Here is a 110,558-nt window from a genome sequence, read left to right as displayed (position 1 = left end):
GGATGCTGTTTGTGTACTTCACCGGTGACTTCATGCTGAAACGGATAAGACGGGCGATCCGGATTGTAATCTTTCTGAATATGCACATCACTGCACAGCTGTTCGGCGTAGCGCCAGGAGAACGCCGTGCTGTCACGGATATCGGTATCGGCCTGCGGGTTATAGATCAGGTTGATACCGGCAGTCATACCGAGGTGGTTGTCGCTGTAAAACAGTTTCGGGCCTTCTTCGAACCAGAAATTAATGCCCTCCTCGAAGGCCAGACGGCACCAGAATTCATACGCGGACTCCCGCTTCTGAGTAATGTATTCCCGCTGCTGATGCAGCTCATCCTGATAAAATTTCAGGTCATTTTTGACATGCGCTTCTTTAAGCAGCGTCGCCAGCACTTCCGGCACCGATTGTTCCCGGAAGATACGGCTGTCCTGATTGAGCGTCATGATCCACATTTCCGGGCGGATAATGAAGTGATACCAGGTTTTGTTGCCGTCAGTATTACCCTGTTCCGCAGAGGCCAGCAGCCCCTGTACGGTACGGACTTTAACACCGTCACGGGTGACCGTCAGTGAGGCCGCCATACCGAGATATTCTTTAAAACGGACTGACGGCAGCAGGCTGACGACGGAAACCGATAAAGTAAATAACGAGGATATTTCCTCATTAAGTGTAAATTCAGTGACCTGAAAGGTGTTTTCCGGCAATCGCCCGATTTTGCAGGTAAAGACCAGTCCGGAACGCCCCGGCAGCAGATCAGAAATGGAAGGTATCACAACGCCTCCGTACAGTAACTGTCACGGACAGCGATGGCTTTTGTGTCCGCAGAGAAAATAAAAGCAGCCCGGTCGATCTGATACCGGCCGGGCTGCATTCATTACGCTTCGATTGGTGCACGCCAGTCGTCAGCACCGGAGGTGCCTGCGACGGTGTGTTCCCAGTCGATTTTGCGGTAAGAGAGTGACACTTCGATCAGTTGGGTGTAATCCGTTTTTTCCGGGTCCTGGCAGTGCGGCATTTTGCAGTCGATGTTAACGATGGTCGCGTCTTCCAGCGAGGTAGTGAAGAAATGCTCCTGCTTGCCTTCAACCGAGGTGCGGTACCATTTCAGCTGCACTTTCGGCAGCATTTCACCCGCGGCCAGGGCGTTATACAGCAGCGGAACCGCTTTGTTCAGTGCGACGGTGAATTTAAACGGACGGTGCGCACGCTGGCCGGATGGCTGGCCGGACTGCGGGTCGGTCGGCACGGTAACGATATGGTCAAACTGCTGTACCAGCATCTCATCTTCATGACCCTGCACGTAGATATTGCCGACAGATTCAGCGGTAAACGCACCGGCAGTGATATTGCCCTGGGTTTTGCCTTCGATAGAGATATAGCATGGGGTTGGCATGATAAAATTCCTTATTTATTAAAAGGTAACAAGTCGTTACCGGACGAGTGACTTCGTCATCAGCCAGTGCGCATGGTGATAATGCTTAAATCATAAGTTTCACTTACTGGTCTGTAAAGGCCGCAGGAGGGGCTGTATCTCACAGGATCAGTCACTTAAGTTAAAATCGTTGCAAAAACAGGATATTTGACCCACAGGGATACAAATGACCGGTTGATGCAGTGAAATATGTCAGATCATAAAAAACACAAATACTCATATTTTTTAACATGGAAGTTCAACCAACTGAAAATAAAAAAGAAAATTGGAATTTACCTTGTGATCACAAAAATAAATATGTAACCAAATACAAATTAACGGTAACTCATTGAACAGAAATAATAAAAATCACAGTACTGACAAAAAAGAAAAGTCCGTTGTATTTTTGTTCTGAAAAATAAAGCATAAAGGCGTGAAAATGAAATATTATGCTAATTTATTTGCAGTTTTTATAAATATAAAGATAACTATTTTATTTTAATATATTAAAACGTCAGCAATATCTGTCCCGGAAACATTCTTAATCAGCTCATTTACGCTTCAGCCGGAAATATCGTTCAATCCGGAGCCGCTGCGGTTAGCTGTAAAGCAAAATGAAAGTAAACTGATATCAGGAGGAATTAAGAAATATTATTCAGTGTATGGTGAGTATGATAACCTTATATCACCGGGAGAGATAACCTGCCTGGTTTTCACAAAATCAGGCGTCTGACAGCCGGGCTGTATACTGACGATATGGATAAAAAAGGTAACAACAAATGCATTGGTTAGCAGACTACTGGTGGGTCATCCTGGTGTTGTTCGTCGGCGTGATCCTGAACGCGATTAAAGATCTCAAACGCGTGGATCATACAAAATATCTGCAGAACCGCAGGGAACTGCCGCCTCACCGCGACAATAATGCGCAGTGGGATGATGAGGATGACTGGCCGGATAATAAACCTAAAAAGCCCTGATTTCCGCCGCTGTCTGCTGCGTCCATTGCGGGCGCAGTTTCTGTAATACTGTCGCTGTTTCCTGCCGCAACACATCAAGTAACGCCTTTTTCCCGCTGATGTTCCGCGCTTTCAGTACTTCCGGTTTACCGGATAATAACTGTGATAATTCTGTTGTCTGCGCAGGGTATTCCTTTTGCAGCAGCGTCAGCGCCGGTTCCGCCACAGCCAGTGGTTTGGCGGCATACGCAAACCCGGCCAGCATCCGCCATTCCTGTTCATTGAGTGATTCTGCCTGTACCGGCGGCACCGGCGAAAATCCCCATATCTGAGAATAAACGGCGCAGTCACGGGCAAACTGATGTTCTGCGGCATCTGCCAGTGCCTGTCCGGCCGGAGTCAGCGGCAGTAACAGCATGGCAGTGTAACATCCGCTGACCGCTTCCGGGTGTGTGCCGGTGCGGGCAAAACGAAAGCCGCAGGATGTCCAGAATGCAGCCAGTTCCGGGGTATAGCCGAAGCTGACTGACAGATAGTCCATACCACTGTTTTTTGCCGCCTCAGCCGCCCGCTGTAATAACTGACGTCCCAGCGCATTGCGCCGGTAGCCTGCATGTACCGCAATCCGGCTGATACGCCGCGAACGCAGTTGTGCCGCCTGCGGGAAGTAACTGTGTGCGGCGAGTGATTGTGCCAGCAGGTTTCCGCGCGGTCGCCGGGTACCTGCCCAGACGGATTGTGTCAGTTCCGCAGATAACCCCCCCTCGTCTGTCAGCCAGAGCGCTGCCGTCACCTGTTGCCGGTTGCGGAATAACGCGAAATGCTGTCCGGGGGCATCCGCCAGCCGCCGCAGATCCAGCGGCGACGTCCGGTAATGAGCTGCCGTCAGCAGGCCGTAAAACCCGGAGAGTAAATCCGGGTCATCACATAACGCCTGCTGTGTTACGGACTGATATTCACACTCACCCGCCGGTGTGATTTTTTCCGCCGGTTCCGTCAGCAACAGCGCCTCATCCAGCCAGGCTTCCGCCGGATCATGCTCCGCCCAGCGTACCGGCTGTGTCAGCGTCAGTGCAGTAAACTGCGGCAGTGAGTGACAAAATTTCAGCAGAAATCCGCGCCCGGTGCCTTCATAGCCCTGAACGGTGGTCAGCAGCAGTATGCGGGGAAATACAGCGGCAAACCGGGTGAGCAGCGGCAGCGGGATCATCGCGGCCTCGTCGATCACCAGCCAGCCGTAAGCGCTGGTATCTGCTGTTTCCGTCAGTATCAGTAAATTATCGGGGGAGATAAATTCCGTTTGCTGTGAATGATCGAGATAACGTTGTATGACAGTGACCGAGACTTTTGCCGGGGCACACAACAGATGACGGCCCGGCGTGTCTGCCAGAAACAATCCGGCCACAGCGGATTTTCCCCGCCCTCTTGCCGCCGTCAGGCAGAAAATACCACTTTCCGCTCTGCGGAGTTGATCCAGTATCTGCTGCTGTGCCGGTGTCGGGGTACTGTCCGGCGGCAGCCACGCTGGTTGCAGCGGTAACAGCGGCATGTCAAACGGCCGGTTTTCATACCGGCAGAGATGAGCAGGATGGATGAGTGTACGGGCGAAGTGGCGCATAAAGTGTGGTGCGGGGATCATCTGTCCGCCGTCATTCCAGCGCAGACTGTCGTCATCCGGCCGGGTCTGCCACTGCGATTCCGGCGGCAGCAGCAGGATCAGCCAGCTGCCGGCCTGTAGTGTGCCTGTCAGCATGGCCAGTGCTTCACTGTGAAGTCCGCGCCGGGCATCGAACACACCGTGGCGGAATTCCTGTCCCTGCAGCAGACGGGCTTTTCCCGCCGGAATGCTGTCCGGCAATTCAGCGGAAATCACCGGCCAGTCACCGGGAGCCGCTTCTCTGATCTCCCGCAGGCAGGATTCACACCAGTGGTCACTGCCGCTCAATACCCACAGACGGCGGATACCCTGTATGCGGAGCTGTTCTGTACAGGCATGAAACTGTGCGGGCAGCATGAAAGCGCTACATCTTACCGACAAGCAGTGACAGTATCCCCGCCGCAATCAGCGGCCCGACCGGCACCCCCCTGAACAGCGCAACACCGATAATCGTCCCCACCAGTAACCCGGCGACCGTAGACGGCTGATTACTCATCAGGGTTACCCCGCGGCTGCCGAGCCAGGACACCAGAATACCTATCACTATCGCCAGGATAGATTTCCAGTTCAGAAAAGAGCTTAAGACATCATTCGCGCTGATCTTACCGCTGGCAATCGGTGCCATCACACCCACTGTCAGAATGAGTATCCCCAGCTTGAGGCCGTATTTTTCCACAAACGGAAAATACCCGTTAAGCGGCGTGATACGTACCGCGAGCAGAAAGAGGAGAGCCAGGGTTACCGTCATGTTGTTACTGATAAGCCCGAGCCCGGCTAAGACCAGGAGGATAATCAGGGTCGGGTCAATATTACTCATATCAGATCCTGCGTGTCGGGGAGAATGAAAGGCGCCAATAGTATGCCGTTACACTATGATAATCAAACTCTGCCGGTTTTGCAGGAAAAACCGGCAGAACTATTTATTTCAGTGCGGAAAAGGTATCACATTGCGCGATATTGCCGCTGTCAAAACCACGTTTAAACCACTCATAACGCTGCGCGGATGTCCCGTGCGTGAAGCTGTCCGGAATAACCCGTCCCTGACTCTGTTTCTGCAGACGGTCATCACCGATAGCCTGTGCCGCATTCAGGGCATTTTCCAGATCGCCGTTTTCAAGTATCCCGGCTTTTTCCATCTCATGGCCCCAGATCCCGGCAAAACAGTCAGCCTGTAATTCCATTTTCACTGACAGGCGGTTTGATTCTTTCTGACTGCTGCGCTGCTGACGTTCACGCACCTGGCGGTCAATTCCCAGCAGATGCTGCACATGGTGCCCCACCTCATGCGCCACCACATAGCCCTGCGCGAAATCTCCGCCCGCGCCTAATTTGGTGCGCATATCATCATAGAAAGAGAGGTCGATATAGACTTTCTGATCAGCCGGACAATAAAACGGCCCCATTACCGCCTGCCCCGCACCACAACCGGTCGGTGTGGCACCGCGGTACAGCACCAGTTTCGGCTCGCGGTACTGCCGGTTCATTTGTGAAAATTTTTGTCCCCAGACCGCTTCGGTTTCCGCCAGCATCACGCCGGTAAATTCCGCCTGTTTCTGCTCCTGAGCACTGTTCTGTGCCGGACGCTGCTGTGAGGTGGTCTGCCCGGAACTGACCGGATCGCCGGTCACCAGGCCGGTCAGGTCAATGCCGTAAAAACCGGCCACCACCACGATGACGACCACAACCAGTCCTGCCTTGCCGCGCGGCAACGGAATTCGCGGCCCGCCGGCGGACCCGCCCGGAATTCTGCCACCGGCACTGCGGCGGTCTTCAATATTGTCGCTCTGGCGACGCCCTTGCCAACGCATGATGATTCTCAGCTTATATCGGATAATAGTCGGATAACTACATAGTACAGAGAAAATGAAGTGAGGAAAAATGCTTCTTTCTTTCAGGGGAGTAATAAAGAGGCTTAAAGCCGGTGATACGCGGGTCTGGTTATCACCGGCAATGCATTCATTGAGTCAATGATTAATCCAGTTTCACACCCAGACGGCGTGCCACTTCCTCATAGGCTTCAATCAGGCCGCCCAGGCTCTGACGGAAACGGTCTTTATCCATTTTATCCAGGGTTTCTTTGTCCCACAGACGGCTGCCATCCGGTGAAAACTCATCCCCGAGCACAACCTGACCTTTATACAGACCGAATTCCAGTTTGAAATCCACCAGGATAAGCCCTGCTTCATCAAACAGGCGGGATAAAACATCATTGGCAATGTAGCTCAGGCGCTTCATTTCAGCGAGGTTTTCCTGACTGACCCAGCCGAAGGTTTCACAGTAGGATTCATTGATCATCGGGTCATGTTTGGCGTCGTTTTTCAGGAATAAATCGAAGATTGGCGGATTCAGCACGATCCCCTCTTCCACCCCGAGGCGTTTTACCAGCGAACCGGCAGCACGGTTGCGGATCACACACTCCACCGGCACCATATCCAGCTTTTTCACCAGCACTTCGGTATCCGATAACAGACGTTCCATCTGCGTCGGGATACCCGCCGCTTCCAGTTTGCTCATGATAAAGTGGTTGAACTTATTATTAACCATGCCCTTGCGATCAAACTGCTCGATGCGCTCACCATCCAGTGCCGATGTATCATTACGAAATTCCAGAATCAGCAGATCGGGATTATCCGTGGTGTAGACCGTTTTGGCTTTCCCACGATACAGTTCAGCATGTTTTTGCATCTTGCACTCTCCAGACAGGATTAATAATAGGCGTATCGCCTGACGCAGATTATTCTCCCTCAGAATGACACAATAAGCAATCGTTTGCGTAAGAAAAGATACAGACCCGGAAAGCGACCGGTGTGCGGCTCATACCCGCACACCTTATCAACACTCAGGTGCAGTCCCAGTTATAGACCACACGTGAGAAATCCGCTTTTTTCAGATCCTCCGGACGGATAAAGAAGTTACCGATACCGCAGTCACCCCACAGAATATCCACTTCACCACTGCCGGAATCGAGCTGCAGTAACAGGACATACGGCTTCAGTTCGTCGCGGTATTCACGCGGATCGGTCTGGGTAAATGCCGGATAACCGCCGATATGGTGCCCTTCTCCCGGGAAATGCTCATCATACGGCTCCACCCATTCCTCATAGAAATCTTCACCTTCGAACTCATCCTCAAAATCATATAGTTCATTACGGTTGAAAATGGTGCGGCCGAATGCGGTGTCTCCGGTGCTGATATACTGTACCGACGGCGTAAAACGGATGCGGTACTGTCCGGTAACCGGCGAGAAATAGTTTTCATCTTCGCGGGCCGCCTTCACAGCACTGAAATCATGATGCAATTGCGCCGGGTCTTCCGTGATCTCAGGGAAATAAAGGACCCGGAAATCATTCTGTTCCTGCGGATTGTCGAAATCAGCACCATACAAATCATCACCAGCGTGATAAATCTGCAGAATACCGTTACGCGGATAATCCGGCAGCGGCGGCATCTGTGCAAAGTTAATCTGGATAAGCAGACTGAGCGGAACACCTTCACTGTCCAGCGGATAGCTTTCGGTCAGCGGCAGATAGGGATTTCCGCCGACATGGCTTTCCCACAGCGACAAATCATCAGCCGGTGTCAGCGTCATCTCTGCCACCGGTTTTTCCGTGGCACGGATAGCATCGGCATAAGGTGCCAGAGCCGGAGGTAAACGGTTAAAATCAGCCATAGGGATACTTCACTCCGTTATTATTAAGCGCGTTTACACCATAATGAGGGATAAACCCCGTGCTGTCAGCAGGTCACGGGCAGATTGCGGAACCTTCTGAGAGAGCACCACGTGATCCAGTTCCTCACACGCCGCCACGCGGTAAGGTGCAATACGACCGAGTTTATCACCGGTCAGACCGGCCACGACCCGGCTGCTCTGCTTTATCAGTGCCCGTTTAAAGGCCGCCTCTTCAAACCCGGTAACCGTCAGGCCACTGTCTGCATCCAGTGCGCATCCGCCCGGAAAGCAGAGATCGATATTCAGATAAGACAACTGCTCCAGTGCCTGTGCCCCGATGCAGGTTCCGGATGCACTGTGCAGTTTTCCGCCCAGCACAATCAGCTCAAAATCCGGGTAGTCACTCAGCACGGCAGCAATGGCCGGACTGTGCGTTATTACCGTCAGGGATAAATTCGCCGGCATATGCTGTGCCAGCAGCAGGTTCTGACTGCCGCCATCCAGAAAAACGGTCGTGTGATTACGGATCAATCCCGCACAACCGAGCGAAATCTTTTCTTTCTCTGCGTTGTTCTGCCCGATCCTCTGCTGAAAATCCGGCACATCACCAAGTACGCTGACCGCACCGCCGTAAACCCGTTTGCACAGCCCTTCATCCGCCAGAACCTGCAAATCACGGCGGATAGTGTGCTCTGATACGCCAAGCTGTTCCACCAGCGTACTGCACTGTACCCGGCCTTCACTCTGTAATAACGTCCGGATCAGGGCTTGCCGTTGCTCCGGAAAAGCTGCATAATCGAGCATTATTTTCTCCTTTAAATTGCATAAAGCATCATAAACGGGCAATCATTACGGGTCAATCAAAACCCTGTCACTGCTGAGGTCATTCTGTGAACACACATCATCCTGATATCGCATTTTTTCATCAGTTAGCCAACCGCGCGGCACAAGAAACGTTACCGCGATTTTTACCCGGGCATACACTGTCCGTCGATACCAAAGTTAAAGAAGGTGTCAGTTTTGATCCGGTAACAGATGCGGACAGACAAGCCGAAATCGCACTGCGGGAAATGATCACCGCTGTTTATCCGCAGCACAGTATTCTGGGGGAGGAGTTCGGCCTGAGCGGCGAAGGCGATTATCAGTGGATTCTCGACCCGGTGGACGGCACCCGCCCGTTTATGCTCGGTTTACCGGTCTGGGGAACCCTGATCGGATTAACCTGTTGCGGCAAGCCTGTGATGGGAATGATGAGCCAGCCCTATACCGGCGAGCGTTTCTGGGCGGATGGCGAACGCAGCTGGCACAGCAGTCCGCACGGAACATTTGTGATGAATACCCGCAAAAATATCACTCTGGCCAATGCCATTCTGCATACCAATTCACCGGAGCCGATGCCCCGCTTCCCGGAAATCCGGCTGGCAGACCTGATGAACAACGTCTTAATGACCCGTTTCGGCGGTGAATGTTATGCGATGGCGATGGTGGCGGCCGGTAAAATTGATCTCTGTTTTGATTATGCCCTGCAGCCGTATGATATTGCAGCGTTTATTCCGATCATTGAGCAGGCCGGCGGCTGTGTGACAACCCTTGACGGCGGACCCGCCATACAGGGTGGTGCCGTTCTTGCCAGTGGTTGTCCGCGTCTTCATCAGCAGGTTTTGACTATTCTGAACAAAAATGATTAATCATCATATAATGATTCGGATTATAAATGCGTATTACAAAGGTTGTTAGTAATGAGTGAAGTAACTGCTGTATCTGCTGCTGCCGTACCGGCCGGACGGGAACAGATGGCCACCCGTGCTCTCTTTTTTGTCGCCGGCTTTGCTTCGGCAGCCTGGGCGGCACTGGTGCCGTTTGCCAAACTGAACACCGGGGTAAATGACGGGGTTCTCGGATTATTACTGCTCTGTCTCGGCGGCGGCGCACTGGTGGCCATGCCGCTGACCGGCGTGCTGACCACCCGTTTCGGTTGCCGTAAAGTGATGACAGTTTCCGTTGTGTTGCTCAGTGTTACCCTGCCGCTGCTGGCGGAAATTAACCATACCGGGTTACTGGCTCTGACACTGATCGTTTTCGGTATGGGGATCGGGATCACCGATTGCGCCATGAATATTCAGGCCATTATTGTTGAAAAAGCGGCACCAAGGCCGATGATGTCGGGCTTTCACGGATTTTACAGTATCGGCGGTATTGCCGGTGCGGGAGCGATGAGTGGTTTTATGCTGGCCGGGATGGGCGCATTGCAGGCAGCCGCTGCCGTGATGGTGATTTGCCTTTTGCTTTTGGCTTTCAGCTATAAAGGTATGCTGGATTACGCCTGGCCGTCGGAAGGCCCGGCATTTGCTGTGCCGCGTGGCGCAGTATTACTGATAGGTATTATCTGCTTCGCCACCTTTCTGGCCGAAGGCAGCGTGCTGGACTGGAGTGCGGTTTTCCTGACCGAGTACCGTAATGTGCCGGAAAGCATGGGCGGGCTGGGCTTTGCCTGCTTTGCCGTACTGATGTCTCTCGGGCGGCTGACCGGCGATAAAATTGTGGCGGTACTCGGACGACCGCAGGTGGTACTGTGGGGCGCACTGCTGGCCGCCGGTGGTCTGCTGCTGAGCGTGCTGAGTGATAACTGGCTGATGGCACTCACCGGTTACGGGCTGATCGGGCTGGGGTGTGCCAACGTGGTACCGGTGATGTTTTCCGCTATCGGCCGCCAGACCAGTATGCCTCAGGCTGTTGCGGTTCCGGCGGTGACCACTCTGGGTTATCTCGGTATTCTGGCGGGACCGGCATCTGTCGGACTGATCGCTTACCGCTTCACCCTGCCCGCTGCGCTGCTGGCTGTGGTTGCGCTGTTATTACTTGTCGCATTACTGTCCCGGAAAGTCCGGATGTAGCGGATGTAGCAGATGTAAAAACACCGGTCATCAGACCGGTGTTGCTTCATTTTCTTCTTTCAGAATTGCTTTCAGGCGCGGATAACGGCGTGCCAGCCGCCAGCGCAGGCGCAAATCTTTGGCGTTATCCCAAATCAGTGACCAGATCCCGCGATCAAACAGTTCACGTACAACGCTCTGTTTCACATCCGGCGATTCTATCTCACTGATGGTATGCAAAATTCCCAGACCTTCTTTGGAAATCTGCCAGTGACAGGCAGGGATCTGTTTTGCCACATCCGCATGACGCTGATTGATATCATTCAGCATTTCCAGAATTTTCATGTAATTATGGATTGTCCGCACACGTATTCTGTCATCCGGCGGTGTATGCGACACCGAGGCGGAATGGATCAGATAATCGTAGTAACGCTCATCAATATATTCCACCCGCTCTGCCGTCATCAGCAGTTCGGTTGTCCAGGGAATGTCCTGATGATGCAGGCCAGGCTCAAAGTAGTAGCCCTGTTCACGCAGAAAATCAGTGCGATACAGATTCAGCCAGGTCACATGCAGAAATTTGCGGGAGTTAAGTGCCCGTTTCAGCCAGTCCGGCCCGGAAATAACCCCGGTGGAACGCAAACGATCAGGCGGGAAAATCGGCCGCGGTTCGCGCCCGTCTTCATACACATAGGTGCCGTTACAGGTTGCCACATCCAGCTGACCGGCAAGGGCAATCTCCAGCAAACGACCATACATCTGAGGATGAATCACATCGTCAATATCCGGAAACGTGATGTACTTTCCTTTTGCCGCAGCAAAACCGGTATTTCGTGCCACAGAAACACCCTGATTTTGCTGTTCCAGAATGATGACTGACGGGAATTTATCCTGCCATTCACGCAGCACCGCATCCGTATTATCTTTTGAGCCGTCATTGACGAGAATCAGCTCCCAGCCGGGAAGTGTTTGTTTCAGCAGGCAGTCAAAAAACTGAGGAAGAAATTTTTCCCCGTTATAAACCGCAACAACAATGCTCAGTAAAGGTTGTGAAGAGTCCGAAGGTAAATCCATGTCAGCCCTGTCAATTCCGGATAGCCAGGTATTCTGCGGACAATGCGGCAGAATACCCGGATAAAATACATATAATTTTTAAATATAACCGGTGAGTCAGGTATAAACGTGGCTAATAATGCGATATGTCAGTCAGATAAATAAGAAATTATCTTAAAAATTATCAGGTTGTGTATCAATTTATTACAAGGTAATAACGACATAAAAAAATACCGGCCATTTATAATGACCGGTATCAATAATTATTGTTACGCGTTTACAGCCTGCGTAAATATATTATTTTACAGATGATTTGCTGAATGCCGCTTCCAGTGCTTTCACCATTTCATCATTTTCTTTCTGTGTCAGTGGTTTCCCTTTGGAGCTGATAAACTGCAGGCTGCTGCGGTTATCCAGGTCACCAACCTGTAAGGTATAATCACCTTCAGCTACTGACGGATCGTCGATACCCAGGCTGCTCCATTCTGCTGAGCTCAGGCCTTTGTATGTCACTTCAATATTACCGGTGGAACGGGTGCGATCACCCACTTTCATGCCGACGCTTTCCAGCACAACCGGCAGACGGGACCAGACCACATCAAACGGTGCGCGGACAATAATCTGCGGCAGACCGGTTTTATCGCTGCCGCTCTGAACGTCCGGAGCAGCATACTGTGACGCGTTGGTGTCCTGACGTGCGGCATTGCGCATACGGTCAAGGCCGTCAACCAGCTCATTGAGTGTCAGGTTGTTATAACGGGTAATTTCCGTTTTATCTGTTACCGGGTTTTCGCCCTGTTTCAGACCTTCACTGGTCACAACAACCGCCACCTGTGAACCGGCCGGTTCAATTTTGATACGCTGACGGGACTGTAACGGCAGATCTTCATCCGCACGCTGCCAGACAATCCAGTCGGTGACAATCACACCACCGGCTTCATCACGCTGGCTGACAGGCACTGAGCGGTCAGCCAGAACGCGGTTGATCTGTGCCCACAGTGTTCTGTTTTCCGCTGAATTCTCCAGCAGAAGACGGCTTGCGTCCCCTGCTGTTTCCGTACGGGAACCTGCTAACAGGCTGACAGTCTGTACCGGCGGACGGATGTCCAGCGCCAGACCGGTCGCACCATCCTGCTTAACCTGAGGAAGATCATACTGACCGCTCTGCAGCGGCAGGATCATCCCCTGAGGAACATTCAGCGCCTGTAACTGCGGCGCATCCAGGTACGAAGTATCGCCGCTGACCTGGCGCTTGTAGTGCTGATCGCCGGAGCAGGCTGCCAGTAATAAGACCACGGAAAGACCAGCGAGCTTCGTAACCTTTGATTTTTGCAGTAATGTTGCCATTCAGATTCCCTAAAATATTATCGTATGCCCGCCGTCTTCATGGCGCGGCCGACCGTATTCTGCCCCGCTTCCGTGAGCGGTAACAGCGGCAGACGCAGTGTCTGCTCCGCGATCAGACCCAGCTGATGACAGGCCCATTTTACCGGTGACGGGCTTGGCTCACAGAATAATGTGTGATGCAGGTCCATCAGTTGATTGTTAATCACACGTGCACGATCAAAATCCCCGCGCAGGGCAAGATCAAACATCTGTGCCATTTCTGCCGCAGCCACGTTGGCTGTCACAGAAATCACACCTTTGCCGCCCAGGAGGGTGAAATCCAGTGCTGACGCGTCATCACCGCTGAGCAGAATGAAGTTTTCATCATTCACCAGGGTTTTGATTTCATTCACACGACTTAAGTTCCCGGTCGCTTCTTTAATTGCCGCAATATTGTCCAGTTTTGCCAGACGGGCAACTGTGGCAGGTAACATATCACAGCCGGTGCGCGTTGGCACATTATACAGAATTTGCGGTAATGCGGTATTCTCTGAAATCACTTTAAAGTGCTGATACAGACCTTCCTGTGACGGACGGTTGTAATACGGAGTAACCGTCAGGCATGCTGCCACACCACTGTTCTCAAATTGTTCAGTAAACCAGACTGCTTCATTGGTTGCGTTCGCACCGGTACCGGCAATAACCGGGATACGGCCTTCCGCGAACTCCAGCGTCGCCAGCACCACATCCACATGCTCCTGATGTGACAGTGTGGCGGATTCCCCGGTGGTTCCGACAGCCACAATGGCGGACGTGCCTGCCGCGACATGGTAATCCACTAATTTCCGGAGCCCCGCTTTGTCAACACGACCCTGTGTATCCAGTGGTGTAACCATCGCAACAATACTGCCTTTTAAAACGTCATTTATGTGTGACATGTACGAAACCCTCATAATCGGATAAATATAGGACAACATTTTAATGGTACTTGTTCAGGGCGCAGAAAAAAACACCCTAACTGTACGTTTTTAATGAATTTTGTTAATACCCGGCGGCACACCTTAAAAAGAAGTAATAATGTCCGCTTTTTTCGCCGGTTAAACGGCGGAACACATGATAGCGTGTCTGTATCCGGCAGGTTTGATATGCCGCAATCATTTTATTATTACCGCAGAGTACACAACAGGTTATTGCTATCAGTCTTATCTTTCTTTATGTTTAACACATTCACGGTGTCATGAAGAGGAATGAGGGTTTGCCGCAACGCGATCAGCAATATCTGGTTATCACTGCACTGGGACGGGATCGCGCAGGGATTGTCAATGCGATTACCCGTCACGCCGGAGAGTGTGACTGTAATATCGAAGACAGCCGTCTGGCGATTTTCGGTGAGGAGTTCACGTTTATTATGATGCTGTCCGGGAGCTGGAATGCCATCGCCATGCTGGAGGCCACCCTGCCGGTACTGGCGGCAGAGCTTGACCTGCTGACCGTCATGAAACGGACACAGCGCGGGCATCAGCCTGCGGCCACCACCGGCGTCAGCGCACAGGTCACCGTGCCCGATGCCGCAGGATTGGTGGAACGCTTTACCAATTTGTTTATGAGACTGGATTACACCCTGGCCGAGCTGGTGTCCAAAACCCGGCCGGAGGAGGAGACAGACGCAGTACTGCTGGAAATTCAGATTACCGCGCATCACCCGACAGGGGAAAACAACGCGGTACTGCAACAGCAGTTTTCACGTCTTTGTGCTGAACTACAGGCCGAAGGCACTATTACCCTGATGAATCATTAATTTTGTGTTGATTATTACGTTTACGGAGAGTGTGTAATGAGCCCATTGAACGCCGGAGATAAGGCGCCCCTGTTCAGCCTTCCCGACCAGGATGGTGAATCAATCAGCCTGGCCGATTATGCCGGTCAGCGTGTGCTGGTGTATTTTTATCCCAAGGCCATGACGCCGGGCTGTACGGTCCAGGCATGCGGTCTGCGCGACAATATGGATGAGCTGAAACAGTTCAATGTTGAAGTATTGGGGATCAGTACAGACAAACCCGAAAAATTGTCCCGTTTCGCGGAAAAAGAGTTACTCAATTTTACTCTGCTGTCAGATGAAGACCATGCCGTTGCTGAAGCATTCGGAGTCTGGGGTGAAAAACAGTTTATGGGGAAAACCTATGACGGTATTCACCGCATCAGCTTCTTAATCGGCACTGACGGTAAAGTCGAGCATGTTTTTGATAAATTCAAAACCAGTGACCACGACCAGGTCGTGCTTGAGTATCTGAAAGCACACAGCTAATCCCCCGTCGGTTTACTGTTTTTTCTGAGAAACACCATTTTACCGTGGTGTTTTTTTATTTTTCAACCATACAGGATGATATGTACGGATAGCATCGATTTCTGATATTTCCCGCCCGTCACACTGTGCTAGTTTCTTTCCGGACGACATGATGTCACTACTCTGCAAAGGATTCTGAATGAAAATAACACGACTCACCGCTGCCATACTGACACTCACCCCTGTGGTTGCTTTTTCCGCCCCCGTGACGGAATTTGAATACAAAAAGAAAGGCTTTAAGATTACCGTAGATGAACGCTCAGAAGGCGTAAACATCCGTATTCCGAAAGATACAAAAAAACCGACACTCTCCATTACCGCACCGGATGCCAATGGTATTTCCCATAACTATTTTACGGAATTCAATGTAGGCCGGCGTGGTCTGAATATTGATAATAAGAATGCAGCACAGACAATTATTAATGAAGTAACAGGTCAAAATATTACCCGGCTGCGCGGCAATATTAACGTACTGGCTAATAAAGCCACGTTGATCATTGCCAACCCAAACGGCATTAACTGCAATCAGTGCGATGTCACGAACGCTGATCATTTTGTTAAGGCTGCCGGTAAGATTATCTATGAAAATGATAAAATGGCGGGATACAGCAATATAACGGGCGATATTGCGTATTTTAATACTACGGTAAAAAACCGATCGCTTGTTATGAATGATTTGGCCAAAAATATAAAAATAATGAACTCTGAACTGGCACCTGAGGCATTAGTACTCATGAATGGTTTCAGTGAGTACAGGTATGCTTATAAGCCGGCAGACCGTATCCGTGATAACAACTACAAACCGGAAGTTAAAAATACCAGTCTGATAACAGCATTTCAGAACCGGTATGTGAAAGAAAAAAAGTGGCAGCCGGCCGGGGAAATAACCATTGACCACGACTCTGTTCTGTCACCTGCAAAATTATATATATCGGCCGAAGACAGTTTTATTAATAAAGAGGGCGAAATTAACGCAGGATCTGCACATATTAACCTCCTGCACAGTCAGTTTAATATGCGGTACTACACGCCACTCCGTGCCAAATATCTGACTATTAACATGAGAAACAGTATATTCGAGAATACTAAAGTAGTCGCAGCCGGGCATGTTAATATTAATTTATACAGTTCAAACCAGTTTACTAACTCCGGTTCCCTTTCTGCAAAGGGTCTGAATATAACATCACATAACCCAAAGGTATTTAAATACTTCAATAATGAAAAAAGTGTTTTTGCCACGATGAAAGGGCTTAATAAAAATCACTTTAAAAATACAGGGAAAATTACTGCCGATAACATTGTCATACACACACCGGGCGATGAGTTTCACTTTATCAGCACAGGAAAATCTTCGTCATTAATCACAAAAACCTTCGATTATGATGCGATGCATGCCAATTTCAGTAATTCCGGTTCAATGGCGATCCGTCAACATTTCAAAATGACCGGTGAGGTGGGCTTACTGGCAAGTTCCCCTGAAAATGATTTGACTGGTGATCCAAGATACCAGTTTCGTGTCAATCATGACGAAGCAGCAGGCAACGTCAATGGCCATGAGTTAAATCGGCTGTAACACCAAAAACCCCGGTAACCGGTTGTCCGGTTATCGGGGTCACTTCACTTCAGATGTCTTTCTCAATTGACGGTTTTATTCTGACAACATTACTTCTGTTCCGGAGGTGTGCTATCCAAAATGGGTTCCTGCACTACTTTTTCCTCCGGCCAGACATTGATCACCGCTTTAATCAGCGTCGCCAGCGGAATTGCAAAAAATACGCCCCAGAATCCCCACAATCCGCCGAAAATGATAATGGAAAGAATAATCACCAGCGGATGAAGATTCACAGCCTCGGAAAACAGAACCGGCACCAGAATATTACTGTCCAGCCCCTGTACCACCAGATAAGCGATAAACATCGTCCAGAAATCAGAATCCAGTCCCCACTGGAACAACCCGACCAGAATCACCGGCACTGTCACAATCACTGCACCCACATACGGGATAAGGACTGACAATCCCACCAGCACACCCAGCAGCAGCGCATAGTTCAGGCCGACCACTGCGAAGACAAGATAAGTACAAACACCAACAATAATCATCTCCGTCACTTTGCCGCGGATATAGTTGGAAATCTGCTGATTCATTTCCACCCATACTTTTCCGGCCAGTGAACGGTTACGCGGCAGAATGCGCTGAAAACCACGCAGCAGCTGTTCTTTATCTTTCAGTAAAAAGAACACCATCAGCGGAACCAGAATCAGATAAATCGTCAGTGTCAGTAATCCCACCAGCGATGCCAGTGACATTTTCACCACCGAATCACCGACAGAGAGCAGCTTACTGCGGGCATTATCGAGGATCATATCCATCAGCCCGACATCCATCAGCGCCGGGAAACGGTTCGGCAGTTCACGGGCAAACTCATTGAAACGGCTGAACATTGTCGGCATATCCAGCAGCAGATTACGCCCCTGCCCCCAGACCGTCGGCGCAAGAATAAAGATCACCAGCACACTGATGCCGATAAACAGGGTCAGAATCAGCATAATCGCCGGTTTGCGCGAGCAGCCGCGCTTTTCCATCTGATGGATAGGCCACTCCAGCAGGTATGCCAGCACAATCGCCACCAGCAGCGGCGCTAAGATACCGCTGAAAAAATAAATAATTCCGAAACCCGCCAGTAAAATCACGGTCAAAGCAACTGCCTGCGGATCGGCAAAACGCCGTCGGTACCACTGAATGATTAAATCTAACATGACTCTGCTCCCGGGGTTAGCGGCAAAAATATGACAAATCCTGCCCACCGGGCAGACTGTGTGAGGATTTTACTTGAGTGTTTGCTATGATACACGAATTATTACCAGTGATAATCAACGGGGAAAGCGTCATCCTATGAATACGTTTCTGAAAAAACCGTTAGCCGTCTTACTGAGTCTTGCTCTGACCTTCCCGGTTTTGCCTGCCGCACAGGCGGCCGTTGAAGATGCGTTACCGGAAATCGGCACCACTGCCGGCGGTACGCTCAGTATCGGACAGGAAAATCTGATGGGGGATTTTTATCTGCGGATGATCCGCAGCAGTTCCCCGATGGTCTATGATCCTGTTTTACTGCAATATATCAATAAACTCGGCCAGCGTTTAGTCTCAAACGCAGATTCGGTCAAAACCCCGTTTAACTTTTTCCTGATTGCCAACCCGAATATTAACGCCTTTGCGTTTTTCGGCGGTAATGTGGTGCTGCATACGTCACTGTTCCGCTACAGCCTGACAGAGAGTGAACTGGCCTCCGTGATGGCGCACGAAATCGCTCACGTCACGCAGCGCCATCTGGCAAGGATGATGGAAGATCAGCAGAACAAAGCGCCGCTCGCCTGGGCGGCCACACTGGGCTCTATCCTGCTGCTGATGACCGGCACCCCGGTCGGTGCCGCTGCCATGACTTCCACCATGGCCGGGATCCAGCAGAATATGATCAGCTTTACACAATCCAACGAACAGGAAGCGGACCGCATCGGCATGGGCACACTGAGCCGTGCCGGGTTTGACCCGCAGGGGATGCCGGACTTTATGACCATCATGGTGGATATGTCGCGCTACAGCTCCAAGCCGCCGGAAATGCTGCTGACTCACCCCCTGCCGGACAGCCGTCTGGCCGATGCACGCAGCCGCGCCGGACAGATGCCGCGTAAAAACCCGCCGCAATCCTTTGACTTCCTGCTGGCACGCGCCCGGGCGATGGCGATGTACGGCGGACAACCGCTGCGCAATGCCACTGATCAGATGATCGAAAACTACAGCAAAGGTAACAGTAAGGAACAAATGGCAGCTGACTATGCCCGCGCCATTCTGCTTTACCGTGACAACAAGTATGAACCTGCCTCACAAATTCTGACGAAATTACTGGCGGCAGACCCGGAGAATGTCTGGTTTATTGATGTGATGACGGACGTCGATATCGGTCTGAACAGAACATCGCAGGCGGTAACCCGGCTGGAAAATGCCCTGAAGCGTGAACCGGGTAATTCGGTGTATCAGATAAACCTCGGTAACGCCTATATTCAGAATAAACAATATGATAAAGCGACCCGGATTCTGCGTAATTACACCTTTGACTATCCGTCAGATCCGAGCGGCTGGGATCTGCTGGCCGAAGCAGGCGGGAAAGCCGGGCGCCGGGCGGATGAACTGGCAGCCCGTGCGGAATATCAGAACTTAATGGGGAATTTTGACGGCGCTATCCGCAGTCTGACCGAAGCCGCCCGGCAGGCCAAACCCGGCAGTTATGATCAGGCCCGTTATGATGCGCGGATTGACCAGATCCGCCAGTTACAGCTGCAATTCAAACAATTTAAATAATGAGGAAAACCATGACTGATACTGTCACTATCTGGCACAACCCGCGCTGCTCGAAAAGCCGTGAAACCCTGGCGCTGCTGGAAGAAAACGGGGTATCACCGGCGGTGATGCTCTATCTGGACACACCGCCGTCAGTGGCAGAAATCAAAACTGTGCTCCGCGAACTGAAATTTGACGATGCCCGCAAACTGATGCGCACCAAAGAAGCACTTTACAGTGAGCTGGGGCTGGCCGCCGTCACCGATCAGGAAGTACTGATTCAGGCCATGCATGATAACCCGAAACTGATTGAACGCCCTGTAGTGATTAAAGGCAAACAGGCCCGCCTTGGCCGTCCGCCGGAGCAGGTGCTGGAGATTATCTGAACCTGACTTTCCGTCCCCGGTGCCCGCCGGGGATACTCGCCCGTATATAAATCTGCCATGTTCTTTTTATGAAATCGTCATTTATTACGACTGTTACAATCCCGCTTGTTATCAACACGTAATATAATGATTAAAGGAATAAATCATGAAAAAGACATTGACTGCGTTATCATTAATTTCTGCTGCATTATTTTCCGCACAGTCCGTTGCCGGGCCGGGGAGTACAGAATACACCTACCGCAATGGTGAAAAAATCAGTGTGGCCCCGGTTAACCCGGAAATTGAGACATCTCTGTTTGAGGACGAACGTAATAAACCGGTTCTGGTCATTAATTCTCCGAATCGCCGCGGAATTTCTCACAATATTTTCACCGATTATAATGTCGGCAAAAAAGGCCTGACTATCGATAATAAGGACAACGCCAAAACTATTATTAATGAGGTGATCGGGGGAAATAAAAGCCGTCTGCGCGGTAATACCTTTATTGCCGGCGGCAAGGCCAGCCTGCTGATCGTCAACCCGAATGGTGTGGTGTGCCTGGCATGCAGTTCAACCAATACCTCACTCTATTCTCACCGCAAAACACTGCCGGTCGTTATCAATACCGCTCAAAATAACGATGTCATTTTCAATGCCCGTAAACCACTGACTGACTCAGACCGCCTGACGGATATCCGTCAGAATATCACCCTGGTCACCTCACGCTGATCCCTGTCATACCGCCGTATTAACGGCGGTAATTCTTTTATCCGAAACTTTCCCCGTCCCTGACTGTCCTACTCTGTAACAACACAGTTCCGTCATCATGCCACATTAACTTAAGAAAACTCTTATTGCAGCGATCACAGAATAACGTATTGATAATATGGATAACTGACTGTGTATTATCAGGGAAAAATATGACCATTTATGATTTAAAACCAAAATTTCAGAACTTACTGCGTCCCGTTGTCGCCGGCCTGTTTAATGCTGGGATCACCGCCAACCAGGTCACGCTGGCGGCAACGTTTCTTTCCCTGCTCACCGGTTTCATACTGATTCTGTTTCCCGATCCGCGCCTGTTTCTTATTCTGCCACCGGTTCTGTTTATCCGGATGGCGCTGAATGCCATTGACGGTATGCTGGCACGTGAATATCACCAGAAAAGCCGCTTCGGCGCGATCCTCAATGAACTGGGCGATGTGATATCCGATACGATACTTTACTTCCCGTTTGTACTTCTGTTCCCGGGATCAGCCATCTGGATACTGCTGATCCTGTTTCTCTCTGTACTGACTGAATTTATTGGTGTACTGGCACAAACTATCGGGGCATCACGCCGCTATGACGGCCCTGCCGGAAAAAGTGACCGCGCCTTTTTGTTCGGTGCGCTGGGGTTATGGGCAGCACTCTTCCCCGCATCCCTTGATTCTGTGATCTTTCCGGTACTGTTTGCGGTCTTTACCGCCCTGCTGTTTCTTACCTGCTATCACCGTATCCGGCGTGCGTTGCAGGAATCTGCGCAACAAAGCGCATCTCAAAAGGACTGATTATGAGTGTATCTTCTGATTATCCGACTCAGCGTGAATCTGTTGAATCTCATTTCACCACCAGTGATCAGCAGCGGTTATTTTTCCGTTACTGGCCTTCCGCGACAGCAGAAAAGAAAGCCATTGTGCTGTTCCACCGGGGGCATGAGCATTCAGGCCGCGTCGCACATCTGGCGGATGAACTGTCATTACCTGATTTCGCCGTATTTGCCTGGGATGCCCGTGGTCATGGCCGTAATGACGGCCCGAGAGGCTACAGTCCGTCGATGGGCACATCTATCAGTGATATCAATGAATTCATTAATTTCATCTCATCCGAATATGAAATTCCGGTCGAAAACATGGTTGTGCTCGGACAAAGTGTCGGCGCAGTCACACTAAGCGGCTGGGTGCATGATTTTGCACCGAAAATCCGCGGGCTGGTTCTGGCCTCACCGGCCTTTAAAGTAAAACTCTATGTGCCGTTTGCCCGCAGCGGACTGGCGCTGATGCAGAAAATACGCGGGCTGTTTTACGTTAACTCCTATGTCAAAGCCAAATTCCTGACCCACGACCCGGTGCGTATCGCCTCCTTTGAGCGCGATCCTTTGATCACCAGGCCGATTGCCGTCAATATCCTGCTGGAACTCTACAAGACGGCTGACAGACTGGTGGCGGATGCCGCTGCAATCACCGTACCAACACAGCTGTTTATCTCCGGCAGTGACCATGTGGTACACAGAAAACCGCAGGATCAGTTCTATGCGCGGCTTAATACCCCTTATAAAGAAAAACATATTCTGCCGGGGTTCTATCACGATACCCTGGGCGAAAAAGATCGCCATATTCCGCTGGCAGAAATCCGCCGCTTTATCACTACGCTGTTTGAGCAGCCGCGCTATCAGCACGACTACCGGTTTGAAGATGTATGCAGCGCCGGAGCTGATGCTTATCGTGAATTACAGGCACCGCTGCCGGAGCACTGCCCGAAAAATATCGGCTATAAACTGCTCAGCAAAACGATGTCCACCCTCGGAAAAGCCTCGGAAGGGGTCAGTATCGGTTATGACAAAGGGTTCGATTCCGGCTCCACACTGGATTATGTCTACCGTAACCAGGCTCAGGGTAAAGGAATTTTCGGCAGGATAGTTGATCGTCAGTATCTTAACAGCATCGGCTGGCAGGGAATTCGCCAGCGCAAAGTGAATATTGAGAAAATCCTGCGCCGCACCATCCGGGCACTACAGGACGCCGGGCAGCCGGTACGGATTATGGATATCGCAGCCGGACAGGGTCGTTATCTCTTTGATGCCATTAATGATTACAGCCGGATAGAATCCGTTCTGATGCGCGATTACAGCACGATCAACGTGGAACAGGGGCGTTTGCAAATCAAAGAACGTTTCCTGGAAAACAAAATCCGTTTTGAAGAGGGCAATGCCTTTGATACTGCGGATTTAGCGGCGGTCATACCGAAACCGACTCTCGGTGTGGTAAGCGGATTATATGAACTGTTCCCGGAAAACCACCTGCTGCGCGATTCCCTCGCCGGGCTGGCGCAGGCCATTGAAAGCGGTGGTTATCTTGTTTACACCTGCCAGCCGTGGCACCCGCAGGTTGAGATGATAGCCCGCGTTCTGCCGAGCCATCAGGGCGGCAAAGCCTGGGTGATGCGCTGCCGCAGTCAGGGGGAAATGGATGCGCTGGTTGATGAAGCAGGGTTTGAAAAGCTGGATCAGCTGATTGATAACTGGGGTATTTTCAGTGTCTCAGTCGCCAGACGCCGCTGATTTTTGTCATACTACAGATAAAGATGCGCCCTGCCGCGCATCTTCTGTTTTACAGGGAATGAAAAACTATGGCTGATGCCGCACTGCCGCTGCCTGCCTCCCGCCGCAGGCGGTGGGGATTTGCCCTGCTCTGGCTGCTGTTTCTGGCACCTTTCTTTTTTCTGACCTACGGGCAGGTCAATACTTATACGGCTTCGCTGCCGTCAGTTCCCTCTTTTGCTTTCAGCTGGGAAACACACATCCCGTTTCTGCCGTGGACGATTATTCCGTACTGGAGCATCGATCTCTTCTACGGATTATCCCTGTTTATCTGCACTTCTCTGCGCGAGCAGTGTATTCACGGGCTGCGGCTGGTGGCCGCGTCACTGGTGGCCTGTGCCGGATTTCTGCTGTTCCCGCTGAAATTCAGTTTTCCCCGCCCGCAGACGGACGGAACTGCCGGATGGATGTTTGATCAGCTTGAGATGTTTGATCTGCCGTTTAACCAGGCTCCCTCGCTGCATATTATTCTGTTGTGGCTGCTGTGGCTGCGTTTCCGCGCTCACACACCGCAGAAGTGGCGCTGGTTTCTGCATCTGTGGTCAATTCTGATTTTAATATCTGTGCTGACTACCTGGCAGCACCATTTTATTGACGTGATCACCGGTGCCGCCGCCGGTGTGGTGATAAGCTACCTTCTGCCGATCCGCACCCGCTGGCAGTGGTCACCGCACCGTATCCGCCGGGGTTATCAGCTTGCCGGGCGGTACGCCATTATTTCGCTGGTATTAGTCATCGCAGCGGTTGTTATCGGTGGTCCGGGCTGGTGGCTGTTGTGGCCTGCGCTGACATTTTTATGTATCGCGACAGGTTATCTCGGTGCCGGCGCTTCTGTATTTCAGAAAGACAGTACCGGGCAGATTTCACCGTCTGCGGCACTCCTGCTGCTCCCTTACCGGATTGCGGCGCAGATCAGCTATTACTGGTATGCAAAACAGTGCCGTCACACCAGTATAGTGAATGAGCATATCGCGCTGGGGGGTTACCCGGCGGCACCGCTGGCCGCAGCCGCCGTACTGGATATGACCGGGGAATTTCCCCGCAGCCGCTATACTGCAGGGCTGGTTTATTACTGTCAGCCGCAGCCGGATCTGTTTCCGCTGACAGAGGAACAGATCGAATCCGCAGTGAATAATCTCAGCCGCCTGGCACGCTCCGGGCAGGTTTATGTACACTGTAAACTGGGTTACACCCGCAGTACCACGGTCGTGGTCGCGTGGCTGATACGCGCCGGACTGGCAGATAATGTGGAGCAGGCACTGGCCGCGGTCAGACAGGCCCGGCCGCAGATTGTTCTGCGGGAACAGACAATTGCCGCCCTGACCCGCTGGGCAGCCCGTTACGGAAAAAACAATGAATAACAGATCTCATGATGAACAGATTATTATCATTTTTACCGCAGGCTGGCGTTTCCTGGCCGCATTGTCGTTACTGGCCTTTCTGACACAGTTTTTATTTTATATTTCGGGGTTTTCCGGTGAGTATCCGATGGCGGCGGGAATTTTATTTTTGCTGTGCAGCGCGTATTTTATCTTCCGTCTGTGGCTGGATCACCATCTGTTCCGCCGCCTCGCCCAATCTGACGACACCGGCGTTTTTGATGAATCGCTGACCACGCTGTTTCCGGGCAGAGCGCATCATACTGACTATTCGCAACGCTGGCGCGGCACAAAACGGCTGTTCCAGCAGGGCGCACTTTGCATGGTACTTCAGTGGGGAGTCACCATCATCGCGTTACTTAACTGACAATCATAACCGCAGGATATCTTTGACAAACGGGATCGTCAGCTTGCGCTGCGCGACAATTGACGCGTGATCCAGCCGGTCCAGCATATCGAACAGTGTACGCATCTGGCGGTCGAGGCGTTTTAAGATAAAGCGCCCGACATCTTCCGGCAGTTCAAATCCGCGCAATTTCGCCCGCAGTTGCAGCGCCTGAATTTTTTCGTCATCACTGAGCGGATGCAGTTTGTAAATCTGTCCCCAGTCCAGCCGGGAAGCCAGATCAGGTAATTGCAGCGGGATCTGCCGCGGTGGCCGGTCACCGGTGATCAGCAGACAGGTTCTGCCGGTTTCAAGAATCCGGTTATAGAGATTAAACAGCGCCATTTCCCACTCTTCATCCCCGGCAATGCACTGCACATTGTCAATGCAGACCAGCGACAAATGCTCCATTCCCTCCAGTACATCCGGCACAAACCAGGCGCGTTTATCCAGCGGGACATACCCTACCGCCCTGTCTTTTGAGGAGACTTCCGCACAGGCGGCATGTAACAGGTGGCTTTTGCCGCCCCCGTCGCGGGACCAGAAATAGAGATAGCTGCCGTGCGGCTGATTGATCGCCGTCTGAATGGCGGATAACAGGGATGCGTTTTCCCCCGCGTAGAAACTGTTGAAAGTCTCATCATCAGGGAGAGAGAGCGGTAGTGACAGTTGTGATGGCGTGTTCAGAGTTACCTCGGCCAACGGGTGAACAAACACGGCTAGTTTAACATAAATTCACCGGCTAAATGAACCTGTTCCCGGCAAAACCTCACCGGATGCAGAAAATTGCAACAGCCTTGTGAAACAGCCGCCAATTCCGGGCCGTTGATGAGGATAGTATTTTCGATACAGGATTTAAAACAGTCACTATTGAATAACACAATAACACCGGAGAAGTACTCAGTACTTCTCCGGTAAAGTATTAATTGTCTTTCTTCACTTCATCCAGATTGACATCCACCACCCGCTCTTCCGGACGGATAATATTCACCAGACGGAACACCAGCGCCAGGCCAATCCCGACAACCGTTGCCAGTGCCATACCTTTCAGTTCAGCCGCGCCAATATGAATAGTCGCCCCGCTGACACCAATAATCAGGATAACCGCTGTCAGGATCAGGTTCTGCGGCTTGTTATAATCCACTTTGGAATCAATCAGCACACGAATACCGGATGCACCGATAACCCCGTACAACAGCAGAGAAACCCCGCCCATCACCGGAACCGGCACAGCGGCAATCGCAGCGGCCAGTTTACCGACGCAGGAGAGCAGAATCGCCAGTATCGCCGCCCCGCCGATAACCCAGGAGCTGTAGACTTTGGTGATCGCCATTACGCCGATATTTTCGCCGTACGTGGTGTTTGGTGTGGAGCCGAAGAAACCGGATAATACTGTTGAGAAGCCGTTGGCAAACATAGAGCGGTGCAGACCGGGATCTTTCATCAGGTCACGTTTGACAATATTCGCCGTCACGACCAGATGACCGACGTGCTCAGCAATAACCACCAGCGCAGCCGGTAAGATGGTCAGAATGGCGAACCACTCAAAACGTGGTGTGTAGAATGTCGGCAGCGCAAACCACGGCGCTTCACTCACCGGGGTTAAATCCACCGCACCCATAAAGAAGGCCAGCGCATACCCGGTCAGTACTCCGATAAGGATCGGGATAATCGCCAGGAAGCCGCGGAACACCACAGAACCCAGAATGGTTACCCCGAGAGTGGTCAGAGAGATAATTAATGTGGTGCTGTCCGGCGTTGCGCCGTTCTCAAATTTCAGCCCCGCCATTCCGGCTGCCGTTCCGGCCAGTTCAAGACCGATAACGGCCACAATTGCGCCCATCGCCGCAGGCGGAAACAATACATTGATCCAGCCGCGTCCGGCGATTTTGACAATCCCCGCCACCAGCATAAATAACAGTCCGCAGATAATGAACCCGCCAAGTGCCAGTTCATAACCCAGCGGCAGCAAAATCAGTACCGGTGAAATAAAGGCAAAGCTGGAGCCCAGATACGCCGGGATTTTTCCTTTACAGATAAACAGGTACAGCAGCGTCCCGATACCGTTAAATAACAGGATCGTGGCCGGGTTTACCTGAAACAGGATCGGCACCAGAACCGTTGCACCAAACATCGCAAACAGGTGCTGTAAACTTAACGGAATGGTGACCAGCAGTGGTGGGCGTTCATCGACTTCAATAACGCGGCGCGTCATCTTAAACCTCTTAATGATTACTCAGGGATATGCCAAAAAAAAGCCGACTATCAAGTCGGCTCATTAACTTATTTCGTACCAAATATCTTATCGCCCGCATCACCCAGGCCCGGCACAATGTAACCGTGCTCGTTGAGGTGATCGTCGACGGATGCCGTGTACAGCTCAACATCCGGATGCGCTTTTTCCAGTGCTTTCAGACCTTCCGGTGCAGCAACCAGTACGAGGATTTTAATCGCGGTGCAGCCTGCTTTTTTCAGCAGATCAATCGTAGCGATCATCGAACCGCCGGTTGCCAGCATCGGGTCAACCACCAGCGCCATGCGTTCTTCAATATTAGAGGCTAATTTCTGGAAGTACGGTACCGGCTCCAGTGTCTCTTCATCACGGTAAACACCGACAACACTGATACGGGCACTCGGGATACTTTCCAGCACACCGTTCATCATACCGATACCCGCACGCAGGATAGGTACGACGGTAATCTTTTTACCCTTGATTTGTTCAATTTCGACCGGACCACACCAGCCGTCAATTGTCACTTTCTCAGTTTCTAAGTCTGAAGTTGCTTCATAGGTCAGCAGGCTACCGACTTCTGAGGCCAGTTCACGAAAGCGTTTTGTGCTTATATCATGATCTCGCATCAGGCCAAGTTTGTGTTTAACGAGCGGGTGTTTTACCTCGGTGACTTTCATGGGTTCTCCTACTGTGTAAGCCCTGGCGGACAAAAAAATCGCGAGATTATACCGCTTTTCTGCTGCTGCGCCACCCTTGATTTGTTGATTATAGTCAATTATCACGCGTTTCATGTTCGTTACATGAATAAGTGTGAACTGACGCATTTTGACAAAATCCGGCGTAAATCCTCTCGCAAACGTTTGCGTGGCCTGTTAGAATAGCCGCGTTTTCGATTCACCCACTTACTTGCAATCGCCGTTGGGGGCCGCAGTGACTGACAAAACTTCCCTGAGTTACAAAGATGCCGGTGTTGATATTGATGCCGGTAATGCCTTAGTTTCCCGTATTAAGCATGTTGTCAAAGAGACACGCCGTCCTGAAGTGATGGGCGGGCTGGGTGGTTTCGGTGCGCTGTGCGCGGTACCGCAGAAATATAAAGAGCCGGTACTGGTTTCCGGCACTGACGGCGTCGGCACCAAGCTGCGCCTGGCGATGGATCTGGCGCGTCATGACACTATCGGTATCGACCTCGTCGCCATGTGTGTGAACGATCTGGTGGTCGCCGGTGCTGAGCCCCTCTTCTTCCTCGACTATTACGCGACCGGTAAACTGGATGTTGATACTGCTGCCCGCGTGGTTACCGGTATTGCCGAAGGCTGTAAGCAGGCAGGCTGTGCACTGGTCGGCGGTGAAACCGCTGAAATGCCCGGCATGTATCACGGTGATGATTATGATGTTGCCGGGTTCTGTGTAGGCGTAGCGGAAAAATCAGAAATCATCGACGGCAGCAAAGTCCGTGCCGGTGATGTGCTGATCGCGCTGGCATCCAGCGGCCCGCACTCCAACGGCTATTCCCTGATCCGCAAAATCCTGGAAGTCAGCAATACAGACCCTGCGACAACAGAGCTTGACGGCAAATCCCTGGCGGATCATCTGCTGGCACCGACCAAAATCTATGTCAAATCTGTACTGAAGCTGATTGAAAATACCGATGTCCACGCGATTGCGCACCTGACCGGCGGCGGTTTCTGGGAAAATATCCCGCGTGTGTTACCGGCCTGTACTCAGGCGCGGATTGACGCCGCATCCTGGCAGTGGCCATCCGTCTTTAACTGGCTGCAACAGGCCGGCAATGTGGATGATTATGAAATGTACCGCACCTTTAACTGTGGTGTCGGTATGGTGATCGCCCTGCCTGCCGCCGCCGTACCGGCCGCACTCGCCCTGCTGACTGAAGCCGGTGAGAACGCATGGCTGATTGGTGATATCGCGGTATGCCGTGAAGATGAGCCGCAGGTTATCATCCGCTGATGAAGAAACGCCTTGTTGTGCTGATTTCCGGCAGCGGCAGTAATTTGCAGGCGTTAATTGACGCCTGCAATTCACAAAGTCTCAATGCGGAAATTGTCGCGGTATTCAGTAATAAAGCGGATACTTACGGGTTAATCCGGGCTCAGAACGCCGGAATTCCCGCTCAGTCACTCCGCCAGGCGGATTTCCCTTCACGGGATGATTTTGACGCCGCACTACAGGATCAGATTGATGAATACCGCCCTGATGTCATTATCCTCGCCGGATATATGCGGATTCTGACACCAGCATTTGTCCGTCACTATCACGGCAGAATGCTGAATATCCACCCGTCCCTGCTGCCGAAATATCCGGGTCTGCACACGCACCGTAAAGTCCTGGAAAACGGGGACGCTGAACACGGTACTTCTGTCCATTTCGTGACGGAAGAGCTGGACGGCGGGCCGGTCATTTTGCAGGCACGCATTGCGGTTCAGCCCGGCGACACAGAAGAAACCCTCACCGCACGGATACAGCAGGAAGAACACCGCATTTATCCGCAGGTCGTTAACTGGTATGTGCAGGGGCGTTTACTGTTGCAGGAAGATGGTGTGTATCTGGATGAGCAGCTGCTGTCGCCGGACGGTTTCCATTCATAAAATAAATGCCCCGCTGACATGCGGGCCATTTATCTATACTTATTCTCTTTTATTCCCGTAATTTCTTTTTTTGTTGGAATAATGCTCACAACTTTATCTTCCATCCCCGATAATCCGGCGGCATAGTGCTATGTTGTTGCTACCAACAGGTAACAATACTCTTGTTTGACAAAATTTAATTCAGACTGCAATAATTGCTGTTATCTGAATGACATAACCCTGAAGGTATGACCATGAAAATTACCCGAGTCCGTCTGAAAAACTGGAAAAATTTCCGGAATATCGATATCAATATGAATGATCGGGTATATATCATCGGCCCTAATGCCGTGGGTAAATCTAACTTTCTGGATGTTTTTCGTTTTATGAGTGACCTTTGCAAGGATGGCGGCGGCTTACAGAAAGCGGTTAACGACCGGGGCGGTATCACCAAATTACGTTGCCTTCAGGCACGTAATGATACTGAAGTAGCTATTATTCTGAATTTATCAGACGATAATAATGAATGGGTGTATGAATTAAAATTCAAAGCATCCGGTAAAGGAAAACAATTGATTCATATTACCAGTGAAAATGTCACTCTTAATAATGAGCCTATATTGTCCCGGCCGAACTCCAATGATCAATCTGATGAGATACAGCTGACACAAACGCATCTGGAACAAATTTTAGCTAACCAGCCATTCCGGCCTGTTGCCCAGTTTTTCGCATCTGTCACATATCTGCATATTGTTCCTCAGTTACTTAAGTTTGCCAAAGAAATCGGTATCACCAAAATTGAAGATGATCCTTTTGGTCAGGGATTTCTGGACCGTCTGGCTAATACGAATGCAAAAACCCGGGATTCGTGGCTGAAAAAAATTCAGACCGGTTTATCTATTGCTGTGCCGCAATTTAAAGAACTCCGCTTTGAGCGTGACAGTTCCGGACAACCACATCTCGAAGCCCGTTACGATCACTGGCGTCCTAATGCCGGCTGGCAGAAAGAAGATCAGTTTTCTGACGGTACCCTGAGACTGATTGGCCTGATGTGGTCACTTCTTGAAAAAAGACAGTTACTCCTGCTGGAAGAACCGGAACTTTCGCTCAATAATGAGATTGTACGCTATATCCCCGAAGTAATTGAAAATACGCTGAAAGGAGCCAGGAATCAAAAACAGATTCTTATCAGCACGCACAGTGTTTCGCTGTTAAGCAACAATATAGACGGCAATGATATTATCCTGCTCCTGCCCTCTGAGAACGGTACGACTGCACGCTCTCCGGATGATGACGAACTCGCCGCAATGCGCGCAGGATTAACTGCCGCAGAAATTATGTTACCGCTGACAGTACCTGCCAATATCAGAAAAATGTCAGAGATATAATGAATGAAAATTTCGATCGCGACAGAAGATATTTTAACAGAAGAAGTTATGGTCAAAATACTCTCTTCTGTCAGCGGCATCGATATCCCATTTAAATTAGGGAAGCAAGGCTGTGGTTATCTGAAAAAGAACATTCATAAATTCAATGAATTATCTTACCTTCATAATGTACTGGTTGTTTTTGATTCAGATTCACAAACCGATATTAACAAATTCCGATCCTCAATAGAAAAAGAGATAAAAAATAAAAGCAAAAGCCTGGACATTATTATTCCTGTCCGGGAAATCGAAAGCTGGATTCTGGCTGATCGTGAAGGATTGAGTACATTTCTGAATATTTCAGGCGATAAACTTTGCCGGTCACCGGATGATTTACTCGATCCGAAAGAGAAAATAATCAACCTGGCGAAGCTGTCCAAAAATGCGGATATACGCAAAGGTATTCCGCCCAAAAAAGGGGCAGCCTCAAAAGTCGGGCTGTCTTACAATACGCTTCTGACCCGTTTTGTTCAGGAAAGCTGGGATATTGACAGAGCGAAAGCGCATTCGCCCAGCCTGTGTACTGCGCTTATGACGATTAACTGTATTATCAGCCAGGTTAATTCATAACTACCGCAGTTTCGCCATATCATTAAGATACGCTTTGCGCTGTCCGGTATAATTCCACCACGGCTGTGCCGGTTGTCCGGCCAGAAAATCAGTGACTGACCAGAATACATCAATGACACAGGGGTCCTGACGGACACCGGTTACCGCGCAGAGCATTTCATACATAATGACCGGGTCTGAACCGGTAATATCCTGCGGTGTTTCATATCCCAGCAGACGCAGATCTTCCGCCATCGCCTCACCGATATTCGGCAGGTCGGTAAGCGCATTAAGACGGGTGCGGCACACTTTTGTCGGGTTCATGGGAATATCCGGTATTTATTAGTCATCTGCGTATTGTCACATACTTTATCATCAGTCAGCAGTGGCCGGTACTCAAATAACAGGTAATTGTCATAATTTTACACGCCCGCCCCAGTAATGACGCGGAAAAGCCGATCCCCGGATAATTCCGTTTCTGTTATGTGTTACACTGAACAAGAAAATACAATCAATACTGAGGTGATTTATGTCCGGTGGCACTGCTGTTCCGCCTGTAAAACTGCGCCCGCTTGAGCGTGAAGATTTAGCGTTTGTTCATCAGATGGATAATAACGCCAGCATTATGCGTTATTGGTTTGAGGAGCCGTATGAAGCTTTCATTGAATTAAGTGATTTATACGACAAACATATTCATGATCAATCAGAACGCCGTTTTATTGTCGAAAGCGACGGCACCAAAGTCGGGCTGGTGGAACTGGTGGAAATCAATCATGTGCACCGCCGCGCTGAATTTCAGATCATTATCGCCCCTGCACATCAGGGACACGGATTTGCCTCGCGCGCTGCCCGTCTTGCCATGGATTATGCGTTTTCTGTTCTCAACTTATATAAACTGTATCTGATTGTGGATGTGGAGAATGAAAAAGCGATCCATATTTATAAAAAGCTCGGCTTCCATACCGAAGGTCAGTTAATTGATGAGTTTTTTGTCAACGGAGAATACCGCACCGCGATCCGTATGTGTATTTTTCAGCCGGAATATCTGGTGATGAAAAATAAATCAGCGGATGCGGAAAGCTACGTTGAAAAAAATGCCCGCGTAAAGCAAAACCTGTAATGTTTTTTTAGTAAACTGTACACTGTGTTCAACCCAGATTCAGCGTAACCCGTTCCGGAGTAACAATGTCCCAAGATAGGCTCTATATGGAAAAAGAACTCAGTTGGCTGTCGTTCAACGAACGGGTTCTTCAGGAGGCCGCCGACAAACGCAACCCGCTGATCGAGCGTATGCGTTTTCTGGGCATTTACTCAAATAACCTGGATGAGTTTTACAAAGTCCGCTATGCGGATGTGAAACGCCGCATCCTGATTAATGAGGAACAACGCGGTTCCGGAGCCAGCGGTCGTCATCTGCTGCGTAAAATTGAAAACAAAGTGGCAAAACAGGATCAGGCATTTGATACCCTGTATAACGACCTGCTGCTGGAAATGGCCCGTAATCAGATTTTCCTGATCAACGAACGTCAGATTTCGCCGAAGCAGCAAATCTGGCTGCGTCAGTATTTCCGCCAGCATCTGCGCCAGCACATCACGCCGATTATGATCCAGACCAGCACCGATCTGGTCGAGTTCCTCAAAGATGATTACACCTATCTGGTGGTTGAGATTGTCAAATCCGGTCGTGAGACCCGCTATGCGCTGCTGGAAATTCCGTCCGATAAAGTGCCGCGGTTTGTCAATCTGCCGACAGAAAACGGCCGCCGCCGCCAGTCGATGATCCTTATCGACAATATCCTGCGCTACTGTCTGGATGAAATCTTCAAGGGCTTTTTTGATTTCGATGCCCTCAATGCCTATTCCATGAAAATGACGCGTGATGCGGAGTATGACCTCGCCACCGAAATGGAATCCGGGATGCTCGAGATGATGTCTTCCACGCTGAAACAGCGTCTGACCGCCGAGCCGGTGCGCTTTGTTTATCAGCGCGATATGCCGGATGAAATGGTGACATTGCTGCGCGAAAAACTCGGCCTGACCAATGATGACTCCGTGATTGCAGGCGGGCGCTATCATAACTTTAAAGACTTCATCCGCTTCCCGAATGAAGGTAATAAGAATTTATTAAACAAGCCGCTGCCGCGTCTGCGTCATGTCTGGTTTGATCATCACCGTAACGGGTTTGATGCTATCCGTGAGCGGGATGTGCTGCTCTATTATCCGTATCACACATTTGAACATGTGCTGGAACTGCTGCGTCAGGCCTCTTTTGACCCGAGCGTGATTTCCATCAAGATGAATATCTACCGTGTCGCCAAGGATTCCCGCATTATCGATTCCATGATCCACGCGGCGCACAACGGCAAAAAAGTGACCGTGGTGGTGGAATTACAGGCGCGTTTTGATGAAGAAGCGAATATTCACTGGGCGCGGCACCTGACGGCAGCCGGCGTACATGTTATTTTCTCCGCACCGGGGCTGAAAATCCACGCCAAGCTGTTTATTATCTCGCGGCTGGAAGACGGGGATGTGATCCGCCGTTACGCCCATATCGGCACCGGTAACTTCAACGAAAAAACCGCGCGTATCTACACGGACTATTCACTGCTGACCGCCAATGAAGAGATCACCAATGAAGTCCGGCGTGTGTTCAACTTTATTGAAAACCCGTACCGGCCGGTCACGTTTGATAACCTGATGGTGTCCCCGCAGAATTCACGGGCGATGCTGAATCAGCTGATTGATGATGAAATTGCCAATGCACTGGCCGGTTATGATGCCGGAATCACGCTGAAAATCAACAACCTGGTAGATAAGCAACTGAGTGAGCGTCTGTATGATGCCTCCGAAGCCGGGGTGAAAATCCGTCTGCTGGTGCGCGGAATGTGCGCACTGGTACCGGGACAGGTGCCGTACAGTGAGAATATCCAGGTGACCAGTATCGTTGACCGTTTCCTGGAGCATGACAGGGTGTATGTGTTCACCAACAAAGGGGATGAAAAAGTCTATCTCTCCTCTGCTGACTGGATGACCCGCAATATCGATTACCGGATTGAAGTGGCTGTGCGCCTGCTCGACCCGGTACTGCGCCGCCGGGTGCTCGATATTCTGGATATTCAGTTCAGTGATAATGAGAAGGCACGTTATCTCGATAAAGAGATGTCCAACCATTATGTGCCGCGCGGCAACAAGCGGAAAGTCCGCTCGCAGATGGCGGTTTATGACTACATTCGTTCCCTGGAACAACCGGATAACTAAAAGGCCCGTGCATGCCATTATCACTGATCACTGAAAAAGATCGTCCGCTGGAAATTGCAGCCATCGACCTCGGGTCAAACAGCTTTCATATGGTAATTGCCCGTATTGTCAACGGTGCACTCCAGGTTCTCAGCCGCCTGAAGCAGCGGGTGTATCTGGCTGAAGGTTTAAATGATCAGAATGAACTGAGTGAAGACGCCATGGCGCGCGGGCTGGCCTGTCTGGCGCTGTTTGCCGAACGTCTTCAGGGCTTTCCCGCTGCGCAGGTTACGATTGTCGGGACGCACAGTCTGCGTGAGGCAGTCAACGCGCATGAGTTTGTCGAACGTGCTGCGGCAGTGATCCCCTACCCGATTGAAATTATTTCCGGTCACGAGGAAGCGCGCCTGATTTTTATGGGCGTTGAACACACACAGCCGGAAAAAGGCCGCAAACTGGTAATAGATATCGGCGGCGGCTCGACGGAGCTGGTGATCGGCGAACGTTTTGAGCCGATTTTGATTGAAAGCCGCCGTATGGGCTGTGTCAGTTTCAGCCGCCAGTTTTTTCCGGACGGCAAAATCACCGAAGCCAGTTTCAACCGCGCCCGCCTGATGGCTGTTTCCAAACTGGAAAACCTGGCCATTGCTTTCCGTGTGCAGGGCTGGGATGTATGTCTCGGCGCCTCCGGTACGATTAAGGCGGCTTGTGAGATCCTGCGTGAGCTGGGGGAACGGGACGGTATTATCACCCCTGTCCGTCTGGAAATGCTGGTCAAACAGGTACTGCGTTATAAGCGGTTTGATGCCCTGAATTTACCGGGGCTGTCTGACGATCGCAAAAAAGTGTTTGTGCCGGGTCTGGCGATTTTATGCGGTCTGTTTGACGCACTGGAAATCACGGAACTGCGTCTGTCTGCCGGTGCCCTGCGCGAAGGGGTACTGTATGAGATGGAAGGCCGTTTCCGTCATCAGGATATCCGCCAGCGCACCGCACAAAGTCTGGTGGAACATTACAATGTGGACAACGCCCAGGTACTGCGTGTCCTGACCACCATGAAAAACCTGTACCGGCAATGGGCGGAGCAGAATCCGTCCCTGGTTGATCCGCAGCAGGAAGCGATTCTTGTCTGGGCGGTCTGGCTCCACGAAGTCGGGCTGAGTATCAACCTGTCAGGCCTGCACCGCCATTCGGCCTATATTCTGCAGAATACCAATTTACCGGGATTCACTCAGGAGCAGCAGCTTCTGCTTGCCACGCTGGTGCGTTATCACCGCAAAGCAGTAAAGAGTGACGATATCCCGAAGTTCACACTGTTTAAACGTAAACAGGTCATCCCCCTGATACAGATCCTGCGCCTTGCGGTATTACTGAATAATCAGCGCCAGTCCACCACCAAGCGTGCAACATTGCGCCTGGAAACCAACGAAGGACACTGGACACTGTTTTTTCCGCGCCATTATCTGACTATCAATACATTAATGCAGCTTGATCTGGAAAAAGAGCAGGCTTACTGGGATGATGTGCCCGGCTGGCACCTCGGTATAAAAGAAGAAGACGTCTAACAGGGAGAATCCCCGGCCAGTCTTATTTGTTTAAAGTTTTATGTGTAAAGGAAAATCATGTCTGAACACAGTTTCTCCATTGATAACTCATCACCGGTCAATCCGCATTCCCAGCGGCTGGCACACATTCGTCAGCAGGTTTTGCCTCTGTTCCTCAACGACTCGCAGTTTGTGGAAACCATTCTGGGCACCGCCGATGAACATGCCAGGCTCAGTGATGATGAGCTGCATTCAAAATCAAAATTAGTCAAAAATCTGCTGACAGATCTCCACGCCGCTGACCTTGCGGATATGCTGGAAGCCCTGCCCTATGATGAGCGTCTTGCGCTCTGGCACCTGATTGATAACCATCAGCGCGGGGAAGTGCTGGTGGAAGCCTCTGTTTCCGTGTGGGACAGTCTGATTAAAGATATGTCAGACAAAGAACTGCTGCGTGCCGTCGCCACCCTGCATGTGGATGAGCAGGCCTACATCGCCGAGCACCTGCCGCGCGATACCATGCGCCGCCTGCTGACCTATCTGGAACCGAGTCTGCGCAACCGCATCCGTACGGTTCTTCAGTATCCGGCGGACAGTATCGGGCAGATGATGGACTTTGAGTTTGTCACCGTGCGCGGCAATGTCCCGCTGAAAACGGTTCAGCGTTTTCTGCGCTACCGCAGTAATATTCCGGAAGCCACGGATAAAATCTTTGTTATCGACAGCAATAATATTTTGCAGGGCGAGCTGCCGCTGACCACTATTCTGACCCAGTCACCGGATAAACTGGTTTCTGATGTGATGAAAACCAGCCCGGTCACCTTCCTGCCGGATGAAAAAGGCGAAGATGCCTCCGGCGCGTTCGAACGTTATGACTTAATCTCCGCCGCCGTCGTCGATAATAACGGGCGGCTGCTCGGACGTCTGACCGTTGAGGATATCGTTGATAACCTCAACGAAGAAAGCGAGGAAAACATCCGTCGTATGGGGGGGTTAAGCCCTGAAGAGGATGTGTTTGCGCCTGTCGGCCAGGCTGTAAAAAACCGCTGGGCGTGGCTGGCAATTAACCTCTGTACGGCCTTTGTGGCCTCCCGTGTGATTGGTGTGTTTGAAGACACTATCTCGCAGCTGGTCGCACTTGCCACCCTGATGCCGATTGTCGCCGGTATCGGCGGTAATACCGGTAACCAGACCATCACGATGATTGTCCGTGCACTGGCACTGCACCAGATCCAGCACGGCAGTTTCTCTTTCCTGATGCTGCGTGAACTGGGCGTCGCCCTTATCAACGGCGTCGTCTGGGGCGGGATTATGGGGGTGGTCACGTATCTGCTCTACGGTGATATTGCCATGGGTGCTGTGATGACACTGGCCATGGTGCTTAACCTGCTGATGGCCGCCATGATGGGTGTGCTGATCCCGCTGACGATGATGAAGCTCGGCCGCGACCCGGCACTCGGTGCCAGCGTGATGATCACCGCGATCACCGATACCGGCGGATTTTTCATCTTTTTAGGTCTTGCCACCCTGTTCCTGGTCTGATTTTTGCTCAGATAACCGGCTGCGGCCACGGAAAGAGAAGTGTTACTTCTGCTCTCCGTGGCCGTTTTTATCTCTTTCCGCTGTATTCCCGTATCTTCGCCGTCACCACAACACAGTGGATTATGATGCCGGACTGACAATATCCGGTGAATATGATCAATTCCGGGCTGTTACTTTGAAATAATCATCATGCCGCTCACACTTATTTATATTTATTTACTGCTATTCACTCATGAGTATATTGATAAGCCTTATTCATATAAGATCATTAATCCTGTTTTATAAACCAGTATTTCGGGTAAATAATAATAAGGGCTGAAACTTCAATTATTCCGCTGATTATCTCTCCCGGTTTTCATAATATGCTGTCATTCCTGATTCCTTAACGTTATCATCCGTGACACAAATCATATTTAGTTCAATACTTCAACTTAAGGCACACAACAAGAATATACATCTTGTTTTTGCCGGTGCTGTTTACAATATACGGAACTTCTTGCTATAACAAAGCATACCCTCCGGTAACAGACAATTCCTGTTTTTTATTTCCGGCTATCGTTGAGATAACCGGGATAGTGTTGCCGCTACCTCTCTTTTGGGAAATACAAATGAGAAAAAAAATGACACGACCCCCGTCATTGAATAAATGAGTAAATAAAAGGACATAATTATGACAACCGACACATCGCCATTAAGTCAGCCTCAGGCAAGGCCATTAAATAAAAACGATTATAAAACACTGGGATTATCTTCCCTCGGCGGCACGCTTGAATTCTATGATTTTGTCATATTTGTGTTTTTTACCGGTACACTAACCCACCTGTTTTTCCCGGGTGATAATGAGTTTATCGCCCAGATGAAAACGCTGGGAATTTTTGCCGCCGGTTACCTGGCGCGCCCGCTCGGCGGGATTATTATGGCGCACTTCGGCGATATTATCGGCCGCAAGCGCATGTTCACCCTGAGTATCTTCCTGATGGCCGTTCCGACGCTGGTCATCGGTATGCTGCCGACCTATGAAAGCATCGGTGTGGCAGCACCTGTCCTGTTACTGCTGATGCGGATTTTACAGGGTGCGGCTATCGGCGGTGAGATGCCGGGTGCATGGGTATTTATCGCGGAGCACACCCCGGAACAGCGCTACGGGTTGGGTGTCGGTACACTGACCTCCGGGATCACCGGCGGTATCCTGCTCGGCTCGCTGGTCGCTATCGCGGTTCAGGCTTCTTATACTGCGGCGGAAGTGACTGCATGGGCATGGCGTATTCCGTTTATCCTCGGTGGTGTGTTCGGCCTGATTTCTGTTTATCTGCGCCGCTTTTTGCAGGAAACGCCGATTTTTAAAGAAATGGCCGCAAAACGGACATTGTCCGAAGAAATGCCGGTGAAAACCGTCCTGAAAAACCACAAAATGGCCTGTTTTGTTACCGCAGGGCTGACCTGGTCATTATCTACCGCTATCGTGGTAATTATCCTGATGACCCCGTCTGTTGTGGTGGAAAAGATGTACGGTATTGATCGCACACTGTCGTTGCAGGCAAACTGTGTCGCCACACTGACACTGACCCTCGGCTGTATTTTCTGGGGCTGGCTGGAAGACAAGATCGGCAGCCGTGTGACGCTGGCATTGTCCTGGGGCGGATTAGCGATCACCGCATTCCACTTCTACAGTGCACTGTCACCGGATATCGCAGCGGCATCACTGGTGATTAACTATGCGGTGATGGGCTTCTTTGTCGGTGCGATTGCCACCACGCCAATTATCAGTACCCGGGCATTTCCGCCGGCAATCCGTTTCTCCGGCTTGTCCTTTGCCTACAACATGGCTTACGCGGTATTCGGCGGCTTAACCCCGATGCTGACCGGCGCCTGGTTACAGAAAAGTGCAATGGCACCTGCGTATTATGTGGCGGGCGTGTCAGTCCTGGCGATTCTTATCGGCTTCTTACCGCTGGCTCACAAAGGCTGGACAGCGCGTAAAACGCAGAATATGAAAACTGTCGCGGCACAGCAGTCATAACGAAACCGGTAAAACGATAAGGGCGGATAACTATCCGCCCTTTTTCTTTCTGTCTCCGGTGTCTTCTGAATCAGCGCCAGGCCGGATTCTTCATCACCGAATATTTCCCCGGACCGATAAAGGCCAGTGCAATACCACTGATAAAGAAGTACATCAGGCTTTCAATCGCCCATGCCCCTGTCGGGTCGAGCGTAAAGGTTTTGCTCACGCCGATCATCAGCCAGGCAACTACCATGGTGAAAGAAACCAGCAGCGCGGACGGCCGCGTCAGAATACCGAGAATAATAAAGACCGGTGCGACGATTTCCCCTAAATAAGTCCCGTAAGCGATAAATTCCGGTAACCCGAACGAGGCCAGTAACCCTTTTATCCCCGCTGCACCGGTGAGTAATTTACCGATACCGTGAAACAACATTAATCCGCCGACTGCCAGCCGCAGTAATAATTTCCCGGCATCGTCGTGTGATAACAGCCTGTTGATTACCCCTGTCATAATATACCCCCGTTGAATGAGAATCTTACTCATTGTGAGTATACGCAGTGATACGCAAAGCGGTAGCAGCAACATTCATTGATGGTGAAAACCGGAAAATTTCATTCACTTTAATTGTTAATAATATGATGACAGAAACAAACTCTGACCCTTTATATTCTCTTATAATATCTGTGTGTTATCTTTTTCAATGATATCAATCCGGTCTTATTTATCAGTTCGTTAACAAAAATCGTTCTATTTTCATCAAATTATCTGAAAATCATCATCAAAAATACTTACCTGTCTTCCGTCTGTTTCGTCACACTTTTTTGAAAGAGTTAACATCAATTTGCATTTCTCCGCCCTACACTGGCAAACAGGTTTCTGAGTAATACTGTTGTATCTGATAAGGAGATGTCATGAAGAAGAATATTATCGCCGGTTGTCTGTTCTCACTGTTTTCCCTTTCCGCACTGGCTGCGATCCCGGCGGGCAACGATGCCACCACCAAGCCGGATTTATATTATCTGAAAAATGAACAGGCTATCGACAGCCTGAAGCTGCTGCCGCCGCCGCCGGAAGTCGGCAGTATTCTGTTCTTAAATGACCAGGCGATGTATGAAAAAGGCCGTATGCTGCGCAATACCGAACGCGGAAAACAGGCACAGGCAGATGCTGATCTGGCAGCCGGCGGGGTAGCAACTGCATTTTCAGGGGCATTCGGTTACCCGATAACGGAAAAAGATTCTCCGGAGCTGTATAAACTGCTGACTAATATGATTGAGGATGCCGGTGATCTTGCCACCCGCTCCGCCAAAGAGCATTACATGCGTATCCGGCCGTTTGCGTTTTACGGCACAGAAACCTGTAATACCAAAGATCAGAAAAAACTCTCCGCTAACGGATCTTACCCGTCCGGTCATACCTCTATCGGCTGGGCAACGGCATTAGTGCTGGCAGAAGTGAACCCGGCAAATCAGGATGCGATTCTGGAACGGGGTTATCAGCTCGGACAGAGCCGTGTCATTTGCGGCTATCACTGGCAGAGTGACGTGGATGCCGCGCGGATTGTCGGATCAGCTGCTGTCGCGACATTGCATTCCGACCCGGCATTTCAGGCGCAGTTAGCGAAAGCCAAACAGGAATTTGCGCAAAAATCACAGAAATAAACGGTGATATTTGGTCAGGGCAGTGCAATATCTGCCCTGAAATCTCTGTTATTCCCACATCCAGCGGTCTTCCCGATCCCAGCCTTTTGTTTTCATACAGTTGTAGAAATAACGGTTCCGGCTGTCTTCATTCACATCCATCACATAACTTTCCGTTACCGGTGTCTGCTCTTTATAGGTTTTGCTGTTACCGCAGTCATCATCCTTTTTGCAGCGTTTCTCCACATCCCGCATGACACTGCGCTGGGCTACTTCATTTTTGACCGGGTAGAGCTTATGTGATTCCGGTTCACAAAATGCATTTGCTTCTGCCCGTGTGTATTCTGAGCCGCCCGGGACTTCCACCCAGACGGAAGAACAACCGGACAGCAGCAGTGCAGAGACAAGAATAAGTCTGTTTTTCATCATTATAGTGCGTATTATCAGCTTGTTAAGAATGCGTAATGTTACTGTACATCATAAACTGAGTAAACCGTGGCGGTAATATTTCCTTAAGGGATGATAAAGTGACTGACATAAACAGCGACCACTGCTGAAACCGCGTATATTTACCTGTATCAACGTTATTTTCACAATTCTTCCATTTTTACGATCAGATTTACCGGTACACTATCACCATCATAATTCAGGCTGTTTTGTGCCCTTACGCGTACCCCGGCCAGCGCCGGGTAAAAAGGAATGATGAGTAATCCGATAATGAATAATGTACAAAAGAGAAAGAAACGCACAGGCATTACGATTGCCGTTCTCCTTCTGGGCGCAGCCGGTTACGGCACCTATCATTACTTTAACTCTGCAGCACCGGCCACTCCGCCGGCTGCCGGTAAACCGGGCGCATCCGCAGGTAAAAACAGTAACCGCCCTGGCCGCCCGCCGCTGGCACCGGTTCAGGTGGCGAAAGCTGTTTCTGAGACTATTCCGCGGACATTATCTGCACTCGGTACCGTTCAGGCCGCCAACTCCGTCACCGTAACCAGCCGTGTGGAAGGCCAGCTGATGCAGATTCATTTTGAGGAAGGGCAAAAAGTGAATGCCGGTGATCTGCTGTTCACTATTGACCCGCGTCCGTTTGAGATCCAGCTGGCACAGGCGCAGGGACAATTAGCCAAAGATCAGGCCACGCTCGCCAATGCCCGCCGTGACCTGAGCCGCTATCAGAAACTCGCCGCCACCCATGTGATTTCACAGCAGGAACTCGATACCCAGCAGGCGCTGGTTAAATCGGCAGAAGCCGGTATTAAGGTGGATCAGGCCGCTATCGACAGCGCGAAACTGCAACTGACCTATAGCCGTATCACCGCGCCTATCAGCGGAAAAATGGGGCTGCGTCAGGTGGATACCGGCAACTTTATTACTGCCGGAACCGCTATGCCGCTGGTGGTGATCAACCAGACAGCACCTGCCGATGTGCTGTTTACCGTCCCGGAAAATGATATCCCGCTGATCCGTATGGCGCAGCGCACCCTGCCGGATCTTGCGGTCACCGCACTGAGCAAAGATAACAGCATCCGGCTGGCACAAGGCAAACTGCTGACACTGGATAACCAGATCGATGCCGCCACCGGTACGGTAAAAGCCAAAGCGCGGTTTACCAATGATGACGACCTGCTGTTCCCGAATCAGTTTGTCAATGTGCTGTTGCAGGTCGGGCAGCTGGAAAATGCTGTGGTGATCCCGAATGCCGCATTGCAGATGGGAACAGAAGGCAATTATGTCTGGCTTCTGGAGGCAGACAATAAAGTCCGCAAACAGATTGTGGATGTGGAATTACAGACGCCGGAACGCGTGGTGATCAAAAGCGGCGTCAGTACCGGTGATACCCTGGTAACCGACGGGATTGACCGTCTGACCGACGGCGCACAGGTGGAAGTGGTGTCCGGTCAGAAAAAAGCCGCAGCCGGAGATAAGGCCTGATGTCCGGAAACAACCCTGAAACCCGTGCCGGCGGCCCGTCCCGCCTGTTTATCCTGCGTCCGGTTGCCACCAGCCTGTTTATGCTGGCGATTCTGCTGGCAGGGATTGTCGGCTACCGCATGCTGCCGGTCTCTTCGCTGCCGGAAGTGGATTACCCGACTATCCGCGTAGTGACACTCTATCCCGGCGCCAGTCCGGATGTGATGACCTCCGCCGTGACCGCACCGCTGGAACGCCAGTTCGGGCAGATGTCCGGCCTGAAACAGATGTCATCGCAAAGCTCGGGCGGCGCTTCGGTGATCACCCTGATGTTCCAGCTTTCTCTGCCGCTGGATGTGGCGGTGCAGGAAGTGCAGGCGTCCATCAATGCGGCCACCAATCTGCTGCCGAATGATCTGCCTTATCCGCCGATTTACAGCAAAGTGAACCCGGCCGATCCGCCGGTGCTGACCCTTGCTGTCACCTCCGATGCGATGCCGATGACACGGTTACAGGATATGGTGGAAAACCGCATCGCCCAGAAGATCTCACAGGTTGAGGGGGTCGGACTGGTGACACTGGCGGGCGGTCAGCGCCCTGCCGTGCGGGTTCAGCTGAATGCCAATGCGGTTGCCGCTTACGGGCTGGACAGCGAAACTATCCGCACCGCGATTAATAACGCCAACGTCAACTCCGCCAAAGGGAGCCTCGACGGCCCGGCACGCTCTGTGACACTGTCCGCCAACGACCAGATGAAATCGGCGGAAGATTATCAGAACCTGATTGTCAGCTACAAAAATAACGCTCCGATTCGTCTGCGCGATGTGGCAACTGTACAGGAGGGGCCGGAAAATACGCAGTTGGGTGCCTGGGTTAATGATAAACAGGCCATCGTGATTAATGTGCAGCGCCAGCCCGGCGCGAACGTGATTGCCACCACCGATACCATCCGCGCCCTGATCCCGGAACTGGTGGAGACCCTGCCGGAATCCGTGACGGTGACGGTTCTGACTGACCGGACAGATGCTATCCGCGCCTCGGTCAAAGATGTGCAGTTTGAATTGTTCTTAGCAATCGCGCTGGTGATCATGGTGATGTACCTGTTCCTGCGCAATATGGCCGCGACGCTGATCCCGGGGGTGGCCGTGCCGCTCTCGCTGGTCGGTACGTTTGCGGTGATGTATTTCTGCGGCTTTTCCGTCAATAACCTGACGCTGATGGCGCTGACCATCGCCACCGGCTTTGTGGTGGATGATGCGATTGTGGTGGTGGAAAATATCGCCCGCTATCTGGAAAAAGGTGACAAACCGCTGACCGCTGCCCTGAAAGGTGCCGGTGAGATTGGTTTTACCATTATCTCGCTGACCTTCTCGCTGATCGCCGTGTTAATTCCCCTGTTATTTATGGGGGATATTGTCGGCCGCCTGTTCCGCGAATTTGCCATCACCCTCGCCGTGGCAATCCTGATTTCCGGCGTGGTATCCCTGACGCTGACACCGATGATGTGCGCCCGGTTCCTGAAACCGGAATCCGCACAGCGCCATAACCGCTTCAACCTCGCCACCGAACGCTTTTTTGAGCGGGTAATTGCCGGTTACGGCCGCTGGCTGACATGGGTATTGCGCCATCAGTGGCTGACGCTCGGCGTTGCGTTCAGCACTATGGCGATCACCGTTATTCTTTATCTGTTTATTCCGAAAGGCTTTTTCCCGGTTCAGGATAACGGTCTTATCCAGGGTACGCTGGAAGCGCCGCAATCTGTGTCGTTTCAGGCGATGAGTGAGAAACAGCAGGCGGTCAGCCGTCTGCTGGCGGATGACCCGGCGGTGGCGAATATCGCGGCATTTGCCGGTATCGACGGCAGCAACGCCACACTGAACACCGGACGTCTGCAAATCACGCTGAAACCGCTGTCTGAGCGGGCTGACCGCGCGGAAGCTATCATCACGCGGTTACAGGAAAAAGCAGATACTCTGCCCGGCGTGAAGCTGTATCTCCAGCCATCCCAGGATCTGACGATCGATACCCAGACTTCCCGCACCCAATATCAGTTCACCTTACAGGCAAACTCCCTTGAGGAGCTGGATCTGTGGGTGCCGCGTCTGATGACAGAATTAGAGAGCAGCGATGCCCTGACCGATACCGGTAATGACTGGCAGAACAAAGGGCTGGTGGCCTATATTGATATCGATCGCGACACAGCCTCACGACTGGGGCTGACCATGACCAATATTGATAACGCACTGTACAATGCGTTTGGTCAGCGCCTGATCTCCACGATTTATACCCAGGCCAGCCAGTACCGGGTGGTGCTGGAGAATAATACCGCGCTGACACCGGGTGCGGATGCCCTCAGCAGTATCCGTCTGACCAACAAAGACGACAATTCCGTGCCGTTGTCAGCGTTTGCCACTGTTTCGCAGCGCTTCGGGCCGCTGGCCATTAACCATCTGGCTCAGTTCCCGTCCGCCACCTTCTCCTTTAATATCCCGGCGGGTGGTTCGCTGGAAGCAGCGGTGAACGCAGTGAAATCAGCAGAGCAGCGTATCGGTCTGCCGAAAGATATCACCACCCAGTTCCAGGGCGCGACCCTCGCCTTTGAAAATGCCCTGTCCGGCACATTGTGGCTGATCCTCGCCGCCGTGGTGGCAATGTACATTGTGCTCGGTATTCTGTATGAAAGTTTTATTCACCCGATTACCATCCTCTCCACCCTGCCCACTGCCGGGGTCGGTGCGCTGCTGGCGCTGATCATGGCGGGCAATGAACTGGATGTCATCGCGATTATCGGTATTATTCTGCTGATCGGGATTGTGAAGAAAAACGCCATTATGATGATTGACTTCGCCCTCGCCGCAGAACGCGAACAGGGACTGTCACCGTATGATGCTATCTATCAGGCCTGTCTCCTGCGTTTCCGTCCGATCCTGATGACCACCATGGCCGCCCTGTTCGGCGCGGTGCCGCTGATGCTCAGTACCGGGGTCGGTGCCGAACTGCGCCAGCCGCTGGGGGTTTGTATGGTCGGCGGGCTGATTATGAGCCAGATCCTGACCCTCTTTACCACTCCGGTGATTTACCTGCTGTTTGACCGCCTGTCACACTGGCGCGACCACGCCCGGTTTACCCCGGAAAGCGACAATACAGGAGCCTCATCATGAGGCTGTTCGCCCTGTTTATCGCCCGTCCGGTGGCCACGACGCTGATAAGCCTCGCCATCACGCTGTGCGGGGCCATCAGCTTCCTGTTTCTGCCGGTGGCACCGCTGCCGCAGGTGGATTATCCGGTGATCAATATCTCGGCGTCACTGCCGGGCGCATCACCGGAAACCATGGCATCGTCTGTCGCCACGCCGCTGGAACGCTCGCTCGGGCAGATAGCCGGGGTGTCAGAAATGACATCATCCAGTTCACTCGGCAGCACCAGTATCACCCTGGAATTTGAACTTAACCGTGATATCAACGGCGCCGCCCGCGATGTGCAGGCGGCACTGAATGCGGCACAAAACCTGCTGCCGTCCGGGATGCCGTCGCGGCCGCGTTACTATAAATCCAACCCGTCCGATGCGCCGATTATGATCCTGACGCTGACATCAGACACGCTCGATACCGGTAAACTCTATGATATCGCCTCCACCCGGCTGGCACAGCGCCTGTCGCAGATTGAAGGCGTGAGCGAGGTTTCTGTCGGCGGCGGTTCACTGCCTGCCGTGCGGGTGGAACTCAATCCGTCACAGCTGTTTAACCAGGGTGTTTCCCTCGACAGCGTACGCAAGGCGATTGCTGATGCCAACGTGCTGCGCCCGCAGGGTTCCGTATCTGACAATGAGCGCCGCTGGCAAATTGGCAGTAACAGCGAACTGAAAACCGCGGATGATTATCGTCCGCTGATTGTGCATTACAATGACGGCGCGGCAGTACGCCTGGCCGATGTCGCCACCGTGAAAGACTCGGTACAGAACGTCCGCGCGGCCGGGATGAGCAACGGCAAACCTGCTATTCTGCTGGTGATCCGCCGTGAAGCCGGTGCCAATATTATCGCCACCGTAGCCCGTATCCGTGAACAGTTGCCGGTATTACAGGATGCCATTCCCGCCAGCGTGGATATGCAGGTCGCACAGGATCGCACACCGACCATCCGTGCCTCACTGACAGAAGTGGAGCGCGCCCTGACCATTGCGGTAGGCCTGGTGATCCTGGTGGTCTTCCTGTTTCTGCGCTCCGGCCGCGCCACCATTATCCCGGCGCTGGCCGTGCCAGTCTCCCTTATCGGTACTTTCAGCGCCATGTACCTGTGCGGGTTCAGTCTCAATAACCTGTCACTGATGGCACTGACTGTCGCTACGGGTTTTGTGGTGGATGATGCCATTGTGGTGCTGGAGAATATCGCCCGTCATATTGAAAACGGACTGAAACCCAAAGAAGCAGCGCTAAAAGGGGTCAGCGAAGTCGGTTTCACCGTGCTTTCAATGAGTATTTCCCTGGTGGCGGTGTTTATCCCGCTGCTGCTGATGGATGGCCTTGTCGGGCGGTTATTCCGCGAGTTCGCCATCACGCTGACCACCGCGATTGCTATCTCGCTGGTGATCTCTCTGACACTCACCCCGATGCTATGCGCCTATCTGCTGAAAAACCGTGCGGCTCCGGCACGTGAGCGCAAACGCGGCGCGGGCAGGATACTGTTCCGTATTCAGCAATGGTACGGACGCAGCCTGACCGTGGTGCTGGCACACAGCCGCTGGGTGCTGCTGATTTTCACCGGCACCATTGCCCTGGCGGTCTGGCTCTATATCTCCGTACCAAAAACCTTTTTCCCGGATCAGGATACCGGGCGCCTGCTGGGCTTTGTCCGCGCTGACCAGAGCATTTCGTTCCAGTCGATGGAGCAGAAAATGCGCACCTTTATGCAGCGTATTCACAGTGATAAAGATGTCGCCAGCGTCACCGGTTTTACCGGCGGCGGCCGGGTGAACAGCGGGTTTATGTTTATCTCCCTCAATCCGCTGGATGAGCGGACAGACAGTGCCCAGGATGTGATAAACCGGCTGCGTGTGACCCTCGCGGATGAACCGGGTGCCAACCTGTTTCTGATCCCGGTGCAGGATGTGCGGGCGGGCGGCCGTCAGTCCAACTCCAGTTATCAGTACTCTCTGCTGGCGGATGATTTATCCCTGCTGCGCGAATGGGAGCCTAAAATCCGCAAGGCGCTCGGTGAACTGCCGCAGCTGGCCGATGTCAACTCGGATAAAGAAGACAAAGGCGCGGAGATGGCACTGACTTATGACCGCGATGTGATGGCGCAGCTCGGGATCAGCGTGAATGATGCCAATAACCTGCTCAATAACGCCTTCGGTCAGCGGCAGATCTCCACGATTTATGAGCCGCTGAATCAGTACAAAGTGGTGATGGAAGTTGCGCCGCAATATACGCAGGATGTCAGCGCGCTGGATAAGATGTTTGTTATCAATAAAGAGGGACAACCGGTTCCGCTGGCATATTTTGCACAATGGCGCCCGGCGAATGCGCCGCTGAGTGTAAACCATCAGGGGCTGTCAGCGGCGTCAACAATCGGCTTTGACGTGGCGCAGGGGTATTCTCTGTCGGATGCGGTAACTGCGGTCGAACGTACCATGGTGGAGCTGGGTGTGCCGTCCGGGGTGCGCGGTTCGTTTGCCGGAACCGCGCAGTTATTTCAGGAGACATTACAGTCCCAGGTGCTGCTGATTATCGCCGCTGTTATTACCGTGTATCTGGTGCTCGGTATGCTGTATGAAAGCTTTATTCATCCGCTGACCATCTTATCCACCCTGCCCTCCGCGGGCGTCGGCGCACTGCTTGCGCTGAAGTTTTTTGATACACCGTTCAGCCTGATTGCCCTGATAGGTATCATGCTGCTGATCGGGATTGTGAAGAAAAACGCCATTATCATGGTGGACTTCGCCATTGCAGCCCAGCGCGGCGGGCAAAATGCGCGGGATGCGATTTTTCAGGCCTGTCTTCTGCGTTTCCGCCCGATCCTGATGACCACACTGGCTGCCCTGTTCGGTGCACTGCCGCTGGCATTCGGCAGCGGTGACGGAGCGGAACTGCGTCAGCCGCTCGGCATCACGGTGGTCGGCGGGTTGCTGGTCAGCCAGATCCTGACATTGTATACCACCCCTGTGATTTACCTGTTTTTTGACCGGCTGCGCCGCAAAAAAACCGGAGAATCAACCGGGCAGCCTGTTCTGAACACGGAGGGAAATACATGAAAACCGGTATTGGTCACAAACTGTTTCTCGCCATTTTTGCCACCTGTATGCTGGTGGTACTGACCATGCATCTGGCTATCCGCTTCAGTTTTGAGCAGGGCTTTCTCGGCTATCTCCAGCGCTCTGCTGAAGACCGGACAGAACTGATCGCCGATGTTGTCGCTGAACAATATGCCGATTACGGCAGCTGGTATTTTCTGCGTAATAATCAGCGCGGATTTATGCAGGCACTGCGGGCGCTGGATACCGACCGTCATATGCAGCATATGGAGCGCGGCTGGAAAATGCGTTTCTGGCTGCTGGGTGAAGATGATCAGCGTCTGTTCGGACACGGTCCGGTACCGCAGGGTGAACTCTACCGCAAACCGGTCAGATATAACGGCGATATTGTCGGCTGGGTGGTGATGCCGGCAGATGATAATATCAACCGTGCTGCCGATCAGAGTTTTTCACATCAGCAGGCGCGTACCAGCTGGATAGTGTCGGCGCTGGTGCTGCTGGTCACCCTGGTGGTGACCTGGCTGCTGACACGCGGTTTCCTTCGGCCCGTCAAACGGCTGGCAGAAGGCACACATCAGCTGGCAGCGGGCAATTTCAGCAGCCGTGTGCCGGTTCACGGTAAGGATGAAATTGCACAACTGGCGAATGATTTTAATCAGCTCGCCTCCGCGCTGGAGAAAAATGAACTGATGCGCCGCGACTATATGGCGGATGTGTCACACGAACTGCGTACTCCGCTGGCAGTATTGCAGGGCGAACTGGAAGCCCTTCAGGACGGGATACGTCAGCCGACACCGGAAACCCTCGCATCTCTGCTGGCGGAAGTTCAGACACTGACAAAACTGGTCAGTGACCTGCATCAGCTCTCATTATCCGACAGCGGGTCACTCTCTTACCGTAAAGAGTTATGTAACCTGAGCGATGTGATCAGCCGTTCCATCGGCGTATTCCGTCACCGGTTGCAGGAAAAAAATCTCACCGTGACCACTGAACTGCCGGACACACTGATGATTTTCGGCGATGACGCGCGGCTCGGCCAGTTGTTCCATAATCTGCTGGAAAACAGCCTGCGTTATACCGACAGTGGCGGGCAGATTATGGTACGCGGACAGCAGGATGAAACACAGATCCGGATCGACTGGTCAGACAGTGCACCGGGGCTGACTGAAGAACAGTTCACACAGATTTTTGAACGCTTCTACCGCAGTGAATCCTCCCGCAACCGTGCCAGCGGCGGCTCCGGGCTCGGCCTTGCGATCTGTGATAAAATAGCGGAAGCGCATCACGGGCAGATCAGTGCATCCGCATCCCCGCTCGGCGGCGTGACGATTACGCTGACTCTGCCCCGCCCTGACTGACAGGAGTTTACCGCATGGAACAACATGCCGAACTGATTCTTATTGTGGAAGATGAGCCGAAACTGGCTCAGTTACTGACGGATTATCTGCACGCCGCGCATTACCGTACTCACTGGCTGGCACGCGGCGGTGAAGTGACAGACTGGGTTAAGGCACATCATCCGGATCTGATTTTGCTGGATCTGATGCTGCCGGAGAAAGACGGCCTGACACTCTGCCGTGAGATCCGTCAGTTCAGCGATGTGCCCGTCATGATGGTGACGGCGAAAACGGAAGAGATTGACCGCCTGCTGGGACTGGAAATCGGTGCGGATGATTATGTCTGCAAGCCTTACAGCCCGCGTGAAGTTGTGGCAAGGATCAAAACCATTCTGCGCCGCTGTCAGCGCAGTAACGAAACGTCAGAGGATAAATCTGACACCCTGGTTATTGATGAAGTGAATTATCAGGTGCGTTTCGGGACCCAGAGTCTGGATCTCACCCAGGTCGAATTCCGTCTGCTGCGCACGATGGTGTCACACCCCGGCACTGTGCTGTCCCGTAACCAGTTGCTGGATAATCTGTACGATGATTACCGCGTGGTGACCGACCGCACCATCGACAGCCACATCAAAAACCTGCGCCGCAAGCTCGGACAGCTGGAAAGTGACCGCGATTTTATTCATTCGGTGTACGGGTTAGGCTACCGCTGGGAAGGCGGCCCCGCTGAGATTATTGCCGCCACCATTATCTGACGGCTGTTATCTGACAGGGATAAAAAACGGCGGAATATCCGCCGTTTATTGTTTTTCTGGTTACTGAATAACGGACGGACGCTTCAGCCGCGCCAGGATTTTATCGAGCGTATTTTGCTCATCCTGTAATAAATCCGCTTTTGCAATACGGAATGTCCGATCCAGTTCAGCGGTTCTGATATGCAGTTTCAGTGCAGAACGGTTGTCTGTTATCACGGTGAATGCACTCAGCGGTGCTTCATAACAGACCGCATACTGCCCCGGGGTAAACAGAAGATTATCACCGACAATCGCCAGCATCGGATAATACTGGATACGCCGTGCGTTAATCATCAGCACAATCCCCACCGCAACCATGATACCGCCGAAATCCATCCCGATAACCAGCAGCACCACACCGAGCACCGCATACATCGCAGCCATGCTGACCTGACGCTGTTTATTGAATTTCAGCAGAACCTCAAACGGTAACTGCGCCAGTTTCGGGACACTTTTCAGTGAACTGTAAACCACGCGGTTATAGTCGTAGAGATAACCGACGATAAAGATAAAGCCCAGCGGAACAAAAATAATGCCGCCGATCATAGCGAAAATCAGACCCAATTTCGGCTGGTTACGCAGAGATGCCAGACTGATAAGCTGTGCCGCGATCCCGCCGGTCATCAGAATTTTCACGTACGGTAAGACTTCGATCAGTTGTTGTGTCTGATAATCCAGCTGATCCCGGTACGGCTCAAGTGCCGACGGAATATAAGCAATAATTCCCAGGAAAATCAGGTTAAGAACCAGACCAATCCAGACTGCAATATGACGTTTTTCCATGTATCCACGCTGTAACAGACTATAGTAAATGATAACGCAGCGGAGATTTTCCGCCGCGTCACTGAATTTAACGAAACTATATCAAATCGTTATCCGATATTCATGCCATTTTCAGTAATTCATTTGATACCGGGCGGATGACGCGCTAGAATCCATCGCCTTGATTACGCCTCCCCCGCAGGGGAAGGTTCTGACTTGAACTCAGATCGGAATACATTATGTTTACACCCGAATTACTCTCTCCGGCAGGCTCGCTGAAGAATATGCGCTATGCGTTCGCCTACGGTGCGGATGCAGTTTATGCCGGACAGCCGCGTTACAGTCTGCGTGTCCGTAACAACGAATTTAACCACGAAAACCTCGCCAAAGGCATTCAGGAAGCCCATGAACTGGGTAAAAGATTCTATGTCGTGGTGAATATTGCCCCGCATAACGCCAAACTGAAAACTTTTATCCGTGATCTGGAGCCGGTGATTGCCATGGGTCCGGACGCCCTGATTATGTCCGATCCCGGTCTGATCATGATGGTGCGCGAACATTTTCCGCAGATGGATATTCATTTATCCGTTCAGGCCAACGCCGTGAACTGGGCAACCGTAAAATTCTGGCGTCAGATGGGTCTGACCCGGGTTATCCTGTCCCGTGAACTGTCCCTCGATGAAATCGCTGATATCCGCAAAAATGTGCCTGATATGGAGCTGGAAGTCTTTGTCCACGGCGCACTGTGCATGGCCTACTCCGGCCGCTGCCTGCTTTCCGGTTACATTAACAAACGCGACCCTAACCAGGGTACCTGCACCAATGCCTGCCGCTGGGAATATAAAGTGGAAGAAGGCAAAGAAGATGTGATCGGCAATATTGTTCACAAGCAGGAACCTATCCCGGTGAAAAATATTGAGCCGACTCTCGGCGTTGGCGCACCGACGGATAAAGTATTCCTGATTGAGGAAGCACAGCGTCCCGGTGAATATATGACCGCGTTCGAAGATGAGCACGGCACGTATATTATGAACTCCAAAGATCTGCGGGCTATCGAACATGTCGAAAACCTGACTCAGATGGGTGTTCACTCCCTGAAAATCGAAGGCCGTACCAAATCCTTCTATTACTGCGCCCGCACCGCACAGGTTTACCGTCGTGCTATTGATGATGCCGTTGCCGGAAAACCGTTTGATCCGTCACTGCTGACCACGCTGGAAGGCCTGGCACACCGCGGTTATACCGAAGGGTTCCTGCGCCGCCATACCCATGATTCTTATCAGACTTATGAGTACGGCTATTCTGTTTCTGATTCCCAGCAGTTTGTCGGCGAATTTACCGGTAACCGCGTGAACGGCCTGGCCGAAGTGGATGCCAAAAACAAATTCTCTGTCGGTGACAGCCTGGAACTGATGACGCCAAACGGTAATATCAGCTTTACCCTCGATGCCATGAATAACCGCAAAGGGGAAGCCACAGATGTCGCACCGGGTAACGGTCATATTGTTTATCTGCCGGTACCGGATGATGTAAACCTGGAATTTGCATTGCTGATCCGTAACTTACAGGGTACCAGCACCCGTAATCCGCATATGCCGGAATTTACCGACGCTGCGGCCCTGTAACGGGAAAGTTCTGAATTTTCGAATCCGATCACAACAATCATTTCCGTTGTTTCGTAATATCGGACAGGAAAATAAAGAACTAAAACGCAACATGTAATACCAGGAACCACCTCCTTGGTTGGCTCAATCTCCCTTGAGCCAACCTTTTCTTTTTGTGCCCTTCTCTTTTTCTCCGCCCTTTTTTTCCCGGCAGAATCCCTCTGTGTTTGTTATCTTTAAAAGACGAAATCTGAACACGGAGAGTAATATGGCGGAAACGCATATAGTGATTCTTAACGGAAAACGTGCCGGTGATGATGGTATTCGTCAGGCTGTCAGCTACCTGCGGGACAGCGGTGAAGATATTCAGGTGCGGGTGACATGGGAAGCGGAGGATATTCCGCGCTTTGTCCGCGAAGCGCACCACCTGAACGCAGCAACCGTGATTGCCGCAGGAGGCGACGGTACAATTAATGCCGTATGCAGCGCACTGATGTCATATCCGGCTGAGGAGCGTCCTGTTCTCGGCATTCTGCCGCTCGGCACCGCTAATGATTTTGCCTCTGCGGCAGGTATTCCGGCAGATAAAACCAAAGCCCTGCTTCTGGCCGCCAAAGGCAGTCCTATCACTGTTGATATCGGCTGCATCAATGAATCCCACTATTTCATCAATATGGCCACCGGCGGGTTCGGCCCGAAAATCACCACCGATACTCCGGAAGCGCTGAAAAGCACCTTCGGCGGCGCCGCATATTTTCTCCACGGACTGACCCGCAGCGATTTACTGAAAGCCGATCACTGCACCATCAGCTGTGATGATTTCCACTGGCAGGATGACGCACTGGTGATTGGTGTCGGCAACGGCTGCCAGGCGGGCGGCGGACACAAGCTGTGCCCGGATGCGCGGATCAACGACGGGCTGCTGAACCTGAGTATCCTGCCGGAACGTAACTGGCCGCGTTCACTCTGGAACAGCCTGTTTAATGACGGTGAAGCGGAAGGCGTTATTATGAAAAGCAGCAGGCGGATCACCATCAGCGCGGCACATGAGATGGTGTTTAATCTCGACGGCGAACCGCTGACTGGTCAGCAATTCACCTTTTCCGTGCTGCCTGAAGCGATCCAGTGCCGGTTACCGCCACACTGCGGGTTGTTATCTTAAACACAATCCACGACAATCCGTGACAATTTTATAACACGCTACAGGAATCGGAGTTTACATACCATGACTGATATCGTTAAGTTGTTAGGCAATGATGCATCATCTCTTCTTGAACACACCTGCACCACTATTCCCAAAGACAATCTCTATCTGCCGGGCGATGACTTCGTCACCCGCGTGATGATTGACAATAACCGGCCGAATACCGTGCTGCGCTCTATGCAGTCGCTGTTTAATCACGGTCGTCTGGCGGGAACCGGTTATCTTTCCATCCTGCCGGTGGATCAGGGTGTTGAACACTCTGCCGCAGCCTCTTTTGCGGCCAATCCGCTCTATTTTGATCCGAAAAATATTGTTGAGCTGGCTATCGAAGCGGGCTGTAACTGTGTGGCATCCACTTACGGCGTACTGGCTTCTGTTGCCCGCCGTTATGCACACCGCATCCCGTTCCTCGTCAAAATCAACCACAATGAAACCCTCAGCCTGCCTGCGCAGTATGATCAGACACTGTACGCCAGTGTTGAGCAGGCGTTTGAAATGGGTGCGGTGGCAGTCGGGGCGACAATTTATTTCGGTTCACCTGAATCCCGCCGTCAGATTGAGGAAATCTCAGCAGCCTTTGAACGCGCACATGAACTGGGAATGGTCACGGTATTGTGGGCTTACCTGCGTAACCCGGCATTCAAAAAAGATGGCGTGGATTATCATGCCAGCGCGGATTTAACCGGCCAGGCAAACCACCTTGCGGCGACAATCGGCGCGGATATCGTCAAACAGAAGATGGCGGAGAACAATGGCGGCTTTAAAGCTATCGGTTTCAGCCATACTGATGAACGCGTTTACAGCACACTGACCACCGATAACCCGATTGATCTGGTCCGTTATCAGCTGGCGAACTGCTATATGGGCCGTGCGGGGCTGATTAACTCCGGCGGTGCATCCGGTAATAATGACCTCGCGGATGCCGTCCGTACAGCGGTGATCAACAAACGTGCCGGCGGTATGGGGTTGATCCTCGGCCGTAAAGCCTTTAAGAAATCAATGAAAGACGGGGTGGCACTGATTAATGCAGTGCAGGATGTGTATCTCGATAAGAAAGTGACGATTGCTTAAATGCAGAACAGGCCGGATAACCGGCCTGATTTTTTTGTGCGCCCTGTTTGTTCCGGGGAGCTGCTGATAACGGGCAAAACAAAAAGCCGCTGTAAATACATCCCTGTAAGCTCATGCGCGTCATCCATGACGCGCATGCTTTTCGTCCGCCTGCCCGTTATCCGCATTATTACCTGTACTGCGGATCACTTTTCAGCAGACAGATAATTATCTTTTCTTCTTCTTCCGCCCTGCCTGCGCAAAGCGCTGGCGGTTATTATCGCTGCTGCTCTCTTTCTTCTTCTGCTGTTTGTCTGACCCCGGATAAACCGGCGGAGCAACCTTGATTTTGTTATCGCGCTTCTGCGGTTTAGCGGCCGGTTTTTTGACTTTTTTATCTTCGGATGAGGATTTTTCAATCGCATCAAAGAGCTCAACCAGCTCGTCATCCGTTAAATCACGCCATTCGCCCACCGGGATCCCGGTCAGACTGATATTCATGATGCGAACACGTTCAAGCTTCGTCACTTCATAGCCGAAATGTTCACACATCCGGCGGATCTGACGATTCAGCCCCTGAACCAGTGTGATGCGGAAAACAAACGGTGCTTCCTGCTTCACTTTGCATTTTTTGGTTACCGTACCGAGGATCGGCACACCTGCCGCCATACCACGGATAAAATCATCCGTGACCGGTTTATTGACCGTTACCACATACTCTTTCTGGTGGTCATTTCCGGCACGCAGAATTTTATTCACCAGGTCGCCGTGGTTGGTCAGGAAAATCAATCCCTGTGAGTCTTTATCCAGGCGACCGATAGGGAAGATACGGGTGCTGTGATTGACGAAATCAACAATATTGTCTTTCTCACCCTCATCAGTGGTACTGACAATACCCACCGGTTTATTGAGGGCAATCAGAACCAGATCATCCTGCTCCCGCGCCTCAATCAGCTGACCGTTGACTTTAACCACATCCCCCGGCACCACTTGTGAGCCGATAGCCGCACGTTTGCCGTTGATCAGGACTAATCCCTGCTCAATATAGCGGTCTGCATCCCGGCGGGAGCAGATGCCGCTTTCGCTGATGTATTTATTAAGACGCACAGATGAACCCGTTTCCATATCTTCCCCCCTGAAAAGCGCGCAATATACACGAATTACCGTGCGATATCACCACCACTGATAAAAATGGTGAACCGGACCATGTCCGTGTCCTACTTCAAGACTATCTGCCGCAGCCAGCGCTCCGTGCAGATACTGTTTTGCGGCCTCTGTGGTTTCCGCCCAGTCCGCACACTGCGGCCGCAGCGCTGCCATTGCCGCCGATAATGTGCAGCCGGTGCCGTGACTGTTTTTGGTCGGGATACGGACAGAGGTAAAGCGGTGACGGCCTTCCGACAGAAACAGCCAGTCAGGGCTTTCGGCGTTATCCAGATGACCGCCTTTCAGCAGTACCGCGTTTGCCCCGGCAGCCATCAGCGCCTCGCCCTGCTGCTGCATCATCTTTTCATCTGTGGCAACCGTTGTTTTCAGCAACGCGGCCGCTTCGGGAAGATTGGGGGTGATAATCGAAACATGAGGTAATAACTCAGAGATCAGTAAATCAACCGCATCAGCTTTCAGCAACGGATCACCGCTTTTCGCCAGCATCACCGTATCCAGTACCACATACGGCACCGGGTACTGACGCAGTTTCTCAGCCACAATGCGGATCACGCCGCCGTCAGACAACATGCCAATCTTGGCACTGTCAATTCTGACATCCGTCAGTACCGCATCCAGTTGTGCCCCGATAAACTCAGGCGGAACGGAATGGACTGAGTTCACGCCGCAGGTATTTTGTGCCACCAGCGCTGTCATCACCGTGGTGCCGTAAACGCCCAGTGCGGAAAAGGTTTTTAAATCCGCCTGAATACCCGCACCGCCGCTCGGATCGGTTCCTGCAATGGTTAATGCGTTGATTCTCACCCTGATATCTCCTGTTTTGCTGTGGCGCTCTGTATAGTGAATTATACGCATCCGGTGACAGGAAACCACCGCAGAACAGGCAATAAAAAACCCCATGCCCGCAAGGGCACAGGGTCTGAATTTGCGTCAGTGATATACACTCGTTGTTGAACGGCTATCAGGCTGTCGCGTTAACCACGCTGGTAAAACCAACTATCAGAGGCAGTGCTGCCGGAGATAATTATGCTTTAGTGACGTTGGCAGCAGCTGGGCCTTTAGGACCATCCTGCACTTCAAATTCAACTTGTTGGCCTTCAGCAAGTGTTTTGAAACCATCGGTCATGATTGCAGAGAAGTGAACGAACACGTCTTTGCTGCCATCAGCTGGAGTGATGAAACCAAAACCTTTTGATTCGTTAAACCACTTAACGGTGCCTTTAAGTTTAGCCATTGATAAAATTCCTATCCTACAAATTTGCCGATAACCGGCGATATACAAACTAGTCGTTACTGCTTAAAAAACAGAAGCGTACCTCGTTTACCCATTTGAGTTATCACATAGGACAGGTCGGAAATCAAGCGATTTTTTCAGCGGGAAGATCTGGTGCACATATTTAGAAATATTAATAACATGTTCCGATAAATTTATACGCAAAATTGATAACCGCTTGTGTTTAAACATATAAAAAAATTACAACTTTGTTCCTTTCCTGCAAGAACGATAAGCTGCCTTGCTTCATTATTTCCATACTAAGAATCTGCTTATTACCGGTCTTCATTGATATTTTGTTTAGATTTAAGCCGTATCAGCAGTATAAAAACAATATGAAATCTATGTTATTATAATTGTTATCTATTAATTCGAATTCTTTGTTATGAGCAGAATAATCGTTTTAGGATAAATGATTATCGTCACACCAGGAGTTATTCATGAAGCTTTCTTTAAGCACGGCCGGCGCCCTGACGCTTACCTCCCTGCTGATGGTTTCACAGCCCGCAGCAGCGCAGGAACAGGACACACATAAAAATGACAGCGTCACCAATGATGCGGCAACTTCAGAAGGACTCTGGGGCACATTTAAACGCAATGTCACCAATGTCTGGCAATCGGACCAGTACGATCTCTATGTTCCGTTCTGGACCTGGCATAACCGCCTGACCTACGACAAAGAAAAAACCGATACCTACAATGAAAAGCCGTGGGGAGCCGGATTCGGCAAATCCTACTATGATGAGGATAACGACTGGCACAGTCTGTACGCCATGGCATTTAAGGATTCACACAACAAATGGGAGCCTATCGTCGGTTACGGATTCCAGAAGATGTGGATGCCGCAGGGGCAGGATGGCTTCAAAGCCGGTGTCGGCTTTACGATTGGTGTGACCGCGCGGGATGATTATCACTATATTCCGATCCCGGTGCCGCTGCCGCTGGCTTCCGTGGAATATAACCGTCTGGCGATTCAGGCGACCTACATTCCGGGTACTTACAATAACGGTAACGTCCTGTTTATGTGGGCCCGCTGGCAATTTTAAGTCTTACTGAACACAAAAAACCGGGGATTTTCCCCGGTTTTTTATTGCCTGAAAGAATGATTATGCTTTCGCTGCACGGCGGCGTTCATAATAACGGTATGTCAGCCACAGGAAAGCAATCCAGAACGGCAGCAGAATAACGGAAATCCGCAGCGGCTCCATCAGGGCAATCAGTACCAGGATAAAGGCCAGGAATGCGAGACAGATATAGTTACCCCACGGATACCACAGCGCCTTAAAGAACGGCTCCACGCCCTCTTTCATCTTCGCCTGACGGAATTTCAGGTTAGAGATACAAATCATAATCCAGTTAATCACCAGTGTGGTGACCACCAGCGACATCAGCAGGGAAAATGCCTCTTTCGGCAGGAGGTAGTTGATCAGTATCCCCGCAGAGGTGACCAGGCCGGACAGAATAATCGAGTTAACCGGTACACCACGCGGGCTGATACGCTGCAGGAATGACGGCGCATTTCCCTGACGTGCCAGGCTGTAGAGCATCCGGCTGTTACTGTAAACACCGCTGTTGTATACAGAGAGTGCGGCGGTCAGTACCACCACGTTCAGCACATGGGCAATCCACAGGTTGATATTTCCCTGTAACGAATCCGCCGCACCAAAGGTATGGCCGATTTCACGGAAGATCAGCACAAACGGGCTGACGTTCTCGACAATTTTTGTCCACGGATAGAGTGAGAGGATAACGGTAATAGAACCGATATAGAAAATCAGGATACGATAAACCACCTGATTAATGGCTTTCGGAATACTGTAGCGCGGGTTTTCCGCTTCAGCCGCAGCCAGACCGACCAGTTCAAGGCCGCCGAAGGAGAACATGATGATTGCCATCGCGAAGATCAGACCACCCCAGCCGTGCGGCATAAATCCGCCGAACTCCCAGAGGTTACTGACTGACGCCTGCGGGCCGCCGCTACCGCTGATCAGCAGATAGGCACCAAAGGCAATCATACCGAGAATGGCCACCACTTTGATCATGGCAAACCAGAATTCAGTTTCCCCGTAAACCTTAACATTCACCAGGTTTATCAGGTTGATCAGCACAAAGAAAACAGCGGCAGAAATCCAGGTCGGGACGTCCCACCAGAATTTAATATACTCACCGACCGCGGTTAGTTCGGCCATACCGACCAGAACAAACATCGCCCAGTAGTTCCAGCCGGATAAGAAACCGGCAAAACCACACCAGTATTTATGCGCAAAGTGACTGAATGACCCGGTAACCGGCTCTTCCGCCACCATTTCGCCAAGCTGGCGCATGATCAGAAATGCAATAAACCCGGCAACTGCGTAGCCGAGCAGGACAGAAGGCCCCGCCATCTGAATCGTTGTTGCTGTTCCCAGAAACAGCCCCGTCCCCACAGCACCACCCAATGCGATAAGCTGTATGTGTCTGTTTTTTAAACCGCGCTTGAGCGTCTGCTCCTGCTGTACTTCTGACATTATATCCTCTGTAACGGCTATATTATTATTCTGCGTTGTGCATCGCTGCATCCTGAAAAGTTTAAGGCCGTTATTAAAACATCATTTTGCTGCCTTGAATACCGTTAGCAACAAGATAATCAGAGGGAAAAGGCAAAACTCAGCCCTTGTCTGACGGAATAAATTTCGTAATCTCACAGATTCCCAGCATAAAATCCTCGCGCTGATCACAATACTTATCAAGGGCCGCGATATAAAAAAACACACCGGCGACAATCAGCAGCAGGATAATTATGATTTTTTTCATGTTTTGCCTATTTTCATCTGATTTATACCTGTTTAAAAGAGTTCGTTACATTCCGGTATCGCCACATACTTTAGCGGATAGAGGGTGCTGTTTCACAAAAAAATTCATTTCATCAGCAGGAAGCGCATAAACAGATAACACCCTGTTTTGTCATAATGAAATAAACTTGTATACTTGGAAAACCCTGAAACTGAGTCGAAATCGTCATGCCGCAAGATAATCACGTCGCACTTGTATGCGCTCTTAGTAAATGGATAGAAAACCACACGGGTCGTGTTATCCACCTCGAAGAACTGGCTGCCTATTCCGGGTACTCGCTCTGGCATATGCAGAAGATCTTCAAAGAAGTTGCCGGCATCTCTCTCGGCAAGTACATTCGTCAGCGCCGTCTGGCCGGTGCTGTTAACGCCCTGCGCCAGAGTGAACAGACTATCTTTGATATTGCCCTTGATTTCGGTTTCGGGTCGCAATCTCATTTTACCTATATGTTTCGCAAAGAATATAACATCACCCCCTACGACTACCGCCAGAATCCTGATATCACCCTGGATATCAAAGAGCCGTGGCATTTCAGTCATGACTGTAACTAAGGCAACTTAAACAATTAATAACAGAACTATATTTAGCCATATGATTTCAACTATCATATTCAGCATTCAGATCGGCAGGACAAATCCCTGCCGCAGTACAATCAGTGGTGCATTCCGCTGTTTCAGGAGCCAGCATGTCCGTAAAACTTATCGCCATTGACCTCGATGGCACCCTGCTTAATGCTCACCATCAGATTACCCCCGCAGTCAGTGCTGCTGTTACCCGCGCAAAAGAAAAAGGTCTGCATGTCATCCTGACATCCGGCCGCCCGTTTAACGGTATTCTGCCCTATCTGAGGGAACTCGGGCTGGATAAGGCAGATCATTACTGCATCAGCAATAACGGCGCGGTTATTCACGATGCTGAAACCGGCGAACCGGTGATTGAAACGCTGATGGATTTTGAGGATTACCGCTATTTTGAGGCGCTGGCCCGCGACATAAACGTCCATTTCCATGTACTGAGTAATGGTGAGATGTTTACCACCAACCGCGATATCAGCCACTACACCCTGATGGATGCTTACCTGACTCAGACACCACTGCACTACTGTCCGCTGGCGGAAATGGACAGCGAAATGCAGTTCAGCAAATTTATGATGGTTGATAACCCGGTACGTCTGAATGAAGCAGCCGGTTATATCCCGCAGGTTTCATTTGACAGCTACAATATTCTGCGGACAGCACCGCATTTTGTGGAGATTTCTGCAAAAAATGCCACCAAAGGCCGGGCTGTGGCACTAATCACCGAAAAACTGGGGCTGACACCGGACAAAGTCATGTGCATCGGCGATCAGAACAACGATATTTCTATGCTGGAGTACGCCGGTGTGGGTGTTGCCATGGGCAATGCGGCTGACCACATTAAGCAAAAAGCCGGATTTGTGACGACCTCTAATGATGAGGATGGTGTGGCTGCTGCCATAGAAAAGTTTGTGTGACCGGGATTATATTTTTTCAAATTCCCCTAATTAATGGATTTGTCCCGTTTACTCTTTTGAGTCTTTCAATCAACCTGCATTTTGTTACTATTTTAACTGTTTCATTTAAAAAATAACTAAATCACAGTATTTAATTTTAACATGTACAGGTTGTTTTATGTTTTCAACAAAAGACATGCTCGTTCTCGGGATGATGGTTTTTGCACTTTTCCTGGGTGCGGGCAACATAATTTTTCCGCCGATGGCGGGTTATCACTCAGGGACTGACTGGTTCAGTGCCTCCCTCGGATTTATCGTCACCGGCGTGGTTCTGCCGTTTATCACCCTGATTACCGTTGCGGCCAAAGGCCGTGGTGAGCGGTTGTCAGTTGATCTGCCGCGCTGGGTTTCAGTGACATTCTGGGTGGCACTCTATCTGATCCTCGGCTCGACTTTCGCCATGCCGCGTGTGACCAATACCGCGTATGAGCTGGGTTTTCTGCCGCTTGGTCTGGTTGAGAAAAGCACGGCCAGCCATCTGATTTTTGCCTTTGTCTTTAACTTCGTTTCCATGTTCTTTATGCTTAAACAGGGAACGATGATCAGTGCTATCGGTAAATTCATGACCCCGGCACTGCTGTTTCTCCTGGTTGCCGTGGGTATCGCTGTGGTGCGCACGCCGCTTTCGCCGATCAATGAACCGATCAATCAGTATGTGGATTTTGCCTTCTTCTCCGGCATTGTTGATGGTTATCAGACCATGGATGTGCTGTCCGCAATGGCGTTCGGCGGTATTGTTGCCCGTGCTCTCGCATCACGCGGGATCACCTCGCCGCAGGAAGTGGTGGTTATTACCATCAAAGCCGGGCTGATTGCTGTCGGCCTGCTGGCTGCACTCTACATCTGCCTGTTCTATCTGGGCGCAACCAGTGACATGGTGTCACAAACCGCCACCAACGGCGGACAGATTTTCTCCCGCTATGTCGATGTCCTTTACGGCGCGCTCGGTACCTGGCTGATGTGCGGCATTGTGCTGCTCGCCAGTATGACCACCTTTGTCGGTGTAACCAGTGCCTGTGCGGATTTCTTCGCGACATTCAACCGCCGTCTGGATTACCGCTTCTGGGTGGTGGTATCCACATTGCTGACCACCATTGTGTCCACCTTCGGCCTCGATACTCTGCTGCGCGTCACCATCCCGGTACTGCTGCTGATCTACCCGACCACCGTTGCACTGGTCTTCCTGCAGTTTGCCCGCCGTAAAATGCGTAATCCGCGCTTTACCTACGGTTTTACTGTCGCGGTGCTGGTTGTGATGAGTGCTTTCGACACGCTGAACAATATCGGCCTGCTCAGTGAAAACGTCCTGGATGTGCTACACCGGATGCCGCTGTTTAAGGAAGGGATCGGCTGGTTACTGCCGGGCGTGATTGCCTTTATCATCTCTTTCGTTGCCGGCAATATGAAACCGGCAAAAATGCAGCCGGATACGGCCGCATGATGTAAAAAGCCCGGTTCTCTGACCGGGCTTTTTTTCGTTATTTATTATGTCGTTATTTATTATGCCGTTATTTATTATGATACTGTTTAGTGTGCCGCCGCCCGTTCCAGAATAGCAGCCAGATTACGGTAGCCATGACGCTTTGCCAGAGTCAGTGGTGAATCTCCGGCGGCATCCGGCAGATTAACATCTGCACCACCCTCTATCAGCAAAGTGACAATATCCGCATATTTCTGACTGCCGTCACCGAGAATGATCGCTTCAATCAGCGCTGTCCAGCCAAGATTATTAACATGATTAACATTCACTCCTGCATCAATCAGTGTCTTCACGGTTTTGATATGACCGCGCTCTGATGCGGGGATCAGCGCAGTACCGCCATAACGGTTCGTGCTTTTCAGATCGGCCCCGTGACTGAGTGTCATTTCCAGAATATCCTGTAATCCTCGCGCACCGGCATATAAATACGGCGTGTCCATAATAGCATCTGCGGCATTCACATCAGCACCCTGTTCTATCAGATAGCGGGCCACCTCTGTGCGGTTACCGTGTACTGCTGCCATCAGCGGTGTGCGCAGGCGGTTGTCACGCTGCTCAATATCGCCGCCCTGTCCGATTAACTGCTGAACCGTATTAAGATCACCCTTTTCCGCTGCGCTAACCAGGTCAGGCCTGTCTGTTTTTGTCATACCTGTTGCCATTGTTATCAGTGAGAAAAAAATAATACCGGATAGCCCAATCAGCCTGCCGGCACTCAGAATGTGTTTTTTCATTCTGCCACTCCTGTTGTGCTGATCCTGTGAATGCTCATACCATAACAAAACAGCATGATTTTTCACCTGACAGATAACAGGGTTATTGTGCGCCGTATTTTTTCAGAAGGGCTTTCACCAGAGCCAGTGTTTCCGCATCCGCCTCACCGTTTACTTTATGAGAGCGAAAATGCATCTGGAATGCTTTGATAACGTTGCGGGTTTTACCATCAACTTTACCGGTTACGGTGATTTCATAGCCATATTTTTTCAGTGCCTGCTGTAACTCTCCGGCATTGATTTTATCCGACGGGTGCCGGTTTCCGAGAAAATGTTTTACATCAGATGCATCCGGCCAGGCACCGATCCCGCGTTTCGCCAGATATTCCCACGGGAACATCGGCCCCGGGTCCAGTTTACGCTGCGGTGCAATATCGCTGTGTCCCACCACATTTTGCGGTGCAATGTTATGCCGCGCGATCACATCCTGTGCCAGCTTCACAATCAGGTCTATCTGGGCAGTCTGATACGGCACCCAGCGCTGCCCGACAGACATTTTCACTGTGCCGGGATTGACGATCTCCACGCCGACTGAGCTTTTATTCAGGCTGCTTTCGCCGCGCCAGTAACTCTTTCCGGCATGCCACGCTTCACTGCCTTCCGGCACCAGCTGCAATACCACCGGCTTACCGTCACGCACTGCAGGGATTGTCGGCACCAGATACTGAACACTCACCCCGCCGGCGGTCAGCACCCGCAGCGATGCCTCATCATTCAGCGCGGTATAATGAAAAACCAGATAATTATTCGGTTTGGATAACCACGGCTCTTTGATATTCCGCTGATCGACAATAAATTCACCATGATCAATATACCGGCTCTGATTACTGCATCCTGTCAGTATCAGTGCACACACCAGACACACGCTACGCCACATCTTTCTTTATCCTGTACAATTTTATCCGGCACTGTGCCGGTACAGCCCCTTTCCGGGAATATCACGACCGTATTATTCATAACGAACATTATGTCACAGCAGTATATTATGACGACTTCATTGCGGTAGTGCTATGCTCTGAAAACGAATCATCATGAGGTTTTTGGATTTTTATTCACGCGGATAATGAAATGGATATTTACACTTACCCGAAGTCGCGCTCCATCCGCGCCACCTGGATGGCGGAAGAGCTGGGTCTTGATTATCAGTGTCACTTTGCCGATGTAATGTCTGCCGGAAAACAGATTCCGGGTAAAAATCAGAAAGTCCCTGCACTGTCTGATAACGGGCTGGTCATTTTTGAATCCTCCGCCATCTGCATTTACCTCGCGCAAACTTACGGTAACGGGCGTTTTTACCCGCAGGATATAAAAAAACAGGCCATAGTAAACCAATGGCTCGCCTATATTATTTCGGAACTGGAAAGCCCCCTCTGGATCATACTGAGACATGCCGTGGTCTTACCGGAAGCTATGCGGCAACCGGCTGCTATCGAACCGGCAAAAGCGGATTTTTTGCGGGCAATTAAAGTCATTGAACAAGAGATCTGCGGAAAAACATGGCTGTGTAACGATGATTTTTCTGTGGCGGATATTTTCTTATTTCATATCTCACGCTGGGCCATGATGCTGGGTTTTGTATTGTCAGAGGATCTTGTGCACTACACTGAGGCACTGGAAAAGCGTCCGGCACTGCAACGCGCCCGTCAGCGGGAGCAACAGGCAGCTGAAAACGCACGGTAAAAAATACCCGCCGCGGCGGGTATTCAATCATCTATTTACGGTTGAGTGCTGTTTTGCGCCTTGTCATACTGTTCTGATGCCGCTTTCAGCCCGGCCAGATCAGCGGAGCAAATCAGCGGTCTCAGCGCATCAAACTTCGCCTGCGGCCAGTCATAGAGGGACAGCGACAGTAATTCCGTGACAGTATTTTCATCAAACCGGCTGCGGATAACGGCAGCCGGATTACCGCCGGCGATCGCATATGGCGGCACATCGCGGACAACCACACTGTTTGCCGCAATCACCGCGCCCTCACCGATAGTCACACCAGGCATAATCATCGCCCGCATGCCTATCCAGGCACCGTCACCGATACGGGTATCCCCTTTGCCGATATAAGCCTCATCAATGATATCCGGAAACGGATACAGGCTGAACCAGTCATGGCGGTGTGTATGATTACCGCCCATCAGGATCACAGCTTCTGCACCGATGCAGACATAATCCCCGATATACAGCTCATCGACTTTCCAGCTGAGCTGCCAGTCACGGCTTATTTCATCGCCCTGCAAATAACGGACAACAGAGGCTTCAAAGCCTTTATCCCAGCAGTCGCTGTAATAGCTGTGTGTGCCTTTGATATGAATATTCGGATTTGTGACCGTTTCATGCAACCGTTCACAAACGGACCAATGTTTTTGTTTCATGGTAAATCTCATTATTGATGAATAGTTACCACAGAACGCTGCTCTGTGGTGATGTACCCGCGTTCAAAGCACATCACACCGGGTTATCCTCGCCCGTTTCAGCCGGGGATTATCCATTATTCTCTCCCATACAGAAAAACACCCGCAAAAGCGGGTGTCAGGCCGTTGACAATCCCGCGGGGGTTGGCGACGACCGACAGAGGTTGTAAAAATAAACCAGGAAAATCAATTTATTGATTTTCGGCTGATAACACAAAGCAGGAAAAACCACGTTTTATCCTGCTTTGTCTGCAATCTCACACCCGCAAAAGCGGGTGTTATCGTCAGTTAACCTTTTGTTCAACCAGCGGTTCCGGTGTTTCTTCCCAGATGCCGTCTTCAACCTGTTTACGAATTTCAGGATAAAGGTTGATATCAAACTGCGGTAATTTCCCCGTTTTGCGCTGTTGGTTATAATCTTTCGCCAGCTTAAATGCAACGCCGGACAACAACAGGATAGCAATCAGGTTTGTTACCGCCATCAGCCCCATCGAGAAATCTGCCATTTTCCAGACCAGCGGCATTTCTGATAATGCCCCGAACATCACCATACCCAGCGAAGCCAGACGCAGGACAAACAGCCCTTTGGTGTGTTTGTGCTCGAGGAACACCATATTGCTTTCCGCATAAGCGTAATTGGCAATAATGGAGGTAAACGCAAAGAAAAAGATAGCCACGGCCACAAAGACAGAACCCCAGCTGCCGACAACCGAACTCAGCGCCAGTTGCGTAATCTCAATACCGTTGATATCGCCCTGCGGATTGTCCAACACACCGGAGGAGAGAATAATCATCGCGGTGGCGCTGCAGATAACCAGTGTGTCCATAAAGACCCCCAGCATCTGCACATACCCCTGAGAAACCGGATGCGGCGGAAATGGTGCCGCAGATGCTGCAGCATTCGGGGCGGAGCCCATGCCTGCCTCATTCGAGAACAAACCACGCTGTACGCCGTTAATCATGGCCTGTGCCACACCATAACCGACAGCACCGGAAACCGCTTCCTGTAATCCGAAAGCACTTTTGATGATCAGCATAAAAATTTCCGGCAGGCGTTCCGCATAATGTCCCATCACCCAGAAGGCGAGAATGAGATACGCAACCGCCATCACCGGTACCACCAGCTCCGCCACACGGGCAATGGAGCGCAGGCCGCCGAAAATGATCACACCACAGATAACCACCAGACCGGCACCGACATAACCGGCATCCGCGCCAAAGGCCATTTTGGACGCCTGAGCAATCGAGTTTGCCTGAACGGCATTAAAGACCAGCCCGAATGCGATAATCAGGAAGATTGAGAACAGAACGCCCATCCAGCGGGCTTTCAGTCCGCGTTCCATATAATACGCCGGACCACCGCGATAATTCCCCTGGTCGTCCCGGGTTTTATAAAGCTGGGCAAGTGTACTTTCAATAAAGGATGTCGCCATACCGATCAGCGCGACAACCCACATCCAGAAGATAGCGCCCGGCCCCCCCGCGGTCAGCGCGATCGCCACCCCGGTCAGGTTCCCGGTACCCACCCGGGCGGCCAGGCTTGTACACAGTGCCTGAAACGGGGAAATGCCGGATTTATCCGATTTCTTACTGTGCTTTAGCACGCTGAACATGTGTCCGAAGTGACGGAATTGGATAAATCCGGTACGAAATGTGAAGTACAGTCCGATACCCAGTAATAAATAGATGAGCAGGTGGTTCCAGAGTAGTCCGTTTAATGTATTAATTATATCGGTCAAAGTTATACCTCTTATATTGCTGTGCTGATTTGCGGCGAACAAGCCCCTTAACGAATGACAGGTAATATCCGTATTGTCATATCTGACGGTAATTGTTTAAAAAAAAGACACCTCTTATTAAGAATCAGCCCGACTTTACCATAAGAAATATTTCCCTGTATATTTTTTTATTCCTTTTTTTTCACTCTATTAATTAACGTTAATTTTTCGCATTAATACAACGATTAATCCGAACGATTACCTCAATAATCAACTATCAAAAATAAACAAAAATCACTTTAACTACAATTACTTATGATTTCCGTTACTTTATCTTCTATTAGTTTATTTATACTTTCAATTTACCACCACATTTTATTATCCCGCCATAAATTAAAACATATGATTGAATATAAAATAAGATTCACTCATTAATTACAGATTAACTTAATTAAACAGAATAACGATCATCATCCGGGAAATAAAAATAAATAATAAAACCGGTTAAATGAGATATAAACATTCCGGTTACCCGTAATAAAATAACGAATTTAATAACCGGGTACGACCTTCAGCTGCAGGCTTCCGTAAGACGGTCACTGCTGCCCATCGCAGGCAGGGCCTGATTCCGCGCCAAACTTTGCTCTGTGACACACTCCGGTGAAAAAAAGCTTTCGCCGCTGACCGGTTTCCGCTAACATAGCGTTATATAATCTGTTATATACCGGATTGTATACATTGCTCTTAATATTTTTTTGCCGGTCAGCTGACCGGCAATTTTTTTGTCTGCCCTGTCTGATTGCAATCTGTAAAAATGTGATCCCGCCTGATATTTAGCATAAAGGCAGGAATAACCGTGTGGTAATTTTGTTATTAATCATTATTATCAGAACAGATAATCGTGCATTTCTTCGTTATTTTTTCTTTCTTTTTGCTCCCTTCCGGGAGCATTTTCTTATCCGCCGGGTAAAAAAACACAGCTGCCGGCACGGAAAATCGCAGAAATTCCGGTGCCGGCAGCAGATCCGTCATGATTTATCGCCGCGGGTAAGGTACACTAACCGCATCAGTTTAACTAATGTAACCGTTATGTCCTCTGCACAAATTTTACTGACTATCTACGCGACAGGTGGTCTTTTTTCCTTCATTCTGACTTTTTTTCTGACAAAAGATCCGAATCCGTTTTTCCGCCTGCTCAGTTGCCTGCTGATAGCGCTCACCTGGCCGATGTCACTGCCGGTGGTGATTTTATTCTCGCTGTTCTGACTGCGTTCAGAGCCATACTATTCCCGCAGTCACCACAAGACACAAAAATATCAGCCGCCCCCATGTCAGAGAACTGCCGTGCTGCTGCCACAGTACATTTATTTCAGGCACCAGTGCATAACCGCGCTGACAAATACGACGGCGGATATGGCGGGTAAGGAAAACGCGGAACGAACCGGATTGTGGTGATTTCATACATACCTCTGCTGAGAAAGAGAACGTATGTGAAACCTGATACTCCCGGAAGATAATTATTATGCGGACATTATAAAAGAGAACCGCAACCACAAAAAGGGAGAGATTATGCGGCTTAGTTCTCCTTTATTCAGAATCAGGGCTGGTAACCATCAATCCAGTGCATTGATAGCTTTTTCATAGATGACATTCATAAAATCATCGTTCTGCTGTTCCCAATATATTTCCAGCATCACCTGAATGGCTTCTTTGGTGACAGGCTCACCGCTTTTGCATAAAAGGACAGCGGCTCTGCCGATTGCCTGGCAAATTTCGCCATAAACATATGCGTCGCTAACTCGTTCTGAAATCATATTTATGCCTATTTATTTTTAATATAACTACTGCCGTTCTGTCTTTGCGTATGGCATCCCGGCATTGCTGTTGACTGCACCCCGGTAAGAATTGTCTAAAATTCCCTGTGATTTATTATCGTCACATTGCGTTTAATGTTCAAAGAAAAACATATTATTCCGGAGAATATTTTCAGGAAAAAACAAAAATGTTTAGTATCAGTAAGTTATGATAAATCCACATTATTACTCTTGCGAATTGTTAACTTTTTGTTTCTTATGGGTTAATACTATATCATGCGACTTGTGCTTTTTCGCTATTAAAATACATAAATTTATAAATTTTTACCTGCATAAATAACACCCTTTTTTACCAGGTAATAAAATATATTAAATCACTTCACCATACTCATTTATGGATTATTATAATCATATAAAATATCAATACCGATTAAACAGGTAGTGATTCACATTATTCCTTTACTCTTTATGTGGGAATAAGGGTATTTACACAATATAAAGATATAAGTATTAACCGATATGCTATACTCTTTTAATAAGTAATTGCTTCATTATGGTTAACTATATTTTTATTAATATCAGCAACAGACAAATAACGCCATAAAATTATTCGTCACTCCTCTATTCCATTTATATAAGATTATAAAACATATCATCGTAATTTTGCCTAATCATAATAAGAATACGCATATTACCGGTAAAAAGATTCTTTATCCTGACCGCAGATCTGCCCTCAACTGCCATAATTTTAAACAAATCTGTCGTAAACAAGACATCTTGTTTTACAATATATTAATATTTAACATTTACCCTGCAAAAGTCAGTTTTTTATAGTTGTATTTCTGTACATTTCCCCTTATCATCCGCGCCTTTGAATAGTGTGTCTCTCTTTTATTTATCTGATTGAGGTTCTATGAGCTCTGACCGTATTGCGAATCCAGGCCCGCTGGGCTTACTGGGATTTGGTATGACGACTATCCTGCTGAATGTCCACAACGCCGGATTCTTCCCGATGGCTTCTGTTATTCTGAGCATGGGGATTTTCTACGGTGGTATTGCGCAGGTCATCGCCGGTATTTTCGAATATAAGAAAGGAAATACGTTTGGTGCGACAGCCTTTACTTCGTACGGCTTTTTCTGGATAAGTCTGGTCGGCATACTGTTAATGCCGTCAATGGGATTCGGCGAGGCAACCAGCCATGAGTTCCTGGCTGTTTATCTGGCACTGTGGGGTATTTTCTCATTCTTTATGTTTCTTGCCACTCTGAAAGCAAACCTCGCACTGCGTGCGGTTTTCTTCCTGCTGGTGATTTTATTTGCCCTGCTCGTTATCGGTAATGCTACCGGTAATGCCGCATTACTGAAAATTGCCGGTTATGAAGGTATTTTATGTGGTGCAACCGCATTTTATCTGGCAATGGCTGAAGTACTGAATGAGCAGTACGGCCGGACGATTTTACCTGTCGGCGGGCGTCACGCCTGATAACAGTTTTTTATATAAAAAAACCCGTTCAGTGAACGGGTTTTTTGTTGTCTGCAAAACGGGGATCAGAAACTCAGACCCGCGCCCAGATAAGCGCCGTCTGCAATGCGGTTTTCATGGCCGCTGTTAGATTCAACTTCAATCTTACGATAACCCGCTTTAACATTCAGTGGTGCAAATACTGTCCAGTTTGCGCCCACATCCGCTTCTTTATAAGAATCATTACCGGATGTCAGACCTGACGGTGCGCCGTAAAATTCACCGTAAACACGGACTGACGGCAGAATGCTCCATGCCACACCAACACCCGGTGCAACAGCCATTCCTTTTTTACCCACTTCCGGGTCAAGATAAATTGCTTTACCGCCGACACTGGCGGAAACCGGCCCCAGCGGGAATGCAAATTTAGCACGTGCGCCGCCTAACTGCCCCTGGTGATCACTGCGTGCCCAGTTACCGTCAAATGACAGTCCGGAGTACGGGTCGCCGACACCGATATTAATATCAGTATATTTTTTACCGGCCTGAACATCCATTGAGATTGCATTTGCCGCGCCCGCCGCGAGCATCAGTGTTGCAGCCACAGCTGCTTTATATTTTTTCATTTTTTGCCACCACTTAAAATAAGACAGGGTTTTCGGCATTTTCCCCGAAACTGTCACCATTTGAAAGTTAATATTCTGATTTTTATGTAAAGTTATCTATATATACAATCAATAGGTCACGCCAATTCATCAAATCGACGCATTCTTTTTATGACAGTGCTATATTCTATACCAAGTCATACATTCAGATAAAAACAACAATGCACAATACAGCTTATGACTTAACATGCTGATTTTGCACATCGCGCCAAATTCTGCATATCAGCGCTTTTTTCCTTTACCGACTGGAGATATGTGATGAAGAAGAAAGGATTAACAACGGCCGCGGGCGCACCCGTCGTTGATAACAATAATGTCATGACTGCCGGAAAACGCGGTCCGATGCTGTTACAGGATGTCTGGTTCCTGGAAAAACTGGCACATTTTGACCGGGAAGTGATCCCTGAGCGCCGTATGCACGCCAAAGGCTCCGGTGCATTCGGTACATTTACGGTTACCCATGATATTACCCGTTATACCCGTGCAAAAATTTTCTCTCAGGTCGGCAAAAAAACCGACATGTTTGCCCGTTTCTCCACCGTTGCCGGTGAGCGCGGTGCGGCAGATGCGGAGCGGGATATCCGCGGTTTTGCCCTGAAGTTTTATACCGAGGAAGGTAACTGGGATATGGTCGGTAACAACACCCCGGTGTTCTACCTGCGTGACCCGCTGAAATTCCCGGATCTGAACCACGTTGTAAAACGTGACCCGCGCACTAACCTGCGCAATATGGCATATAAGTGGGATTTCTTTTCTCATCTACCTGAATCCCTCCACCAGCTGACGATTGATGTCAGTGACCGTGGTCTGCCGCAGAGCTACCGCAATATGCACGGCTTCGGCAGCCATACTTACAGCTTTATCAGCGGCAACAATGAGCGTTTCTGGGTAAAATTCCACTTCCGCTGCCAGCAGGGTATTGCCAACCTGATGGATGATGAGGCAGAACAGTTAATCGGGAAAGATCGTGAAAGTTCACAGCGTGACCTGTTCAATGCGATTGAAAAAGGGGATTATCCGCGCTGGAACCTGCAAATTCAGGTGATGCCGGAAGCTGAAGCGGCAAAAGTTCCGTACAACCCGTTTGATCTGACCAAAGTGTGGCCGCATGCGGATTATCCGCTGATGGATGTCGGTTATTTTGAGCTGAACCGTAACCCGGAAAACTATTTCTCCGATGTGGAACAGGCGGCATTCAGCCCGGCCAACGTCGTTCCCGGCATTGGATTCTCTCCGGACAAAATGTTGCAGGGGCGTCTGTTCTCCTACGGCGATGCTCACCGCTACCGCTTAGGTGTTAACCACCATCAGATCCCGGTGAATAAACCCCGCTGTCCGTTCCACAATTATCACCGTGACGGTGCAATGCGTATCGACGGTAACAGCGGTAATACTGAAACTTACGAGCCGAACAGTGCCGGTCTTTTTCAGGAACAGCCTGATTTCAGCGAGCCGCCGCTGTCTGTCGACGGTGCCGCCGACCACTGGAACCACCGCGAAGATACCGATTACTTCAGCCAGCCGCGCGCACTGTATGAACTGCTCAGTGATGCCGAGCATCAGCGCATGTTTACCCGTATCGCCGGTGAACTGGTACAGGCCGCAGAAGCAACTCAGGCACGCCAGATAGCCCTGTTTAAACAGGTGCATCCGGAGTACGGTGCCGGTGTGGAAGCTGCCATCGCGAAACTGAAAAAATAATCGTGTGATAACATGACAAAACCGCTGCCGTCAGTGACCGCAGCGGTTTTTTTATATGAACTCAGCGCGTATGAAAACGATCCTGCGCCATCCGGATCAGCGGTGCACGGGTGCGTTTTATGCCATTGCCCGCATCCGTTTCCGGTAATGCATAACAGGCCGCCGGACGCATAAACGCAGGCAGTTCCGCCTGACACCACTCACTGAAATGCTGACGCTGTTCCTCTGTCCAGTCATCATAATCACGGATGAGATACACCGGGACAGCACCGAACTCGTCACTGCTGACGGGCACCACCAGACATTCCGTGATCAGCGGATAATGCATCAGCTGTTTTTCTGTCACTTCCGGCTGTACGTTCTCACCGCCGCAGCAGAAAAGATTATCCAGCCGTCCGTCGATCACCAGTTCCCCCTCCTCCATATGACCTTTGTCGCCGGTCGGATACCAGCCGTCATAAGAAAGCAGTGTATGCAGTGCACCGTTCAGCCAGACACCGGCGGCAAAACTATCACCTTTGATCAGGATCTGCTGCTGTTCATCTGTGCGGATGTCTTTACCGGACAGCGGATTTCCGACCCCCGGCTTGCCGTCCGCCCGTTTGGCACAGACCGTCGAGGCAAATTCTGTCATGCCGTAACCGCACCAGCAGCGGATACCCCTGGCTTCCGCAGCTTCCGTCAGTGCAACGGGGATAGCCGCTCCGCCGAGCAGAACATCACGCAGCGGCGGCAGGGTTTCCGGTGATTGCAGCAGACGCCAGAGTTGTGTCGGTACCAGGGACGCATGAGTACATCCGCTCAGTGATTCTTCCAGTGTTTCACCGTCTGCCCGTACCACCATTTCCCCGCCCTGTAACAGCCAGCGCCAGAGAATCCCCTGTCCGGAGACATGATACAGCGGCAGCGATAACAGCCAGCTGTCACCCGCCTGATAATTCAGCAGTGATACCACGCCCTGCGCCGCCGCAAAATGCGCCACCGGACGATGGGCAATCGCTTTCGGCAGTCCGGTGGAGCCGGATGTCAGTATCAGTGTTGCCAGCCGTTTCGGATGCGGGATCACTTCCGGTGTCTGCGCACCGTTTACGGACGGATCAAGGGTTTTCAGCGGCAGTACCACGGTGCCGTCACTCAGGTCGCACAAAAAATCCGCATCCAGTGACGTGACCAATTCTGCCTGCAGCTCACGCGGCAGCGCAGGATTGAGTGTCAGCGTCACCGCCCCGCAGCGCAGCAAGGCCAGAAAGTCGATAACCAGTTCTGTGCTGTTTTTGCCGCGCAGCACCACGCAGTTACTTTCCCGCAATCCCTGCTGATAAAAACCGGCGGCGCGGGCATCGATCCGGTTCGTCAGTTCTGTCCATGTCAGCGATGAGTCCGCACAGCGCAGCGCCGTTTTATCCGGCGTCTGCTGCGCATGTGCAACCCACGGCCATTGTGCAGCCGTCATTACCATTGTCCTGTCTGAGTGAGTTGATCTGCGGTTATCAGTGTCAGCGTGCTGCCCGGCCACGGCCGGACCAGTTGTGATTGCATCAGGGAGAGCGTGTCCAGTCCCGGCAGAGTATCCGGGGTCAGGTGCCCCGCAAGACGGGCCAGTTGCGTCAGGCCAAAACTGCTTTCCAGCGAAGAGCTGATCACTGCCTGCAATCCTTCCCGGTGTGCCGCCGTAATCAGTTCACGACAGCGGGCGATACTGCCTGTCAGTGTGGGTTTGATAACAATCGCTGCCACGCCGGGCTCTGCTTTTACCGTAAACCCCGGCTCACGGACAGACTCATCCCAGGCGATCGCAATCCCGGTATCCTGTGCATAACGCAGTGATTCTTCCGGTGTTTTGCACGGCTCTTCCAGGAAATCGATCCGGACACGGTGTTCCGGTGCCACATATTTTGCAAAACCGTCCGCTTTGGCGCGGGTCCAGCTGCGGTTGGCATCCAGACGCAGACGCAGATCCGGCACCGCCTCCAGCAGCAGGTTTACCACCATCCCGTCCCGGACCGCCTCATACAACCCGACTTTCACTTTAGCGATTTTCTCACCATCCATGGCATCGAGTGCAAGGATCAAATCATCCGGGTCACCGGTACAGAGTGGTGCTTTACGGGTGTTGAGCATCTGCGGCAGTGTGCCGTCCAGCTCGGCGAGCGCACAACTCAGGCCGAACGCCGCTGACGGCAGCGGGCTTTCCGCCGGTATGCCGCCCTGACACCAGGCAGCAATCCACTGCTCTGCCGCCTGCTGTGCTTCCGCAAGCGTTTCATGGCTGAATTCCGGCAGCGGGGAGATTTCCCCCCATCCTTCACGGCCATCCTCCCGCAGACAGACCAGCAGTCCGTCGCGGGTTTTCAGGCGCTGATTACGCAGAATAACGCCTGCCTCCATCGGCAGGCTGAAACTGTACAGTGTGGCGTGGCGCATTACGGGTTACGTTTGAATTTAGAGAAATCCGGTGAGCGTTTTTCGTTGAATGCGTTACGCCCTTCCTGACCTTCTTCGGTCATGTAGAACAGCATGGTGGCATTACCCGCCAGCTCCTGTAAACCGGACTGACCGTCACAATCCGCATTGAGTGCTGCTTTCAGACAGCGCAGTGCCATCGGGCTGTTTTCCAGCATCTCACGACACCAGCGTACGGTTTCTTTTTCCAGATCCGCGTAAGGCACGACGGTATTGACCAGTCCCATATCCAGCGCTTCCTGTGCATTGTACTGACGGCACAGGAACCAGATTTCACGGGCTTTTTTCTGGCCGACAATCCGCGCCATATAAGAAGCACCCCAGCCGCCGTCAAACGAACCGACTTTCGGCCCGGTCTGACCGAATACTGCATTATCCGCCGCAATGGTCAGGTCACAGATCATGTGCAGCACATGACCGCCGCCGATAGCGTAACCGGCAACCATGGCCACAACCGGCTTCGGACAGGTGCGGATATCGCGCTGTAAATCGAGGACATTCAGATGATGAGTGCCGCTGTCATCACGGTAGCCGCCGTAATCACCGCGGATCTTCTGGTCACCGCCCGCACAGAACGCTTTTTCGCCCTGTCCGGTAAAAATAATGGTGCCGATGCCGTCATCATAACGGGCATTCGCCAGTGCGCTGATCATCTCTTTCACCGTTAACGGACGGAACGCGTTGCGCACCTGCGGACGGTTAATGGTGATTTTGGCGATACCGTCTTTTGATTTATGAAACAGAATATCCTGATAATCGCCGGTGCAGTCGACCCATTCAACCGGGGCAGAGAGCTTTTCTTCGCTCGGATACATCATAGCGGTGAGTTCCTTAAACAGAATGTAATGATAAAAATGTCCGGACTGCCTCCGCAAACGCGGCGGGATTAGCCTGATGGGCGTTATGCCCGGCATATCGGATAGTCCGTAACGGAAAATGGTGTGCCTCTGCAATGGCGCGGAATTTGCTGTCCCGTTCACCGCAGAGATAGAGCAGCGGCAGATTCAGGGCGTGCAGTTTTTCCGCCAGTTGCGGCTGGTGCCCGAGGGAAGTGTCCGAGAGCATGTCCGCAACCGCAAAGGCGTTATGATGCAGATGCTGTTCCACCCGCTGCTGCCGCTGAACCTCATTGAGATCAGCAAAAACGCCCTGACGATACCAGTCATACAGGAACGACGCCAGCGGGCGTTCACGTAACTGTTGTGCCTGCCGGTTATCGTGCAGCAACCGTGCATTTCGCTCTTCAAGCGTGTTAAGGCCGGGATTCCCGGCTTCAATAATCAGCCCGCGCAATCCGTCCGGGTTGCCGTATGCGGCGTGATACATCGCCAGACGCCCGCCGAGCGAGTAGCCAATCAGCCAGTAGTCCTGAATCTGATGTTCAGCAAGGGTAGCGGTGATCAGCTGAGTGACATGCGGAAAGGTTTTTGCGCGGATGGATTGCGAGCCGCCGTGGCCCGGTAAATCAATCAGTAATGAGGGATAATGTCCGGCCGCCTCTGCCGCCGGAAGCCACTCTTCTTTATTGCCCCACAGACCGTGCAGCCAGACCAGCCACTGGCCGGGCCGGTCAGCGTTACAGCGCTGTGCCGCCAGAACCGTCATTGTGCGGCCTCACGTACCAGTTGCTGAAGGTATTTTGCCCCCTCATCGCCGTTTGTCACCACTTCAATAACCGTGGCAGAGTGCTGTGACCAGGCTTTGCTGACCGCCGCTTTCAGTGACGGCCAGTCCTGCGGGGCACTGTAGCTGAGGCCGAACATCTGTGCGGCACCGGCAAAACTGACCGACTGCGGCATACAGTAGAAGCGCTGACGCTCCTGTTCGGGTGTCGGCAGCATGGAGAAAATTTGTCCGCCGTTGTTATTGACGATCAGCAGCACAAACGGCCCGGAGGTATAGCGCAGCAGCGCCAGACTGTTGAGATCATACAGCGCGGAGATGTCCCCGACGACAGCGAGTGCCGGTTTGGCACTGCCGCGCTGAACACCGGCGGCCGTGGAAATCAGCCCGTCGATACCGCTCGCCCCCCGGTTACTGTACACCGGATAGCCGCACGGCAGCTGAGCAAAGGCATCAATCAGGCGGACAATCAGACTGTTACCGGCAAATAACACCCCCTGCGGCGGCAGCAGTTCCGGCAGGCGGCAGGCAATCTGCGCCTCACCCCAGCCGTCACCCAGGGTTTCTGTCACCTGTGCGGTCAGTGTCTGTGTCCATTCCGTCAGCTGCGGAGCCCACGGTGTACGCATCTGAGCCGGATGGTCATCCAGCCATTCGCTGACACTGCATTCAAATTTGCGGCCCCGGTGATGCGCCGGGTCCAGCCGTCCCGGGATAGTATCCACAATCCAGTATTCCGGCGGGGTACAGGCGGCCTGCCACTGCAACAGCCGTTTGCCCGTCAGGCTTGATCCGAACTGGATCACCACATCCGCCTGTGCCAGAACCTCACGGTAACGCGGGGATGCCAGCCAGAGATCCGCATGCGGCAACAATTGCCCTGTCTGGGAAAGCACATCACTGATCAGCGGCCAGCCGAGGCATTCCGCCCACTGGCGTAACTGTTTTCCTTCCGCGGCCTGCATGCGCCCGGCGATAATCACCCCTTTTTTCTGCCGCCAGAAAAACCAGTCATCCACGCTGATCACAGAGGTACAGCGGGTCTGCTGTAACCAGGGCTTATCACTCTGCCACCAGTTACCGAGCTGTGCCTGCCAGTCTTTGCCGGTTTGTCCGTCATCGTCATACAGCGGTTCGGCAAACGGACAGTTGATATGCGCCGCGCCGTGATGCAGACGGTTCATAATGTCATCGAGGGAAGAAACCAGCCAGGATGCCGGGATATCAAACACCGGGCGCGGCAGTGTCAGCGCAGCAAACGGATGGGATGAAAAAATACCGGGCTGGCGGATAGCCTGGTTAGCGCCGCAGTCTATCAGTTCCGGCGGACGATCCGCGGTCAGAAAAATAAGACGCTCACCGGTCAGTCCGGCTTCAATCAGCGCCGGATACAGGTTTGCCACAGCCGTACCGGAGGTGACAATCACCGCCACCGGCAGCCGGGTGCTTTTTGCCAGCCCCAGCGCCAGATGCGCAAGTCCGCGCTCATCAAAATGGGTGTGACAGACAAACTTGTCATTGGCGGCGGCGGCCAGTGTCAGGGGTGTTGACCGGGAACCCGGTGCGATACAGATATGACGCAGCCCGTGACGGCTGAGCGCCTCCAAAATCACCTCCGCCCAGCGACGGTTCAATGCACTGTTTGACATAGCTCACCTTTCCTGACCTGTAGTTTTCCGTAGTCTACGGACTGACTCAGGAAATACTTTAATGTAGTTCAATAAACCGGTGGGTTATTTCACGATTTCTGTCCCGGCAAGCAGAAAATGGCACAATCAGTGTGTATCGCTCTCCAGCAATGTTCTCAGACCTGCTGCTTTATTTTCAATTTCGCTCCACTCCGCCTGCGGATCAGAACCGGCAACAATACCCGCGCCGGCATATAAATCCACCCGGCTGCCGCTGATTTTCGCACAGCGCAGAGAAACCGCAAATTCACTGCGGGACGGGCTGCAATAACCGCCGCTGCCTGCATACCAGTCGCGGTCAAACGGTTCGTTATCCCGTAAAAATGTCATCGCGGCACTGCGCGGCAGACCGGCAACGGCAGCAGTCGGCTGAAGCCGCTGTAAACAATCGCTGTCACGGGGGGCATATAACGTGGCAGAAATAACACGGTAAAGATGCTGAACTTTGCGCAGACGGATAACCGCCGCCGCACTCACATCTAGTGTGCTGACCGCGCCTTTCAGGCGCTGACAAATATCATCAACCACCACACTGTTTTCATGCACATTCTTTTTATCAGAAAGAAGCCACTGCGCGGCTTCTGCCGCACGCTCATCTTCCGGGTAATTGGCCACGGTTCCTGCCAGTGCTTCGGTATATAACTGCGCACCCGCCCTGAAATAGAGCCGTTCCGGTGGTGAAGCCACAAACGCACTATCCTGGCCGGTGACCAGCATATAGTGATAACAGTGGTGATTACAGTCACAGCTGGCCTGCATAAAGGCCGCCGGTGAGACAGGCGCAGATAGTGCCAGCGAGGTTTTGCGGGCGGTGACCACTTTTTCCATCTGTCCGCCGCTGATGGCCGTCACCGCATCCGTGACCAGTTGTGTCCATCCGGCTTCATCCGGAGAGTGGCGGGCACTGATAACTGTGCTGTTCAGCACCGGGGGGGTTACCTGCCAGACCAGCGATCGCAGAAATGTCAGTGTCTCTTCCGGCGGGCGGCTGCCGTCAATATTCACCAGAAATTGTGTCCCGCTGCCGGTCTGACGCAGCTCTGCACGGGGAACAAACAGGTAGCTGCCACCGGTGCCCCGCGCCGGGGACGGTGTATCAAACTGCCAGCTGTTCAGCCCCCAGATCCGGATTTGGCTGTCAGCCGGTAAGGTATCCAGCAGTGCCTGGGCATCGCTGATATGGGTAAAACGGCACACTTCCCCGCACACTGCCGCGGTTTCCGTTCCGTCGCGGTGCTGCCAGTAAAACTGCGGCCGGCAGGTTTGTGCGCTCAGCCAGCCGGTCAGGGCTGACTGCGGTAATGCATCCGCCAGTGACGGCGGTAATGTCACCGCATACTGATAAATACCATCGGGTTTATTTTTGTTATGCGTTATTTCAGTACAGACCTGAGAAATAAAATCAGAAAAAAGAGTCACTGCTTGCTCCGGATATGCAAAATGCGCGGGTCATCGTGATTATACGGTGAGACAAAAATTATTAAAACCACCCTTCTTTTTTATCCTTGTCACTACTGTGTATTTTAAGCAATTAATGCTGAAACCGATACTTTTTCGGCCCCATTAACCACCGGGTTATGTATCTCATGACAGGGAGATATTTATGCATACACAAACCATGCCGGCTGACCGGATTATTACCGCTGATGAAATAGGTACCGCCACATTAAAGTTACTTCTGAATGAAGAGGAAGATACTTTCCGGCCCGCAGGCATCTTTACACATAATGATTTGGTTCATATCAAACGTTATATCCATTACGGAATGACACTGCCCAAAGAAACGGAAGATGTCATTGAATTTATCGGCTACCGCGATACTGAACTGCCGGGATTTGAGCCGCATAATATTCAGCGTTTGTTTTCCCATATTCATCAGCATGCACTGAGCTGGGAACATGTTGAATCCATGACCAAGCAGCAGGCGATTGATCTTGAAATTGCCGGTGCCGGTATCACGACAACCGGAAATTATATTCTGAATGCGATAAACGAAATGCCGATCATTAATCAGGCAAAAATCGTCATGCAGGACACGCCGCCGGAAAATCTGAAAAACATTTTTTACAAAAGGCAGGATCAGATTATTTCCGGTGAACTGACAAAAATATTAACCACTATGCGGGATGATATCGCGGAGGAAAGAAAAAAAACACAACGGGTAAAAAGTATTATCGCCCGGTTCCGGCTGGAACTGATCGGGGGTCTGGATGATTCCGGCAATGAAATTCCGTCACTGATTTATGAAGTGAAACGGAAACAAAAAATACTGTTAAAAAATCAGAGCAGCGATGCCACGTCTGAATTGCAGGCAGAAATCAGAGTCAGAAGAGATGAGATTGAGATCCTGAAGCGGGAGTACAACCAGTTCGTTAAGCTCTCCTTCTCCGGCCTTGTCGGCGGGATCATCGGGCTTCTCATCACCGGGGGTATTTTCGGCTACCGTGCCGAACAGGTCAGACGGCGGAAAAATAAAATGATTGAGGAGGTGGCGGAGCTGGAAGAACAAATTATCACTCAGCAAAACATACAAAAACTGATTATTAAACTGGATAAAGAACTCAGTACGCTGGACGGTTATTTTGCTGATGCGCATGTTGCGCTCGACCATCTGGATTTTATGTGGCAGGTCATGCTGACTGAAATCAGTGAATCGCTGAATACCTTTATGCAGATAAATGATGCATACAGCCTTTTACAGTTTTCATTGCAGCTGAAAAAAATCACCCTCCCCTGGCAGCGGGTTCGTGGTTATGCAAAAGAACTTATTGCTATTTTTGATACCGCAAATCTGGCCGCATGATAAGGAAATAAATATGACACATTCTGACATTAACCCTGAACATATTACCCTGGCACAGATGAGAGCCGGAAGTCATGATATCAGCAATAACGCGGAAACATTATCCCTGCCCGCAGCAGATTTGCATTTTCAGATCCGTGATATAAAAAAATGGCAAAACAGAATTCTGAGCATGATTTCCGCTGAATCTGCCGTTATCTATTCCCAGCTTCATAATTTTGACCTGGAAAATTTATTCAGCACACTTTCTTCTGATGCAGGTATAAATACTCAGGTACTTCCTCATGAGAAACAAATTTATGATTTCTTAACCTGCCAGATAAATATGATTTATCACTCAGTGAACCGTATCAATACCCTGTTTAATACTGAATTTGATTCCACCGCTATTCCGCTGTTGCAGGGCGGATTATTACACCATCAGTCCTGTCTGGACAAAGCAATCAGCAATGCGCTGCCGGATATTGATAAATTCAGCAGCGATAAACTCTATTGGGAAGAGAAGCTGACTGTCGTTATTCAGTCTGAAGAGATTATTCATCAGCGCGGATTACAATCTATCTTCGGTACAACCACACTGCCGACCGCCGAGCAGCTGAAAGATGTCGAACTATCCTCATCAGAGCGGTTTATTATGGATGAATTGCAGCGGGTTATTTCAGCAGTGATTAACTCATTAACCGAAGGTCTGAGTTATGTTCAGCTGGTGGAAACCCGGACAACACTCAGCCAGCGGATCTATGACCTCAGTAAACTTATCCGTAATCTGAAAAAAGACCTGAAACAATCACAGGATCATATGCAGGAAATCAACAATGCACTGGCATTGCTGCCAAAACTGAGGAAGTTTAACAACCTGATCAGTGCGGTGCTGTTATTCTGGCTGCAAAATGTCCGGCAGTATGAACCTTATTTCAGTCAGAGTACCCCGCTGCCCGGCCTGGATACGGTTATCCTGGCGCACCGACGCTATTTTTCGGCATTTATCGGGATGGCATAAAAAAACCGGGCTGACTGCGGCCCGGTTTTTCTGTCAGAACGGCTATCAGTAACTCAGTACCGCGTATCCGGTCAGTGTGATAAACGGCTGCGGCCAGACACCGAGCACAAACACGATAATCGCGGAGAGCAGCACCACAATACCGCCTGCACTCATCGCCCAGTTGGACGGCGCCATACGTGCCGGTGATTCCGAACCGCGGATATACAGACTGATCATCATACGCAGATAGTAGTAAAGACCGATTGCGCTGCCGAGCACCACAGCAGCCGTCAGCCACCACAGTTCGGCATTCACGGCGGTTGCCACCACATAGAATTTACCGATAAAACCGAACGTCATCGGTATTCCGGCCAGTGACAGCATCATCACAGTCATTACGGCTGCCAGCACCGGCTTACGCCAGAACAGGCCACGATAAGCATGCAGGGAATCCGCATCCGGTCCGGTGTACGGACTGGACATCAGACTGACCACACCGAACGCACCGAGGCTGGCAAACAGATAACCGGCCAGGTAGATTCCGGCAGTCTCTTCCGCCAGTTTCGGATCATTCACCGCGATAAAGGCCACCAGCAGATACCCGAGGTGAGCAATAGACGAATACCCCAGCATCCGTTTGATGCTGTTCTGGGTGATCGCCATCAGGTTACCGAACAGGATAGAGGCAATCGCAATCACCGTCAGGACAATCTGCAATGTTCCGGAATCCGCCATCGGTGCCAGTACCAGCAGACGCAGCACTGCCGCAAAAATCCCGATCTTGCTGGCCGTCGCCAGGAAAGTGGAAACCGGTGCCGGTGCTCCCTGATACACATCCGGTGTCCATAACTGGAACGGAAACAGTGACAGTTTAAAGCCGATACCGACAATCATCATGCCCAGCCCGGTCAGTACCAGCGGCTGATGAATCTGACTGTCTGCCAGACTGCGGCCTAATCCTTCAAATGATAAGTCACCGGATTCCGCGTACAGCAGCGCCATCCCGAACAGCAGGAAAGACGAGGCCGCCGCAGACATCAGCATATATTTGATGGACGCTTCCAGTGAGCGTTTCTGACGGAAGGCATAACCGATCAGTCCGAACAGCGGCAGCGTCAGCAGTTCAATGCCGATAAAGAAGGACGCCAGGTGATCCGCCCCCGACAGCAGAATACCGCCGAGCGTGGCAATCAGTACCAGCAGATAGAACTCTTCTTTGTTATCCGGATAGGTCTCCAGCCACGAATAGGCAAAGGTCGTGGTGGCCAGCGATGAAATCAGGATAAGCCCGGTATAAAACATGCTGTAGCCGTCGATGTGTACCAGCGGTGTCACATCCATCGGCTGCTGCTGCCCGACAAAGTAAAGGGACAGCAGCGCAAGGTTCAGACCAACGACTGTCAGTGTGGCATTAATAAAGTGATCGCGTCGCCACGCAATGGACAGCATCACAACCACCACTGTCAACCCGATAATTAGCAGTGGTGAGAGTGCGATCAGTTGTTGAGGAGTTATTGTCATGGCGCGTTACAACCCTGTATTTGAAATTGAAGCAGTGTACCACTGCTGAATATTTGCCATCGCCGCTGATGAGGTGTCCAGTACCGGCTGCGGGTAAACACCCAGAATCACCAGTAAGACCACCAGCAGCATCACGATGGAAAATTCACGCAGATTCATACCGGCGATAGGCTCTTCAGACTTCGGTGCGCCGTAATACGCCTGCTGCATCATCCACAGCGCGTAGACGGAGGCAAACACCAGACCCGCCGAGGAAATCACAGTGATCAGGGTGTAGCTGCCGAAGCTGCCGAACAGGATCATGAATTCACCGACGAAGTTACCAGTGCCCGGCATCCCGAGCGTCGCCACCGCAAAGAACAGTGACAGCGCAGGCAGGAACTTAATCCGCTTCCACAGACCGCCCATCTGCCGCATATCACGGGTACCGAGGCGCTCATATAACTGACCGCACAGAATAAACAGACCCGCCGCGGACAGACCGTGTGCGATCATCTGCATCACCGCGCCCTGATACGCCAGCATACTCGCCGAGTAAATCGCAATCAGCACAAAACCCATATGTGAGACACTGGTGTAGGCGATAAGACGCTTGATATCCGTCTGTTTGAAGGCCATCCACGCGCCGTAGAAGATACCCACGACACCCAGCCACATGGCGATTGGTGTGAAGTCCGCAGAGGCTTCCGGGAACAGCGGCAGACTGAAACGCAGCAGACCATAAGCAGCGGTTTTCAGCAGAATCCCCGCCAGGTCGACAGAACCGGCTGTCGGTGCCTGACTGTGCGCATCCGGCAGCCAGCCGTGCAGCGGCACCACCGGCATCTTGACCGCGAACGCGATAAAGAAGCCCAGCATCAGCATATACTGCACACCATAGCTCATCGGCGTATTCAGCAGATCTTCATACGCGAAGCTCCACTGACCGGTGGCGTTCTGGTGAACAATCGCCAGTGCCATAATGGCAATCAGCATCACCAGACCACTCGCCTGGGTATAGATGAAGAACTTGGTTGCCGCCCCGATACGGGTTTTGCCGTCAGAACCGCTGTGTCCCCAAAGTGCGATCAGGAAGTACATCGGCACCAGCATCATTTCCCAGAAGAAGAAGAACAGGAAAAGATCCATCGCCAGGAACACACCCATCACACCGCCGAGTATCCACAGCAGGTTAAGATGGAAGAAGCCCTGATACGGCTGGTTTTCACCCCAGGAACAGAGGATAGCCAGCAGACCGAGCAGCGCGGTCAGCACCACCATCAGCAGCGACAGGCCGTCCAGAGCCAGATGAATATTAATGCCGAAACGCGGTATCCACTCCAGGAAATACTGCTCCTGCCAGTCCGGAAGACCTTTCGGGTTAACTAAGCTGTAATTCCCCTGCATCCACAGATACAGAGAAAGGAATAACGTAATCCCCATCGCCAGCAGCGCGATCCAGCGCGGCAGCTTTGTGCCGAAGCGCTCAGCCTGCCAGCACAGCAGGCCGCCGATGAAGGGAAGTAAAATCAGCCAGGGTAATAGCATGGCGCAATGTGTCCCTTATTTAAACCAAAAACAGCAGAGCGAGAACCAGCACTGCACCCAGCCCCATAGAGGCGATATACCAGCGGACCTGTCCGTTTTCACTCAGGCTCAGTCCTTTGTTACTCCAGCGGGCAAACAGCGCAGGCAGATTCATCAGGCTGTTCAGCGGGTCACTTTGCAGTAACCAGCCCACCGCTTTAAACGGCTTAACAAAAATCGCATCATACAGGTCATCAAAGCCCCACGCGCGGAACCACCAGGCCGAGAAGAAACGTCCCGGTGCGGAGTTCGCGATCGCTGTCACCAGCGTGCGGCGTCCCAGCCAGAGCATTGCGGCCAGCACAATCCCCGCCACAGCAACCACACCGGAGATAATTTCGGTGGTCAGTTTGCCGTCAGCAGAACCGGTCAGGGTTTCCGCCGGGAACACGCCGTGCAGCGGCTGCGGGATAAAGGCACCGGCTGCGGTGGACAACACCATCAGCACCAGTAACGGGAAAGTATGCGTAAAGCCTTTCACCGCATGTGCCTGTGTATGCTCTTTACCGTGGAACACGATGAAAATCATCCGGAAGGTATAGAGCGATGTCATAAAGGCACCGACCAGACCGGCGATAAACAGCGGATTCTGCCCCTGAACCACCGCACCCCACAGGATTTCATCTTTACTGTAGAAACCGGCGGTGATAAGCGGCAGCGCGGCCAGTGCGGCACCGCCGACCAGGAAGCAGAGATAGACAAACGGAATTTTTTTCCGCAGTCCGCCCATCTTAAAGATGTTCTGCTCGTGGTGACAGGCCAGAATGACTGAACCGGAGGCCAGGAATAACAGGGCTTTGAAGAATGCATGGGTCATCAGGTGGAAAATCGCCGCATCCCACGCCTGCACACCGAGCGCCAGGAACATATAACCAATCTGGCTCATAGTGGAGTACGCGAGAACACGTTTGATATCCGTCTGCACCAGTGCGGCAAAACCGGCCATCACCAGGGTGACAGCACCGACCACACCGACTAAATGCAGCACTTCCGGAGATAACAGGAACAGCTCGTGGGTACGGGCAATCAGATACACACCCGCGGTTACCATGGTCGCGGCGTGGATCAGTGCCGAAACCGGTGTCGGACCGGCCATGGCATCCGCAAGCCAGGTCTGGAGTGGTAACTGCGCGGATTTACCGACCGCACCGCCGAGGATCATCAGTGTCGCCCAGAAAATCAGGTCGGAGCCCGCTGCGATATGCTGCGGAGCCAGAACCGCCAGTTCACGGAAGCTCAGCGTACCCAGTTTATCCCACAGAATAAACATGCCGATCGCCAGGAACACATCACCGATACGGGTCACGATAAAGGCTTTCATCGCTGCCGCACCGTTGGCCGGATTGGTGTAATAGAAGCCAATCAGCAGATAACTGCACAGCCCCACGCCTTCCCAGCCGAGATACATCAGCAGCATGTTATCGGCCAGTACCAGAATCACCATACTGGCGATAAACAGGTTGGTATAAGCGAAGAAGCGGGAATACCCTTCCTCACCGCGCATATACCAGGAGGCATACATGTGGATCAGGAAACCAACCCCGGTGACCACACCCAGCATGGTCAGCGACAGGCCGTCCAGTACCAGGGTGACCGGGATGGAGAAGGAAGCGGTATCCATCCATGTCCACAGTGTCTGCTGATACACCCCGCCGCCGTTAGCGAAGAAATCCATCCCCGCCCACAGCGCCGTGAGTGCCGCCAGTCCCACCGACCCGGTGCCGATGGTGGCTGACACATTTTCTGACCAGCGGCCGCGTGAAAAGGCTAATAACAGAAAGCCAATCAGCGGCAGCAAAATGGTTAAAAAGAGTAAGTTCATCCGCGCATCTCACTGACTTTATCAATATCCAGATCCTGACGCTGACGATGCAATTGCAGCAACAGTGCCAGCCCGATACTCGCTTCAGCCGCCGCCAGACTGATGGCCAGGATATACATCACCTGTCCGTCCGGCTGGTTCCAGTAACTGCCGCCGACGACAAACGCCAGAGCCGCCGCATTAATCATCACTTCCAGGCCAATCAGCATAAACAGCAGATTGCGGCGGATCACCAGACAGGTGAAACCGAGGATGAAGAGCACAGCCGCGAGAATTAATCCGTGGTGCAGAGGTATCATACTTTTTCCTCCGTGTTGCGCTGACTGACAAGATCGCCGCCCGCTTTTTCGTCACGCCCGATGTGGTATGCCACCACCAGACCCGCCAGCAGCAGGAAAGAGGCAAGCTCAACCACCAGAACATACGGGCCGAACAGACTGATACCCACCTGTTTCGCAGTGACAACGTCACCGGCGATACCGTTATCACTCAGTGAGCGGATACCGTAGATCATCACGCCGAGCAGAACCGCCGAGAGCAGGCCCGGTCCCATCCAGACAGACGGGGACAGCCATTTGCGTTCCTGGTCAACAACCGCCCGCCCGAGGTTGAGCATCATCACCACAAACACGAACAGCACCATGATGGCACCTGCGTAGACGATGATCTCCAGTGCCCCGGCGAAATACGCGCCGAGCGCAAAGAAGACCGCAGAGAGTGCCAGCAGCGAGGTGATCAGATACAGCAGCGCATGCACCGGGTTAGTCTGTGTGATCACACACAGTGTGGCCAGAATGGCGATCAGTCCGGCAACATAAAAGGTAATTTCCATCGTTATTCTCCCCTTATGGCAGCAGACTTTTCACATCAATCGGCTTGGCTTCATTGTCGGCTTCGCCTTTGGCTTTGCCCGCAACCGCCATCCCGGTTTTGTGATAGAAGTTATAGTCAGGATATTTACCCGGACCGGAGATTAATAAATCTTCTTTTTCATACACCAGATCCTGGCGCTTAAACTCACCCAGTTCGAAATCCGGTGTTAACTGGATTGCAGTGGTCGGGCAGGCTTCTTCGCATAATCCGCAGAAAATGCAGCGTGAGAAGTTGATGCGGAAAAATTCCGGATACCAGCGGCCGTCTTCCTGTTCTGCCTTTTGCAGAGAGATACAGCCGACCGGACAGACCGCGGCACACAGGTTACAGGCAACACAGCGCTCCTCACCGTCCGGGTCACGCGTCAGCACAATCCGGCCGCGGTAGCGCGGCGGCAGGTAAACCGGCTCTTCCGGGTACATCTGGGTTTCGCGTTTATGGAAGGCATGAAGCCCTATCATCCAAATACTGCGTACCTGGGTGGCGAAACCAACCACTAACTCTTTCAATGTCATGGTTCAATCACCCCTTATTGAGCTATCAGGATCACGGCTGCTGTCACCAGCAGGTTTATCAGTGTCAGCGGCAGACACACTTTCCAGCCGAATGACATCACCTGGTCATAACGCGGACGCGGCAGCGACGCACGGATCAGGATAAACATCATCATAAAGAAAGCGGTTTTTAACGCGAACCAGACAAACGGCGGCAGGAAAGGTCCGTGCCAGCCCCCGAAGAACAGCGTCACAATCAGGGCGGAAACTGTCACGATACCGATATATTCCCCGACGAAGAACAGACCGAACTTCATCCCCGAATATTCAATGTGATAACCGTCCGCCAATTCCTGTTCGGCTTCCGGCTGGTCAAACGGGTGACGGTGACATACGGCCACGCCCGCAATCGCAAAAGTGATAAAGCCTAAAATCTGCGGAATGACGTTCCATACCGTGCTCTGGGAGTTGACGATATCCAGCAGGTTAAACGACCCTGCCTGCGCCACCACACCGAGAACCGACAGACCAAGGAACACTTCATAACTGACCGTCTGAGCCGACGCACGCATCGCCCCGAGCAGCGAGTATTTGTTGTTACTCGACCAGCCCGCGAACAGCACGGCATACACCGCCAGACCCGCCAGCATCAGGAAGAACAGAATCCCGATATTGAGATCCGCCACCACCCAGTCAGGGCTGACCGGCACAATCGCAAAGGCCAGCAGCAGCGAGGTAAATGCCACCATCGGTGCCAGGGTGAAGATAAAGCGGTCAGCGAATTTCGGTGTCCAGTCCTCTTTAAAGAACATTTTGATCATGTCTGCGACCAGCTGGAGCGACCCGCCCCAGCCCACACGGTTCGGCCCGTAACGGTTCTGGAACAGCCCCAGCAGGCGGCGTTCCCCGAAGCTCATAAAGGCACCGCAGGTCACGACCACCAGCAGGATCACAATGGCTTTGAGAATATTAATCAGCACATCGATTAATTCAGGTGTAAACCAGCTGCTCATTGTGCCACCTCCTGCAGATTAACCGACGCACCCGCCAGTACCGGTGAAATACCCGGCATCCCCAGCGGCAGACCGATTTGTCCGGCGGCCAGCTGTGTGCTGATACGTACAGGCAGTGTCAGCGCGCTGTCAGTCAGCTGTACCGACAGAATCTGACCTTCCGCCACATTCAGCTGCTGTGCATCCTGAGCATTCAGCATCACATAGCTTTCCGTCATACGCTCCTGAATCACCGGTGAGCGCTGTGATAACTCCTCACTGCCGAACAGGTGATAATACGGCGCAACCGTCCAGACATTCTGCTGCGGTGCAAATGCAGCCGGGATGGTGCTGAAATAATCCATACCGCCGTCTTTTTCGCTGAACAGACGCACACCCGGATCACCGAAACGCAGATGACCACCCACTTCTGCCTGGAATTTGTTCCATGCCTGCGGTGAGTTCCAGCCCGGCGCCCAGGCAAACGGAATTTGCTGACGCGGTGCTGTCGGGCTGTTGTTCCCTTCCATCGAGAAGGCAAACGCCGTGTCTTTATCCTGTGGCTGGCGCTGCTCATGAACACTGACATTCGCCAGCATCGCGGTACGCCCGCTGTAGCGGTGCGGCTCACGGGCCAGTTTCTGCCCGCGGATACGGAATGACGCATCCGGTGCGGCATCTTTGATACCGGCCAGGTGCGGCATCTGTTCAATGCAGGCATCAATTACATGATCCAGCTGCGACCAGTCACGGGTGTTTTCATTCAGGTCGTTGTACAGCGCCGTCAGCCAGCGCCAGCTTTCATGCATAATGATAGATTTGTCGTAGAAGGATGGCTCATAGACCTGGAAGAAGCGCTGCGCGCGGCCTTCGTGGTTGATGAGCGTACCGTCACTTTCCGCAAAACTACTGGCGGAAAGGATCAGTGAGGCTTTATCCATGATGTCAGTGCGCTGATGATCCAGCACAATCACATTCGCAGCGGCCGCCAGCGCGCGGTCAACGGCGGCTTTATCCGCATGGCGGTAAAGGTCGTTTTCCATCACCACCACGGTATCCGCGCTGCCGTCTGCCAGCAGAGCCAGTGCTTTATCCAGCGGCTGTGCTTCCGTCATCGCGGCACCAAAGCTGTTGGCTTCCGCACCGACAAAGGTCAGTCCGGCGTCAATGCCTTTATCTTTCAGTGCCCAGGCTACGTTTGCCGCTGCCTGAATCAATGCATCACTGCCGGGATTGCTGCCGCTGATAATCAGCGGTTTTTTCGCACCACTCAGTGCCTGTGCAATCATTTCCGCCTGTGCTTTCACATCAGCCGGTAAATCCGTCACTGCCGGTGCCGTATTATCAATGATATTGGCGACCGCAAAACCCAGACGCGCCTGATCATCCACCGGGGCGTTGTAATGCAGTGCCGCCACATCTGCCAGACGGGTGGTATCTGCCGCCGTGACAAACAGCGGGTATTTCGCACGCTGGCCGATATTCTGGATAGCAGCAATCTGCCAGTCTGCCACTTTCTGAGCGGCAGCCATTTCACGGGCTTTACCCTTCACAGCCTGACGGACAGACAGTGCCACGCGGGCAGCGGTCTGGGTCAGATCTTCGCCCAGCACCAGCACGGCATCATAGTTTTCCATCTCACGCAGTGACGGGGTATAGATACCGCCCTGCTGTAAGATTTCCAGCATCATTTCCAGACGGTGCTGTTCACCGGCGGACAGGCCGCTGAAGAAGTTTTCCGCCCCGACCAGTTCACGCAGTGCAAAGTTGCTTTCCACACTGGCACGCGGCGAACCGATACCGATAGTGCGTTTCGCGTGATACAGCATATCTGCCGCGGCACGTTCCGCCTGCTCCGCGTTAATAGTAAGCCAATCATCACCACGGCGCTGCTGCGGCTGACGCGGACGGTCATCACGGTTGACATAACCGTAACCGAAGCGGCCTTTATCGCAGAGGAAGTAGTGGTTGATAGTACCGTTATAACGGTTTTCGATACGGCGCAGTTCGCCGTAACGCTCGCCCGGGCTGATGTTACAGCCGACGCTGCACTGCTGGCAGACGCTCGGTGCAAACTGCATATCCCATTTGCGGTTATAACGTTCAGAGTGTGTTTTATCGGTAAAGACCCCGGTCGGGCAGATTTCCACCAGGTTACCGGAGAATTCACTTTCCAGTGTGCCGCTTTCCGGACGCCCGAAGTACACGTTATCGTGTGCGCCGTAAACCCCGAAATCCGTACCGTCCGCATAATCCTTGTAGTAACGGACACAACGGTAACAGGCGATACAGCGGTTCATTTCATGTGCAACAAACGGCCCCAGCTCCTGATTCTGATGAGTACGTTTTGTGAAGCGGTATTTGCGCACTGAATGCCCTGTCATGACGGTCATATCCTGAAGATGGCAGTTACCGCCCTCTTCACAGACAGGACAATCGTGCGGGTGGTTGGTCATCAGCCACTCCACCACACTTTCCCGGAACTGTCTGGCTTCTTCATCATCAATCGAGATAAAGGTGCCGTCCTGTGCCGGTGTCATACATGACATTACCAGACGACCACGGGTGTCATCGGCATTCTGATATTGCTTTACCGCACACTGGCGGCAAGCGCCGACGCTTCCCAGCGCCGGATGCCAGCAAAAATAGGGAATATCAAGTCCGAGCGAAAGACAGGCATGCAGCAGGTTATCCGCCCCGTCGACTTCATATTCTTTGCCGTCTACATGTATTGTAGCCATAGTCAGCATGCTTCCAAAAGGCCTGCTATGCAGGCGTTAAACGAAAAATCCGTAAGGGATCACCAGCGCTGCTTCAGCAGGTTCGGCTGTATCCCGGCAATGGTCTGCACGTTGCCGTAAACCGGCTGTACGATCCCCGCTTCAAACTCATCACGGAAATATTTGATCGCACTCTGTAACGGCTCTACCGCGCCCGGCGCGTGTGCGCAGAAGGTTTTACCCGGTCCGAGGAAACGACATAATTGCTCTAATGTCTCAATGTCTCCCGGCTGGCCTTCCCCTTTTTCTATTGCGCGCAGAATTTTCACGCTCCACGGCAATCCGTCACGGCACGGTGTACACCAGCCGCAGGATTCACGGGCAAAAAATTCTTCGAGGTTACGGGTCAGTGACACCATATTGATTTCATTATCCACCGCCATCGCCAGCGCCGTTCCCAGACGGCTGCCTGCTTTACCGATATGTTCGAAATCCATTGGCAAATCAAGGTGATCCTGTGTAAGGAAGTCCGTTCCCGCACCGCCCGGCTGCCAGGCTTTTAAGGTCAGTCCGTCACGCATACCCCCGGCGTAATCCTCCAGGATCTCGCGGGCAGTGGTGCCGAACGGCAGTTCCCAGACACCCGGATTTTTCACCCGGCCGGAAAAGCCCATCAGCTTGGTCCCGGCATCGGTGCTTTTGCCTTCACTCAGACCGATGTACCACTCTTTACCGTGCGCCAGAATCGCCGGCACGTTACACAGGGTTTCGACGTTGTTGACACAGGTCGGTTTTCCCCATACCCCGGAACTGGCCGGGAACGGCGGTTTGGAGCGCGGATTGGCGCGGCGGCCTTCCAGGGAGTTAATCAGTGCGGTTTCTTCCCCGCAGATATAACGCCCGGCACCGGTGTGCACAAACAGCTCGAAATCAAACCCGCTGCCGAGGATATTTTTTCCCAGCAGACCGGCGGCTTTCGCTTCTTCAATGGCATGACGCAGGTGTTTCGCTGCCTCAATGTACTCGCCGCGCAGGAAGATATAGCCCCGGTATGCTTTCAGGGCAAAGGCGCTGATCAGCATCCCTTCCACCAGCAGGTGCGGCAGTTGTTCCATCAGAAGCCGGTCTTTGTAGGTGCCAGGCTCCATTTCATCGGCGTTACACAGCAGGTAACGGATATTCATGCTCTCGTCTTTCGGCATCAGGCTCCACTTCAGACCCGTGGAGAACCCCGCACCGCCGCGGCCCTTCAGACCCGCGTCTTTGACGAGACCGGTGATCTCATCCGGTGCCATGCCTTTCAGGGCGCGTTCCGCCCCCGCATAACCGTTTTTATTGCGGTATTCATCCAGCCACACCGGCTGATGGTCATCACGCAACCGCCAGGTGAGAGGATGGGTTTCCGCAGTACGGCAAACCGTTTTCACTGTCATGGATACTGCTCCAGTAACGTTTCAATGGCTTCAGGCGTCACGTGACTGTGGGTATCTTCATCAACCATCATGGTCGGCCCTTTGTCACAGTTTCCGAGGCAGCAGGTCGGCAGCAGCGTAAAGCGGCCGTCGGCGGTTGTCTGTCCCGGCTGAATATTCAGTTTGCGCTCAAGTGCGGCCTTGATCCCCTGGTAACCGGTGATGTGGCACACCACGCTGTCACAGTAACGGATCACATGACGGCCGACCGGCTGGCGGTAGATCTGGCTGTAGAATGTCGCCACACCTTCCACGTCACTTGCCGGGATACTCAGCACATCGCTGATGGCGTAAATCGCGCCGTCTTCCACCCAGCCACGGTGTTTCTGGACAATTTTCAGCGCTTCGATAGAGGCGGCACGCGGATCTTCATAATGGTGTTTTTCCGCTTCGATTTCGGCGCGCTCTTCGTCACTCAGCACAAAACCAGGTTGTTTTCCGGCTGGCTGCGCCGCATTCACTGCGCCTTGCAGTGCTTTTTTTGCTTCAGGGTTCAGTTCTTGCATAATCAGCGATCCACATCCGACATAACGAAATCGATACTTCCGAGGTACACAATCAGGTCAGACACCAGACTGCCGCTGATCACTGACGGGATCTGCTGCAGATGGGCATAACTTGGTGTACGGATTCGGGTACGGTAACTCATGGTGCTGCCGTCACTGGTCAGGTAATAGCTGTTAATTCCTTTTGTCGCCTCAATCATCTGGAATGATTCCTGAGCCGGCATCACCGGACCCCATGACACCTGGAGGAAATGGTTAATCATGGTTTCAATGTGCTGTAAGGTGCGCTCTTTCGGCGGCGGCGTGGTCAGCGGGTGATCCGCTTTGAACGGCCCTTCCGGCATGTTTTTCAGGCACTGTTCCAGAATGCGCAGACTCTGGCGCACTTCTTCCACTTTCAGCATCACACGGTCATAACAGTCGCCGTTGGCGGCAACAGGTACTTCAAAATCGAAATTCTCATAACCGGAGTACGGACGCCATTTACGCACGTCAAAGTCAATCCCGGTCGCACGTAAACCGGCACCGGTTACGCCCCAGTCAAGCGCTTCTTTCGCATTGTATGCCGCCACGCCGACAGAACGGCCTTTGAGAATGGAGTTTTTCAGTGCGGCAGTGACATAGGATTCCAGGCGTTTCGGCATCCAGTCAAGGAAATCACGCAGCAGGCGATCCCAGCCTTTCGGCAGATCGTGTGCCACACCGCCGATACGGAACCAGGCCGGATGCATACGGAAACCGGTAATGGCTTCCACCACATCATAAATCTTCTGGCGGTCGGTAAAGGCAAAGAAGACCGGTGTCATCGCCCCGGTATCCTGAATGAACGTACTGATATACAGCAGGTGACTGTTAATGCGGAACAGTTCTGACAGCATCACGCGGATCACATCCACGCGCGCCGGAACCTCAATGCCCGCCAGTTTTTCCACCGCCAGCACATACGGCATTTCGTTGACGCAGCCGCCGAGGTATTCGATGCGATCGGTGTACGGAATATAGCTGTGCCATGACTGGCGCTCACCCATTTTTTCCGCACCGCGGTGGTGATAACCGATATCCGGCACGCAGTCGACAATCTCTTCACCATCGAGCTGTAAGATGATACGGAATGCACCGTGGGAAGACGGGTGGTTCGGGCCGAGGTTCAGGAACATAAAGTCCTCGTTCTCATTGCCGCGTTTCATGCCCCACTCTTCCGGTTTGAAGGTCAGCGCCTCCATTTCCAGATCTTCTTTCTGTTTGGTCAGAACAAACGGATCAAATTCCGTTGCCCGCGCCGGGTAATCTTTACGCAGCGGATGCCCTTCCCAGGTCGGCGGCATCATAATGCGGCGCAGATTCGGGTGCCCGTCGATAATAATGCCGAACATTTCCCAGGTTTCGCGCTCATACCAGTTCGCATTCGGGAACGCGGAGATCACCGTCGGGACATGCAGGTCGTTTTCACTCAGCGCCACTTTGAGCATGATGTCACGGTTACGCTCAATGGAAATCAGGTGATAAAACACGGAATAGTCCGCTGCAGGCAGACCTTCACGGTGGGTGCGCTGACGCTCATCCGTCCCGTGCAGATCGAACAGCATCACATACGGTTTCGGCAGCGATTTAAGATAAAACAGTACTTCCAGAAGCTGTTCACGCTTCACCCAGACGACCGGCATCCCGGTACGTGTCGGCTGAACCGTAAATGCGTCAGGACCGAACTTACGGCGCAGTTCCTCAATAACCGGATCATCCAGGTAATCATGAGTCTGCCACGCGGGACGCTGTGCGGTCTGCGTATTACTTTCTGTCATCATTCTTCACCACAACAGTTGTTCAGGGTTCAATGGACGCAACACATTGCAAATATTGCGCCCGGTGGCCCGAAAGCCTTAAATTTCGTCCGGGGAGCGCAGGTTTGTCACTGCAATCCGTTCACCGCGTTTTCGTTCTTTTTCTGACTGCATATTGGCGCGGTAAACACCCTGATCACCCACCACCCACGACAGCGGGCGGCGCTCTTTTCCGATAGATTCCTGTAACAGCATCAGCGCCTGCATATAAGCTTCAGGGCGCGGCGGGCAGCCCGGGATATACACATCCACCGGAATGAATTTATCGACACCCTGTACTACGGAGTAAATATCATACATACCGCCGGAGTTGGCACAGGCGCCCATGGAGATAACCCATTTCGGTTCCAGCATCTGGTCATACAGACGCTGAATAACCGGAGCCATTTTGGTAAAGCAGGTTCCGGCCACAACCATAAAGTCCGCCTGACGCGGCGAGGCACGCAGTACTTCCGCACCAAAACGGGCGACGTCATGTACTGCCGTGAAGGAGGTCACCATCTCTACGTAACAGCAGGAAAGACCGAAGTTAAACGGCCACAGGGAGTTTTTACGACCCCAGTTAACCATATCGTGTAATGCATGTTCGAGTTTCCCCATATACACGCTGCGGTGAACGTGCTGCTCAAGCGGGTCACTGACAACCTCTTGTTTTTGCAGGGGATAACGGTCATTCTCACCGTTTGGATCGATGCGGGTGAGCGTATAATCCATCTTGTGCCTCACTATTGACTACGGTTGATTGTTATTGATTTTGTTCACAACGCTCGGGTGTTTCACCTCGCGGCGTGAACGTACAGGTGTCCAGTCCAGCGCGCCGATACGTGCCAGATAGAAAAGCCCTGCCAATAACACCAGAATAAAGATTGCGGCTTCGGTAAACCCTATCCAGCCTGTTTCTCTGACCGAAACAGACCAGGCAAACAGGTATAAGGCTTCAACATCGAAAATCACGAAAAACATGGCAACCAGGTAGAACTTCGCAGACATCCGCAGACGTGCGCTGCCGACCGAGTCAATACCTGATTCGTAAGGGAGATGTTTGGCGCGTGCTTTTGCACGGCCCCCGAGATAACGGGCGCCCAGCAACATAAATGCACATAACCCGAGAGCACCTAAAAGATAGATGGCAAATGCCCAGTTATGGGCCAGAACTTCAGTGGCTGTTGACATACTCATTGCTTACTCATTAAAGGTGGTGTTGCCTGCCGTACCTGCATACAGCACCACAGCGACACACGAGAGGAACAACTTAATGGCGGATACAACACTTATCGTGATGAGAAAGCCGGTCACCCGGATTGTTCCCCGCTCTTCCAGATTTTGTTACAAACTATCAACTTAAGATTAACCCGTCGTGCGACTTTATCGCTAAAACGTGTCAGTAAGTAACCAAATTGAAAATTAACTTTATTATATTAACTGATACATCGCTTTTACTAACCCATTATCTCAGGAAAAACCTGTCTTTCCATCGGTAAACAGGGTCAATATTTATGATCTCAATCACAGTTTGGCTGAAAATTATTTAACAAATGATTAATTCATAACCATTTATAAAAACCTGATAAATATGGTCAGGTTTTTAACAAAGTTTTATTGCAATGTAATGAGCGCTGTTAATTTTGGCAATCACAGAACATGTGTTTTGTTAACATTGTAACAAACAAGTAAACAAAACTGCGATGCGGCGCTTAAAACAACATCAAAAACCTGAACACGGCGTGATGCTGTTAACATTTATATGAGATTTCCGTACGGGGAGAGAGGATACAAAAAAGCCGGGGGAAATTATCCCCCGGCGGTGTGTCTGACTGTCACAAATTATGTCTGTTCCGCGTCAGATTATGACAGCATTACTCTGCTGCTTTATCATCGTCCGCAGGTGTGACGGTATACGGTGTCTTTTTGTTTTCAATAGCCTGGTACACTGTCAGCACTGACTCGCTCTGCTCGTCACTGTTACGGTATAACCAGTACTGAATTTCCGGCAGGCGCGGCAGCCCTTCGCTGACACTCAGAATGCGCAGGTCGGCATTCTGCATTTCCAGCGGACGGGCGGTGATCCCGACTTCGGCATTCACGGCTGCACGGACAGCAGAAAGTGATGCGGCCTCATAAGCAACACGCCACGGTACCCCTGCCTCATCCAGTGTTTCCGCCGCGAGATGGCGGAACGGGTTAGTTTCATCCATCACCACCAGCGGAATCGGCTCATTCGGCTGTAACTGGAAATCAGGCGCACAGTGCCACAATACCGGAGCGGTACGCAGGGCAGTACGCGGGTGATGAGCGATCCGCGCGGTGGTCAGCGCCAGATCAATTTCATGGTTATCCAGCATCCCCTCAATGTACTGGCTGCGTTTGATGCGGACATCAACGGCCATACGCGGGTATACCGAAGCAATACGGTTGAGTAAGAAAGGCAGCAGTGAGTCAACGGAATCATCGGATGCCCCGATGCGTAACTCCCCTTCTGCATCGTTGTATGCCAGTGATGCGGTGGCATCATCATTTGCACGCAGGATTTGACGGGCATAACCTAACAGTTGTAACCCGTGATCGGTCAGTAACTTGTTACGGCCATGACGCGCAAACAGTTCGCGCCCGACGAGCTGCTCGAGACGCTGCATTTGCTGACTGACGGCAGACTGAGTACGGCATACTGCCGCTGCTGCCGCCGCGAAGGTGTTCAGATCTGCGACTGCCACAAATGTCCGCAGCAGGTCGAGATCCAAATTTAACACTGGACGGTTTGAATTTATCATTGTTTTTTCTTCACTAATTTTGATTTTTAATAACTACCTGGTGTTTATTGGCATGAAAAATAGCTTAGCCAACTAAGACATTACCCTATATATCAGGGTAGAGTAAAACATAACTAACACTAACAAAAATACGTAACTGTGAGTAACTCCATTATGTAATGCAGCATGGTAAAACAGCAGGCCTGCTATACAAACACACAAATTTTTCGTAACCTACAGCATTGTTTTCCGAACATTGCGAAACAAGACAATTTGTAACTTATAAAAATGCATGCTGCGAATTCGTCCTGCTGCAGGATAAATCTGATTATTCTGCAAATTTAAGGTCAAATACTCTTAAAACCAGATTATGCCGTGAAATCTCATTAGTTATACTACTAATAATTACCAGCATCATAGGTTAATATATAAGAAAAGATTATACAATTTCAACAACTGCTGACCATTTAGTAAAAACACTGTATTACTTTACTAATTATGATCTTCCGATAGATAACTTTACAAAACTCCGTAACCACCCGCACACCAGTCACAACATCCGCATTAAGCGCAAAAACAAGAATAATACTCCGACATATCAATAATTAACCGGCACTCCCGATCCTTTCCAAAACAAATTCTGTTGTTTTTCACCAAAAGACGTTTACCGGCTTCAAAAGCCCTGACGGTAAGAGTACAGTGGGTTATAACGGGTTTTGCCTGATTAAATCCAAGATTAACGCGCTAAGGTCCTGAACAGATGAATATAATAAAGAAATCCAACAAACTCGATAATGTCTGTTACGACATTCGCGGGCCGGTGCTCAAAGAGGCTAAACGTCTCGAAGAGGAAGGCCAGAAAGTTCTCAAACTGAATATCGGTAACCCGGCGCCGTTTGGTTTTGATGCCCCGGACGAAATTCTGGTTGATGTTATCCGTAATTTACCAAGCTCCCAGGGTTACAGCGATTCAAAAGGCCTCTATTCTGCCCGTAAAGCCATTGTCCAGTTCTATCAGGAACGCGGCATGCGCGATATGACCGTGGAAGATGTCTATATCGGTAACGGTGTTTCTGAACTGATTGTGCAGTCCATGCAGGCGCTGCTGAATAACGGGGATGAAATGCTGGTGCCGGCACCGGATTATCCGTTATGGACAGGTGCAGTCTCTCTTTCCGGCGGTACTGCCGTGCACTATATGTGTGACGAAGAACAGGGCTGGATGCCGGATATCGAAGACATCAAAAAGAAAATCACCCCGCGCACCCGCGGTATTGTGGTGATTAACCCGAATAACCCGACCGGTGCTGTCTACAGTAAAGACCTGTTACAGGAGATCGTTGAAATCGCCCGTCAGAATGATCTGATCATCTTTGCTGACGAAATCTACGACAAAATTCTGTATGACGATGCTGTCCACCACTCAATTGCGGCAATGGCACCGGATCTGCTGACCGTGACCTTCAACGGCCTGTCAAAAACCTACCGTATCGCCGGTTTCCGTCAGGGCTGGATGGTGCTGAACGGGCCGAAGAAACACGCCAAAGGGTATATCGAAGGGCTGGAAATGCTTGCGTCTATGCGTCTGTGCGCCAACGTGCCGATGCAGCATGCTATCCAGACCGCTATCGGCGGTTATCAGAGCATCAACGAGTTTATTCATCCCGGCGGCCGTCTGTATGAACAGCGCAACAAAGCCTGGGAACTGATTAACCAGATACCGGGCTGCTCGTGTGTCAAACCGATGGGCGCACTCTATATGTTCCCGAAATTTGATGCCAAACGTTTTAATATTCACGATGACCAGAAAATGATCCTCGACCTGCTGTTACAGGAAAAAGTGCTGCTGGTACAGGGTACTGCCTTTAACTGGCCGGAACCGAACCATTTCCGTATCGTGACACTGCCGCGTGAGGACGACCTGGAGATGGCGATTAACCGCTTCGGGCGTTTCCTCTCCCACTACCGTCAGTAATCGTTTCTGCTGTCAGCGGCTTCCCCCGGGAAGCCGTTTTTATTTACATCCCGCCCGGAACACCGCAGAATATCCGCTCTTATTATCAACAGATTGCTGTCAGGAATGTTGTCTATGAGTTACTTTTTTGCCCACCTTTCCCGTCTGAAACTGATCACCCGCTGGCCGCTGATGCGCAATGTGATTCAGGAAAATGTCTCTGAGCACAGCCTCCAGGTGGCGTTTGTGGCACATGCGCTGGCCGTGATTAAAAACCGCAAATTCGGCGGTACACTCAATCCGGAAAAAATCGCCCTGCTGGCGATGTACCATGATGCCAGCGAAGTGATCACCGGTGACCTGCCAACGCCTATCAAGTATTACAATCCGCAGATTGCGCATGAATACAAAAAAATCGAGCGGATGGCACAAAAGAAACTGATTGCCATGATCCCCGAAGAATTACAGGCAGATTTTGCCCCGCTGATTGATGAAGACGCGCATTCACCGGAAGATGCGGCAATTGTCAAACAGGCAGATGCCCTGTGTGCTTATCTCAAGTGTCTGGAAGAGATTGGTGCGGGTAATACTGAGTTTCATCTGGCAAAAGCGAGACTGGAAAAAACCCTGGAAGAACGCCGCAGCCCGGAAATGGATTATTTCCGCGACGTGTTTATTCCCGGCTTCAGTCTGTCACTGGATGAGATCAGTCAGTAACGAACGGGATACTTGTTTATGTATGAAACAGAATTATTCAGAAAGCTGATTCGTCAGGAGAAACGGTTGCACCGTCCGTGGTACAGAGGGGATTATCAGACGCTCTCAGTCCTGCTGCATCCGGCATTCTTTGAATTCTGCCGCTCAGGTGTCTCCGCTGACAAAGACGACACACTGAATGACCTGTTATCACCGGTACAGCATGCACAGCACATCTATTCCGGTAATTATCGCTGTTCACAAATCAGCGGCAATTGTGTGTTAATCACCTACCGCAGCTTTCAGCTGGCCGGAGGCCGCTGCATCAGAGAAACAAACCGCTCATCCCTGTGGACAGAAACTACCCCGGATATCTGGCAACTGCGTTTTCATCAGGGCACGCCGTCAGAACGGGAAGAGTAACGGGATCACCGCGATACTGATTGCCATCACCACCAGCGTAAACGGCACGCCGATTTTGACGAAATCCCCGAAGGTGTAATTTCCCGGCCCGAGCACCAGCGTATTGACCGGTGATGACACCGGCGTCATAAAGGCCGCCGACGCCGCCACCCCCACCACCATCGCAAACGGCAGCGGCGAGACCTGCATTTCATACGCGGCCTGAATAGCAATCGGTGCCATCAGAACGGCGGTCGCGGTATTCGAGATAAACAGCCCGATAGTGGCACACAATACAAACAGCGCTGTCAGCATGACATGCGGCCCCAGATCACCGGCGACATCCATCAGCCCGCTGACAATCAGCGTGATACCGCCGGTTTTCTGTAACGCCAGCGCAAACGGCATCATCCCCACAATCAGAATGATGCTCGGCCAGTGAATTGAGCGGTACGCACTTTCCATATCGATACAGCGGAATTTCCCCATCAGCAGGCAGGCAATCAGTGCCGCAATAAAATTCGGGATTTCATTGGTGACCATCATCGCCACCATCAGCGCCAGACAAAACAGGGCATGCGGTGCCTGAGATGCCGCCGGCACCACGGCTTCCGCTTCCGCTGCCAGATTCAGCACAATAAAGTGACGCCGTTTGGTCGCCAGCGCGCGGATAATTTTCCAGTCGCCGACCACCAGCAGAATATCCCCGAGTTGCAGCGGCTCATCCACAATATTGCCGTCAAGGGCAGAGCCTCCCCGCCGCAGCCCCAGCACATTCAGCCCGTAGCGGGTACGGAAACCGATATCCCGCAGGCTTTTGCCGATAAGTTCACTTTCAGGATTCAGGGAGACTTCCGCCATCCCCACGTTGCGGGAGTGTTCGGAAAAATACTCGCCGCGCAGGATCATCGGTTCCAGCATCTGTTCGGCACAAAATTCGCGCAGATCCATATCACTGGCCGACATATCAATCAGCAGCACATCACGGTCACGCAGTTCCATACCACCTGTTGCACCGACCATCACCCGCCGGAAACGCCGCCAGCGCTCAATCCCCACCACATTGGCACCGTAGCGGGTACGCAGGTGCAGTTCGTCGAGTGTTTTGCCAATCAGCGGCGAGCCGTTACGGACAGCAAGACGCCGCGCACGGCCGCTCAGTTTGTAGTCGCGGATCAGGTCACGAAAGGTACGCTGTACATTGTCCCCTGCTTTCTCCGGCTGTTTGCTGCCCAGCCAGTGGCGGGCAATCAGCATATAGCCGACACCGGCCAGCAGGATCAGTAATCCGATTGGGGTAACCGAGAAGAAATGAAAGCCTTTGATACCTTCCATTTCCAGGACACTGTTCACCACCATGTTCGGCGGTGTCGCCACCAGCGTCATCATACCGCTGATAAGCCCGGCAAAGCCGAGCGGCATCATCAGCCGTGAAGGCGGGATTTTCATGCGTGCTGAGACACTGAGTACAACAGGGATAAAGATAGCCACCACGCCGGTCGAGCTCATAAATGCGCCGAGCCCGGCAACACTGACCATCAGGAACACCAGCAGACGGGTTTCGCCGGAACCGGCCACCCGAACCAGCCAGTCACCCATCTGATAGGCAACCCCGGTACGCACCAGCCCCTCCCCGATAACAAACAGGGCGGCAATCAGCAGAATATTGGGATCACTGAAACCGGCAACGGCTTCATTAACGGTAAGCGTACCGCTGAGTACGAAGGCGGTGATCACCAGCAACGCCACAACATCCATCCGGACCTTGTTGGTGGTAAATAAAACAATGGCGATAAACAGCAGGGTCAGCACCCACACGAGTTCCGTATTCACCAACGTCCTCTTTCGTCAATGCCCGGACAGCGAACATCCTGTCTCATCGTTTTCTGTTAACGCACAGCCCGGGGTTCTTCATCGTCTGACCGGGTACTGCGCCGCATGTTTACCGGCGGTCAGCCGGGACGACGGGTCAGCGTTACCGTGCCGTCCGCCGCTTTCTGAATCTCTATTTCTGTCAGTGAATCCACCCGCATCGCCAGTTCATCCGTGCGCGGTGTTCCGGCCGGGACATGTACGGCAATCACCTGACAACCGGCATCCAGCCCGGAGAGCAGACCGGCGGTGGCATCCTCAAACACAAAACAGTCACGGGGTGCCAGCCCGAGTTTTTCCGCGCCCAGCAGGTAGGGTTGCGGGTCCGGTTTACCGCGGGTGATATTATCGGCTGTCACCCAGGCATCCGGCTCCGGCAGATTCGCCGCACTGTGACGCGGACGGGCTATCGCCACAGAACCGGAAGTGACAATCGCCCACGGAATTTCGAGGGAAACCAGACGCGCCAGCAGCGCCTGCGCACCGGGCAGGTCTGTGACCTGGTCACTCTCCCTGATCTCCTGCTCTGTCACCCACGCCAGCTGCGCGGCGATTTCACTTTCATCCGCGTCCGGCAGAAAATGGCGGATGGACTCAACCGCCGGTTTGCCGTGAATAAAATGCTTAACTTCATTCTCATCCGCACCGGTACGACGGGCAAATGCCAGCCAGGCACGCTCCACCACATGCAGAGAATCGGCCAGTGTGCCGTCCAGATCAAACAAAAAGCCTTTTGCAGTCAGTGTCATGCGTACCTCGCCGTGCGGATGCCGGAATGTTATGCGTTAAGGATCTGATTAATTTCCACTTCACTCAGGTGGTACTGGCGCGGACAGTTATGCCATGCACCGAGCATACGGACATATTTGTCCCACATCGGTGTCTGGGAGTTAAAGCCGTGGCTGCCGCTGTCAAAGTGGGTGTAACGTCCTTCCGTATTTACCAGAAAACGTACATAACTTAAATAACGTGCTTCTGTTGCCGCATCAAAACCTAAGAAGTGGATACGGCGCTGATCGATATCTTTTGCTTCTTTCAGGTTGTCGAAGGAGATACGCAGTGCGTGGTACATTTCCATCATATCAATCACACGACGGCAGATTTCTTCCGGCAGTTCACCGAAATCGCGATCCAGCTCGCGCATCTGCAGTCCGAAGCCGCGCTCAATAATCGTCTGCTGGCGGCGGTAGCGCTCGGCATTATCCGGGTCCAGCATAGCCATCATTTTATACTGGTTAGAAAGGATAAGGCGTTGTGCATTGGTCATTTCCATGGTGTATCTCCTGAAAAAGTAATCCGGGGTATGGTCAGAATCATCGCATTACTCAAATCTATAAGATAGTGAAATACACACCTTTTTTGATCTCAGCGGGGGATTTCGACCGGGTAATTTTACGGAGAGGAAAAACAAGGAGTTACGTAAGCTGAATCGATTAATAAAGGAAGCGGTTATACCGCCCGCGGAAACGGGCGGAAAACAGCGGTACTTACAGGTCATCCAGGAAAGAGTTGTCCAGTTGCTTAAAAGCGCGTTTCAGTAACTCCGCCAGTGCCATATAATCCGGTGTGCCTTCGACCGGCGCAATCGCAATACCGGCTTCGGCAAACTTTGCGCGGATTTCATAAAACCAACTGAGCAGCCCGGCCGGTAATGGTGTGGCGGCACGGCGGCCCAGCCACCACAGCCCCTGCAAAGGCAGCGAGCAGGCAAACAGTGCGGTGGCAACAGCAGGCCCTAACGCCCCGCCGAGCGCTATCTGCCATGTCAGGGTAAACACCGACAACGGCGGCATAAAACGGATACCGAACTGCGTGGATTTTATGACACGATTCTCCGGGAAAACCGGGGCGAGCTGCTTCACGGCCGGCCAGGTGGCGGCGTAACGTTTGCCGAGACGCAGTGCGCGGAACAGACCCGGTTTTGCCGGTGTGTTATCAGGCATTATGACCTCAATCAATAAAAAACATAATAATTAAAATATGGCTACATTCAGTCAAAATATTTTTGTAGGATTAAGTATATTTTGAAATTGCTGTCATCTGCGGGTATGCTACGCCCGTTTAATCACGGTGAAATAATCCTGAGTTAATTATTTTGTCTGATGCGGCCTTTTTCAAGGGCAAAATGTGTGTTTTTACGCCATCACGCCTCAGACAACAGATTGCAGCGATGATTTATCGTTCAATATAAAAATTGCATGATGTTAATCATGAACGGCGCTGAAATATTGCGCTACGCTTAGTTAGATTACGTTTTAACCACTGTCTTAACACATAAGACTTATCCACAACAAGATTATAGGTAATTCCATGTCAAGTAAGCTGGTACTGGTACTTAACTGCGGTAGTTCTTCACTGAAATTTGCGATCATTGACCCTACAACTGGTGATGAATATCTGACGGGTCTGGCAGAATGCTTTAACCTGCCGGAAGCACGTATCAAGTGGAAAATGGATGGTGCTAAACACGAAGCACAGTTAGGCGCGGGCGCTGCTCACAGCGAAGCACTGCGTTTCATCGTGAAAGATATCATGGGCGAAAAACCTGAGCTGTCCGCACAGATCGGCTGCATCGGCCACCGTCTGGTTCACGGCGGTGAGAAATTTGCTCACTCTGTTATCGTCACTGACGAAGTTGTTAAAGCAATGGAAGAGTGCTCCGCATTCGCTCCTCTGCACAACCCGGCTAACCTGTTAGGCGTGGAAGAAGCACTGAAAGCCTTCCCTCACCTGGCTGACAAAAACGTCGGTGTTTTCGATACCGCTTTCCATCAGACTATGCCTGAAGAAGCTTACCTGTATGCCCTGCCGTACAGCCTGTACAAAGACCACGGTATCCGCCGCTATGGTTTCCACGGTACAAGCCACTATTTCGTCAGCCGTGAAGCCGCTAAAATGCTGAACAAACCGGTTGAAGAACTGAACGTGATCACCTGCCACTTAGGTAACGGTGGTTCTGTTGCAGCTATCGTTAACGGCGAGTGTGTCGACACCTCTATGGGTCTGACTCCGCTGGAAGGCCTGGTCATGGGTACCCGTTCCGGTGATATCGACCCGGCTATCATTTTCCACCTGCATGATTCAATGGGCATGAGCGTTGAAGAAATCAACAAAATGCTGACCAAAGAATCCGGCCTGCAGGGTCTGACCGAAGTCACCAGCGACTGCCGTTATGTTGAAGAAAACTACGGTAAACAAGCTGATGCCACCCGTGCAATGAATGTATTCTGCCACCGTCTGGCGAAATACGTCGGTGGTTACGCGACACTGATGGAAGGCCGTCTGGACGCTATCATCTTCACCGGCGGTATCGGTGAAAACGCAGCAATGGTTCGTGAACACACTCTGGAGAAACTGGCTCTGCTGGGCTTCAAACTGGACCACGAACGTAACCTGGCTGCCCGTTTCGGTAACGCAGGCAAAATCACCACTGATGACAGCAGCATTGCCCTGGTGATCCCGACTAACGAAGAATTAGTCATCGCACAGGATGCAGCGCGTCTGACTGCATAATCTTTGCTCTCCGCCGGCCATTGCCGGCGGATTTATTTTGAACACCGAATTGTGAAAAAATAAGAGGTTCATGTGTCCCGTACTATTATCCTCATTCCTACCGGCACCAGTGTCGGCTTAAGCAGCGTCAGCCTCGGGGTTGTCCGCTCAATGGAACAGAAAGGCGTCAGCCTGAGCTTCTTCAAACCGGTTGCACAGCCGCGCCGTGCAGGTATTGAAGATCAGACCACCCAAATCTTACGCGCTCACTCTTCCCTGAAAATGGCAGAGCCGCTGGATATGGATTATGTGGAAACCATGCTGACCACCAATCAGAAAGACATTCTGATGGAAGAGATCGTTGCGCGTTACCACGAGCACACTCAGGGTGCGGAAGTGATCCTGATTGAAGGCCTGGTACC

General features: G+C 51.6%; 101 protein-coding genes (1 of these 101 running past the window's edge). 46 read left to right on the top strand and 55 right to left on the bottom strand.

Annotated elements, in window-relative coordinates; translation table 11 throughout:
- Positions 1-770: type VI secretion system Vgr family protein (locus R5268_RS11850; RefSeq protein ID WP_317423100.1), on the bottom strand; the 770-nt coding region annotated here is incomplete at its 3' end.
- Positions 771-871: 101 nt separating this feature from the next.
- Positions 872-1,390, bottom strand: a complete 519-nt coding sequence (locus R5268_RS11845) for an Hcp family type VI secretion system effector (protein ID WP_046894378.1) — start codon at positions 1,388-1,390, stop codon at positions 872-874.
- A gap of 797 nt (positions 1,391-2,187) precedes the next feature.
- Between R5268_RS11845 and R5268_RS11840 the strand changes: the two genes are divergently transcribed.
- Positions 2,188-2,385, top strand: coding sequence for a YpfN family protein (locus R5268_RS11840; protein ID WP_046893236.1), 198 nt, complete (start codon positions 2,188-2,190; stop codon positions 2,383-2,385).
- Here the strand turns inward: R5268_RS11840 and R5268_RS11835 are convergent.
- The 6 genes from R5268_RS11835 to R5268_RS11810 all read right to left on the bottom strand — a co-directional run bounded on the left by R5268_RS11835 (position 2,372) and on the right by R5268_RS11810 (position 8,495).
- Positions 2,372-4,378 carry a tRNA(Met) cytidine acetyltransferase TmcA gene (locus R5268_RS11835; RefSeq protein WP_317419398.1) on the bottom strand — a complete coding sequence of 669 codons (2,007 nt, stop codon included), beginning with the start codon at positions 4,376-4,378 and terminating at the stop codon, positions 2,372-2,374. The two genes, R5268_RS11840 and R5268_RS11835, sit on opposite strands and share 14 nt — an antisense overlap.
- Positions 4,379-4,385: 7 nt before the next feature.
- Complete coding sequence (locus R5268_RS11830) at positions 4,386-4,838, bottom strand: DUF441 domain-containing protein (protein ID WP_107678833.1); 453 nt, start codon at positions 4,836-4,838, stop codon at positions 4,386-4,388.
- A 103-nt stretch (positions 4,839-4,941) separates the two neighbouring features.
- The gene (locus R5268_RS11825) at positions 4,942-5,829 is read right to left on the bottom strand and encodes a neutral zinc metallopeptidase (protein ID WP_107678834.1); all 888 of its coding nucleotides are present in this window, start codon (positions 5,827-5,829) and stop codon (positions 4,942-4,944) included.
- A gap of 163 nt (positions 5,830-5,992) precedes the next feature.
- Positions 5,993-6,706, bottom strand: a complete 714-nt coding sequence (purC, locus tag R5268_RS11820; protein ID WP_052927072.1) for a phosphoribosylaminoimidazolesuccinocarboxamide synthase — start codon at positions 6,704-6,706, stop codon at positions 5,993-5,995.
- 154 nt (positions 6,707-6,860) lie between these two features.
- Positions 6,861-7,691 carry a YwqG family protein gene (locus R5268_RS11815; protein ID WP_317419397.1) on the bottom strand — a complete coding sequence of 277 codons (831 nt, stop codon included), beginning with the start codon at positions 7,689-7,691 and terminating at the stop codon, positions 6,861-6,863.
- 33 nt (positions 7,692-7,724) lie between these two features.
- Positions 7,725-8,495: a DeoR/GlpR family DNA-binding transcription regulator gene (locus R5268_RS11810; protein ID WP_218454189.1), complete on the bottom strand. Its 771-nt coding sequence runs from the start codon at positions 8,493-8,495 to the stop codon at positions 7,725-7,727.
- Between the two features lie 86 nt (positions 8,496-8,581).
- Between R5268_RS11810 and R5268_RS11805 the strand changes: the two genes are divergently transcribed.
- The gene (locus R5268_RS11805) at positions 8,582-9,379 is read left to right on the top strand and encodes an inositol monophosphatase family protein (RefSeq protein WP_218454190.1); all 798 of its coding nucleotides are present in this window, start codon (positions 8,582-8,584) and stop codon (positions 9,377-9,379) included.
- A 51-nt stretch (positions 9,380-9,430) separates the two neighbouring features.
- Entirely contained in the window at positions 9,431-10,585 is a 1,155-nt protein-coding gene (locus R5268_RS11800) for an MFS transporter (RefSeq protein ID WP_046893244.1), read from the top strand.
- A gap of 30 nt (positions 10,586-10,615) precedes the next feature.
- On the opposite strand, the gene R5268_RS11795 is transcribed toward R5268_RS11800, so the two are convergent.
- From R5268_RS11795 to dapA, 3 genes are all read right to left on the bottom strand, one after another.
- Positions 10,616-11,638 carry a glycosyltransferase gene (locus R5268_RS11795; RefSeq protein WP_107678840.1) on the bottom strand — a complete coding sequence of 341 codons (1,023 nt, stop codon included), beginning with the start codon at positions 11,636-11,638 and terminating at the stop codon, positions 10,616-10,618.
- Between the two features lie 276 nt (positions 11,639-11,914).
- Complete coding sequence (gene bamC, locus R5268_RS11790; protein ID WP_317419396.1) at positions 11,915-12,964, bottom strand: outer membrane protein assembly factor BamC; 1,050 nt, start codon at positions 12,962-12,964, stop codon at positions 11,915-11,917.
- A 17-nt stretch (positions 12,965-12,981) separates the two neighbouring features.
- Positions 12,982-13,881 (bottom strand): 4-hydroxy-tetrahydrodipicolinate synthase, encoded by a 900-nt coding sequence (dapA, locus tag R5268_RS11785; RefSeq protein ID WP_046893247.1) that lies wholly within the window; start codon positions 13,879-13,881, stop codon positions 12,982-12,984.
- 317 nt (positions 13,882-14,198) lie between these two features.
- Here dapA and R5268_RS11780 point away from each other — a divergent pair, with 317 nt between their 5' ends.
- The 3 genes from R5268_RS11780 to R5268_RS11770 all read left to right on the top strand — a co-directional run bounded on the left by R5268_RS11780 (position 14,199) and on the right by R5268_RS11770 (position 16,860).
- Entirely contained in the window at positions 14,199-14,741 is a 543-nt protein-coding gene (locus R5268_RS11780) for an ACT domain-containing protein (RefSeq protein ID WP_182106815.1), read from the top strand.
- 36 nt (positions 14,742-14,777) lie between these two features.
- Positions 14,778-15,248, top strand: coding sequence for a thioredoxin-dependent thiol peroxidase (bcp, locus tag R5268_RS11775; protein WP_107678843.1), 471 nt, complete (start codon positions 14,778-14,780; stop codon positions 15,246-15,248).
- 178 nt (positions 15,249-15,426) lie between these two features.
- On the top strand, positions 15,427-16,860 hold the full coding sequence (locus R5268_RS11770; RefSeq protein WP_317419395.1) for a filamentous hemagglutinin N-terminal domain-containing protein: 1,434 nt from the start codon (positions 15,427-15,429) through the stop codon (positions 16,858-16,860).
- An 89-nt stretch (positions 16,861-16,949) separates the two neighbouring features.
- On the opposite strand, the gene R5268_RS11765 is transcribed toward R5268_RS11770, so the two are convergent.
- A complete protein-coding gene (locus R5268_RS11765) occupies positions 16,950-18,044 on the bottom strand; it encodes an AI-2E family transporter (RefSeq protein ID WP_218454193.1) in 1,095 nt (364 codons plus the stop codon).
- A gap of 136 nt (positions 18,045-18,180) precedes the next feature.
- Between R5268_RS11765 and R5268_RS11760 the strand changes: the two genes are divergently transcribed.
- The 7 genes from R5268_RS11760 to R5268_RS11730 all read left to right on the top strand — a co-directional run bounded on the left by R5268_RS11760 (position 18,181) and on the right by R5268_RS11730 (position 25,093).
- Complete coding sequence (locus R5268_RS11760) at positions 18,181-19,644, top strand: M48 family metallopeptidase (RefSeq protein WP_317419394.1); 1,464 nt, start codon at positions 18,181-18,183, stop codon at positions 19,642-19,644.
- A gap of 11 nt (positions 19,645-19,655) precedes the next feature.
- On the top strand, positions 19,656-20,009 hold the full coding sequence (gene arsC, locus R5268_RS11755) for an arsenate reductase (glutaredoxin) (protein ID WP_317419393.1): 354 nt from the start codon (positions 19,656-19,658) through the stop codon (positions 20,007-20,009).
- A 145-nt stretch (positions 20,010-20,154) separates the two neighbouring features.
- Entirely contained in the window at positions 20,155-20,718 is a 564-nt protein-coding gene (locus R5268_RS11750; protein ID WP_218454194.1) for a filamentous hemagglutinin N-terminal domain-containing protein, read from the top strand.
- A gap of 191 nt (positions 20,719-20,909) precedes the next feature.
- Positions 20,910-21,539: a CDP-alcohol phosphatidyltransferase family protein gene (locus R5268_RS11745; RefSeq protein WP_317419392.1), complete on the top strand. Its 630-nt coding sequence runs from the start codon at positions 20,910-20,912 to the stop codon at positions 21,537-21,539.
- A gap of 2 nt (positions 21,540-21,541) precedes the next feature.
- Positions 21,542-23,308, top strand: coding sequence for a bifunctional alpha/beta hydrolase/class I SAM-dependent methyltransferase (locus tag R5268_RS11740; protein ID WP_317419391.1), 1,767 nt, complete (start codon positions 21,542-21,544; stop codon positions 23,306-23,308).
- Positions 23,309-23,376: 68 nt separating this feature from the next.
- A complete protein-coding gene (locus tag R5268_RS11735) occupies positions 23,377-24,708 on the top strand; it encodes a dual specificity protein phosphatase family protein (protein WP_317419390.1) in 1,332 nt (443 codons plus the stop codon).
- Positions 24,701-25,093, top strand: coding sequence for a hypothetical protein (locus R5268_RS11730; RefSeq protein ID WP_317419389.1), 393 nt, complete (start codon positions 24,701-24,703; stop codon positions 25,091-25,093). Before R5268_RS11735 ends, R5268_RS11730 begins: the two co-directional genes overlap by 8 nt.
- Positions 25,094-25,096: 3 nt before the next feature.
- Here R5268_RS11730 and hda read toward each other — a convergent pair whose 3' ends face one another.
- The 3 genes from hda to upp form a co-directional block, all read right to left on the bottom strand.
- Positions 25,097-25,813 carry a DnaA inactivator Hda gene (gene hda, locus R5268_RS11725; protein ID WP_112550905.1) on the bottom strand — a complete coding sequence of 239 codons (717 nt, stop codon included), beginning with the start codon at positions 25,811-25,813 and terminating at the stop codon, positions 25,097-25,099.
- A gap of 220 nt (positions 25,814-26,033) precedes the next feature.
- Positions 26,034-27,326 (bottom strand): uracil permease, encoded by a 1,293-nt coding sequence (gene uraA, locus R5268_RS11720; protein WP_046893260.1) that lies wholly within the window; start codon positions 27,324-27,326, stop codon positions 26,034-26,036.
- Between the two features lie 68 nt (positions 27,327-27,394).
- Positions 27,395-28,021 carry a uracil phosphoribosyltransferase gene (gene upp / locus R5268_RS11715; protein ID WP_046893261.1) on the bottom strand — a complete coding sequence of 209 codons (627 nt, stop codon included), beginning with the start codon at positions 28,019-28,021 and terminating at the stop codon, positions 27,395-27,397.
- 253 nt (positions 28,022-28,274) lie between these two features.
- Here upp and purM point away from each other — a divergent pair, with 253 nt between their 5' ends.
- The 4 genes from purM (at position 28,275) to R5268_RS11695 (ending at position 31,929) form a co-directional block, all read left to right on the top strand.
- Entirely contained in the window at positions 28,275-29,315 is a 1,041-nt protein-coding gene (gene purM / locus R5268_RS11710) for a phosphoribosylformylglycinamidine cyclo-ligase (RefSeq protein ID WP_317419388.1), read from the top strand.
- Entirely contained in the window at positions 29,315-29,953 is a 639-nt protein-coding gene (purN, locus tag R5268_RS11705; RefSeq protein ID WP_317419387.1) for a phosphoribosylglycinamide formyltransferase, read from the top strand. The genes purM and purN overlap by 1 nt, the downstream gene beginning before the upstream one ends.
- Before the next feature lie 233 nt (positions 29,954-30,186).
- Positions 30,187-31,320: an AAA family ATPase gene (locus R5268_RS11700; RefSeq protein ID WP_317419386.1), complete on the top strand. Its 1,134-nt coding sequence runs from the start codon at positions 30,187-30,189 to the stop codon at positions 31,318-31,320.
- A gap of 3 nt (positions 31,321-31,323) precedes the next feature.
- On the top strand, positions 31,324-31,929 hold the full coding sequence (locus tag R5268_RS11695; protein ID WP_182106790.1) for a DUF4276 family protein: 606 nt from the start codon (positions 31,324-31,326) through the stop codon (positions 31,927-31,929).
- Here the strand turns inward: R5268_RS11695 and R5268_RS11690 are convergent, their stop codons facing one another.
- Entirely contained in the window at positions 31,930-32,232 is a 303-nt protein-coding gene (locus tag R5268_RS11690) for a helix-hairpin-helix domain-containing protein (RefSeq protein ID WP_218426238.1), read from the bottom strand.
- Positions 32,233-32,437: 205 nt separating this feature from the next.
- Between R5268_RS11690 and speG the strand changes: the two genes are divergently transcribed.
- The 5 genes from speG (at position 32,438) to R5268_RS11665 (ending at position 40,251) form a co-directional block, all read left to right on the top strand.
- The gene (gene speG / locus R5268_RS11685; protein WP_046893266.1) at positions 32,438-33,028 is read left to right on the top strand and encodes a spermidine N1-acetyltransferase; all 591 of its coding nucleotides are present in this window, start codon (positions 32,438-32,440) and stop codon (positions 33,026-33,028) included.
- 65 nt (positions 33,029-33,093) lie between these two features.
- Entirely contained in the window at positions 33,094-35,166 is a 2,073-nt protein-coding gene (gene ppk1, locus R5268_RS11680; protein WP_107678855.1) for a polyphosphate kinase 1, read from the top strand.
- Between the two features lie 11 nt (positions 35,167-35,177).
- Positions 35,178-36,710: an exopolyphosphatase gene (gene ppx, locus R5268_RS11675; protein WP_317419385.1), complete on the top strand. Its 1,533-nt coding sequence runs from the start codon at positions 35,178-35,180 to the stop codon at positions 36,708-36,710.
- Between the two features lie 57 nt (positions 36,711-36,767).
- Positions 36,768-38,231: a magnesium transporter gene (mgtE, locus tag R5268_RS11670; protein WP_166708076.1), complete on the top strand. Its 1,464-nt coding sequence runs from the start codon at positions 36,768-36,770 to the stop codon at positions 38,229-38,231.
- Between the two features lie 670 nt (positions 38,232-38,901).
- A complete protein-coding gene (locus R5268_RS11665; RefSeq protein WP_054424029.1) occupies positions 38,902-40,251 on the top strand; it encodes an MFS transporter in 1,350 nt (449 codons plus the stop codon).
- Positions 40,252-40,321: 70 nt separating this feature from the next.
- Here the strand turns inward: R5268_RS11665 and R5268_RS11660 are convergent, their stop codons facing one another.
- Positions 40,322-40,744, bottom strand: a complete 423-nt coding sequence (locus tag R5268_RS11660) for a DoxX family protein (RefSeq protein WP_317419384.1) — start codon at positions 40,742-40,744, stop codon at positions 40,322-40,324.
- A 401-nt stretch (positions 40,745-41,145) separates the two neighbouring features.
- Here R5268_RS11660 and phoC point away from each other — a divergent pair, with 401 nt between their 5' ends.
- A complete protein-coding gene (phoC, locus tag R5268_RS11655; protein ID WP_046893272.1) occupies positions 41,146-41,895 on the top strand; it encodes an acid phosphatase PhoC in 750 nt (249 codons plus the stop codon).
- A gap of 48 nt (positions 41,896-41,943) precedes the next feature.
- Here phoC and R5268_RS11650 read toward each other — a convergent pair whose 3' ends face one another.
- On the bottom strand, positions 41,944-42,303 hold the full coding sequence (locus R5268_RS11650; protein ID WP_004239914.1) for a hypothetical protein: 360 nt from the start codon (positions 42,301-42,303) through the stop codon (positions 41,944-41,946).
- Positions 42,304-42,591: 288 nt separating this feature from the next.
- Between R5268_RS11650 and R5268_RS11645 the strand changes: the two genes are divergently transcribed.
- Genes R5268_RS11645 through baeR form a run of 5 tightly spaced genes read left to right on the top strand, consistent with a single transcriptional unit; the run spans position 42,592 to position 52,130 of the window.
- Positions 42,592-43,809, top strand: coding sequence for an MdtA/MuxA family multidrug efflux RND transporter periplasmic adaptor subunit (locus R5268_RS11645; RefSeq protein ID WP_218426240.1), 1,218 nt, complete (start codon positions 42,592-42,594; stop codon positions 43,807-43,809).
- Positions 43,809-46,949 (top strand): MdtB/MuxB family multidrug efflux RND transporter permease subunit, encoded by a 3,141-nt coding sequence (locus tag R5268_RS11640; RefSeq protein ID WP_317419383.1) that lies wholly within the window; start codon positions 43,809-43,811, stop codon positions 46,947-46,949. Before R5268_RS11645 ends, R5268_RS11640 begins: the two co-directional genes overlap by 1 nt.
- The gene (gene mdtC, locus R5268_RS11635; protein WP_317419382.1) at positions 46,946-50,038 is read left to right on the top strand and encodes a multidrug efflux RND transporter permease subunit MdtC; all 3,093 of its coding nucleotides are present in this window, start codon (positions 46,946-46,948) and stop codon (positions 50,036-50,038) included. The genes R5268_RS11640 and mdtC overlap by 4 nt, the downstream gene beginning before the upstream one ends.
- Positions 50,035-51,396 (top strand): two-component system sensor histidine kinase BaeS, encoded by a 1,362-nt coding sequence (baeS, locus tag R5268_RS11630; RefSeq protein ID WP_317419381.1) that lies wholly within the window; start codon positions 50,035-50,037, stop codon positions 51,394-51,396. The genes mdtC and baeS overlap by 4 nt, the downstream gene beginning before the upstream one ends.
- A gap of 14 nt (positions 51,397-51,410) precedes the next feature.
- Positions 51,411-52,130 (top strand): two-component system response regulator BaeR, encoded by a 720-nt coding sequence (baeR, locus tag R5268_RS11625; RefSeq protein WP_046893277.1) that lies wholly within the window; start codon positions 51,411-51,413, stop codon positions 52,128-52,130.
- Positions 52,131-52,190: 60 nt separating this feature from the next.
- Here the strand turns inward: baeR and R5268_RS11620 are convergent, their stop codons facing one another.
- Positions 52,191-52,952 (bottom strand): hypothetical protein, encoded by a 762-nt coding sequence (locus tag R5268_RS11620; RefSeq protein WP_166708082.1) that lies wholly within the window; start codon positions 52,950-52,952, stop codon positions 52,191-52,193.
- Between the two features lie 218 nt (positions 52,953-53,170).
- Here R5268_RS11620 and yegQ point away from each other — a divergent pair, with 218 nt between their 5' ends.
- The 3 genes from yegQ (at position 53,171) to fbaB (ending at position 56,810) form a co-directional block, all read left to right on the top strand.
- Entirely contained in the window at positions 53,171-54,556 is a 1,386-nt protein-coding gene (gene yegQ / locus R5268_RS11615; protein WP_317419380.1) for a tRNA 5-hydroxyuridine modification protein YegQ, read from the top strand.
- 247 nt (positions 54,557-54,803) lie between these two features.
- Positions 54,804-55,697, top strand: coding sequence for a lipid kinase YegS (gene yegS / locus R5268_RS11610; protein WP_317419379.1), 894 nt, complete (start codon positions 54,804-54,806; stop codon positions 55,695-55,697).
- Between the two features lie 63 nt (positions 55,698-55,760).
- Complete coding sequence (gene fbaB, locus R5268_RS11605; RefSeq protein WP_004235228.1) at positions 55,761-56,810, top strand: class I fructose-bisphosphate aldolase; 1,050 nt, start codon at positions 55,761-55,763, stop codon at positions 56,808-56,810.
- 207 nt (positions 56,811-57,017) lie between these two features.
- On the opposite strand, the gene rluF is transcribed toward fbaB, so the two are convergent.
- The 3 genes from rluF to cspE form a co-directional block, all read right to left on the bottom strand.
- On the bottom strand, positions 57,018-57,914 hold the full coding sequence (rluF, locus tag R5268_RS11600; RefSeq protein ID WP_107678865.1) for a 23S rRNA pseudouridine(2604) synthase RluF: 897 nt from the start codon (positions 57,912-57,914) through the stop codon (positions 57,018-57,020).
- Between the two features lie 48 nt (positions 57,915-57,962).
- Positions 57,963-58,811 (bottom strand): bifunctional hydroxymethylpyrimidine kinase/phosphomethylpyrimidine kinase, encoded by an 849-nt coding sequence (gene thiD / locus R5268_RS11595; RefSeq protein ID WP_317419404.1) that lies wholly within the window; start codon positions 58,809-58,811, stop codon positions 57,963-57,965.
- Between the two features lie 169 nt (positions 58,812-58,980).
- Positions 58,981-59,190 carry a transcription antiterminator/RNA stability regulator CspE gene (gene cspE, locus R5268_RS11590; protein ID WP_004239901.1) on the bottom strand — a complete coding sequence of 70 codons (210 nt, stop codon included), beginning with the start codon at positions 59,188-59,190 and terminating at the stop codon, positions 58,981-58,983.
- 479 nt (positions 59,191-59,669) lie between these two features.
- On the opposite strand from cspE, the gene pagP reads away from it, so the two are divergent.
- Positions 59,670-60,275 carry a lipid IV(A) palmitoyltransferase PagP gene (pagP, locus tag R5268_RS11585; protein ID WP_182106768.1) on the top strand — a complete coding sequence of 202 codons (606 nt, stop codon included), beginning with the start codon at positions 59,670-59,672 and terminating at the stop codon, positions 60,273-60,275.
- 60 nt (positions 60,276-60,335) lie between these two features.
- Here pagP and R5268_RS11580 read toward each other — a convergent pair whose 3' ends face one another.
- Positions 60,336-61,736 carry an amino acid permease gene (locus R5268_RS11580; protein WP_182106766.1) on the bottom strand — a complete coding sequence of 467 codons (1,401 nt, stop codon included), beginning with the start codon at positions 61,734-61,736 and terminating at the stop codon, positions 60,336-60,338.
- Positions 61,737-61,875: 139 nt separating this feature from the next.
- Positions 61,876-62,022 carry a PhoP/PhoQ regulator MgrB gene (locus tag R5268_RS11575; RefSeq protein ID WP_025154858.1) on the bottom strand — a complete coding sequence of 49 codons (147 nt, stop codon included), beginning with the start codon at positions 62,020-62,022 and terminating at the stop codon, positions 61,876-61,878.
- A gap of 206 nt (positions 62,023-62,228) precedes the next feature.
- Between R5268_RS11575 and R5268_RS11570 the strand changes: the two genes are divergently transcribed.
- The 3 genes from R5268_RS11570 to brnQ all read left to right on the top strand — a co-directional run bounded on the left by R5268_RS11570 (position 62,229) and on the right by brnQ (position 65,033).
- Entirely contained in the window at positions 62,229-62,612 is a 384-nt protein-coding gene (locus tag R5268_RS11570) for a helix-turn-helix domain-containing protein (protein ID WP_046893286.1), read from the top strand.
- A 134-nt stretch (positions 62,613-62,746) separates the two neighbouring features.
- Positions 62,747-63,553 (top strand): sugar-phosphatase, encoded by an 807-nt coding sequence (yidA, locus tag R5268_RS11565; protein ID WP_317419378.1) that lies wholly within the window; start codon positions 62,747-62,749, stop codon positions 63,551-63,553.
- Positions 63,554-63,710: 157 nt separating this feature from the next.
- Positions 63,711-65,033 (top strand): branched-chain amino acid transport system II carrier protein, encoded by a 1,323-nt coding sequence (brnQ, locus tag R5268_RS11560; RefSeq protein WP_182106764.1) that lies wholly within the window; start codon positions 63,711-63,713, stop codon positions 65,031-65,033.
- A gap of 86 nt (positions 65,034-65,119) precedes the next feature.
- On the opposite strand, the gene R5268_RS11555 is transcribed toward brnQ, so the two are convergent.
- Positions 65,120-65,806 (bottom strand): ankyrin repeat domain-containing protein, encoded by a 687-nt coding sequence (locus R5268_RS11555; protein WP_317419377.1) that lies wholly within the window; start codon positions 65,804-65,806, stop codon positions 65,120-65,122.
- An 82-nt stretch (positions 65,807-65,888) separates the two neighbouring features.
- Entirely contained in the window at positions 65,889-66,722 is an 834-nt protein-coding gene (locus R5268_RS11550) for an N-acetylmuramoyl-L-alanine amidase (RefSeq protein ID WP_317419376.1), read from the bottom strand.
- A gap of 191 nt (positions 66,723-66,913) precedes the next feature.
- On the opposite strand from R5268_RS11550, the gene R5268_RS11545 reads away from it, so the two are divergent.
- Complete coding sequence (locus R5268_RS11545) at positions 66,914-67,525, top strand: glutathione S-transferase family protein (RefSeq protein WP_317419375.1); 612 nt, start codon at positions 66,914-66,916, stop codon at positions 67,523-67,525.
- Positions 67,526-67,560: 35 nt separating this feature from the next.
- Here R5268_RS11545 and R5268_RS11540 read toward each other — a convergent pair whose 3' ends face one another.
- Together R5268_RS11540 and R5268_RS11535 are read right to left on the bottom strand one after the other, a co-directional pair.
- Positions 67,561-68,211, bottom strand: a complete 651-nt coding sequence (locus R5268_RS11540; protein ID WP_317419374.1) for a CatB-related O-acetyltransferase — start codon at positions 68,209-68,211, stop codon at positions 67,561-67,563.
- A gap of 323 nt (positions 68,212-68,534) precedes the next feature.
- Positions 68,535-69,989 (bottom strand): alanine/glycine:cation symporter family protein, encoded by a 1,455-nt coding sequence (locus tag R5268_RS11535; protein ID WP_054425894.1) that lies wholly within the window; start codon positions 69,987-69,989, stop codon positions 68,535-68,537.
- A gap of 1,068 nt (positions 69,990-71,057) precedes the next feature.
- On the opposite strand from R5268_RS11535, the gene R5268_RS11530 reads away from it, so the two are divergent.
- On the top strand, positions 71,058-71,234 hold the full coding sequence (locus R5268_RS11530; RefSeq protein WP_071243230.1) for a GhoT/OrtT family toxin: 177 nt from the start codon (positions 71,058-71,060) through the stop codon (positions 71,232-71,234).
- A 6-nt stretch (positions 71,235-71,240) separates the two neighbouring features.
- On the opposite strand, the gene R5268_RS11525 is transcribed toward R5268_RS11530, so the two are convergent.
- Both R5268_RS11525 and R5268_RS11520 read right to left on the bottom strand, forming a co-directional pair.
- Positions 71,241-71,429, bottom strand: a complete 189-nt coding sequence (locus tag R5268_RS11525; RefSeq protein WP_218454208.1) for a hypothetical protein — start codon at positions 71,427-71,429, stop codon at positions 71,241-71,243.
- Positions 71,430-71,581: 152 nt separating this feature from the next.
- Positions 71,582-71,782 (bottom strand): hypothetical protein, encoded by a 201-nt coding sequence (locus tag R5268_RS11520; protein ID WP_004235196.1) that lies wholly within the window; start codon positions 71,780-71,782, stop codon positions 71,582-71,584.
- A 913-nt stretch (positions 71,783-72,695) separates the two neighbouring features.
- Here R5268_RS11520 and satP point away from each other — a divergent pair.
- A complete protein-coding gene (satP, locus tag R5268_RS11515; protein WP_046893294.1) occupies positions 72,696-73,265 on the top strand; it encodes an acetate uptake transporter in 570 nt (189 codons plus the stop codon).
- A 65-nt stretch (positions 73,266-73,330) separates the two neighbouring features.
- On the opposite strand, the gene R5268_RS11510 is transcribed toward satP, so the two are convergent.
- Positions 73,331-73,870 (bottom strand): YfaZ family outer membrane protein, encoded by a 540-nt coding sequence (locus tag R5268_RS11510; protein WP_046893342.1) that lies wholly within the window; start codon positions 73,868-73,870, stop codon positions 73,331-73,333.
- 297 nt (positions 73,871-74,167) lie between these two features.
- On the opposite strand from R5268_RS11510, the gene R5268_RS11505 reads away from it, so the two are divergent.
- Positions 74,168-75,610, top strand: a complete 1,443-nt coding sequence (locus R5268_RS11505) for a catalase (RefSeq protein ID WP_317419373.1) — start codon at positions 74,168-74,170, stop codon at positions 75,608-75,610.
- A 61-nt stretch (positions 75,611-75,671) separates the two neighbouring features.
- On the opposite strand, the gene menE is transcribed toward R5268_RS11505, so the two are convergent.
- The 6 genes from menE to R5268_RS11475 all read right to left on the bottom strand — a co-directional run bounded on the left by menE (position 75,672) and on the right by R5268_RS11475 (position 82,803).
- Positions 75,672-77,063: an o-succinylbenzoate--CoA ligase gene (gene menE / locus R5268_RS11500; RefSeq protein ID WP_317419372.1), complete on the bottom strand. Its 1,392-nt coding sequence runs from the start codon at positions 77,061-77,063 to the stop codon at positions 75,672-75,674.
- Entirely contained in the window at positions 77,063-78,034 is a 972-nt protein-coding gene (gene menC, locus R5268_RS11495; protein WP_317419371.1) for an o-succinylbenzoate synthase, read from the bottom strand. The genes menE and menC overlap by 1 nt, the downstream gene beginning before the upstream one ends.
- Positions 78,034-78,891, bottom strand: a complete 858-nt coding sequence (gene menB, locus R5268_RS11490; protein WP_004235182.1) for a 1,4-dihydroxy-2-naphthoyl-CoA synthase — start codon at positions 78,889-78,891, stop codon at positions 78,034-78,036. The genes menC and menB overlap by 1 nt, the downstream gene beginning before the upstream one ends.
- Positions 78,892-78,904: 13 nt before the next feature.
- Positions 78,905-79,678: a 2-succinyl-6-hydroxy-2,4-cyclohexadiene-1-carboxylate synthase gene (menH, locus tag R5268_RS11485; RefSeq protein ID WP_317419370.1), complete on the bottom strand. Its 774-nt coding sequence runs from the start codon at positions 79,676-79,678 to the stop codon at positions 78,905-78,907.
- Positions 79,675-81,345: a 2-succinyl-5-enolpyruvyl-6-hydroxy-3-cyclohexene-1-carboxylic-acid synthase gene (menD, locus tag R5268_RS11480; protein WP_317419369.1), complete on the bottom strand. Its 1,671-nt coding sequence runs from the start codon at positions 81,343-81,345 to the stop codon at positions 79,675-79,677. The genes menH and menD overlap by 4 nt, the downstream gene beginning before the upstream one ends.
- A 126-nt stretch (positions 81,346-81,471) precedes the next feature.
- A complete protein-coding gene (locus tag R5268_RS11475) occupies positions 81,472-82,803 on the bottom strand; it encodes an isochorismate synthase (RefSeq protein ID WP_317419368.1) in 1,332 nt (443 codons plus the stop codon).
- A gap of 184 nt (positions 82,804-82,987) precedes the next feature.
- On the opposite strand from R5268_RS11475, the gene R5268_RS11470 reads away from it, so the two are divergent.
- Both R5268_RS11470 and R5268_RS11465 read left to right on the top strand, forming a co-directional pair.
- Positions 82,988-84,187, top strand: coding sequence for an alpha-xenorhabdolysin family binary toxin subunit A (locus R5268_RS11470; RefSeq protein ID WP_317419367.1), 1,200 nt, complete (start codon positions 82,988-82,990; stop codon positions 84,185-84,187).
- Between the two features lie 13 nt (positions 84,188-84,200).
- Positions 84,201-85,187 carry an alpha-xenorhabdolysin family binary toxin subunit B gene (locus R5268_RS11465; protein ID WP_317419366.1) on the top strand — a complete coding sequence of 329 codons (987 nt, stop codon included), beginning with the start codon at positions 84,201-84,203 and terminating at the stop codon, positions 85,185-85,187.
- A 45-nt stretch (positions 85,188-85,232) separates the two neighbouring features.
- On the opposite strand, the gene nuoN is transcribed toward R5268_RS11465, so the two are convergent.
- The 14 genes from nuoN to hexA all read right to left on the bottom strand — a co-directional run bounded on the left by nuoN (position 85,233) and on the right by hexA (position 101,741).
- Entirely contained in the window at positions 85,233-86,690 is a 1,458-nt protein-coding gene (gene nuoN / locus R5268_RS11460) for an NADH-quinone oxidoreductase subunit NuoN (RefSeq protein WP_107678882.1), read from the bottom strand.
- 6 nt (positions 86,691-86,696) lie between these two features.
- Positions 86,697-88,217 carry an NADH-quinone oxidoreductase subunit M gene (gene nuoM / locus R5268_RS11455; RefSeq protein WP_052927037.1) on the bottom strand — a complete coding sequence of 507 codons (1,521 nt, stop codon included), beginning with the start codon at positions 88,215-88,217 and terminating at the stop codon, positions 86,697-86,699.
- Between the two features lie 19 nt (positions 88,218-88,236).
- Positions 88,237-90,078, bottom strand: a complete 1,842-nt coding sequence (gene nuoL / locus R5268_RS11450) for an NADH-quinone oxidoreductase subunit L (protein WP_182106736.1) — start codon at positions 90,076-90,078, stop codon at positions 88,237-88,239.
- Positions 90,075-90,377: an NADH-quinone oxidoreductase subunit NuoK gene (gene nuoK / locus R5268_RS11445; RefSeq protein ID WP_004235168.1), complete on the bottom strand. Its 303-nt coding sequence runs from the start codon at positions 90,375-90,377 to the stop codon at positions 90,075-90,077. Before nuoK ends, nuoL begins: the two co-directional genes overlap by 4 nt.
- Positions 90,374-90,910 carry an NADH-quinone oxidoreductase subunit J gene (gene nuoJ, locus R5268_RS11440; RefSeq protein WP_107678883.1) on the bottom strand — a complete coding sequence of 179 codons (537 nt, stop codon included), beginning with the start codon at positions 90,908-90,910 and terminating at the stop codon, positions 90,374-90,376. The genes nuoK and nuoJ overlap by 4 nt, the downstream gene beginning before the upstream one ends.
- 13 nt (positions 90,911-90,923) lie before the next feature.
- Complete coding sequence (gene nuoI, locus R5268_RS11435; protein ID WP_046893306.1) at positions 90,924-91,466, bottom strand: NADH-quinone oxidoreductase subunit NuoI; 543 nt, start codon at positions 91,464-91,466, stop codon at positions 90,924-90,926.
- Between the two features lie 14 nt (positions 91,467-91,480).
- A complete protein-coding gene (gene nuoH / locus R5268_RS11430) occupies positions 91,481-92,458 on the bottom strand; it encodes an NADH-quinone oxidoreductase subunit NuoH (RefSeq protein WP_107678884.1) in 978 nt (325 codons plus the stop codon).
- A complete protein-coding gene (gene nuoG, locus R5268_RS11425) occupies positions 92,455-95,187 on the bottom strand; it encodes an NADH-quinone oxidoreductase subunit NuoG (RefSeq protein WP_317419365.1) in 2,733 nt (910 codons plus the stop codon). The genes nuoH and nuoG overlap by 4 nt, the downstream gene beginning before the upstream one ends.
- A gap of 50 nt (positions 95,188-95,237) precedes the next feature.
- The gene (gene nuoF / locus R5268_RS11420) at positions 95,238-96,590 is read right to left on the bottom strand and encodes an NADH-quinone oxidoreductase subunit NuoF (RefSeq protein ID WP_317419364.1); all 1,353 of its coding nucleotides are present in this window, start codon (positions 96,588-96,590) and stop codon (positions 95,238-95,240) included.
- Complete coding sequence (gene nuoE, locus R5268_RS11415; RefSeq protein ID WP_317419363.1) at positions 96,587-97,135, bottom strand: NADH-quinone oxidoreductase subunit NuoE; 549 nt, start codon at positions 97,133-97,135, stop codon at positions 96,587-96,589. Before nuoE ends, nuoF begins: the two co-directional genes overlap by 4 nt.
- Positions 97,136-97,137: 2 nt before the next feature.
- Positions 97,138-98,934, bottom strand: a complete 1,797-nt coding sequence (gene nuoC, locus R5268_RS11410) for an NADH-quinone oxidoreductase subunit C/D (protein ID WP_025154951.1) — start codon at positions 98,932-98,934, stop codon at positions 97,138-97,140.
- Positions 98,935-99,012: 78 nt separating this feature from the next.
- Positions 99,013-99,687, bottom strand: coding sequence for a NuoB/complex I 20 kDa subunit family protein (locus R5268_RS11405; protein WP_046893310.1), 675 nt, complete (start codon positions 99,685-99,687; stop codon positions 99,013-99,015).
- Between the two features lie 18 nt (positions 99,688-99,705).
- On the bottom strand, positions 99,706-100,152 hold the full coding sequence (locus R5268_RS11400; protein WP_046893311.1) for an NADH-quinone oxidoreductase subunit A: 447 nt from the start codon (positions 100,150-100,152) through the stop codon (positions 99,706-99,708).
- Between the two features lie 677 nt (positions 100,153-100,829).
- Positions 100,830-101,741 carry a transcriptional regulator HexA gene (gene hexA / locus R5268_RS11395; protein ID WP_046893312.1) on the bottom strand — a complete coding sequence of 304 codons (912 nt, stop codon included), beginning with the start codon at positions 101,739-101,741 and terminating at the stop codon, positions 100,830-100,832.
- Between the two features lie 739 nt (positions 101,742-102,480).
- Between hexA and R5268_RS11390 the strand changes: the two genes are divergently transcribed.
- The 3 genes from R5268_RS11390 to R5268_RS11380 all read left to right on the top strand — a co-directional run bounded on the left by R5268_RS11390 (position 102,481) and on the right by R5268_RS11380 (position 104,793).
- Complete coding sequence (locus tag R5268_RS11390; protein ID WP_046893313.1) at positions 102,481-103,695, top strand: pyridoxal phosphate-dependent aminotransferase; 1,215 nt, start codon at positions 102,481-102,483, stop codon at positions 103,693-103,695.
- Positions 103,696-103,809: 114 nt separating this feature from the next.
- Positions 103,810-104,391: a 5'-deoxynucleotidase gene (gene yfbR / locus R5268_RS11385; protein ID WP_004235147.1), complete on the top strand. Its 582-nt coding sequence runs from the start codon at positions 103,810-103,812 to the stop codon at positions 104,389-104,391.
- Between the two features lie 18 nt (positions 104,392-104,409).
- Positions 104,410-104,793 carry a DUF4440 domain-containing protein gene (locus R5268_RS11380; RefSeq protein WP_317419361.1) on the top strand — a complete coding sequence of 128 codons (384 nt, stop codon included), beginning with the start codon at positions 104,410-104,412 and terminating at the stop codon, positions 104,791-104,793.
- On the opposite strand, the gene R5268_RS11375 is transcribed toward R5268_RS11380, so the two are convergent.
- The 4 genes from R5268_RS11375 to yfbV all read right to left on the bottom strand — a co-directional run bounded on the left by R5268_RS11375 (position 104,776) and on the right by yfbV (position 108,587).
- Positions 104,776-106,605: an SLC13 family permease gene (locus R5268_RS11375; protein WP_260249682.1), complete on the bottom strand. Its 1,830-nt coding sequence runs from the start codon at positions 106,603-106,605 to the stop codon at positions 104,776-104,778. The two genes, R5268_RS11380 and R5268_RS11375, sit on opposite strands and share 18 nt — an antisense overlap.
- 119 nt (positions 106,606-106,724) lie before the next feature.
- A complete protein-coding gene (locus tag R5268_RS11370) occupies positions 106,725-107,393 on the bottom strand; it encodes a sugar phosphatase (protein WP_317419360.1) in 669 nt (222 codons plus the stop codon).
- A gap of 29 nt (positions 107,394-107,422) precedes the next feature.
- On the bottom strand, positions 107,423-107,917 hold the full coding sequence (locus tag R5268_RS11365; RefSeq protein WP_046893316.1) for a YfbU family protein: 495 nt from the start codon (positions 107,915-107,917) through the stop codon (positions 107,423-107,425).
- Positions 107,918-108,131: 214 nt separating this feature from the next.
- Positions 108,132-108,587 (bottom strand): terminus macrodomain insulation protein YfbV, encoded by a 456-nt coding sequence (gene yfbV / locus R5268_RS11360; RefSeq protein WP_004239859.1) that lies wholly within the window; start codon positions 108,585-108,587, stop codon positions 108,132-108,134.
- Positions 108,588-108,954: 367 nt separating this feature from the next.
- Here yfbV and R5268_RS11355 point away from each other — a divergent pair, with 367 nt between their 5' ends.
- The gene (locus tag R5268_RS11355; RefSeq protein ID WP_107678888.1) at positions 108,955-110,157 is read left to right on the top strand and encodes an acetate kinase; all 1,203 of its coding nucleotides are present in this window, start codon (positions 108,955-108,957) and stop codon (positions 110,155-110,157) included.
- A gap of 72 nt (positions 110,158-110,229) precedes the next feature.
- Positions 110,230-110,558 carry the 5' portion of a phosphate acetyltransferase gene (gene pta, locus R5268_RS11350; RefSeq protein WP_182106726.1) on the top strand. It continues 1,819 nt past the right edge of the window, so 329 of the gene's 2,148 nt are visible here — the first part of the coding sequence; its start codon is at positions 110,230-110,232; the stop codon falls past the right edge of the window.

The sequence above is a fragment of the Morganella sp. BCCO 40_0007 genome, from assembly GCF_032989665.1.
Lineage (GTDB): Bacteria > Pseudomonadota > Gammaproteobacteria > Enterobacterales > Enterobacteriaceae > Morganella > Morganella sibonii.
This window is presented reverse-complemented; position numbering and strand designations above follow the sequence as displayed.

Excerpts from the sequence above, each read along its gene's own strand:
- R5268_RS11845 (WP_046894378.1), bottom strand. The coding sequence starts at position 1,390 with ATGCCAACCCCATGCTATATCTCTATCGAAGGCAAAACCCAGGGCAAT.
- R5268_RS11840 (WP_046893236.1), top strand. The coding sequence starts at position 2,188 with ATGCATTGGTTAGCAGACTACTGGTGGGTCATCCTGGTGTTGTTCGTC.
- R5268_RS11835 (WP_317419398.1), bottom strand. The coding sequence starts at position 4,378 with ATGCTGCCCGCACAGTTTCATGCCTGTACAGAACAGCTCCGCATACAG.
- R5268_RS11830 (WP_107678833.1), bottom strand. The coding sequence starts at position 4,838 with ATGAGTAATATTGACCCGACCCTGATTATCCTCCTGGTCTTAGCCGGG.
- R5268_RS11825 (WP_107678834.1), bottom strand. The coding sequence starts at position 5,829 with ATGCGTTGGCAAGGGCGTCGCCAGAGCGACAATATTGAAGACCGCCGC.
- purC (WP_052927072.1), bottom strand. The coding sequence starts at position 6,706 with ATGCAAAAACATGCTGAACTGTATCGTGGGAAAGCCAAAACGGTCTAC.
- R5268_RS11815 (WP_317419397.1), bottom strand. The coding sequence starts at position 7,691 with ATGGCTGATTTTAACCGTTTACCTCCGGCTCTGGCACCTTATGCCGAT.
- R5268_RS11810 (WP_218454189.1), bottom strand. The coding sequence starts at position 8,495 with ATGCTCGATTATGCAGCTTTTCCGGAGCAACGGCAAGCCCTGATCCGG.
- R5268_RS11800 (WP_046893244.1), top strand. The coding sequence starts at position 9,431 with ATGAGTGAAGTAACTGCTGTATCTGCTGCTGCCGTACCGGCCGGACGG.
- R5268_RS11795 (WP_107678840.1), bottom strand. The coding sequence starts at position 11,638 with ATGGATTTACCTTCGGACTCTTCACAACCTTTACTGAGCATTGTTGTT.
- bamC (WP_317419396.1), bottom strand. The coding sequence starts at position 12,964 with ATGGCAACATTACTGCAAAAATCAAAGGTTACGAAGCTCGCTGGTCTT.
- dapA (WP_046893247.1), bottom strand. The coding sequence starts at position 13,881 with ATGTCACACATAAATGACGTTTTAAAAGGCAGTATTGTTGCGATGGTT.
- bcp (WP_107678843.1), top strand. The coding sequence starts at position 14,778 with ATGAGCCCATTGAACGCCGGAGATAAGGCGCCCCTGTTCAGCCTTCCC.
- R5268_RS11770 (WP_317419395.1), top strand. The coding sequence starts at position 15,427 with ATGAAAATAACACGACTCACCGCTGCCATACTGACACTCACCCCTGTG.
- R5268_RS11765 (WP_218454193.1), bottom strand. The coding sequence starts at position 18,044 with ATGTTAGATTTAATCATTCAGTGGTACCGACGGCGTTTTGCCGATCCG.
- R5268_RS11760 (WP_317419394.1), top strand. The coding sequence starts at position 18,181 with ATGAATACGTTTCTGAAAAAACCGTTAGCCGTCTTACTGAGTCTTGCT.
- arsC (WP_317419393.1), top strand. The coding sequence starts at position 19,656 with ATGACTGATACTGTCACTATCTGGCACAACCCGCGCTGCTCGAAAAGC.
- R5268_RS11750 (WP_218454194.1), top strand. The coding sequence starts at position 20,155 with ATGAAAAAGACATTGACTGCGTTATCATTAATTTCTGCTGCATTATTT.
- R5268_RS11745 (WP_317419392.1), top strand. The coding sequence starts at position 20,910 with ATGACCATTTATGATTTAAAACCAAAATTTCAGAACTTACTGCGTCCC.
- R5268_RS11740 (WP_317419391.1), top strand. The coding sequence starts at position 21,542 with ATGAGTGTATCTTCTGATTATCCGACTCAGCGTGAATCTGTTGAATCT.
- R5268_RS11735 (WP_317419390.1), top strand. The coding sequence starts at position 23,377 with ATGGCTGATGCCGCACTGCCGCTGCCTGCCTCCCGCCGCAGGCGGTGG.
- R5268_RS11730 (WP_317419389.1), top strand. The coding sequence starts at position 24,701 with ATGAATAACAGATCTCATGATGAACAGATTATTATCATTTTTACCGCA.
- uraA (WP_046893260.1), bottom strand. The coding sequence starts at position 27,326 with ATGACGCGCCGCGTTATTGAAGTCGATGAACGCCCACCACTGCTGGTC.
- upp (WP_046893261.1), bottom strand. The coding sequence starts at position 28,021 with ATGAAAGTCACCGAGGTAAAACACCCGCTCGTTAAACACAAACTTGGC.
- purN (WP_317419387.1), top strand. The coding sequence starts at position 29,315 with ATGAAGAAACGCCTTGTTGTGCTGATTTCCGGCAGCGGCAGTAATTTG.
- R5268_RS11700 (WP_317419386.1), top strand. The coding sequence starts at position 30,187 with ATGAAAATTACCCGAGTCCGTCTGAAAAACTGGAAAAATTTCCGGAAT.
- R5268_RS11695 (WP_182106790.1), top strand. The coding sequence starts at position 31,324 with ATGAAAATTTCGATCGCGACAGAAGATATTTTAACAGAAGAAGTTATG.
- R5268_RS11690 (WP_218426238.1), bottom strand. The coding sequence starts at position 32,232 with ATGAACCCGACAAAAGTGTGCCGCACCCGTCTTAATGCGCTTACCGAC.
- speG (WP_046893266.1), top strand. The coding sequence starts at position 32,438 with ATGTCCGGTGGCACTGCTGTTCCGCCTGTAAAACTGCGCCCGCTTGAG.
- ppk1 (WP_107678855.1), top strand. The coding sequence starts at position 33,094 with ATGTCCCAAGATAGGCTCTATATGGAAAAAGAACTCAGTTGGCTGTCG.
- ppx (WP_317419385.1), top strand. The coding sequence starts at position 35,178 with ATGCCATTATCACTGATCACTGAAAAAGATCGTCCGCTGGAAATTGCA.
- mgtE (WP_166708076.1), top strand. The coding sequence starts at position 36,768 with ATGTCTGAACACAGTTTCTCCATTGATAACTCATCACCGGTCAATCCG.
- R5268_RS11665 (WP_054424029.1), top strand. The coding sequence starts at position 38,902 with ATGACAACCGACACATCGCCATTAAGTCAGCCTCAGGCAAGGCCATTA.
- R5268_RS11660 (WP_317419384.1), bottom strand. The coding sequence starts at position 40,744 with ATGACAGGGGTAATCAACAGGCTGTTATCACACGACGATGCCGGGAAA.
- phoC (WP_046893272.1), top strand. The coding sequence starts at position 41,146 with ATGAAGAAGAATATTATCGCCGGTTGTCTGTTCTCACTGTTTTCCCTT.
- R5268_RS11650 (WP_004239914.1), bottom strand. The coding sequence starts at position 42,303 with ATGATGAAAAACAGACTTATTCTTGTCTCTGCACTGCTGCTGTCCGGT.
- R5268_RS11645 (WP_218426240.1), top strand. The coding sequence starts at position 42,592 with ATGAATAATGTACAAAAGAGAAAGAAACGCACAGGCATTACGATTGCC.
- R5268_RS11640 (WP_317419383.1), top strand. The coding sequence starts at position 43,809 with ATGTCCGGAAACAACCCTGAAACCCGTGCCGGCGGCCCGTCCCGCCTG.
- mdtC (WP_317419382.1), top strand. The coding sequence starts at position 46,946 with ATGAGGCTGTTCGCCCTGTTTATCGCCCGTCCGGTGGCCACGACGCTG.
- baeS (WP_317419381.1), top strand. The coding sequence starts at position 50,035 with ATGAAAACCGGTATTGGTCACAAACTGTTTCTCGCCATTTTTGCCACC.
- baeR (WP_046893277.1), top strand. The coding sequence starts at position 51,411 with ATGGAACAACATGCCGAACTGATTCTTATTGTGGAAGATGAGCCGAAA.
- R5268_RS11620 (WP_166708082.1), bottom strand. The coding sequence starts at position 52,952 with ATGGAAAAACGTCATATTGCAGTCTGGATTGGTCTGGTTCTTAACCTG.
- yegQ (WP_317419380.1), top strand. The coding sequence starts at position 53,171 with ATGTTTACACCCGAATTACTCTCTCCGGCAGGCTCGCTGAAGAATATG.
- yegS (WP_317419379.1), top strand. The coding sequence starts at position 54,804 with ATGGCGGAAACGCATATAGTGATTCTTAACGGAAAACGTGCCGGTGAT.
- fbaB (WP_004235228.1), top strand. The coding sequence starts at position 55,761 with ATGACTGATATCGTTAAGTTGTTAGGCAATGATGCATCATCTCTTCTT.
- rluF (WP_107678865.1), bottom strand. The coding sequence starts at position 57,914 with ATGGAAACGGGTTCATCTGTGCGTCTTAATAAATACATCAGCGAAAGC.
- thiD (WP_317419404.1), bottom strand. The coding sequence starts at position 58,811 with ATGCGTATAATTCACTATACAGAGCGCCACAGCAAAACAGGAGATATC.
- cspE (WP_004239901.1), bottom strand. The coding sequence starts at position 59,190 with ATGGCTAAACTTAAAGGCACCGTTAAGTGGTTTAACGAATCAAAAGGT.
- pagP (WP_182106768.1), top strand. The coding sequence starts at position 59,670 with ATGAAGCTTTCTTTAAGCACGGCCGGCGCCCTGACGCTTACCTCCCTG.
- R5268_RS11580 (WP_182106766.1), bottom strand. The coding sequence starts at position 61,736 with ATGTCAGAAGTACAGCAGGAGCAGACGCTCAAGCGCGGTTTAAAAAAC.
- R5268_RS11575 (WP_025154858.1), bottom strand. The coding sequence starts at position 62,022 with ATGAAAAAAATCATAATTATCCTGCTGCTGATTGTCGCCGGTGTGTTT.
- R5268_RS11570 (WP_046893286.1), top strand. The coding sequence starts at position 62,229 with ATGCCGCAAGATAATCACGTCGCACTTGTATGCGCTCTTAGTAAATGG.
- yidA (WP_317419378.1), top strand. The coding sequence starts at position 62,747 with ATGTCCGTAAAACTTATCGCCATTGACCTCGATGGCACCCTGCTTAAT.
- brnQ (WP_182106764.1), top strand. The coding sequence starts at position 63,711 with ATGTTTTCAACAAAAGACATGCTCGTTCTCGGGATGATGGTTTTTGCA.
- R5268_RS11555 (WP_317419377.1), bottom strand. The coding sequence starts at position 65,806 with ATGAAAAAACACATTCTGAGTGCCGGCAGGCTGATTGGGCTATCCGGT.
- R5268_RS11550 (WP_317419376.1), bottom strand. The coding sequence starts at position 66,722 with ATGTGGCGTAGCGTGTGTCTGGTGTGTGCACTGATACTGACAGGATGC.
- R5268_RS11545 (WP_317419375.1), top strand. The coding sequence starts at position 66,914 with ATGGATATTTACACTTACCCGAAGTCGCGCTCCATCCGCGCCACCTGG.
- R5268_RS11540 (WP_317419374.1), bottom strand. The coding sequence starts at position 68,211 with ATGAAACAAAAACATTGGTCCGTTTGTGAACGGTTGCATGAAACGGTC.
- R5268_RS11530 (WP_071243230.1), top strand. The coding sequence starts at position 71,058 with ATGTCCTCTGCACAAATTTTACTGACTATCTACGCGACAGGTGGTCTT.
- R5268_RS11525 (WP_218454208.1), bottom strand. The coding sequence starts at position 71,429 with ATGAAATCACCACAATCCGGTTCGTTCCGCGTTTTCCTTACCCGCCAT.
- R5268_RS11520 (WP_004235196.1), bottom strand. The coding sequence starts at position 71,782 with ATGATTTCAGAACGAGTTAGCGACGCATATGTTTATGGCGAAATTTGC.
- satP (WP_046893294.1), top strand. The coding sequence starts at position 72,696 with ATGAGCTCTGACCGTATTGCGAATCCAGGCCCGCTGGGCTTACTGGGA.
- R5268_RS11510 (WP_046893342.1), bottom strand. The coding sequence starts at position 73,870 with ATGAAAAAATATAAAGCAGCTGTGGCTGCAACACTGATGCTCGCGGCG.
- R5268_RS11505 (WP_317419373.1), top strand. The coding sequence starts at position 74,168 with ATGAAGAAGAAAGGATTAACAACGGCCGCGGGCGCACCCGTCGTTGAT.
- menE (WP_317419372.1), bottom strand. The coding sequence starts at position 77,063 with ATGACGGCTGCACAATGGCCGTGGGTTGCACATGCGCAGCAGACGCCG.
- menC (WP_317419371.1), bottom strand. The coding sequence starts at position 78,034 with ATGCGCCACGCCACACTGTACAGTTTCAGCCTGCCGATGGAGGCAGGC.
- menB (WP_004235182.1), bottom strand. The coding sequence starts at position 78,891 with ATGATGTATCCGAGCGAAGAAAAGCTCTCTGCCCCGGTTGAATGGGTC.
- menH (WP_317419370.1), bottom strand. The coding sequence starts at position 79,678 with ATGACGGTTCTGGCGGCACAGCGCTGTAACGCTGACCGGCCCGGCCAG.
- menD (WP_317419369.1), bottom strand. The coding sequence starts at position 81,345 with ATGTCAAACAGTGCATTGAACCGTCGCTGGGCGGAGGTGATTTTGGAG.
- R5268_RS11470 (WP_317419367.1), top strand. The coding sequence starts at position 82,988 with ATGCATACACAAACCATGCCGGCTGACCGGATTATTACCGCTGATGAA.
- R5268_RS11465 (WP_317419366.1), top strand. The coding sequence starts at position 84,201 with ATGACACATTCTGACATTAACCCTGAACATATTACCCTGGCACAGATG.
- nuoN (WP_107678882.1), bottom strand. The coding sequence starts at position 86,690 with ATGACAATAACTCCTCAACAACTGATCGCACTCTCACCACTGCTAATT.
- nuoM (WP_052927037.1), bottom strand. The coding sequence starts at position 88,217 with ATGCTATTACCCTGGCTGATTTTACTTCCCTTCATCGGCGGCCTGCTG.
- nuoL (WP_182106736.1), bottom strand. The coding sequence starts at position 90,078 with ATGAACTTACTCTTTTTAACCATTTTGCTGCCGCTGATTGGCTTTCTG.
- nuoK (WP_004235168.1), bottom strand. The coding sequence starts at position 90,377 with ATGATACCTCTGCACCACGGATTAATTCTCGCGGCTGTGCTCTTCATC.
- nuoJ (WP_107678883.1), bottom strand. The coding sequence starts at position 90,910 with ATGGAAATTACCTTTTATGTTGCCGGACTGATCGCCATTCTGGCCACA.
- nuoI (WP_046893306.1), bottom strand. The coding sequence starts at position 91,466 with ATGACATTGAAAGAGTTAGTGGTTGGTTTCGCCACCCAGGTACGCAGT.
- nuoH (WP_107678884.1), bottom strand. The coding sequence starts at position 92,458 with ATGAGCAGCTGGTTTACACCTGAATTAATCGATGTGCTGATTAATATT.
- nuoG (WP_317419365.1), bottom strand. The coding sequence starts at position 95,187 with ATGCTGACTATGGCTACAATACATGTAGACGGCAAAGAATATGAAGTC.
- nuoF (WP_317419364.1), bottom strand. The coding sequence starts at position 96,590 with ATGACAGTGAAAACGGTTTGCCGTACTGCGGAAACCCATCCTCTCACC.
- nuoE (WP_317419363.1), bottom strand. The coding sequence starts at position 97,135 with ATGCAAGAACTGAACCCTGAAGCAAAAAAAGCACTGCAAGGCGCAGTG.
- nuoC (WP_025154951.1), bottom strand. The coding sequence starts at position 98,934 with ATGACAGAAAGTAATACGCAGACCGCACAGCGTCCCGCGTGGCAGACT.
- R5268_RS11405 (WP_046893310.1), bottom strand. The coding sequence starts at position 99,687 with ATGGATTATACGCTCACCCGCATCGATCCAAACGGTGAGAATGACCGT.
- R5268_RS11400 (WP_046893311.1), bottom strand. The coding sequence starts at position 100,152 with ATGAGTATGTCAACAGCCACTGAAGTTCTGGCCCATAACTGGGCATTT.
- hexA (WP_046893312.1), bottom strand. The coding sequence starts at position 101,741 with ATGATAAATTCAAACCGTCCAGTGTTAAATTTGGATCTCGACCTGCTG.
- R5268_RS11390 (WP_046893313.1), top strand. The coding sequence starts at position 102,481 with ATGAATATAATAAAGAAATCCAACAAACTCGATAATGTCTGTTACGAC.
- yfbR (WP_004235147.1), top strand. The coding sequence starts at position 103,810 with ATGAGTTACTTTTTTGCCCACCTTTCCCGTCTGAAACTGATCACCCGC.
- R5268_RS11380 (WP_317419361.1), top strand. The coding sequence starts at position 104,410 with ATGTATGAAACAGAATTATTCAGAAAGCTGATTCGTCAGGAGAAACGG.
- R5268_RS11370 (WP_317419360.1), bottom strand. The coding sequence starts at position 107,393 with ATGACACTGACTGCAAAAGGCTTTTTGTTTGATCTGGACGGCACACTG.
- R5268_RS11365 (WP_046893316.1), bottom strand. The coding sequence starts at position 107,917 with ATGGAAATGACCAATGCACAACGCCTTATCCTTTCTAACCAGTATAAA.
- yfbV (WP_004239859.1), bottom strand. The coding sequence starts at position 108,587 with ATGCCTGATAACACACCGGCAAAACCGGGTCTGTTCCGCGCACTGCGT.
- R5268_RS11355 (WP_107678888.1), top strand. The coding sequence starts at position 108,955 with ATGTCAAGTAAGCTGGTACTGGTACTTAACTGCGGTAGTTCTTCACTG.